Source organism: Streptomyces sp. NPDC030838 (assembly GCF_055572035.1).
Map to the genome: position 1 here is coordinate 196,131 of NZ_JBVIED010000004.1, position 114,642 is coordinate 310,772.

Annotated in this window: 104 protein-coding genes, 3 tRNA genes and 3 pseudogenes (2 of these 110 running past the window's edge); 61 read left to right on the forward strand and 49 right to left on the reverse strand. The window is 70.5% G+C overall.

Translation table 11 applies throughout. The annotated features are described in order from the left end of the window. Positions 1-611: the 5' portion of a transglycosylase domain-containing protein gene (locus ACZ42A_RS14120; protein ID WP_468527444.1), read on the reverse strand. The gene continues 1,654 nt to the left of window position 1, outside the view; only the first 611 of its 2,265 coding nucleotides appear in the window; its start codon is at positions 609-611; its stop codon lies off the left edge, out of view. A gap of 740 nt (positions 612-1,351) precedes the next feature. Between ACZ42A_RS14120 and ACZ42A_RS14125 the strand changes: the two genes are divergently transcribed. The 4 genes from ACZ42A_RS14125 (at position 1,352) to ACZ42A_RS14140 (ending at position 5,152) form a co-directional block, all read left to right on the forward strand. Continuing rightward, positions 1,352-2,032 carry a PadR family transcriptional regulator gene (locus ACZ42A_RS14125; RefSeq protein WP_468527445.1) on the forward strand — a complete coding sequence of 227 codons (681 nt, stop codon included), beginning with the start codon at positions 1,352-1,354 and terminating at the stop codon, positions 2,030-2,032. Positions 2,033-2,077: 45 nt separating this feature from the next. Next, a complete protein-coding gene (locus tag ACZ42A_RS14130; protein ID WP_468527446.1) occupies positions 2,078-3,160 on the forward strand; it encodes an inositol-3-phosphate synthase in 1,083 nt (360 codons plus the stop codon). Positions 3,161-3,261: 101 nt separating this feature from the next. Next, complete coding sequence (locus ACZ42A_RS14135; protein WP_468527447.1) at positions 3,262-4,524, forward strand: MFS transporter; 1,263 nt, start codon at positions 3,262-3,264, stop codon at positions 4,522-4,524. Positions 4,525-4,660: 136 nt separating this feature from the next. Further along, positions 4,661-5,152, forward strand: a complete 492-nt coding sequence (locus tag ACZ42A_RS14140) for an LppU/SCO3897 family protein (RefSeq protein ID WP_468527448.1) — start codon at positions 4,661-4,663, stop codon at positions 5,150-5,152. Positions 5,153-5,272: 120 nt separating this feature from the next. Here the strand turns inward: ACZ42A_RS14140 and ACZ42A_RS14145 are convergent, their stop codons facing one another. Next, positions 5,273-6,715, reverse strand: coding sequence for a CCA tRNA nucleotidyltransferase (locus tag ACZ42A_RS14145; protein WP_468527449.1), 1,443 nt, complete (start codon positions 6,713-6,715; stop codon positions 5,273-5,275). A gap of 257 nt (positions 6,716-6,972) precedes the next feature. On the opposite strand from ACZ42A_RS14145, the gene ACZ42A_RS14150 reads away from it, so the two are divergent. From ACZ42A_RS14150 to ACZ42A_RS14160, 3 genes are all read left to right on the forward strand, one after another. Next, positions 6,973-9,372 carry a DUF6049 family protein gene (locus ACZ42A_RS14150; RefSeq protein ID WP_468527450.1) on the forward strand — a complete coding sequence of 800 codons (2,400 nt, stop codon included), beginning with the start codon at positions 6,973-6,975 and terminating at the stop codon, positions 9,370-9,372. Between the two features lie 44 nt (positions 9,373-9,416). Further along, positions 9,417-11,720, forward strand: coding sequence for a murein biosynthesis integral membrane protein MurJ (murJ, locus tag ACZ42A_RS14155; protein ID WP_468527451.1), 2,304 nt, complete (start codon positions 9,417-9,419; stop codon positions 11,718-11,720). Positions 11,721-11,857: 137 nt separating this feature from the next. After that, entirely contained in the window at positions 11,858-13,585 is a 1,728-nt protein-coding gene (locus tag ACZ42A_RS14160) for a protein kinase family protein (protein WP_468527452.1), read from the forward strand. A 67-nt stretch (positions 13,586-13,652) separates the two neighbouring features. Here the strand turns inward: ACZ42A_RS14160 and ACZ42A_RS14165 are convergent, their stop codons facing one another. Beyond that, complete coding sequence (locus tag ACZ42A_RS14165; protein ID WP_468527453.1) at positions 13,653-14,405, reverse strand: hypothetical protein; 753 nt, start codon at positions 14,403-14,405, stop codon at positions 13,653-13,655. A gap of 259 nt (positions 14,406-14,664) precedes the next feature. Continuing rightward, entirely contained in the window at positions 14,665-15,117 is a 453-nt protein-coding gene (locus ACZ42A_RS14170) for a hypothetical protein (protein WP_468527454.1), read from the reverse strand. A 182-nt stretch (positions 15,118-15,299) separates the two neighbouring features. Between ACZ42A_RS14170 and sigM the strand changes: the two genes are divergently transcribed. The 4 genes from sigM to trxA all read left to right on the forward strand — a co-directional run bounded on the left by sigM (position 15,300) and on the right by trxA (position 18,513). Next, a complete protein-coding gene (gene sigM, locus ACZ42A_RS14175; protein ID WP_468527688.1) occupies positions 15,300-16,031 on the forward strand; it encodes an RNA polymerase sigma factor SigM in 732 nt (243 codons plus the stop codon). Next, positions 16,028-16,993, forward strand: coding sequence for an anti-sigma factor (locus tag ACZ42A_RS14180; protein ID WP_468527455.1), 966 nt, complete (start codon positions 16,028-16,030; stop codon positions 16,991-16,993). Before sigM ends, ACZ42A_RS14180 begins: the two co-directional genes overlap by 4 nt. Before the next feature lie 175 nt (positions 16,994-17,168). Beyond that, entirely contained in the window at positions 17,169-18,140 is a 972-nt protein-coding gene (gene trxB, locus ACZ42A_RS14185) for a thioredoxin-disulfide reductase (protein WP_468527456.1), read from the forward strand. A gap of 40 nt (positions 18,141-18,180) precedes the next feature. Then, the gene (gene trxA / locus ACZ42A_RS14190; protein ID WP_141316111.1) at positions 18,181-18,513 is read left to right on the forward strand and encodes a thioredoxin; all 333 of its coding nucleotides are present in this window, start codon (positions 18,181-18,183) and stop codon (positions 18,511-18,513) included. A 136-nt stretch (positions 18,514-18,649) separates the two neighbouring features. On the opposite strand, the gene ACZ42A_RS14195 is transcribed toward trxA, so the two are convergent. The 9 genes from ACZ42A_RS14195 to rpmH form a co-directional block, all read right to left on the reverse strand. After that, positions 18,650-19,267: a GNAT family N-acetyltransferase gene (locus ACZ42A_RS14195; RefSeq protein WP_468527457.1), complete on the reverse strand. Its 618-nt coding sequence runs from the start codon at positions 19,265-19,267 to the stop codon at positions 18,650-18,652. A gap of 162 nt (positions 19,268-19,429) precedes the next feature. Next, complete coding sequence (locus tag ACZ42A_RS14200; protein WP_468527458.1) at positions 19,430-20,554, reverse strand: ParB/RepB/Spo0J family partition protein; 1,125 nt, start codon at positions 20,552-20,554, stop codon at positions 19,430-19,432. Further along, on the reverse strand, positions 20,551-21,624 hold the full coding sequence (locus ACZ42A_RS14205; RefSeq protein WP_468527689.1) for a ParA family protein: 1,074 nt from the start codon (positions 21,622-21,624) through the stop codon (positions 20,551-20,553). Before ACZ42A_RS14205 ends, ACZ42A_RS14200 begins: the two co-directional genes overlap by 4 nt. A 301-nt stretch (positions 21,625-21,925) precedes the next feature. Continuing rightward, a complete protein-coding gene (gene rsmG / locus ACZ42A_RS14210) occupies positions 21,926-22,642 on the reverse strand; it encodes a 16S rRNA (guanine(527)-N(7))-methyltransferase RsmG (protein ID WP_468527459.1) in 717 nt (238 codons plus the stop codon). A gap of 113 nt (positions 22,643-22,755) precedes the next feature. Next, a complete protein-coding gene (locus tag ACZ42A_RS14215; RefSeq protein ID WP_468527460.1) occupies positions 22,756-23,268 on the reverse strand; it encodes a Jag family protein in 513 nt (170 codons plus the stop codon). 15 nt (positions 23,269-23,283) lie between these two features. Further along, positions 23,284-24,552, reverse strand: coding sequence for a membrane protein insertase YidC (gene yidC / locus ACZ42A_RS14220; RefSeq protein WP_468527461.1), 1,269 nt, complete (start codon positions 24,550-24,552; stop codon positions 23,284-23,286). Positions 24,553-24,555: 3 nt separating this feature from the next. Continuing rightward, a complete protein-coding gene (yidD, locus tag ACZ42A_RS14225) occupies positions 24,556-24,906 on the reverse strand; it encodes a membrane protein insertion efficiency factor YidD (protein ID WP_468527462.1) in 351 nt (116 codons plus the stop codon). Continuing rightward, positions 24,903-25,274 carry a ribonuclease P protein component gene (gene rnpA / locus ACZ42A_RS14230; protein WP_365757026.1) on the reverse strand — a complete coding sequence of 124 codons (372 nt, stop codon included), beginning with the start codon at positions 25,272-25,274 and terminating at the stop codon, positions 24,903-24,905. Before rnpA ends, yidD begins: the two co-directional genes overlap by 4 nt. Positions 25,275-25,295: 21 nt before the next feature. Further along, positions 25,296-25,433: a 50S ribosomal protein L34 gene (gene rpmH / locus ACZ42A_RS14235; RefSeq protein ID WP_003956500.1), complete on the reverse strand. Its 138-nt coding sequence runs from the start codon at positions 25,431-25,433 to the stop codon at positions 25,296-25,298. A gap of 395 nt (positions 25,434-25,828) precedes the next feature. Between rpmH and dnaA the strand changes: the two genes are divergently transcribed. From dnaA to ACZ42A_RS14290, 11 genes are all read left to right on the forward strand, one after another. Continuing rightward, a complete protein-coding gene (gene dnaA, locus ACZ42A_RS14240; protein ID WP_468527463.1) occupies positions 25,829-27,796 on the forward strand; it encodes a chromosomal replication initiator protein DnaA in 1,968 nt (655 codons plus the stop codon). An 859-nt stretch (positions 27,797-28,655) separates the two neighbouring features. Continuing rightward, positions 28,656-29,786, forward strand: a complete 1,131-nt coding sequence (dnaN, locus tag ACZ42A_RS14245) for a DNA polymerase III subunit beta (protein ID WP_166000453.1) — start codon at positions 28,656-28,658, stop codon at positions 29,784-29,786. A gap of 179 nt (positions 29,787-29,965) precedes the next feature. After that, the gene (gnd, locus tag ACZ42A_RS14250) at positions 29,966-30,841 is read left to right on the forward strand and encodes a phosphogluconate dehydrogenase (NAD(+)-dependent, decarboxylating) (protein ID WP_468527464.1); all 876 of its coding nucleotides are present in this window, start codon (positions 29,966-29,968) and stop codon (positions 30,839-30,841) included. 79 nt (positions 30,842-30,920) lie between these two features. Continuing rightward, positions 30,921-32,042, forward strand: coding sequence for a DNA replication/repair protein RecF (recF, locus tag ACZ42A_RS14255; RefSeq protein ID WP_468527465.1), 1,122 nt, complete (start codon positions 30,921-30,923; stop codon positions 32,040-32,042). Continuing rightward, complete coding sequence (locus ACZ42A_RS14260; RefSeq protein ID WP_468527466.1) at positions 32,039-32,569, forward strand: DciA family protein; 531 nt, start codon at positions 32,039-32,041, stop codon at positions 32,567-32,569. Before recF ends, ACZ42A_RS14260 begins: the two co-directional genes overlap by 4 nt. 413 nt (positions 32,570-32,982) lie before the next feature. Then, complete coding sequence (gyrB, locus tag ACZ42A_RS14265) at positions 32,983-35,055, forward strand: DNA topoisomerase (ATP-hydrolyzing) subunit B (RefSeq protein ID WP_468527467.1); 2,073 nt, start codon at positions 32,983-32,985, stop codon at positions 35,053-35,055. Positions 35,056-35,097: 42 nt separating this feature from the next. Further along, positions 35,098-37,692 (forward strand): DNA gyrase subunit A, encoded by a 2,595-nt coding sequence (gyrA, locus tag ACZ42A_RS14270; RefSeq protein ID WP_468527468.1) that lies wholly within the window; start codon positions 35,098-35,100, stop codon positions 37,690-37,692. Positions 37,693-37,710: 18 nt separating this feature from the next. Continuing rightward, complete coding sequence (locus ACZ42A_RS14275) at positions 37,711-38,469, forward strand: DUF3566 domain-containing protein (protein WP_468527469.1); 759 nt, start codon at positions 37,711-37,713, stop codon at positions 38,467-38,469. A gap of 101 nt (positions 38,470-38,570) precedes the next feature. Continuing rightward, a tRNA-Ile gene (locus ACZ42A_RS14280) sits at positions 38,571-38,647 on the forward strand. A 362-nt stretch (positions 38,648-39,009) separates the two neighbouring features. Continuing rightward, positions 39,010-39,471, forward strand: coding sequence for a lactococcin 972 family bacteriocin (locus ACZ42A_RS14285; protein ID WP_468527470.1), 462 nt, complete (start codon positions 39,010-39,012; stop codon positions 39,469-39,471). A gap of 118 nt (positions 39,472-39,589) precedes the next feature. Continuing rightward, a complete protein-coding gene (locus ACZ42A_RS14290; protein WP_468527471.1) occupies positions 39,590-40,201 on the forward strand; it encodes a DUF6518 family protein in 612 nt (203 codons plus the stop codon). 164 nt (positions 40,202-40,365) lie between these two features. Here the strand turns inward: ACZ42A_RS14290 and ACZ42A_RS14295 are convergent, their stop codons facing one another. Then, on the reverse strand, positions 40,366-40,737 hold the full coding sequence (locus ACZ42A_RS14295) for a DUF6344 domain-containing protein (protein WP_468527472.1): 372 nt from the start codon (positions 40,735-40,737) through the stop codon (positions 40,366-40,368). Between the two features lie 339 nt (positions 40,738-41,076). Here ACZ42A_RS14295 and ACZ42A_RS14300 point away from each other — a divergent pair, with 339 nt between their 5' ends. Next, a complete protein-coding gene (locus tag ACZ42A_RS14300; protein WP_003999697.1) occupies positions 41,077-41,205 on the forward strand; it encodes a DLW-39 family protein in 129 nt (42 codons plus the stop codon). 233 nt (positions 41,206-41,438) lie between these two features. Continuing rightward, positions 41,439-42,746, forward strand: a complete 1,308-nt coding sequence (locus ACZ42A_RS14305) for an RAD23 family protein (protein ID WP_468527473.1) — start codon at positions 41,439-41,441, stop codon at positions 42,744-42,746. Here ACZ42A_RS14305 and ACZ42A_RS14310 read toward each other — a convergent pair. Next, the gene (locus ACZ42A_RS14310) at positions 42,733-44,187 is read right to left on the reverse strand and encodes a serine/threonine-protein kinase (protein ID WP_468527474.1); all 1,455 of its coding nucleotides are present in this window, start codon (positions 44,185-44,187) and stop codon (positions 42,733-42,735) included. The two genes, ACZ42A_RS14305 and ACZ42A_RS14310, sit on opposite strands and share 14 nt — an antisense overlap. Before the next feature lie 147 nt (positions 44,188-44,334). Then, positions 44,335-44,883, reverse strand: a complete 549-nt coding sequence (locus ACZ42A_RS14315) for a helix-turn-helix domain-containing protein (RefSeq protein ID WP_468527475.1) — start codon at positions 44,881-44,883, stop codon at positions 44,335-44,337. A 183-nt stretch (positions 44,884-45,066) separates the two neighbouring features. Here ACZ42A_RS14315 and ACZ42A_RS14320 point away from each other — a divergent pair. Together ACZ42A_RS14320 and ACZ42A_RS14325 are read left to right on the forward strand one after the other, a co-directional pair. Next, positions 45,067-45,139, forward strand: a tRNA-Ala gene (locus ACZ42A_RS14320). Positions 45,140-45,345: 206 nt separating this feature from the next. Continuing rightward, positions 45,346-45,612 carry a hypothetical protein gene (locus tag ACZ42A_RS14325; protein ID WP_468527476.1) on the forward strand — a complete coding sequence of 89 codons (267 nt, stop codon included), beginning with the start codon at positions 45,346-45,348 and terminating at the stop codon, positions 45,610-45,612. 775 nt (positions 45,613-46,387) lie between these two features. Here ACZ42A_RS14325 and ACZ42A_RS14330 read toward each other — a convergent pair. Then, positions 46,388-47,101 (reverse strand): DUF5324 family protein, encoded by a 714-nt coding sequence (locus ACZ42A_RS14330; RefSeq protein ID WP_468527477.1) that lies wholly within the window; start codon positions 47,099-47,101, stop codon positions 46,388-46,390. A gap of 284 nt (positions 47,102-47,385) precedes the next feature. Here ACZ42A_RS14330 and ACZ42A_RS14335 point away from each other — a divergent pair, with 284 nt between their 5' ends. Then, on the forward strand, positions 47,386-47,919 hold the full coding sequence (locus ACZ42A_RS14335; RefSeq protein WP_468527478.1) for a peptidylprolyl isomerase: 534 nt from the start codon (positions 47,386-47,388) through the stop codon (positions 47,917-47,919). Between the two features lie 135 nt (positions 47,920-48,054). After that, positions 48,055-48,948 carry a rhomboid family intramembrane serine protease gene (locus ACZ42A_RS14340; RefSeq protein WP_468527479.1) on the forward strand — a complete coding sequence of 298 codons (894 nt, stop codon included), beginning with the start codon at positions 48,055-48,057 and terminating at the stop codon, positions 48,946-48,948. Between the two features lie 276 nt (positions 48,949-49,224). Here ACZ42A_RS14340 and crgA read toward each other — a convergent pair whose 3' ends face one another. Beyond that, entirely contained in the window at positions 49,225-49,479 is a 255-nt protein-coding gene (crgA, locus tag ACZ42A_RS14345; protein WP_468527480.1) for a cell division protein CrgA, read from the reverse strand. Positions 49,480-49,620: 141 nt separating this feature from the next. Between crgA and ACZ42A_RS14350 the strand changes: the two genes are divergently transcribed. The 6 genes and pseudogenes from ACZ42A_RS14350 (at position 49,621) to ACZ42A_RS14375 (ending at position 53,781) form a co-directional block, all read left to right on the forward strand. Further along, positions 49,621-50,400 carry a DUF881 domain-containing protein gene (locus tag ACZ42A_RS14350; RefSeq protein WP_468527481.1) on the forward strand — a complete coding sequence of 260 codons (780 nt, stop codon included), beginning with the start codon at positions 49,621-49,623 and terminating at the stop codon, positions 50,398-50,400. Positions 50,401-50,481: 81 nt separating this feature from the next. After that, a pseudogene (locus tag ACZ42A_RS14355) lies at positions 50,482-51,063 on the forward strand (class E sortase); the annotation flags it as partial. Positions 51,064-51,142: 79 nt separating this feature from the next. Continuing rightward, positions 51,143-51,340 (forward strand): hypothetical protein, encoded by a 198-nt coding sequence (locus tag ACZ42A_RS14360; RefSeq protein WP_468527703.1) that lies wholly within the window; start codon positions 51,143-51,145, stop codon positions 51,338-51,340. Further along, entirely contained in the window at positions 51,337-51,975 is a 639-nt protein-coding gene (locus ACZ42A_RS14365) for an aminodeoxychorismate/anthranilate synthase component II (protein WP_468527690.1), read from the forward strand. The genes ACZ42A_RS14360 and ACZ42A_RS14365 overlap by 4 nt, the downstream gene beginning before the upstream one ends. Beyond that, positions 51,972-53,012 (forward strand): class E sortase, encoded by a 1,041-nt coding sequence (locus ACZ42A_RS14370; RefSeq protein ID WP_468527482.1) that lies wholly within the window; start codon positions 51,972-51,974, stop codon positions 53,010-53,012. Before ACZ42A_RS14365 ends, ACZ42A_RS14370 begins: the two co-directional genes overlap by 4 nt. A gap of 13 nt (positions 53,013-53,025) precedes the next feature. After that, complete coding sequence (locus ACZ42A_RS14375) at positions 53,026-53,781, forward strand: class E sortase (RefSeq protein WP_468527483.1); 756 nt, start codon at positions 53,026-53,028, stop codon at positions 53,779-53,781. Positions 53,782-53,862: 81 nt separating this feature from the next. Here ACZ42A_RS14375 and pknB read toward each other — a convergent pair whose 3' ends face one another. The 6 genes from pknB to ACZ42A_RS14405 all read right to left on the reverse strand — a co-directional run bounded on the left by pknB (position 53,863) and on the right by ACZ42A_RS14405 (position 62,022). Then, positions 53,863-55,866 (reverse strand): Stk1 family PASTA domain-containing Ser/Thr kinase, encoded by a 2,004-nt coding sequence (pknB, locus tag ACZ42A_RS14380; RefSeq protein WP_468527484.1) that lies wholly within the window; start codon positions 55,864-55,866, stop codon positions 53,863-53,865. Between the two features lie 169 nt (positions 55,867-56,035). Next, on the reverse strand, positions 56,036-57,508 hold the full coding sequence (locus tag ACZ42A_RS14385) for a peptidoglycan D,D-transpeptidase FtsI family protein (RefSeq protein WP_468527485.1): 1,473 nt from the start codon (positions 57,506-57,508) through the stop codon (positions 56,036-56,038). Continuing rightward, positions 57,505-58,953, reverse strand: a complete 1,449-nt coding sequence (locus ACZ42A_RS14390; RefSeq protein WP_468527486.1) for an FtsW/RodA/SpoVE family cell cycle protein — start codon at positions 58,951-58,953, stop codon at positions 57,505-57,507. The genes ACZ42A_RS14385 and ACZ42A_RS14390 overlap by 4 nt, the downstream gene beginning before the upstream one ends. Before the next feature lie 27 nt (positions 58,954-58,980). After that, positions 58,981-60,513: a Stp1/IreP family PP2C-type Ser/Thr phosphatase gene (locus ACZ42A_RS14395; RefSeq protein ID WP_468527487.1), complete on the reverse strand. Its 1,533-nt coding sequence runs from the start codon at positions 60,511-60,513 to the stop codon at positions 58,981-58,983. A 140-nt stretch (positions 60,514-60,653) separates the two neighbouring features. Next, positions 60,654-61,163: an FHA domain-containing protein FhaB/FipA gene (locus tag ACZ42A_RS14400; protein ID WP_468527488.1), complete on the reverse strand. Its 510-nt coding sequence runs from the start codon at positions 61,161-61,163 to the stop codon at positions 60,654-60,656. 10 nt (positions 61,164-61,173) lie between these two features. Continuing rightward, positions 61,174-62,022 (reverse strand): FhaA domain-containing protein, encoded by an 849-nt coding sequence (locus tag ACZ42A_RS14405; protein ID WP_468527489.1) that lies wholly within the window; start codon positions 62,020-62,022, stop codon positions 61,174-61,176. Between the two features lie 446 nt (positions 62,023-62,468). Here ACZ42A_RS14405 and ACZ42A_RS14410 point away from each other — a divergent pair. Then, a tRNA-Leu gene (locus ACZ42A_RS14410) sits at positions 62,469-62,552 on the forward strand. A gap of 192 nt (positions 62,553-62,744) precedes the next feature. On the opposite strand, the pseudogene ACZ42A_RS14415 reads toward ACZ42A_RS14410, so the two are convergent. The 4 genes and pseudogenes from ACZ42A_RS14415 to ACZ42A_RS14430 all read right to left on the reverse strand — a co-directional run. Further along, positions 62,745-63,011: pseudogene (locus ACZ42A_RS14415) on the reverse strand (MBL fold metallo-hydrolase); the annotation flags it as partial. Between the two features lie 298 nt (positions 63,012-63,309). After that, the gene (locus ACZ42A_RS14420; RefSeq protein ID WP_468527490.1) at positions 63,310-63,978 is read right to left on the reverse strand and encodes an SCO4225 family membrane protein; all 669 of its coding nucleotides are present in this window, start codon (positions 63,976-63,978) and stop codon (positions 63,310-63,312) included. Positions 63,979-64,079: 101 nt separating this feature from the next. After that, positions 64,080-66,587, reverse strand: a complete 2,508-nt coding sequence (locus ACZ42A_RS14425; RefSeq protein ID WP_468527491.1) for an FtsX-like permease family protein — start codon at positions 66,585-66,587, stop codon at positions 64,080-64,082. Further along, on the reverse strand, positions 66,581-67,363 hold the full coding sequence (locus tag ACZ42A_RS14430) for an ABC transporter ATP-binding protein (protein ID WP_468527492.1): 783 nt from the start codon (positions 67,361-67,363) through the stop codon (positions 66,581-66,583). Before ACZ42A_RS14430 ends, ACZ42A_RS14425 begins: the two co-directional genes overlap by 7 nt. Before the next feature lie 233 nt (positions 67,364-67,596). Here ACZ42A_RS14430 and ACZ42A_RS14435 point away from each other — a divergent pair, with 233 nt between their 5' ends. The 5 genes from ACZ42A_RS14435 (at position 67,597) to ACZ42A_RS14455 (ending at position 72,721) form a co-directional block, all read left to right on the forward strand. Then, a complete protein-coding gene (locus ACZ42A_RS14435; RefSeq protein WP_468527691.1) occupies positions 67,597-68,889 on the forward strand; it encodes a sensor histidine kinase in 1,293 nt (430 codons plus the stop codon). Continuing rightward, complete coding sequence (locus ACZ42A_RS14440; RefSeq protein ID WP_468527692.1) at positions 68,889-69,521, forward strand: response regulator; 633 nt, start codon at positions 68,889-68,891, stop codon at positions 69,519-69,521. The genes ACZ42A_RS14435 and ACZ42A_RS14440 overlap by 1 nt, the downstream gene beginning before the upstream one ends. A 287-nt stretch (positions 69,522-69,808) precedes the next feature. Next, positions 69,809-71,230 carry a DUF2252 domain-containing protein gene (locus ACZ42A_RS14445; RefSeq protein WP_468527493.1) on the forward strand — a complete coding sequence of 474 codons (1,422 nt, stop codon included), beginning with the start codon at positions 69,809-69,811 and terminating at the stop codon, positions 71,228-71,230. A 120-nt stretch (positions 71,231-71,350) separates the two neighbouring features. Continuing rightward, positions 71,351-72,184: a hypothetical protein gene (locus tag ACZ42A_RS14450; RefSeq protein WP_468527494.1), complete on the forward strand. Its 834-nt coding sequence runs from the start codon at positions 71,351-71,353 to the stop codon at positions 72,182-72,184. A 207-nt stretch (positions 72,185-72,391) separates the two neighbouring features. Then, positions 72,392-72,721 carry a rhodanese-like domain-containing protein gene (locus tag ACZ42A_RS14455; RefSeq protein ID WP_468527693.1) on the forward strand — a complete coding sequence of 110 codons (330 nt, stop codon included), beginning with the start codon at positions 72,392-72,394 and terminating at the stop codon, positions 72,719-72,721. 30 nt (positions 72,722-72,751) lie between these two features. Here the strand turns inward: ACZ42A_RS14455 and ACZ42A_RS14460 are convergent, their stop codons facing one another. From ACZ42A_RS14460 to paaA, 6 genes are all read right to left on the reverse strand, one after another. After that, the gene (locus tag ACZ42A_RS14460) at positions 72,752-73,885 is read right to left on the reverse strand and encodes an acyl-CoA dehydrogenase family protein (protein WP_468527495.1); all 1,134 of its coding nucleotides are present in this window, start codon (positions 73,883-73,885) and stop codon (positions 72,752-72,754) included. Between the two features lie 120 nt (positions 73,886-74,005). Further along, positions 74,006-75,064 (reverse strand): 2Fe-2S iron-sulfur cluster-binding protein, encoded by a 1,059-nt coding sequence (locus tag ACZ42A_RS14465; RefSeq protein ID WP_468527496.1) that lies wholly within the window; start codon positions 75,062-75,064, stop codon positions 74,006-74,008. After that, positions 75,064-75,591, reverse strand: coding sequence for a 1,2-phenylacetyl-CoA epoxidase subunit PaaD (paaD, locus tag ACZ42A_RS14470; RefSeq protein WP_468527497.1), 528 nt, complete (start codon positions 75,589-75,591; stop codon positions 75,064-75,066). Before paaD ends, ACZ42A_RS14465 begins: the two co-directional genes overlap by 1 nt. After that, positions 75,585-76,304 carry a 1,2-phenylacetyl-CoA epoxidase subunit PaaC gene (paaC, locus tag ACZ42A_RS14475; RefSeq protein ID WP_468527498.1) on the reverse strand — a complete coding sequence of 240 codons (720 nt, stop codon included), beginning with the start codon at positions 76,302-76,304 and terminating at the stop codon, positions 75,585-75,587. Before paaC ends, paaD begins: the two co-directional genes overlap by 7 nt. Beyond that, a complete protein-coding gene (paaB, locus tag ACZ42A_RS14480; protein WP_468527499.1) occupies positions 76,301-76,588 on the reverse strand; it encodes a 1,2-phenylacetyl-CoA epoxidase subunit PaaB in 288 nt (95 codons plus the stop codon). The genes paaC and paaB overlap by 4 nt, the downstream gene beginning before the upstream one ends. Then, positions 76,585-77,556 (reverse strand): 1,2-phenylacetyl-CoA epoxidase subunit PaaA, encoded by a 972-nt coding sequence (paaA, locus tag ACZ42A_RS14485; protein WP_468527500.1) that lies wholly within the window; start codon positions 77,554-77,556, stop codon positions 76,585-76,587. The genes paaB and paaA overlap by 4 nt, the downstream gene beginning before the upstream one ends. 255 nt (positions 77,557-77,811) lie before the next feature. On the opposite strand from paaA, the gene ACZ42A_RS14490 reads away from it, so the two are divergent. From ACZ42A_RS14490 to ACZ42A_RS14500, 3 genes are read left to right on the forward strand one after another with little or no spacing between them, the layout of a single operon-like run. Then, positions 77,812-78,600 carry a DUF5819 family protein gene (locus ACZ42A_RS14490; protein ID WP_468527501.1) on the forward strand — a complete coding sequence of 263 codons (789 nt, stop codon included), beginning with the start codon at positions 77,812-77,814 and terminating at the stop codon, positions 78,598-78,600. After that, a complete protein-coding gene (locus tag ACZ42A_RS14495) occupies positions 78,597-79,811 on the forward strand; it encodes an HTTM domain-containing protein (protein WP_468527502.1) in 1,215 nt (404 codons plus the stop codon). Before ACZ42A_RS14490 ends, ACZ42A_RS14495 begins: the two co-directional genes overlap by 4 nt. Positions 79,812-79,821: 10 nt before the next feature. Then, positions 79,822-80,598 carry a TrmH family RNA methyltransferase gene (locus tag ACZ42A_RS14500; protein ID WP_468527503.1) on the forward strand — a complete coding sequence of 259 codons (777 nt, stop codon included), beginning with the start codon at positions 79,822-79,824 and terminating at the stop codon, positions 80,596-80,598. Here the strand turns inward: ACZ42A_RS14500 and paaN are convergent. Then, positions 80,595-82,286: a phenylacetic acid degradation protein PaaN gene (paaN, locus tag ACZ42A_RS14505; RefSeq protein ID WP_468527504.1), complete on the reverse strand. Its 1,692-nt coding sequence runs from the start codon at positions 82,284-82,286 to the stop codon at positions 80,595-80,597. The two genes, ACZ42A_RS14500 and paaN, sit on opposite strands and share 4 nt — an antisense overlap. A gap of 160 nt (positions 82,287-82,446) precedes the next feature. Here paaN and ACZ42A_RS14510 point away from each other — a divergent pair, with 160 nt between their 5' ends. Together ACZ42A_RS14510 and ACZ42A_RS14515 are read left to right on the forward strand one after the other, a co-directional pair. Then, positions 82,447-83,973 carry a 3-hydroxyacyl-CoA dehydrogenase gene (locus tag ACZ42A_RS14510; RefSeq protein ID WP_468527505.1) on the forward strand — a complete coding sequence of 509 codons (1,527 nt, stop codon included), beginning with the start codon at positions 82,447-82,449 and terminating at the stop codon, positions 83,971-83,973. Beyond that, complete coding sequence (locus ACZ42A_RS14515) at positions 83,970-84,560, forward strand: TetR/AcrR family transcriptional regulator (protein WP_468527506.1); 591 nt, start codon at positions 83,970-83,972, stop codon at positions 84,558-84,560. The genes ACZ42A_RS14510 and ACZ42A_RS14515 overlap by 4 nt, the downstream gene beginning before the upstream one ends. Positions 84,561-84,631: 71 nt before the next feature. Here ACZ42A_RS14515 and ACZ42A_RS14520 read toward each other — a convergent pair whose 3' ends face one another. Beyond that, positions 84,632-85,132: an Lrp/AsnC family transcriptional regulator gene (locus ACZ42A_RS14520; RefSeq protein WP_468527507.1), complete on the reverse strand. Its 501-nt coding sequence runs from the start codon at positions 85,130-85,132 to the stop codon at positions 84,632-84,634. Between the two features lie 175 nt (positions 85,133-85,307). Here ACZ42A_RS14520 and pdhA (ACZ42A_RS14525) point away from each other — a divergent pair, with 175 nt between their 5' ends. The 5 genes from pdhA (ACZ42A_RS14525) (at position 85,308) to ACZ42A_RS14545 (ending at position 91,365) form a co-directional block, all read left to right on the forward strand. Beyond that, positions 85,308-86,450, forward strand: coding sequence for a pyruvate dehydrogenase (acetyl-transferring) E1 component subunit alpha (gene pdhA / locus ACZ42A_RS14525; RefSeq protein ID WP_468527508.1), 1,143 nt, complete (start codon positions 85,308-85,310; stop codon positions 86,448-86,450). Beyond that, a complete protein-coding gene (locus ACZ42A_RS14530) occupies positions 86,447-87,451 on the forward strand; it encodes an alpha-ketoacid dehydrogenase subunit beta (RefSeq protein ID WP_468527509.1) in 1,005 nt (334 codons plus the stop codon). The genes pdhA (ACZ42A_RS14525) and ACZ42A_RS14530 overlap by 4 nt, the downstream gene beginning before the upstream one ends. Continuing rightward, positions 87,451-88,893, forward strand: coding sequence for a dihydrolipoamide acetyltransferase family protein (locus tag ACZ42A_RS14535; RefSeq protein WP_468527510.1), 1,443 nt, complete (start codon positions 87,451-87,453; stop codon positions 88,891-88,893). Before ACZ42A_RS14530 ends, ACZ42A_RS14535 begins: the two co-directional genes overlap by 1 nt. Positions 88,894-88,984: 91 nt before the next feature. Continuing rightward, positions 88,985-89,881, forward strand: coding sequence for an NTP transferase domain-containing protein (locus ACZ42A_RS14540; protein WP_468527511.1), 897 nt, complete (start codon positions 88,985-88,987; stop codon positions 89,879-89,881). Further along, positions 89,878-91,365 (forward strand): molybdopterin molybdotransferase MoeA, encoded by a 1,488-nt coding sequence (locus tag ACZ42A_RS14545; protein WP_468527512.1) that lies wholly within the window; start codon positions 89,878-89,880, stop codon positions 91,363-91,365. The genes ACZ42A_RS14540 and ACZ42A_RS14545 overlap by 4 nt, the downstream gene beginning before the upstream one ends. Before the next feature lie 115 nt (positions 91,366-91,480). Here the strand turns inward: ACZ42A_RS14545 and ACZ42A_RS14550 are convergent, their stop codons facing one another. After that, positions 91,481-92,596, reverse strand: coding sequence for a potassium channel family protein (locus ACZ42A_RS14550; protein WP_468527694.1), 1,116 nt, complete (start codon positions 92,594-92,596; stop codon positions 91,481-91,483). Positions 92,597-92,677: 81 nt separating this feature from the next. Between ACZ42A_RS14550 and ACZ42A_RS14555 the strand changes: the two are divergent. Next, a pseudogene (locus ACZ42A_RS14555) lies at positions 92,678-93,367 on the forward strand (potassium channel family protein); the annotation flags it as partial. Between the two features lie 23 nt (positions 93,368-93,390). Here ACZ42A_RS14555 and ACZ42A_RS14560 read toward each other — a convergent pair. After that, entirely contained in the window at positions 93,391-94,239 is an 849-nt protein-coding gene (locus ACZ42A_RS14560) for an ABC transporter permease (protein WP_468527513.1), read from the reverse strand. Then, on the reverse strand, positions 94,236-95,234 hold the full coding sequence (locus ACZ42A_RS14565; protein WP_468527514.1) for an ATP-binding cassette domain-containing protein: 999 nt from the start codon (positions 95,232-95,234) through the stop codon (positions 94,236-94,238). Before ACZ42A_RS14565 ends, ACZ42A_RS14560 begins: the two co-directional genes overlap by 4 nt. Positions 95,235-95,381: 147 nt before the next feature. Here ACZ42A_RS14565 and ACZ42A_RS14570 point away from each other — a divergent pair, with 147 nt between their 5' ends. After that, complete coding sequence (locus tag ACZ42A_RS14570; protein WP_468527515.1) at positions 95,382-96,362, forward strand: NAD(P)H-quinone oxidoreductase; 981 nt, start codon at positions 95,382-95,384, stop codon at positions 96,360-96,362. Between the two features lie 18 nt (positions 96,363-96,380). Here ACZ42A_RS14570 and ACZ42A_RS14575 read toward each other — a convergent pair whose 3' ends face one another. Then, entirely contained in the window at positions 96,381-96,926 is a 546-nt protein-coding gene (locus ACZ42A_RS14575; protein WP_468527516.1) for a hypothetical protein, read from the reverse strand. Between the two features lie 107 nt (positions 96,927-97,033). Between ACZ42A_RS14575 and ACZ42A_RS14580 the strand changes: the two genes are divergently transcribed. Next, positions 97,034-97,579 carry a bacterial proteasome activator family protein gene (locus ACZ42A_RS14580; protein WP_468527517.1) on the forward strand — a complete coding sequence of 182 codons (546 nt, stop codon included), beginning with the start codon at positions 97,034-97,036 and terminating at the stop codon, positions 97,577-97,579. 79 nt (positions 97,580-97,658) lie between these two features. On the opposite strand, the gene ACZ42A_RS14585 is transcribed toward ACZ42A_RS14580, so the two are convergent. Next, positions 97,659-99,308, reverse strand: coding sequence for a protein kinase domain-containing protein (locus ACZ42A_RS14585; protein WP_468527518.1), 1,650 nt, complete (start codon positions 99,306-99,308; stop codon positions 97,659-97,661). Between the two features lie 371 nt (positions 99,309-99,679). Here ACZ42A_RS14585 and ACZ42A_RS14590 point away from each other — a divergent pair, with 371 nt between their 5' ends. Next, positions 99,680-101,275, forward strand: a complete 1,596-nt coding sequence (locus ACZ42A_RS14590; RefSeq protein ID WP_468527519.1) for a protein kinase domain-containing protein — start codon at positions 99,680-99,682, stop codon at positions 101,273-101,275. A 51-nt stretch (positions 101,276-101,326) separates the two neighbouring features. Here the strand turns inward: ACZ42A_RS14590 and ACZ42A_RS14595 are convergent, their stop codons facing one another. After that, positions 101,327-102,343 carry a phosphotransferase gene (locus tag ACZ42A_RS14595; protein WP_468527520.1) on the reverse strand — a complete coding sequence of 339 codons (1,017 nt, stop codon included), beginning with the start codon at positions 102,341-102,343 and terminating at the stop codon, positions 101,327-101,329. Between the two features lie 151 nt (positions 102,344-102,494). Then, positions 102,495-103,154, reverse strand: coding sequence for a response regulator (locus ACZ42A_RS14600; RefSeq protein ID WP_468527521.1), 660 nt, complete (start codon positions 103,152-103,154; stop codon positions 102,495-102,497). A gap of 321 nt (positions 103,155-103,475) precedes the next feature. Here ACZ42A_RS14600 and pdhA (ACZ42A_RS14605) point away from each other — a divergent pair, with 321 nt between their 5' ends. The 3 genes from pdhA (ACZ42A_RS14605) to ACZ42A_RS14615 are packed head-to-tail and all read left to right on the forward strand — an operon-like array spanning position 103,476 to position 107,068. Beyond that, complete coding sequence (pdhA, locus tag ACZ42A_RS14605; protein WP_468527522.1) at positions 103,476-104,669, forward strand: pyruvate dehydrogenase (acetyl-transferring) E1 component subunit alpha; 1,194 nt, start codon at positions 103,476-103,478, stop codon at positions 104,667-104,669. Position 104,670: 1 nt separating this feature from the next. Further along, a complete protein-coding gene (locus ACZ42A_RS14610; protein ID WP_468527523.1) occupies positions 104,671-105,648 on the forward strand; it encodes an alpha-ketoacid dehydrogenase subunit beta in 978 nt (325 codons plus the stop codon). Between the two features lie 10 nt (positions 105,649-105,658). Then, positions 105,659-107,068, forward strand: a complete 1,410-nt coding sequence (locus ACZ42A_RS14615) for a dihydrolipoamide acetyltransferase family protein (protein WP_468527524.1) — start codon at positions 105,659-105,661, stop codon at positions 107,066-107,068. Positions 107,069-107,160: 92 nt separating this feature from the next. Here the strand turns inward: ACZ42A_RS14615 and ACZ42A_RS14620 are convergent, their stop codons facing one another. Further along, complete coding sequence (locus ACZ42A_RS14620) at positions 107,161-108,102, reverse strand: D-alanyl-D-alanine carboxypeptidase family protein (protein ID WP_468527525.1); 942 nt, start codon at positions 108,100-108,102, stop codon at positions 107,161-107,163. A gap of 198 nt (positions 108,103-108,300) precedes the next feature. On the opposite strand from ACZ42A_RS14620, the gene ACZ42A_RS14625 reads away from it, so the two are divergent. Beyond that, entirely contained in the window at positions 108,301-108,954 is a 654-nt protein-coding gene (locus ACZ42A_RS14625) for a GntR family transcriptional regulator (RefSeq protein WP_468527526.1), read from the forward strand. Further along, the gene (locus tag ACZ42A_RS14630) at positions 108,951-110,252 is read left to right on the forward strand and encodes an MFS transporter (RefSeq protein ID WP_468527527.1); all 1,302 of its coding nucleotides are present in this window, start codon (positions 108,951-108,953) and stop codon (positions 110,250-110,252) included. The genes ACZ42A_RS14625 and ACZ42A_RS14630 overlap by 4 nt, the downstream gene beginning before the upstream one ends. A gap of 106 nt (positions 110,253-110,358) precedes the next feature. Here ACZ42A_RS14630 and ACZ42A_RS14635 read toward each other — a convergent pair whose 3' ends face one another. Beyond that, complete coding sequence (locus ACZ42A_RS14635) at positions 110,359-111,183, reverse strand: maleylpyruvate isomerase family mycothiol-dependent enzyme (protein ID WP_468527528.1); 825 nt, start codon at positions 111,181-111,183, stop codon at positions 110,359-110,361. A gap of 218 nt (positions 111,184-111,401) precedes the next feature. Here ACZ42A_RS14635 and ACZ42A_RS14640 point away from each other — a divergent pair, with 218 nt between their 5' ends. Next, entirely contained in the window at positions 111,402-112,196 is a 795-nt protein-coding gene (locus ACZ42A_RS14640) for a carbon-nitrogen family hydrolase (RefSeq protein ID WP_468527529.1), read from the forward strand. 42 nt (positions 112,197-112,238) lie between these two features. Here the strand turns inward: ACZ42A_RS14640 and ACZ42A_RS14645 are convergent, their stop codons facing one another. Both ACZ42A_RS14645 and ACZ42A_RS14650 read right to left on the reverse strand, forming a co-directional pair. Then, positions 112,239-112,733, reverse strand: a complete 495-nt coding sequence (locus tag ACZ42A_RS14645; RefSeq protein WP_468527530.1) for an LURP-one-related/scramblase family protein — start codon at positions 112,731-112,733, stop codon at positions 112,239-112,241. Next, complete coding sequence (locus ACZ42A_RS14650; RefSeq protein WP_468527531.1) at positions 112,730-113,791, reverse strand: GlxA family transcriptional regulator; 1,062 nt, start codon at positions 113,789-113,791, stop codon at positions 112,730-112,732. The genes ACZ42A_RS14645 and ACZ42A_RS14650 overlap by 4 nt, the downstream gene beginning before the upstream one ends. A 52-nt stretch (positions 113,792-113,843) precedes the next feature. Here ACZ42A_RS14650 and ACZ42A_RS14655 point away from each other — a divergent pair, with 52 nt between their 5' ends. Continuing rightward, complete coding sequence (locus ACZ42A_RS14655; protein ID WP_468527532.1) at positions 113,844-114,242, forward strand: cupin domain-containing protein; 399 nt, start codon at positions 113,844-113,846, stop codon at positions 114,240-114,242. Positions 114,243-114,245: 3 nt separating this feature from the next. On the opposite strand, the gene ACZ42A_RS14660 is transcribed toward ACZ42A_RS14655, so the two are convergent. Further along, a complete protein-coding gene (locus ACZ42A_RS14660; protein WP_468527533.1) occupies positions 114,246-114,494 on the reverse strand; it encodes a DUF6458 family protein in 249 nt (82 codons plus the stop codon). 105 nt (positions 114,495-114,599) lie between these two features. Then, a protein-coding gene (locus tag ACZ42A_RS14665) for a M18 family aminopeptidase (protein WP_468527534.1) crosses the window boundary here: on the reverse strand, positions 114,600-114,642 show its end. Its footprint extends 1,262 nt past the window's final position; the window shows 43 of its 1,305 coding nt (coding positions 1,263-1,305); its start codon lies off the right edge, out of view; the stop codon is at positions 114,600-114,602.

A 114,642-nucleotide genomic window follows, 5' to 3' on the forward strand; every position in this document is an offset into this window, starting at 1 on the left:
TACGTCGGGCCCTTCAGCAGGGCCGCGAGGAAGGCGCACTCGCTCGCGCTCAGGTTCTCCGCGTCCTTGCCGTAGTAGGTCTGGGCCGCGGCCTGGATGCCGTACGCGCCACGACCGTAGTACGAGGTGTTCAGGTAGCCCTGGAGGATCTCGTCCTTGTCGAGCTTCGTCCCCACCTTGATCGAGATGAACATCTCCTTGAACTTCCGGGAGATGGTCTGTTCCTGGCTCAGGTAGGTGTTCTTGACGAACTGCTGGGTGATCGTCGAACCGCCCTGCGTGTCACCGCCCGTCGCCATGTTGGCCAGGGCGCGGGCGATGCCCATGGGGTCGACGCCGGAGTCCTCGTAGAACGTCTTGTTCTCGGCTGAGATCACCGCCCACCGCATGTCCTTGGGGATCTGGTCGATGGTGATGTTCTGCCGGTTCTCACCGGAGCCCGTCGCCACCATCTGCTTGCCGTCGGCCCAGTAGTAGACGTTGTTCTGCGACAGCGCGGCGTCGTTCTCCTCCGTGGGGATGCCCACCATCGCGTAGCCGATGCCGGCGATGGCGACGAGGCTGCCGAAGAAGGCCAGGAACAGGCCGGAGACGAGCTTCCAGGAGGGCACCCAGCGCTGCCAGCCGTACTTGCCGGCGCGCGGGTAGTCGATGATCCGCTTCCGGTCGGAGGCGGCGCCCCGCCCTCGGCCACGCCCGGGTCCGCTCGGTCCGCCGGGACCGCGTCGCCCGTTCTCGGCCGCTCTGCGGCGACCACCGCCGTTTCTCTGGGCCGCGCGCCGGGCCTCGGCGCGGCCGCCGTACGGCCGCTCCTCGCCTCCCGACCCATGAGATCCCGACCCATAGGTATCGGAAGGAGACCCGGTGGCGCCTCGCGGTGCCGCACGGCGGCCGGAGGCAGAGCCGGGCTGGCCGCGTCGGGCCGCGGCACGTCCGCCTCCCTGCGGCTGCGGCGGTTTGCGACGGTGCTCGCTCATCGAACGACTACTCCTCGGGCAGGCGCACCCTTGTGTGCCTGGAAACGGCGGCTGGTTTCCGGTCCCCCCGAAGTACGGATGTGGTCGGTTCCGCATTCACCCGTACTGCACCGGGGACAAGGACGCCCCCAGGCGCAACTCGGTTCCCGGTGGTGTGCATGCCGCACAGACTACGCAGCGGCAAAACCCGCCTAGCTCTGAAGTTCACCCCAAAACAGGCAACTCGCTTCCTACGAATCAGTGATGTGACGCCGTTCACGATTCCCCCTCTTGTCGCATGAGGGGGGCCGTTCTATCGTCGTGATGTATCGAGTCGATACATCAGCACGACATAAAGACCGTGACGGCACGACCGCGGAAGAGAGGAGGCGACCATGAGCCGGCGTTCCGGGATCCTCGAGTTCGCCGTACTCGGCCTGCTCCGCGAATCTCCGATGCACGGCTATGAGCTGCGCAAACGACTCAATACGTCACTGGGTGTGTTCCGCGCGTTCAGCTACGGGACGCTTTACCCCTGCCTCAAGACGCTGGTCGCCAACGGCTGGTTGATCGAAGAACCGGGCCATACCGTCGAGGAGGCGCCGGCCGCCCCGCTCACGGGCCGCCGCGCCAAGATCGTCTACCGGTTGACGGCAGAGGGTAAGGAGCACTTCGAACAGCTGCTCTCGCAGACCGGCCCCGACGCGTACGAGGACGAGCACTTCGCCGCGCGGTTCGCCTTCTTCGGGCAGACGTCACGCGACGTACGCATGCGCGTGCTGGAGGGCCGCCGCAGCCGGTTGGAGGAGCGTCTGGAGAAGATGCGCGCCTCCCTGGCGCGCACCCGAGAGCGCCTCGACGACTACACCCTCGAGCTCCAGCGCCACGGAATGGAGTCCGTGGAGCGCGAAGTGCGCTGGCTGAACGAGCTCATCGAGAGCGAGCGGGCCGGGCGGGACCTTCGGGGCTCCGCCTCCGGGGAGTCCGCTCAGGACACCACATCTGGAGCGCCGGGCGGCCTGCCCCGGCCCGGGGACGACACCCGGCCGGATACGCCCGACGACACCGCCACGTGAGACCCCCGTCAGGGCCTCACCGAGTACACACAGGGAGCAACCGGAATGGGTTCGGTTCGCGTAGCCATCGTCGGCGTGGGCAACTGCGCCGCGTCGCTGGTGCAGGGAGTCGAGTACTACAAGGACGCCGACCCGGCGTCCAAGGTCCCCGGCCTGATGCACGTGCAGTTCGGCGACTACCACGTCCGTGACGTGGAGTTCGTCGCCGCGTTCGATGTCGACGCGAAGAAGGTCGGCCTCGACCTCGCGGACGCCATCGGCGCCTCCGAGAACAACACCATCAAGATCTGCGACGTGCCCCGCACCGGCGTGACCGTCCAGCGCGGCCACACCCTCGACGGCCTCGGCAAGTACTACCGCCAGACCATCGAGGAGTCCGCCGAGGAGCCGGTCGACGTCGTCCAGGTCCTCAAGGACAAGCAGGTCGACGTCCTCGTCTGCTACCTGCCGGTCGGCTCCGAGGACGCGGCGAAGTTCTACGCCCAGTGCGCCATCGACGCCAAGGTCGCCTTCGTCAACGCCCTCCCGGTCTTCATCGCCGGCACCAAGGAGTGGGCCGACAAGTTCACCGAGGCGGGCGTCCCGATCGTCGGTGACGACATCAAGTCCCAGGTCGGCGCCACCATCACGCACCGCGTCATGGCGAAGCTGTTCGAGGACCGCGGTGTCATCCTCGACCGCACGATGCAGCTGAACGTCGGCGGCAACATGGACTTCAAGAACATGCTCGAGCGCGAGCGCCTGGAGTCCAAGAAGATCTCCAAGACGCAGGCCGTCACCTCGCAGATCCCCGACCGGGAGCTCGGCGAGAAGAACGTCCACATCGGCCCGTCCGACTACGTCGCCTGGCTCGACGACCGCAAGTGGGCCTACGTCCGCCTGGAGGGTCGCGCGTTCGGTGACGTCCCGCTGAACCTGGAGTACAAGCTCGAGGTCTGGGACTCCCCGAACTCCGCCGGTGTCATCATCGACGCCCTGCGCGCCGCGAAGATCGCCAAGGACCGCGGCATCGGCGGCCCGATCCTGTCGGCGTCCTCGTACTTCATGAAGTCCCCGCCGGTCCAGTACTTCGACGACGTGGCCCGCGAGAACGTCGAGAAGTTCATCAAGGGCGAGGTCGAGCGCTGACGAGACAGGGCACTGCGCTCTAAGGCTCGTCCCGTCCCGGGCTCTTGAGGGTCCCCGAGGCATTGCGCCCGGGGACCCTCCCCGTATGTGAGGCTGGCCCCATGGCCGTCGTACGTGATCTGCGCGTCCTGCTCCGCTTCCGGAACTTCCGGCGCCTGCTCGCCGTACGACTGCTGTCCCAGGGCGCCGACGGCGTCTACCAGGTCGGCCTCGCCACATACGTCGTCTTCTCGCCGGAGAAGCAGACCTCGCCCGCCGCGATCGCCTCCGCCATGGCGGTCCTGCTGCTCCCGTACTCCCTGGTGGGCCCCTTCGCGGGAGTGCTCCTCGACCGCTGGCGCCGCCGGCAGGTCTTCCTCTACGGCAATGTGCTGCGCGCCCTGCTGGCCACGGCCACGGCGCTGTTGATGCTCGGTCACGTACCCGACTGGCTGTTCTACGTCTCCGCCCTCTGCGTCACCGCCGTCAACCGCTTCGTGCTCTCCGGCCTGTCCGCCGCGCTGCCGCGCGTGGTCGACGCCGAGCGACTCGTGATCGCCAACTCGCTCTCCCCGACCGCCGGAACACTGGCCGCGACCGTCGGCGGCGGCCTCGCCTTCGTCGTACGGCTGGTCGTGTCCGACTCCGACGCCGCGGTCGTGCTGCTGGGCGCCGCGCTGTATCTGTGCGGAGCCGCCGCCTCGCTGCGGATGCCCCGGGAACTGCTCGGTCCCGACCCGGAGTTGGTGCGTCCGCGTCTGGGCACGGCGCTCTCGGGCACCCTTCGTGACCTGCGGGCGGGCGTACGTCATCTCGCCGCACCCGCGCGCCGGGAGGCCACCTGGGCGCTGGCGTCGATGACGCTGATGCGGTTCTGCTACGGCGCCCTCACGGTCATGGTGCTGATGCTCTGCCGGTACGCGCTGTCGTCGGATCCGGACGAGGGACTCGCCCTGCTGGGGCTGGCGGTGGGCGTGTCCGGCGCCGGATTCTTCGCCGCCGCCGTGCTGACGCCCTGGGCGGCCGGACGGCTCGGCCCCGGCCGCTGGATCGTGGTGTGTGCCGCGGCGGCCGCCGTTCTCGAGCCGGCGCTGGGGCTGCCATTCGCCACCGGCCCGCTGCTCGTGGCGGCCTTCGTCCTGGGGCTGACCACACAGGGCACGAAGATCGCCACCGACACCATCGTGCAGTCCTCGGTCGAGGACGGCTTCCGTGGCCGGACCTTCTCCGTCTACGACGTCCTGTTCAACGTCGCCTTCGTGGGCGCGGCCGGCGTGGCCGCGCTGATGCTGCCACCGGACGGGCGGTCTGCGGCGCTGGTGATCGTGGTGGCCGTGATCTACGCGGCGGTTGCGGTGTCTATGGCCCGCTTTGAGCGTCGATAAGTGTCACATCAGTGCCACAGACTCACTCCCGGGTGCGGTGATGTCAGTGGGGGCCGATAGCTTACGTGCGTCTTATCCGATCTTTATGCGCGTCGTTCTTCCGCGTCACGCACCCAGCTTCTAGGGGGATCCCCAAGTGACCACTCCGCCGTCCCAGGGCAACCCGTTCGCGCAGGGCCAGCCCCAGGGCCAGAATCCGTACGCCCAGGGCCAGCCGCAGGGCGGGAACCCCTTCGCGCAGGGGCAGCCCCAGGCTCCCTTCGCCCCCGCTCCGGAGCAGCCCCGCCGCAAGCTCAGCTTCAAGACGATCAAGAACATCGTCATCGTGATCGCGGTCGCCAGCGTGGCGATCGGTGGCTTCATAGCCAGCCGGGACGACGCCAACACCGCGGCCGTCGGCGACTGCATGCACCGCGGCAGCACCGACGACAACAACCCGGACCTGGAGGTCGTCGACTGCAAGGACGCCAAGGCCGAGTACGTCGTGCTGGCGAAGGTCGAGGGCTCCTACTCCGCTCTGACCGCCGAGTCCAAGTGCGCCGAAGAGGCGAAGGACTTCCAGTACTCGTACACCGAGTCCGGCGACGGCAGCGACTTCCTGCTCTGCCTGAAGGACTACAAGAAGTAAGGCAGACAGCGAGAGGGGCGATGTTTCACGTGAAACATCGCCCCTCTTCACATCCGAGGTGCCCTGTGAGCTTCGTGAGGAGGTCATGTTTCACGTGAAACATGACCTCGTTTCACGCGCTCAGCTCTGCGCGGCCCACCACTCCTTGAGTGCAGCGACCGCCTCGTCGTGCTCCATCGGCCCGTTCTCCAGCCGCAGCTCCAGCATGTGCTTGTAGGCCTGGCCGACCTCGGGACCCGGCTTGATACCCAGGATCTCCATGATCTGGTTGCCGTCCAGGTCGGGCCGGATGGCGTCCAGCTCCTCCTGCTCCTTCAGCTGGGCGATGCGCTCCTCCAGACCGTCATACGCCCGGGACAGCGCGGCCGCCTTGCGCTTGTTCCGCGTCGTGCAGTCCGAGCGGGTCAGCTTGTGCAGCCGGTCGAGGAGAGGGCCGGCGTCCCGGACGTAACGGCGCACCGCGGAGTCGGTCCACTCACCGGTGCCGTAGCCGTGGAATCGGAGGTGGAGCTCCACCAGGCGGGAGACGTCCTTGACCAGCTCGTTGGAGTACTTCAGCGCGGCCATGCGCTTCTTGGTCATCTTCGCCCCGACCACCTCGTGGTGGTGGAACGAGACCCGGCCGTCCCTTTCGAAGCGACGGGTGCGTGGCTTGCCGATGTCGTGCAGCAGCGCGGCCAGCCGGAGGGTCAGGTCCGGACCGTTGTCCTCCAGCGCGATCGCCTGTTCCAGGACGATCAGGGTGTGCTCGTAGACGTCCTTGTGCCGGTGGTGCTCGTCGCTCTCCAGACGCAGGGCCGGTAGCTCGGGCAGCACACGCTGGGCCAGCCCGGTGTCGACCAGCAGCGTCAGGCCCGTGCGAGGGTTCGCGGAGAGGATCAGCTTGTTCAGCTCGTCGCGCACCCGCTCGGCCGAGACGATCTCGATCCGCCCGGCCATCTCCGTCATCGCCGTGACGACCTCGGGAGCCACCTCGAAGTCGAGCTGCGCGGCGAAACGCGCGGCCCGCATCATCCGCAGCGGATCATCCGAGAAGGACTCCTCGGGTGTGCCCGGGGTACGCAGCACACGTGCCGCGAGATCGTCGAGCCCGCCGTGCGGGTCGATGAACTTCTTCTCCGGCAGGGCCACCGCCATCGCGTTCACGGTGAAGTCACGCCGGACGAGGTCCTCCTCGATGGAGTCGCCGTACGAGACCTCCGGCTTGCGCGAGGTCCGGTCGTAGGCCTCCGACCGGTAGGTGGTCACCTCGATCTGGTAGCCGTCCTTCTGCGCGCCGACCGTGCCGAAGGCGATCCCGACGTCCCATACGGCGTCCGCCCAAGGCCGCACGATCTTCAGGACGTCCAGAGGGCGGGCATCGGTCGTGAAGTCCAGGTCGTTGCCGAGCCGGCCGAGCAGCGCGTCCCGTACCGAGCCGCCGACCAGGGCGAGTGAGAACCCGGCCTCCTGGAAGCGGCGGGCGAGGTCGTCGGCGACAGGGGCGACCCGCAGCGGCTCGGTCACCGCACGGTGCTGCTCCTGGTTCACGGCGCTGGGGATTTCTTCGTTGGCGTTCGGCACAACAGAAGAGGGTACGTGGCTCGGCGGACCACGGGCGCCCCGATTATCCGCGCCCGGCTCCGCCACCGATATCCGCTCAAGACCTGCCCTCGCGACGTACACCGGCGCTCCCCTTTATACGTGCACATACGGGACAGCGGGCGAGAGTCCCCCGATCTTGTGGAGCAGTCCGCGGCACTTACCCTCAGCGCGCATCGTTACCATGCGTGGACGCACATTCCGACGACCACTGACGACGACGAGGGACGGGCGAGCGCGTGGCCGAGGCGGCAGACATCCAAGGGACGTGTCCCTCACCTGCCCGCCGGTGGCTGCTGCGCACCGGAGCACTGCTGGCGGGGGCACCCCTGCTGGCCGGCCTGTGCCAGCTGCCCGCGGCGCCGACCGCGGACGCCGCCGGCCAGACCTCCGCGAAGGCCGCCTCCGGCCCGCGCACGGTGGCCGTCGCCCTCGACTCCTTCAGCCCCGCCGTTCCCACGGACGGCGACACCCTCACCGTCTCCGGCACGGTGACCAACAACGGCAAGGACACGATCACCGACGCCGAGGTGGACCTGCACGTCGGCCCGGAGCTGACCACCCGCTCGGAGATCGACACCGCCACCAAGAACACCGGTTACGTCCCGGGCGCCGACGGGAGCGAGGTCGGTGGGGACTACAGCCAGGAATTCGCCAAGCTCACCCCCGGCGTCTCCGAGCACTTCAGCATCTCCGTGCCGGTCGACGAGCTGGACCTCGGCGGCGACGGCGTTTACCAGTTCGGTGTCTCGCTGACCGGCGAGACCGCCGCGAAGCCCTGGGGACAGGTGCTGGGCTTCCAGCGGACCTTCCTCCCGTGGCAGCCCGAGGAGGCGGAGCCGAGGACGAAGACGACGTTCCTGTGGCCGCTGGTCTCCACGGCGCGCATGACGGCGGAAACGGGTTCGAACGAGCAGCAGACCCCGGTCTTCCTCAACGACGACCTCGCGAAGGAGATCGCTCCGGGCGGCCGGCTGGCGCAGATGGTGGCGCTGGGCAAGGACCTCGGCATCACCTGGGTGATCGACCCGGACCTGCTGGCCTCCGTCGACGCGATGACACGCAGCTACGAGGTGCGGAGCGGGGACGACACCACGCCGGGCCGCCAGCAGGCGGTCGCCAATCAGTGGCTCGCCGAGCTCCAGAAGGCGGTGGCCGGCAAGGAGGTCGTCGCGCTGCCCTTCGCCGACCCGGATCTGGCCTCCCTGGCCCACAACGGCACGGACGTCACCGGCTCGCTGAGTCAGTACAAGGCGGCCACGGACGTCGCCGCCACCACCGTGGAGTCGATCCTCCACGTGAAACCGAGCACCGACTTCGCCTGGCCGGTCAACGGCGCGATCGACCCGTCGATCGTGAAGGTCGCCACCTCCGCGGGCGCCGACCGGGTGATCGCCCGCAGCGACAGCCTCCAGGAGACCAGCGGTCTGCCGTACACGCCGTCCGCGGCCCGTCCCATCGGCGGCGGGACCACCGCGGTGGTCGCGGACGCCCGGCTGTCGACGGCCTTCGAGGGGGATCTGACGAAGGCGTCCGCGGGCACGCTGGCCGTGCAGCGGTTCCTCGCCCAGAGCCTCGCCCTGAACCTCCAGACCGACAAGCAGCGCAACATCGTCGTCGCTCCGCAGCGCATGCCGAGCGCCAGCCAGGCCCGGGCGATGGCGGAGGCGATCACCGCCCTCCAGGGCGGCACCTGGACGGAGACCCAGGAACTGACCGCCACCGCCGAGGCCAAGCCGGACGCCGACGCCACCACCAAGGTGCCGCCGTCCTCGGCGTACCCCTCCGCGCTGCGCAAGCAGGAGCTGCCCCGCGAAGCCTTCGAGCAGATCGCGACCACGCAGGACAAGCTGGACGACTTCAAGGTGATCCTCCGCTTCCCCCTGCGCGTGGTGACCCCCTTCGGCCGGGCCATAAACCGTGAGATGTCCACGTCGTGGCACGGCCGCTCCGCCGAGGCGCAGAGCTATCGCGACGGCGTGGAGGGCTACCTCGACGACCTGGCCGACCAGGTCAAGCTGATCGAGAAGTCGGAGACGAAGCTCTCCGGCCGCAGCGCCACCATCCCGGTGACGGTGCAGAACAACCTGGTGCAGGGCGTCGACAACCTGGTGCTGCGACTCACCTCCACCAGCCCCACGCGTCTGGAGATCGGCGGCAAGGCCTACGACGAGCAGCCGGTCTCCGTCTCCGGCGGACACAGCCAGTCGGTGAAGTTCGACACCTCCGCCAACGCCAACGGCCGGGTGACGGTGATCGCCCAGCTGTTCACGGAGGACGGGAAGCCGTACGGCGAGGCCGTCCAGTTCGATGTGAAGGTCACCGAGATCACGGCCACCGTGATGCTCGTCATCGGCGGCGGAGTGCTGCTGCTGGTCCTCGCCGGCTTCCGGATGTACACCCAGCGCAAGCGGGCGGCCGCCCGGGAGGACGAGGGCCAGGACAAGGCGGACGCGTCGGCGGACGCGGAGCAGCCCGCCGACACGCCGGAGAACCCGCAAGACCCCGACGACCGTCCCAAGGAGGAGTCGGGCACCCGGCCCGGGGCAGACGACCCGGTGCAGCCGAGTGACCCGACACCGGACACCGCAGCGGAAAGCGCCGACCCGTCCGGCACGGGTGAGAGAGTGGACCGTTGAGGATGTCGTGGCCGGTGGGCCCGGGACGATGAGGTGGGGTAAGCATGAACGCGCCGTACGACGGTGACCGCGGCCAGGCCGTGGGCAGCTCGGGCTACCCCGAGGGCCCGCCGCCCGAGCACGGCCAGGTGCCGCCGCAGCACCCCGCGGACATGTACCTCCAGGACGCCTACGAGCAGGACCCGTACCGGGCGCAGGACCTCACCGCCCAGGACCCGGTCGCCGAGGCGCTGTACGACCGTGCCGCGCACCCCCCGCCGCCTCCGGGCACGTACCCGCCACCGCAGCAGCTGTACGCCCAGCCGCCGCAGTCGCCGTACGCCCCCGACCCGAACGTGTGGGCGCAGACCCCGGCGCCCGAGCCGGACGGCGCCACCCAGTACCTGCCGTACGGCGACGACCCCCGCACCACCCAGTACGTGGGCGTGGACGACCTGGTCACCCAGGCCGCCGAGGAGCGCCAGGAGCACGACGCCTTCGCCCACCTCTTCCGCGACCAGCAGCAGAGCGGCGTCCGCCCGCCGATGGACCACCCGGCGGTGCCCGGTCCGGCCGCCGCGCCGGGCACGGGACAGGGAGCGGCACCGGAGTACCTCTCACCCGAGCAGTACGAGACATCCGGGCCGTACGAAACGCCTGCGGGGCAGTACTCGGCGCCCGAGCAGTACGAGCCCGAGGCCTCGGCTCCGGCCCCCGCCGCCCCCGCACCGAAGAAGGGCGGCAAGGCCGCCGGCCTGCTGAAGTCCAGCGCGGTCATGGCGGCGGGCACGATGGTCTCCCGCCTCACCGGGTTCATCCGCTCGGCCATGATCGTCTCGGCGCTGGGCCTGATGCTCCTCGGCGAGTCCTTCCAGGTGGCCTACCAGCTGCCGACGATGATCTACATCCTGACCGTCGGCGGCGGCCTGAACTCCGTGTTCGTGCCGCAGCTCGTGCGGGCCATGAAGGACGACGAGGACGGCGGCGAGGCCTACGCCAACCGGCTGCTGACCCTGGTCATGGTGAGCCTCGGTGTCCTCACCGCCCTCGCCATGCTCGGCGCCCCGCTCCTGGTACGCGCCCTGTCGAACCCGCTGGCCTCGGACCCCGCCGCGTTCGACGTCGCCGTCACCTTCACCCGGTACTTCCTGCCCTCGATCTTCTTCATGGGCATCCACGTGGTGATGGGCCAGATCCTCAACGCCCGGGGCCGCTTCGGCGCGATGATGTGGACCCCGGTTCTGAACAACATCGTCATCATCGTCACGCTGGGCCTGTTCCTGTGGGTGTACGGCACCGCCGAGCACTCCGGCATGACCGTAGAGAACATCCCGCCGGAGGGCGTCCGGCTGCTGGGCATCGGCGTCCTGCTCGGCCTCGTCGTCCAGGCCCTCGCAATGATCCCGTACCTGCGGGAGACCGGCTTCAGGCTGCGCCTGCGCTTCGACTGGAAGGGCCACGGCCTCGGCAAGGCCGCGATGCTCGCCAAGTGGACCATCCTCTTCGTCCTCGCCAACCAGGCGGGCGCGCTGGTCGTCACCCAGCTGGCCACCGCCTCGGTCGTGGACACCAAGATCGACGGCACCGGCTTCAGCGCCTACGCCAACGCCCAGCTCATCTGGGGCCTGCCGCAGGCCATCATCACCGTCTCCCTCATGGCGGCGCTGCTGCCGCGGATCTCCCGCTCGGCCGCCGAGGACGACAGCGGAGCCGTCCGCGACGACATCTCCCAGGGCCTGCGCACGACCGCCGTCGCGATCGTTCCCATCGCCTTCGGCTTCGTCGCCCTCGGCGTCCCGATGTGCACCCTGATCTTCGGCACCTCGGGCACGCACGCGGCCACGAACATGGGCTACATGCTGATGGCCTTCGGCCTCGGCCTGGTCCCGTACTCGGTGCAGTACGTCGTGCTGCGCGCGTTCTACGCCTACGAGGACACCCGCACCCCCTTCTACAACACGGTCATCGTCGCCGCGGTCAACGCGAGCGCGTCCGTGCTCTGCTACCTGCTGCTGCCCGCCCGCTGGGCCGTGGTCGGCATGGCCGCCTCGTACGGCCTGGCCTACGTCATCGGCGTCGGCGTCGCCTGGCGCCGGCTGCGCAAGCGGCTGGGAGGCGACCTGGACGGCTCCCGCGTGCTGCGCACCTACGCACGGCTGAGCATCGCCTCGGTGCCCGCGGCACTGGTGAGCGGCGCGGCCTGCTACGGCATCACGCAGGCCCTCGGCCAGGGCGCCCTCGGCTCCTTCGCCGCGCTGCTAGCCGGCGGGGCGGCCCTGCTGGGGATCTTCTACGTCGCCGCCCGTCGGATGCGCATCGAAGAGCTGAACTCGCTGGTCGGCATGGTGCGCGGACGTCTGGGCCGCTGAGACGGGGGGTACGCGCACAACCATCGTCCGCCACCGTGTGTCGTGCATAGCGGCGGACTGTGGGCACAATTGGTTTCGGCGTCGGACGGCGCGCACGGGTCGTACGGCGCGCAATGGATGGGGAGGCAGGAACGACGGTGGCGGAACGGAGCACGGCTGCCGTCGACGTGGCAGACAACAGCGGCGACAAGTCGCTGACCGCCAAGGCGGACCAGGCGGACCAGTCCACGGCCGACGGGGTGGCCCAGAAGCGGGAGCGGGACACGGAGCAGAACGAGGCACAGGGGAGTGGCGGGACCGAGGGTCCCGGGAAGAAGGCCTCACCGCCCGAGTTGCACAGCGGCCACAAGCTCGCCAGACGCTACCGGCTCGAGGACTGCGTCACCCGTCTGGACGGTTTCAGCAGCTGGCGTGCGGTCGACGAGAAACTCCGCCGTGCCGTCGGCGTCCACGTCCTGCCCGCGGACCACACCCGCGCCCGTGCCGTACTGGCCGCGGCCCGCTCCTCCGCGCTGCTGGGCGATCCCCGCTTCGTGCAGGTCCTCGACGCCGTCGAGGAGAACGACCTCGTGTACGTCGTGCACGAGTGGCTGCCTGACGCCACCGAGCTGACCACGCTGCTCTCCGCGGGGCCGCTGGAGCCGCACGACGCCTATCAGCTGGTCAGCCAGGTCGCCTCCGCCATGGCCGCCGCGCACCGCGAAGGCCTGTCCCATCTGCGCCTGAACCCCAACGCGGTGCTGCGCACCTCCACCGGCCAGTGGCGGATCCGCGGCCTCGCCGTGAACGCCGCACTGCGCGGCATCAGCTCCGACACCCCGCAGCGCTCCGACACGGAGGCCATCGGCGCCCTGCTGTACGCCGCGCTCACCCAGCGCTGGCCGTACGAGAACGACGCCTACGGACTGTCCGGGCTGCCCAAGGACGTCGGACTGATCGCCCCGGACCAGGTACGCGCCGGTGTCCACCGCGGCCTGTCGGAGCTCGCCATGCGCGCGCTCGCCAACGACGGCGCGACCGCCTCCCGCCACGAGTCCCCGTGCACCACGCCCGAGGAGCTGGTGAAGGCGATCAGCGAGATGCCCCGCATCCGCCCGCCGGAGCCCGCGTTCACCGCGCCGCCGGAGTACCAGCGCACGACCTACCAGCAGGGCACGTACGGCCGTACCGCACCGCACCCGGGCGTCACCCAGCCGGTCCCGACTCCGCCGCCCCCGCTGCAGAGCCGTACCGGCAAGGCCCTGAAGTGGGCCGTCTCGGCCCTGCTGATCGCCGCCCTGGGTCTGGGCAGCTGGCAGCTCGCGGACGCTCTGATGGACCAGGGGAACGAGCCCAAGACGCCGACCACCTCACCACCTGCCGTCGACGACGAGAAGCCGACGCCTCCCAAGAAGCTCACGATCCAAGGGGCCGTGGAGTACTACCCTGACGGATCCCCCCAGGACAGCGACAGTGTCCCGAACACGTATGACAACGACAGCACGTCGTACTGGCGGACCAAGAGCTATTACGAAGGGCCCGTACTAGCACCCTTCAAGCAGGGTGTCGGCATCATGTACGACCTCGGCTCGGCCCAGGACGTTTCCGGCGCCTCAATCGCGCTGCGTCACCCGGGCGATCACACCGCCATCACGATGTATGCCGCTGATTCGCTTTCTTCTTCGGAATCTCTCGACTCCATGAAGAAGATCGCCACGACGGAAACCTCGGGCTCACTGGCGAAACTGCAAGCCAAGGATCCGGTGAACACGCGCTACGTACTGGTCTGGCTCACGGCCGTGCCCCACGCCCAGGGCGACGAGTTCAGCCGCGCCGGCTACAAGCAAGCGATAACGGACGTGTCGTTCCTCGGCACCAGCAAATAGCGTGACCGATGAGGGGCTGGGCGTCGTGCCACCACTCGACGCCCAGCTATAGGACCGCCCCTCGCTCTCAGCGCTTTCCCACGAATGCGGACGACCTGCTGTACGCCTGAGCGAAGTGCTTCTCGATGTGAGAGAAATCCCCGCGATGGCGTTCAATATGGGCTGTCTGCAGTTCCGTCTCGACAGACAGGAGAACGGTGGGGACACCGGACTTGATCTTACAGTTCACGTCCGTTTCTGCGGTCTTTTTCTCAGCAGCGCTTATGGTGCTCGACTGCCAACGAGGGTCATCGTTCGCGTCCCAGATGTCTTCGTAGTCATACCCGAACCCGGTCATGCAAGCCTTCCACTTCGCCATGGCTTTCAGCACTCGCGGATCACGGTTGGCGTCAAGGAACGAACGCGCGTGGTATTTCAGCAACTCCACCCATTCGCGCTTGAGTCCGTCGGTTCCGTACACCTTCCGCTCGGCCTCGCCTCGGCACCCACCCATCCGGGTATCTGACGCCATCGGCTGGTCCAGCCGTCGCCCGGTATAAGCCTTGAACTCTTTCGCAGTAGGGACAAAGTCGTCCCCGTGCCCCTCATCCCCACCCTTCCGATCACCTTCGGAAACGGGTGCGTGATAACCGATCTTCCGGACCTCCTGGATATCGATCACCCCGTACCGACGCGCATTCACAGACGGTTGGTTCGGCACCTCCACCCACTTCGGCTCAGGCCAGTCGAACCCGCGCCTCTTCATACACGAATAGGCCAGCTGCTCGACGGCGAAGTCATTGGTCTGAGCTTGTTGCGGTGTCTCGACATAGGCGTCCATGGGCAGGACGATGTCAGCCCCACTCGTGACCTGGGTAGTCACCCGCACACGAGCAGGAGAGTTCGGAGACTGCGGTTGAGTGCCAGGGCCTGCCGAGGAACAAGCAGACACAAGGAAGACACTCGCGCAGACGCAAGCGATGCGCCGTGAGTTCATGTTCGTGACTTTCAAAAGAAGAGACGCCCCACCCCGAGGGGTGAGACGCCGCCATCGACAGCCCGGCCGGCAGGCCTGTGCAGGATCCTGGTTTTTCAGCCCGTCACCCGTAAACGGAACCGCAGGTCACGTTGAACTGGTGCGAGTTCATGTTGTCGTTCGCGCTCCGGCCATTGCTCAGAACGATCCGGTTGAAGAACACCTGGCCGCCGGCCCGAATGGTGAAGCACGGGCCGGAGTGATTCGAGTTGTAGTAGACAGCGATACGACTGTCCATATCCCAGTTGGTGGCACCGCTCACATTCGTCAGGACGCCATCACCGCGGTACAGAGGCGTGCTGGTCCCGTTGTACGTGATGTTCGCCCATGAGGTGCGCGAGTAGTAGTCGATGCGCAGCATCCCGTTCAGATACTGGCCACCGTTCTCGTGGAGACACACCTTGTCATAGGCGTACTCACCGGTGCATTCGACGGCACTCGCCGCGGATGCCGAGGCGACCACACATGAGGCTGCCGCAGCCGCCACCGTAACCAGCGCCGCCAGTTTTCTCTTCACGAATCATTCCCTCTCAAGGAACAAACAGATCGCCCGAACATTTCCATGATCATCCCAGGCTGTCAAGATCAACTAGTTGCAATCGTCCCTATATAGGCGGCCTTGCGTCCAGCGGTCGGGCTCATTTACTTTTGGTGCCTGACCAGCTTGAATGCCTCCAGGGAAAGCCCACGGGGAGGGGAATCGTGCCGTCTGCGGCTGACGACTGTCATTCGGCTACGGACGAGGCTCTTCTGGCCCGGCACGTCGCCGGCGACCCCGACGCCTTCGGTGAGCTCGTCCGCCGCCATCGTGACCGGCTCTGGGCCGTCGCCCTGCGCACCCTCGGCGACCGCGAGGAGGCGGCGGACGCCGTGCAGGACGCCCTGGTCTCCGCTTTCCGGGCCGCCCACACCTTCCAGGGCAAGTCGGCTGTCACGACGTGGCTGCACCGGATCACGGTGAACGCCTGCCTGGACCGCGCTCGCAAGGCGGCCTCACGCAAGACCGCGCCGGTCGACGACACCGAGCGCCTGGAGCAGCTGCTGGAGCCGCACGAGTCGGCTGCTGGGCCCGCGGAGCGCAATGATCTGCACCGCGAGCTGCTGGAGGCGCTCGGAACGCTCCCGCCCGACCAGCGTGCGGCTCTCGTGCTGGTGGACATGCAGGGCTACCCGGTCGCCGAGGCCGCTCGCATGCTGGATGTACCGACCGGGACTGTGAAGAGCCGCTGTGCGCGTGGCAGAGCCAGACTTCTGCCCCTGCTCACCCATCTACGGCCGGAAAACGCCGGTGCGGGCACACAACCGGGTGCGGGGCGGAACCGGACGCAGGGGACATCCGTCCCACCGGCAGCGGGTCCACATGAGGGGAGCCCGCACGAGGCCGGGCCAAGCGATTCAGCTGCTGTGAAGGGCGGAGGTGGGCGAGCGTGACATCCACGACGGACACGGCCGGGCACCCGGACGTCGCCGAGATCTCCGACTTCACCGAGGGCCTGCTCCCCCCTTCCCGCACTACGGACGTACGGCGCCATCTGGACGCGTGCGAGCTGTGCGCCGACGTCCATTCCTCGCTGGAGGAGATCCGGGGCCTGCTGGGCACCCTGCCGGGTCCCCCACGTATGCCCGCCGATGTCGCCGGCCGGATCGACGCCGCCCTCGCCGCTGAGGCCCTGCTGAACGCCTCGGCGCCGGAGGCGCCCGAAGCACCCGAAGCGCCCGAGGAGAGCGACGCCGACGCACCGCTGCCCGCGGCCCGAGTCGCCTCCGACGAGAAGAGCAGCGGCGGCGCCCCTGTTTCACGTGAAACATCGACCGCCGTGGACCGCCCGGCCGGACGCGCCCGTCTCTCCTCCACCGGACCGGGCCGCAAGGACCGCAGGGACCGCAAGCACAGTGGCCGCCGTCGCGCTGCCGTCCTGGGCGCCGTCCTCTCGGCCGCCGCCCTCGGACTGGGTTCCGTCCTGTGGACCTCATTGACCGGTACGCAGCCCGGCACCACGGCCCAGGAACGTCAGACCACCGCCGCCGACACCTTCTCCGAGGGACGCCTGGAGACACAGGTCGCGGATCTCCTGGCGCAGCAGCAGAACTCCAAGAAGGGCTCCCGTACTCCGGACTGGGAGGTTGAGTCCGCCCCTGCTTCCGAGCAGCCCCGTGTCTTCCAACAGCCCACCATCGCTGTCCCCGAGTGCGTCCAGCAGGGCATCGGTCGCGACGAGGAAGCCCTCGCGACCGAAAAGGGCATCTACAAGGGCACGAACGCACTGCTCGTCGTCCTGCAAGACAGCTCCGACCCCACACGGGTGACCGCCTACATCGTCGAGTCGACGTGCGTGGACCAACCGTCGGTGGGCACGGCAAAGGTGCTGCTGAAACACTCCTACGCGCGCTGAGCCACTCCCTCACGCGTTCCTGGTCCCGTGGGACCCGTCTCGTATAGCGGTCACCCGCCCGTGTGCCCGGACACAGCGGGAATGCGCGCCCCTTAGGATCCGTTGGGTGGGGTGAGAGTTCTGAGAGGGGCTCCCACCGGTCGAACGACGCAGTCCAGAGACGAGGAATCAAGCCGTGAGCGACGTCCGTAACGTGATCATCATCGGCTCCGGGCCCGCCGGCTACACCGCGGCGCTGTACACCGCGCGCGCGTCGCTGAAGCCGCTGGTCTTCGAGGGCGCTGTCACCGCGGGCGGTGCGCTGATGAACACCACTGAGGTGGAGAACTTCCCGGGCTTTCAGGACGGCATCATGGGCCCCGAGCTCATGGACAACATGCGCGCGCAGGCCGAGCGCTTCGGTGCCGAGCTCGTTCCGGACGACATCGTCTCCGTCGACCTGGCCGGTGAGATCAAGACCGTCACCGACACCGCCGGCACGGTCCACCGGGCCAAGGCCATCATCGTCGCCACCGGCTCCCAGCACCGCAAGCTCGGGCTGCCCAACGAGGACGCGCTGTCCGGCCGCGGTGTCTCCTGGTGCGCCACCTGCGACGGCTTCTTCTTCAAGGACCAGGACATCGCCGTGATCGGCGGCGGCGACACCGCGATGGAGGAGGCCACCTTCCTCTCGCGCTTCGCCAAGTCCGTGACGATCGTCCACCGCCGGGACACCCTGCGCGCCTCCAAGGCGATGCAGGAGCGCGCCTTCGCCGACCCGAAGATCAAGTTCATCTGGGACAGCGAGGTCGCCGAGATCCAGGGTGACCAGAAGCTGTCCGGGCTGAAGCTCCGCAACGTCAAGACTGGCGAGCTCTCGGACCTCCCGGTGACCGGCCTGTTCATCGCGATCGGCCACGACCCGCGCACCGAGCTGTTCAAGGGCCAGCTCGACCTGGACGAGGAGGGCTACCTGAAGGTGGACGCGCCCTCCACCCGGACCAACCTGACCGGTGTCTTCGGCGCCGGCGACGTGGTGGACCACACCTACCGCCAGGCGATCACCGCAGCCGGCACCGGCTGCTCCGCCGCCCTCGACGCCGAGCGCTTCCTCGCTGCCCTCGCGGACACCGAGCAGAAGGCCGAGCCCGAGAAGACCACTGTCTGACCCCCATCCGCCCCACGCATCATCAGTTAAGGAGCCCGCCGTGGCCGGCACCCTCAAGAACGTGACCGACGACTCCTTCGAGCAGGACGTCCTCAAGAGCGACAAGCCCGTCCTGGTGGACTTCTGGGCCGCCTGGTGCGGTCCGTGCCGCCAGATCGCTCCGTCCCTCGAGGCGATCGCCGCCGAGTACGGCGACAAGATCGAGATCGTCAAGCTGAACATCGACGAGAACCCGGGTACGGCCGCCAAGTATGGCGTCATGTCGATCCCGACCCTGAACGTCTACCAGGGCGGCGAGGTCGCCAAGACCATCGTCGGCGCCAAGCCGAAGGCCGCGATCCTCCGCGACCTTGAGGACTTCATCGCCGAGTGACCTCCCCCAGGGAGCGATCGACGTTTCACGTGAAACACGAATGGGCCAGCCCTTAGGGGCTGGCCCATTCGTATGAGAGCACTTCTTGAGAGCACTTCTTGAGAGCGCCTCTTCAGAGCACCTCTGCAGACAGCCCTTAGAGCGGCCGCAGAGCAGGCTCCTTCTGCACGGCCCCCAGCAGGCGGTCCAACGCCATCTCCACGTCTTCCTTCCAGGACAGCGTCGTCCTCAGCTCCAGCCGCAGCCGTGGGTAGGTGGGGTGCTGGCGGACCGTCTTGAAGCCCACGGCGAGGAGATGGTCGGCAGGCAGGACACAGGCGGGTTCCTTCCAGCGCGCGTCACCGAACGCCTCGATCGCCTTGAAGCCCCGCCGCAACAGATCCTTGGCGACCGTCTGCACCATCACACGGCCCAGCCCCTGTCCCTGGTAGCCCGGCATGATGAACCCCGTCATCAGCTGGACCGCGTCAGGCGAGACCGGGCTCGTCGGAAAGGCCGTGGAGCGGGGCACATAGGCCGGGGGCGCGTAGAGAACGAAGCCCACCGGAACGTCATCGACATAGACGACCCGACCGCAGGAGCCCCAGTCCAGCAGCACGGCGGAGATCCAGGCTTCCTTCTCCAGCGCCGACGTGCCTGCCTTTACCGCTGTCTCGCCGCTGACCGGGTCCAACTCCCAGAAGACGCACGCGCGGCAGCGCTTGGGCAGGTCCTGAAGGTTGTCCAGCGTGAGCGGTACGAGCCGACGCCCCATGAAGGCAGTTCCTCGCTTCCTTCGCCCGTCGCATACCCGAACGCATCGTATCCACCAAGCGATTCCATCGATACCGCCAAAATGCAAAGTGCGGGCCGTGTTCCGGTACACACCGGACACGGCCCGCACGAGGCTCTGACAGCGAAGCCGACAGCCGGATCCTCAGGCCTCCGGCTCCTCCCCGTCGTCCTCCAGCAGGCTCTTCTGAAGCACCGGGCCCTCGCCGGGGGCCAGCGTGCTCAGGATCCGCTCAAGGTCCTCTACGGAGGCGAACTCGACGGTGATCTTGCCCTTCTTCTGGCCCAGGTCCACCTTCACCCGGGTCTCGAAGCGATCGGAGAGCCGGGTGGCGAGCTCGTTCAGCGCCGGGGAGACCAGGGAGCCGGCCCGGGGGCCCTTCGCCCGCGGAGCCGCCTTGGGCCGCGATCCCATCAGGGTCACGATCTCCTCGACGGCCCGTACGGACAGCCCCTCGGCCACGATCCGGTGAGCCAGCCGGTCCTGCTCCTCCGAGTCCTCGACGGACAGCAGAGCCCGGGCATGACCGGCGGAGAGCACCCCGGCGGCCACCCGACGCTGGACCGCCGGCGAGAGCTTCAGCAGACGCAGGGTGTTGGAGACCTGCGGGCGGGAGCGACCGATGCGGTCCGCCAGCTGGTCGTGCGTGCAGTTGAAGTCCTTCAGCAGCTGGTCGTAGGCAGCCGCCTCTTCCAACGGGTTCAGCTGCGCGCGGTGCAGGTTCTCCAGAAGGGCATCCAGGAGAAGCTTCTCGTCCTCCGTCGCCCGCACGATCGCCGGGATCGCCTCCAGGCCCGCCTCGCGGCAGGCCCGCCAGCGCCGCTCGCCCATGATGAGCTCATAGCGCCCGGGGCCCAGCTGCCGTACGACGACCGGCTGGAGCAGACCGACCTCCTTGATGGAGGTGACCAGTTCGGCCAGCGCGTCCTCGTCGAAGACCTCACGCGGCTGCCGGGGGTTCGGCGCAATGGCGTCGAGCGGGATCTCGGCGAAGTGGGCGCCCATGGGAGGAGCGGGCATGTCCACAGCGCCGTTGGCCGACGGATCCTCGGTTTCACGTGAAACAGGCGGCAGCGTGGCCACCTTCGCAGCGGCCACCCCGCGATCGCTCGTCAGCGCCGGAACCGCCGTGGGAGACGTGGAAGCAGCGCCCCCTACGGGGCCTCCCACAGCACCCGCCACCGCGGTCTGCGCCGGCGTCCTCTCGGTCGGGGCCGCAGGGATCAGTGCGCCGAGACCACGCCCCAGCCCCCTCCGTCGCTCGCTCACTGGATCCCCTCCACCATGCTCTGATCGTTCTGAGCGCCGATGTGTGCGTGCGTCCCGTCGTAGCTGACGCCGACACCCCGCAGCGCGATTTCCCGTGCCGCCTCAAGATAGGAGAGGGCACCGCTCGATCCGGGATCGTAAGTCAGCACCGTCTGCCCATAGCTCGGCGCCTCGGAGATACGGACGGAGCGGGGGATGCTCGTCCGCAACACCTCGTCGCCGAAGTGGGTGCGCACCTCTTCGGCGACCTGGGACGCAAGCCGCGTCCGGCCGTCGTACATGGTGAGCAGGATCGTCGATACATGCAGCACGGGGTTGAGGTGCCCCCGCACCAGATCGACATTGCGCAGCAGCTGGCCCAGCCCCTCCAGCGCGTAGTACTCGCACTGGATCGGGATCAGGACCTCCTGGCCGGCGACCAGCGCGTTGACCGTCAGCAGGCCGAGCGAGGGCGGGCAGTCGATGAGGATGTAGTCCAACGGCTGCTCATACGCCTGGATCGCCCGCTGAAGACGGCTCTCCCGTGCCACCAGTGACACCAGCTCGATCTCCGCACCGGCGAGATCGATCGTGGCGGGGGCACAGAAGAGACCTTCGACATCGACGACCGGCTGGACGACCTCCGAGAGCGGCTTGCTCTCGACCAACACGTCATAGATGGACGGGACTTCGGCGTGGTGGTCGATCCCCAGGGCGGTGGACGCATTGCCCTGCGGATCGAGGTCGATCACCAGGACCCGACCGCCATGCAGAGCCAGCGAAGCGGCAAGGTTGACGGTCGTCGTCGTCTTCCCCACGCCACCCTTCTGGTTGGCCACCACGATGACGCGGGTCTGCTCGGGCCGTGGCAGGCCCTCGCCTGCGCGGCCCAAAGCCTCGACCGCCAGTTGGGCAGCACGACCGATGGGAGTGTCGTCCATCGGAGGCGGTGTTTCACGTGAAACATCCGCTCCCGTCGACTCGGTACGGGGACCGGGGACCGGATCGGTCATCGGTCCCGCGATGTTGGCGTCGGACCGCAAGGATTCACTCTCCTCGACTTCAGGCTCGCAATGAACAGAGCCTCCCATGTCTTCGGGGTCGTGAACCAGTGAGGCCTGGTCTTCTGTGGAGAAATCCACCTCTGTGGACAACTCCGTGCCTCTGGAGAGGGAAGGGGCGTCGGAGGAAACGGGAGCCTCGTCGAGAGAACCGAGAGGCTTACGGTCGCGGGGTTCGGCCGCAGCGCGGCCGCGACTGATGATGCCGTGCAGCAGTGAGCGACGTTTCACGTGAAACACGATGCACAGCGGCTCCGGCCGAACTGCCGCGACACTCCGTGATGCGTAGGTTTGGCAGCTTGTGTGGAGTACGTCTCGTCGATCGAGGCGATCAGCGGCGTCGCCGCGCCCGACCCGTCCGGGCCGCCTTGGCACGCTTGGCCGCGAACCGCACGCCACCGGGGCTCTCCCCGACCTCCACCCGCACGACCGTGGACAGCGGGTCGACGATCCCTTCACCCACATGCAGGATCGAGGTCTCCACGGCGCCGAGCTTGCTCAGTGCCGTGGCTGCGGCCTTCAGCTCCTCCTCGGCGGTGTCCCCCTTGAGGGCCAGCATCTCGCCATAGGGACGCAGCAGCGGGATACCCCAGGTGGCCAGCCGGTCCAGCGGGGCCACGGCACGGGCCGTCACCACATGGACCGGGGGCAGCTTGCCCATGACCTCCTCGGCACGGCCGCGGACCACCGTCACATGGTCCAGGCCCAGCAGCTCCACGACCTCGGTCAGGAAGTTGGTCCGCCGCAGCAGCGGCTCCAGCAGCGTGATCTTCAGGTCCTCCCGGACCAGCGCCAGCGGGATCCCGGGCAGGCCGGCGCCGGACCCGACGTCGCAGACCGTCACACCCTCGGGCACGACCTCGGAGAGCACCGCACAGTTCAGCAGGTGCCTCTCCCACAGGCGAGGCACCTCACGCGGGCCGATGAGCCCCCGCTGCACTCCTGCCTCGGCCAGGAGCTCGGCGTACCGGACCGCATCCGCGAAGCGATCGCCGAATACGTCACGAGCCTGCTCGGGAGCAGGGGGGAGCTCAGCTGCCTCCGTCACGGGGACCGTCCTTCCGTACCGCATCGGCGCTCCGAGCGCCGACCTGACTACCAGGCTGACAAAGTTCGGCCCCGCCTGCGCAACAGACGGGGCCGAGGAACGTACGTACCGAATCAGTTGGGCAACACGACGACGAAGCGCTGCGGCTCCTCGCCCTCGGACTCGCTGCGCAGTCCGGCGGCCTTGACCGCGTCGTGCACGACCTTGCGCTCGAACGGCGTCATCGGCTTCATCCTGACGGGCGAGCCGCTGCTCTTGGCCTCGGCGGCGGCCTTGGCGCCCAGCTCGGACAGTTCGGAGCGCTTCTTGGCGCGGTAGCCCGCGATGTCGAGCATCAGCCGGCTGCGGTCCCCGGTCTCCCGGTGCACGGCCAGACGGGTGAGCTCCTGGAGCGCCTCCAGGACCTCGCCGTCCCGGCCGACCAGCTTCTGCAGGTCACGGCTGCCCGTGTCGCTGATGATCGAGACAGAGGCGCGGTCGCCCTCGACATCCATGTCGATGTCGCCGTCGAGGTCGGCGATGTCCAGCAGACCCTCGAGGTAGTCCGCCGCGATCTCGCCCTCCTGCTCCAGGCGGGTCAGGGTGTCTGCACCCTCGGCAGCGGCGGAGGTGGTGCCTTCCGTCACGGGATGGACTCCTTCTTACTTCTTGGAGGGGGACTTGGGCCGCTGCGGACCCTTGCGCTGGCCGGACTGGGCCCGGCTTCGGCCGCCGCCGGACTTGGGCGCCGCCTTCCCGGTCGAGCCCGTGGACGTGCCGTCCTCCGGCTCGTCGGACTTGATCAGCGACGTCTTCTCGCCGCCACCGGCCGGCTTGGGCGGGGCGGCCTGACGCTTGGACTTGGGCTGCCGCTTGGGCTGCTGCCGCTTGGCGGCAGCGGTGGTGGGCGTACCGTCCTCGGTCTCGGCGACGACGGTGGCCTCGCTCTTCACCACGGAACCGTCGGCCTGGGCGGCGAGCCCGGCCTTGCTGAGGCCGTTGATGAACTTGCGCTCGTAGTCGTTGCGGTCGCGGCCCTTGGCGACGATGGCCTTGACGATGGCGCGCTCACGCCGGCTGCGGGTCTTGCCGTGGTGCGTGACGTGCTTGTAGAGGCGCTCCAGGTAGGCGGCCTGGGCCTTGGAACCCGGGGTCGGGTTGTTGTGGATGACGTACATCTGCTGGCCCATGGTCCACACGTTGGTGGTCAGCCAGTAGACGAGGACACCGACCGGGAAGTTGATGCCGAAGACGGCGAAGATGATCGGGAAGACGTACATCAGCATCTTCTGCTGCTGCATGAACGGCGTCTTCACCGTCGTGTCGACGTTCTTCATCATCAGCTGGCGCTGCGTGTAGAACTGCGACAGCGACATCAGGACGATCATGAGCGCGGTGACGATCCGCACATCGGTGAGCGAGGAGCCGAGCTCTTGGACCGTGCTGGAGCTGTCGGTGAACTTCGCGGCGAGCGGGGCACCGAAGATGTGGGCCTTCTGCGCGCTCTCCAGCAGCCGTTCGTTGATCACACCGATGGTGTCGTTCGACGCGATGCTGTTGAGCACGTGGTACAGGGCGAAGAAGAACGGGGACTGCGCCAGGATGGGAAGGCACGAGGAGAGCGGGTTGGTGCCCGTCTCCTTGTACAGCTTCATCATCTCTTCGGACTGGCGCTGCCGGTCGTTCTTGTAGCGCTCCTGGATCTTCTTCATCTCCGGCTGGAGCGTCTGCATGGCCCGGGTCGCCTTGATCTGCTTCACGAAGAGCGGGATCAGGCAGATACGGATCAGGATCACCAGGGACACGATGGACAGGCCCCAGGCCCAGCCCGTGTCAGGGCCGAAGATCGCACCGTACAGCGAGTGGAACTGGACGATGACCCACGAGACGGGTGTGGTGATGAAGCTGAAGAGGCTGGCAATCGTGTCCACTAATCATGCTCCTTGGGCATGGGACGAGGTCTCTGCGGCCGGGCTCGAGACATTGTCTTCGGTGGCCGTTTCGGCGGCGGAGGGCCCGCCCTTGCGTGCGCGCCAGGCGTTGCGGAGCATCTCGTGCCACCGCGGACGCTTGCGCGGCGGGACATGGTCCACGCCGCCCAGCGACCACGGATTGCAACGCAGGATGCGCCAGGCCGTGAGCGCGGTGCCCTTGAGAGCCCCGTGCCGGTCGATGGCCGTGTAGCCGTAGTGGGAACACGACGGGTAGTACTTGCACACCGGCCCGAGCAGCGGGCTGATGGTCCACTGGTAGAGCTTGATCAGCGCCAGCAGCGGGTACTTCATCGCGCACCCCCTCCCAGCAGCCGCTGAAGGGCGGCATCCAGGTCTCGGGCCAGTTGGGCGTGGTCGGCGTCACCCGCACCGGGCAACGCACGTACGACTACCAGGCTACCGGGGGGAAGCTGGGCGACTCGATCGCGCATCAGATGGCGAAGTCTGCGCTTCACCTTGTTGCGCACGACCGCACCGCCCACGGCCTTGCTCACGACGAAACCCGCACGCGTCGGGGGAGCGCTCTCCCCAGGCGCGTGCGGGTCCGTGGCACCGCTTCGAAGGTGGACGACGAGGAGCGGGCGTCCGGCCCGGCGTCCTCGTCGTACCGCGGTCGCGAAGTCCTCGCGCCGCCTCAGCCGGTTCTCGGTGGGCAGCACGACGTCATGACCTGACCGGGATCAGGCGGACAGACGGGCGCGACCCTTGCTACGGCGGGACGCGAGAATCGCGCGGCCGGCACGGGTGCGCATACGCAGCCGGAAGCCGTGGGTCTTCGCGCGACGACGGTTGTTCGGCTGGAAGGTGCGCTTGCTCACTCGGGGGCTCCAGAAAGAAATCGGTGGTGGCGGGGTGCCGTCCTGGCTGTCACCGTGCGCCCACGAGTAGCTCGCGTTACGCCCGAGTGCACCGCTTTCCGATCACCGGACTACCCCCGCGCTTGCGGAGACGTGATCTGTGCCCATCGGAGGCAGGCGGCAGCAGCCATCGACAACTCGACCTGGTTACGGTACGCGCGGCTACGCCATCCGGTCAAACCGGCGGCGAGTGAGGGACACTATCCACAGGCTGGGGACAACAACTTGAACCGCACGGGTCGCCCTGACTACCGTGGCTGGACTCCGATTCGTTCCCTTATCCCTACCCACCCCGATTTACATCCCGACCCGTCCCACAACCACACGTTCGTGGGACCTGTGAGAGAGCGTGTCCTGTGGCTGACGTACCTGCCGATGTTGCCGCAGTGTGGCCACGCGTTCTCGAGCAGCTTCTCGGTGAGGGCCGCGGACAGGGTGTCGAGGCCAAGGACGAGCACTGGATCCGGCGCTGCCAGCCCCTCGCGCTGGTCGCCGACACCGCGCTGCTCGCCGTACCGAACGAATTCGCGAAGGGTGTGCTCGAAGGCCGCCTCGCCCCGGTCGTGAGCGAGACGCTGAGCCGCGAGTGCGGCCGCCCGATCCGTATCGCGATCACCGTCGACGACTCCGCGGGCGAGCCGCCGGCCCCGCCGACGCCGCCCGCCCAGCCGCGCTACGAGGAGCCCGAGCTCCCGTCGAGCCCGTACGAGGGCTACGGCCGCCACCGCGCGGAGCCGCTCCCCGGCACCGACGACCAGCTCCCCGCCGCCCGCCCCGCCTACCCGGCGGAGTACCAGCGCCCCGAGCCGGGCGCCTGGCCGCGGCCGGGCCAGGACGAGTACAGCTGGCAGCAGCCGCGTCTCGGCTTCCCCGAGCGGGACCCGTACGCGACGCCGCCGCAGGACGCGTACCGCTCGCACGCCCAGGACTCCTACGGGCCGCCCGCCAAGGAGACGTACGGGTCCTCCGGGAACGACACCTACGGGTCCTCCGACACCAAGGGCTACGGCGGCCAGCCGGGCGAGGGCTACGGCGCGCCGTCCCAGGACTACCGCCCGCAGGGCATGGAGCGCCCGCCGTACGACCAGCAGCGCGCCGACTACGAGCAGTCGCGCGGTGACTACGAGCCGCCGCGCGGCGACTACGACCAGCACGGTCGTCGTGAGCTGCCCGAGCCTCCGTCCGGCGGTCCCGTGCACCGCGGCCCGGCCGGCACCGCGCTGCCCTCCGGGAGCGGCGCCCCCGGCCCGCTGGCCGCGCAGCCCGCTCCGGCGGCCGGTCCCGGCGAGCCGACCGCGCGGCTGAACCCGAAGTACCTCTTCGACACCTTCGTCATCGGCGCCTCGAACCGCTTCGCGCACGCCGCCGCGGTGGCCGTCGCCGAGGCGCCCGCGAAGGCGTACAACCCGCTGTTCATCTACGGCGAGTCCGGGCTCGGCAAGACGCACCTGCTGCACGCGATCGGGCACTACGCGCGGAGCCTCTACCCGGGCACGCGCGTGCGGTACGTGAGCTCGGAGGAGTTCACCAACGAGTTCATCAACTCCATCCGCGACGGCAAGGGTGACAGCTTCCGCAAGCGCTACCGCGAGATGGACATCCTGCTCGTCGACGACATCCAGTTCCTGGCGGACAAGGAGTCGACGCAGGAGGAGTTCTTCCACACCTTCAACACGCTTCACAACGCGAACAAGCAGATCGTGCTGTCCTCCGACCGGCCGCCGAAGCAGCTGGTCACGCTGGAGGACCGGCTGCGGAACCGTTTCGAGTGGGGGCTGATCACCGACGTCCAGCCGCCCGAGCTGGAGACGCGGATCGCGATCCTGCGCAAGAAGGCGGTGCAGGAGCAGCTGAACGCGCCGCCGGAGGTGCTGGAGTTCATCGCGTCCCGGATCTCGCGCAACATCCGTGAGCTGGAGGGCGCGCTGATCCGGGTGACGGCGTTCGCGTCGCTCAACCGGCAGCCGGTGGACCTGGGCCTGACGGAGATCGTCCTCAAGGACCTGATCCCCGGCGGCGAGGACTCCGCGCCCGAGATCACGTCGACGGCGATCATGGGCGCAACGGCGGACTACTTCGGGCTGACCGTCGAGGACCTGTGCGGCACCTCGCGCGGGCGCGCGCTGGTCACGGCGAGGCAGATCGCCATGTACCTGTGCCGTGAGCTCACGGACCTGTCCCTGCCGAAGATCGGCGCGCTGTTCGGCGGCCGGGACCACACGACGGTGATGCACGCCGACCGCAAGATCCGCAATCTGATGGCCGAGCGGCGCTCCATCTACAACCAGGTGACCGAGCTGACGAACCGCATCAAGAACGGCTGAGAGGCCTTCCGCACGGCGTCGAGGGCGCCCCGGGACGAGATCCCCGGGGCGCCCTTCTTCATGCCGCGGTCGCCGGTTGTTCGATTACCTGCCGGGTTACGGCCACTCTCCACAGATTCGGTGACTTTCTTCCGTCCACACACTGGGGACTGCGAAGTTGTCCAGATCGCGTCCACAGGCAACCCTGTTGAAAGACCATCAGACCAGGTCAGCTGGTTGTGGATCCGTGGACGAACGATCTCCACAGCTTGTGGACAACGCGGCGGTCCACAAGCTGTGCACGGAGTTGTCCACGGGCAACCCACAGCCTGGGGGCGGTTGTCCCCAGCGATCCCCAGCTTCTCCACATGGCTGTCCACTGTTCGGCAACGCGACGCACCTCCTCACCGCGTCGAGTGAAAGCCGTCACACAAAGGTGCCGGGTTGGGCTGTGGGAAAGATGGGTAAAGCTGGGGACGGCGCTGGGGAGAACTCGCCCCCGCCTGTGCACGGGGTGTGCAGAACTTTCTTTTCTCCACAGAGACCCCGGGTTGTCCACCGGCACCGCCCACAGGGCCCGTGGACAAAACCTCCGCGCTGAGCTGGGCAAACGTGGTTATCCACGGTATCCACAGGCCCTACTACTACGAACGACCATAGAGAGCCCGGAATCCGTTTCGAAGAGGGTCCTGTGCACAACTCGCTCTTCGCCGCCCGGCTGCCCCTCGGTACGACTTGACCCCGAGAGGCACCTACTGTCAGTGCGGTGCGTCAGACTGGTCCCCGGTGTCCTTCCCCTAGCCGGGGCCGGCGACACCGAGACAGACGACGAAGGCGAAGCAGGGCGAGAAGCGCCGGCAACAGCAGGAGGCGGCTTACGGTGAAGATCCGGGTGGAACGCGACGTACTCGCGGAGGCAGTGGCCTGGGCGGCGCGCAGCCTCCCGGCCCGTCCGCCGGCGCCTGTCCTCGCCGGCCTGCTGCTGAAGGCGGAGGACGGCCAGCTGAGCCTGTCCAGCTTCGACTACGAGGTCTCCGCGCGTGTGAGCGTCGAGGCCGAGGTCGAGGAGGAGGGCACGGTCCTGGTCTCCGGCCGTCTGCTCGCCGACATCTCCCGGGCGCTCCCCAACCGCCCGGTGGAGATTTCCACAGACGGTGTACGGGCGACCGTGGTCTGCGGCTCCTCCCGCTTCACCCTCCACACCCTGCCTGTGGAGGAGTACCCGGCGCTGCCGCAGATGCCGAACGCCACGGGCACCGTCCCGGGCGAGGTCTTCGCCTCCGCCGTGCAACAGGTCGCCATCGCCGCCGGCCGCGACGACACGCTGCCCGTCCTCACCGGTGTGCGCATCGAGATCGAGGGCGACACGGTCACGCTGGCCTCCACCGACCGCTACCGCTTCGCGGTCCGCGAGTTCCTGTGGAAGCCGGAGAACCCGGACGCGTCCGCGGTCGCCCTGGTGCCCGCCAAGACGCTGCTGGACACCGCGAAGTCCCTGGGCGCCGGCGACAGCGTCACCCTGGCGCTCTCCGGCTCGGGCGCGGGTGAGGGTCTGATCGGTTTCGAGGGCGCGGGCCGCCGGACGACCACGCGTCTGCTGGAGGGCGACCTCCCGAAGTACCGCACGCTGTTCCCGACGGAGTTCAACAGCGTCGCCGTGATCGAGACCGCCCCCTTCGTGGAGGCCGTCAAGCGTGTGGCCCTGGTCGCCGAGCGGAACACCCCGGTGCGGCTCAGCTTCGAGCAGGGCGTGCTCATCCTGGAGGCCGGCTCCAGTGACGACGCACAGGCTGTGGAAAGGGTCGACGCCCAGCTGGAGGGCGACGACATCTCGATCGCCTTCAACCCGACCTTCCTGCTGGACGGTCTGAGCGCGATCGACTCCCCGGTCGCCCAGCTGTCCTTCACCACGTCCACCAAGCCCGCGCTGCTCAGCGGCAAGCCGGCGCTCGACGCGGAGGCGGACGAGGCGTACAAGTACCTGATCATGCCGGTCCGGCTCAGCGGCTGACGGTCCTTCCACAGCGGAAACCGCAGGTCAGGGCGTGTGTGCGGATGAGCGCTTATGCCCACAGGTGTGCACGAGCGTCCGGGTTTAGGCTCGGACACAGGTACGACGGTGCCGTGGCGGGAAACCGCCCGGCACGGCCGTACCGACACGCCACCTAGGACACCTAAGGAACACAACTGATGGAGCTCGGTCTCGTCGGCCTCGGCAAGATGGGCGGCAACATGCGCGAGCGGATCCGCCGCGCGGGCCACACCGTCGTCGGATACGACCGCAATCCGGACCTCGCCGATGTCCACAGCCTGGAAGAGCTTGTGGGCAAGCTCAAGGGCCCGCGCGTGGTCTGGGTCATGGTCCCGGCCGGTGAGGCCACCCAGTCGACCATCGACCAGCTCGCCGAGCTGCTGGAGCCCGGCGACATCGTCGTGGACGGCGGCAACTCCCGCTGGACGGACGATGAGAAGCACGCCGCCGAGCTGGCCGCCAAGGGCATCGGCTTCGTCGACTGCGGTGTCTCCGGCGGTGTGTGGGGCCTGGAGAACGGCTACGCGCTGATGTACGGCGGCGACAAGGAGAACGTCGCCAAGGTGCAGCCGATCTTCGACGCGCTCAAGCCGGAGGGCGACTTCGGCTCGGTGCACGCCGGCAAGGTCGGCGCGGGCCACTTCGCGAAGATGGTCCACAACGGCATCGAGTACGCCATGATGCAGGCCTACGCCGAGGGCTGGGAGCTGCTGGAGAAGGTCGACTCCGTGGAGAACGTCCGCGAGGTCTTCCGCTCCTGGCAGGAGGGCACGGTCATCCGTTCCTGGCTGCTGGACCTGGCGGTCAACGCCCTCGACGAGGACGAGCACCTGGACGAGCTGCGCGGTTATGCACAGGACTCCGGCGAGGGCCGCTGGACTGTGGAAGCCGCCATCGACAACGCCGTGCCGCTGCCCGCGATCACGGCCTCCCTGTTCGCGCGGTTCGCCTCGCGCCAGGACGACTCGCCGCAGATGAAGATGATCGCCGCGCTGCGCAACCAGTTCGGCGGCCACGCGGTCGAGAAGAAGTAATCCACACCCTGGGGAAACCCGGGGCGACAGCTCCGGGGAGAACCCGGGGTGACCACGCCGGAGGAGGTCGGCGAACGACATGCACGTCACGCATCTGTCGCTGGCCGACTTCCGCTCGTACGCCCGGGCCGAGGTCCCGCTCGACCCGGGCGTCACGGCGTTCGTCGGCCCCAACGGCCAGGGCAAGACGAACCTGGTCGAGGCCGTCGGCTATCTCGCCACCCTCGGCAGCCACCGCGTCTCCTCCGACGCGCCTCTCGTCCGCATGGGTGCCGAGCGGGCGATCATCCGGGCCCAGGTCCGGCAGGGTGACCGGCAACAGCTGGTCGAGCTGGAGCTGAACCCCGGCAAGGCCAACCGCGCCCGCATCAACCGGTCCTCGCAGGTCAGGCCCCGCGATGTGCTCGGCATCCTGCGCACCGTCCTGTTCGCGCCGGAGGACCTGGCGCTGGTCAAGGGTGACCCGGGCGAGCGCCGGCGCTTCCTCGACGAGCTGATCACCGCCCGCTCGCCGCGCATGGCCGGCGTGCGCTCGGACTACGACCGGGTGCTGAAGCAGCGCAACACGCTCCTGAAGACGGCCGCGCTGGCCCGCCGCCACGGCGGCCGCTCGATGGACCTGTCCACCCTCGACGTGTGGGACCAGCACCTCGCCCGCGCGGGCGCCGAACTGCTCGCCCAGCGCCTGGACCTGATCAGCGCCATCCAGCCGCTCGCCGACAAGGCGTACGAACAGCTGGCCCCCGGCGGCGGCCCGCTCGCCCTGGAGTACAAGCCGTCCGCGCCGGGCGAGGCGCATACACGCGAGGCGCTGTTCGAGCAGCTCATGGCCGCCCTCGCCGAGGCCCGCAAGCAGGAGATCGAGCGGGGCGTCACCCTCGTCGGACCGCACCGCGACGACCTGTTGCTCAAGCTCGGCGACATGCCCGCCAAGGGCTACGCCTCCCACGGCGAGTCCTGGTCCTACGCGCTGGCGCTGCGTCTGGCCTCCTACGACCTGCTGCGCGCCGAGGGCAACGAGCCGGTGCTGATCCTGGACGACGTCTTCGCCGAGCTGGACGCCCGCCGCCGCGAGCGGCTGGCCGAGCTGGTCGCGCCCGGCGAGCAGGTGCTGGTGACGGCCGCGGTCGACGACGACGTACCCGGCGTGCTGACCGGGGCACGGTACGCGGTGTCCGGCGGGACGGTGGAACGCGTATGACCGACCGGGAACCGAAGAGGCCCCCCGAGCCCTCCGGCGTCGACCTCGCGCGCGTGGCGCTGCGGGCGGCGAAGGAGGCGGCACGCGCGCGTGGGGACGCGGCGCAGCAGAAGAAGCAGGCGCGCCGCGGCGGCGGCCTGCGCTCCGGCGCGCGCGCCGACGGCCGCGATCCGATGGCGCTCGGCGCGGCGATCAACCGGCTGATCACCGAGCGCGGCTGGGAGGCGCCGGCCGCGGTGGGCGGGGTGATGGGCCGCTGGCCGGAGATCGTCGGCGAGGACCTGGCCAAGCACTGCGTCCCGGAGCGGTATGACGAGGACGAGCGGGTGCTGGTCGTGCGCTGCGACTCCACGGCCTGGGCGACGAACCTGCGGCTGCTCGCCCCGCAGCTGGTGGCCCGGCTGAACGAGGACCTGGGCCATGGCGCGGTCCGGATGATCAAGGTGCTGGGCCCGGGCGGCCCGGCTCGCCGCTACGGCCCCCTGCGCGCTCCGGGCAGCACCGGTCCCGGCGACACCTACGGCTGAGTCCGCGCGCTCCCTCGGCGTTTCATCGGGCGCACGTGACCGACTTCACGTCACCGCACCCCACAGGTCCCCTTTTCCACAGCAGTCACTGTCTTGTCGTACAACCGCACGCGCATGCGAATTCGGACCTGACCGCTGAGTAGCCAAGGGTTGACACCTCGAAGCGCTGGGTGCCTCTGTGAGCCTCTTGGAGCCCCCATCCGCATATCGGGACCCGATCGAGGACGGTTCAGGGCGGCACATGAGGACTCAGGTACCGGCAAACCCCCATCACTGTCAGTGCTACCGGTAGACTGGAAGACAATCCCGCCCCGAACGTGGGGACCGCCCGGGAAACGCTGAGCAACGCTGATCAAGGCTTACCAACGCAACATGCCGCAGCCGCTCCGGCAACCCGCCGACGAGCCCGGCTCGTGCTGTGCCAGAAAGGGCGCTTCGTGGCCGATTCCGGCAACCCCAACGAGAACATCCCGTCCACCGAGGCCATGGCCGCACGCGCCGAGGCCTCCGTCGCTGCGTCCTACGACGCCAGTGCCATCACCGTCCTCGAGGGTCTGGACGCGGTCCGCAAGCGACCCGGTATGTACATCGGTTCCACCGGTGAGCGCGGCCTGCACCACCTCGTGTACGAGGTGGTCGACAACTCCGTCGACGAGGCGCTGGCCGGGCACGCGGACACGATCGAGGTGACGATCCTCGCCGACGGCGGCGTCCGCGTCGTCGACAACGGCCGTGGCATCCCGGTGGGCATCGTCCCGTCCGAGGGCAAGCCGGCCGTCGAGGTCGTGCTGACCGTGCTCCACGCGGGCGGCAAGTTCGGCGGCGGTGGCTACGCGGTCTCCGGTGGTCTGCACGGCGTCGGCGTCTCGGTCGTGAACGCCCTCTCCAGCAAGGTCTCCGTCGAGGTGAAGACCGACGGTCACCGCTGGACGCAGGACTACAAGATGGGCGTTCCGACCGCCCCCCTGGCCAAGCACGAGGCCACCGACGAGACCGGCACCTCGGTCACCTTCTGGGCCGACGGCGACATCTTCGAGACCACCGAGTACTCGTTCGAGACGCTCTCGCGCCGCTTCCAGGAGATGGCGTTCCTGAACAAGGGACTGACCATCAAGCTCACCGACGAGCGCGAGTCGGCGAAGGCCACGTCCGGCGCGGACGAGGCGGGCGCGGACGAGACGGACGAGCCCAAGACCGTCACGTACCACTACGAGGGCGGCATCGTCGACTTCGTGAAGTACCTGAACTCCCGCAAGGGAGACGTGGTGCACCCCACCGTCATCGACCTGGAGGCGGAGGACAAGGAGAGGAGCCTCTCCCTCGAAGTCGCGATGCAGTGGAACAGCGGCTACACCGAGGGTGTCTACTCCTTCGCCAACATCATCCACACCCACGAGGGCGGCACCCACGAAGAGGGCTTCCGCGCGGCGCTGACGAACCTGATCAACAAGTACGCGCGCGACAAGAAGCTGCTGCGGGAGAAGGACGACAACCTCACGGGTGACGACATCCGCGAGGGTCTGACCGCGATCATCTCGGTCAAGCTCAGCGAGCCGCAGTTCGAGGGCCAGACCAAGACCAAGCTGGGCAACACGGAGGCGAAGACCTTCGTCCAGAAGGCGGTCTACGAGCACCTCAACGACTGGCTGGACCGCAACCCGGTCGAGGCCGCGGACATCGTCCGCAAGGGCATCCAGGCGGCCACCGCGCGCGTGGCGGCCCGCAAGGCCCGCGACCTGACCCGCCGCAAGGGCCTGCTGGAGTCGGCGTCCCTGCCGGGCAAGCTCTCCGACTGCCAGTCGAACGACCCCACCAAGTGCGAGATCTTCATCGTCGAGGGTGACTCCGCCGGCGGCTCGGCCAAGTCCGGCCGCAACCCGGAGTACCAGGCGATCCTCCCGATCCGCGGCAAGATCCTCAACGTCGAGAAGGCGCGGATCGACAAGATCCTGCAGAACCAGGAGATCCAGGCGCTGATCTCGGCCTTCGGCACCGGAGTCCACGAGGATTTCGACATCGAGAAGCTGCGCTATCACAAGATCATCCTGATGGCGGACGCCGACGTCGACGGCCAGCACATCAACACGCTGCTGCTGACCTTCCTGTTCCGCTTCATGCGGCCGCTGGTCGAGGCGGGCCATGTGTTCCTGTCCCGTCCCCCGCTCTACAAGATCAAGTGGGGCCGGGAGGACGTCGAGTACGCGTACTCCGACCGCGAGCGCGACGCGCTGATCGAGATGGGCCGCCAGCGCGGCAAGCGCATCCGCGAGGACTCGATCCAGCGCTTCAAGGGCCTCGGCGAGATGAACGCCGAGGAGCTGCGCGTAACGACCATGGACCAGGAGCACCGCGTCCTCGGCCAGGTCACCCTCGACGACGCCGCCCAGGCCGACGAGCTGTTCTCGGTCCTGATGGGCGAGGACGTCGAGGCCCGCCGCGCGTTCATCCAGCGCAACGCCAAGGACGTCCGCTTCCTCGACATCTGAGTCGGTCTCAGCTGACCGCACCAGGAAGGATCCTCACCAGCAATGGCCGACGAGAACACCCCTGTCACCCCTGAAGAGGGCGGCGACATCGCCATGCGGATCGAGCCCGTCGGGCTCGAGACGGAGATGCAGCGCTCGTACCTCGACTACGCGATGTCCGTCATCGTCTCGCGTGCGCTGCCGGACGTCCGGGACGGCCTCAAGCCCGTCCACCGCCGCGTCCTGTACGCCATGTACGACGGCGGCTACCGCCCCGAGCGCGGCTTCTACAAGTGCGCGCGTGTCGTGGGCGACGTCATGGGTAACTACCACCCCCACGGCGACAGCTCCATCTACGACGCTCTGGTCCGTCTCGCCCAGCCCTGGGCGATGCGCATGCCGCTCGTCGACTCCAACGGCAACTTCGGCTCCCCGGGCAACGACCCGGCCGCGGCCATGCGGTACACCGAGTGCAAGATGGCGCCGCTGTCGATGGAGATGGTCCGCGACATCGACGAGGAGACCGTCGACTTCACGGACAACTACGACGGCCGCTCCCAGGAGCCGACCGTCCTGCCCTCCCGCTTCCCGAACCTGCTGATCAACGGCTCGGCCGGTATCGCGGTCGGCATGGCGACCAACATCCCGCCGCACAACCTGCGCGAGGTCGCGTCCGGCGCCCAGTGGTACCTGGAGCACCCCGAGGCCTCGCACGAGGAGCTGCTGGACGCGCTGATCGAGCGCATCAAGGGCCCCGACTTCCCGACCGGCGCGCTCGTCGTCGGCCGCAAGGGCATCGAGGAGGCGTACCGCACCGGCCGCGGCTCGATCACCATGCGCGCGGTCGTCGAGGTCGAGGAGATCCAGAACCGCCAGTGCCTGGTGGTCACGGAGCTGCCGTACCAGGTCAACCCGGACAACCTCGCGCAGAAGATCGCCGACCTGGTGAAGGACGGCAAGATCGGCGGCATCGCGGACGTCCGCGACGAGACGTCGTCCCGTACGGGCCAGCGCCTGGTGATCGTCCTCAAGCGGGACGCGGTCGCCAAGGTCGTCCTGAACAACCTGTACAAGCACACCGACCTGCAGACCAACTTCGGCGCCAACATGCTGGCGCTGGTCGACGGCGTGCCGCGCACCCTCTCCCTGGACGCCTTCATCCGCCACTGGGTGACGCACCAGATCGAGGTCATCGTCCGCCGCACGCGCTTCCGGCTGCGCAAGGCCGAGGAGCGCGCCCACATCCTGCGCGGCCTCCTCAAGGCCCTGGACGCCATCGACGAGGTCATCGCGCTGATCCGGCGCAGCGAGACCGTCGAGATCGCGCGCGGCGGCCTGATGGACCTCCTCGACATCGACGAGATCCAGGCCAACGCGATCCTCGAGATGCAGCTCCGCCGGCTGGCGGCCCTGGAGCGGCAGAAGATCGTCCAGGAGCACGACGAGCTCCAGGCGAAGATCAACGAGTACAACGAGATCCTGGCCTCGCCGGTCCGCCAGCGCGGCATCGTCAGCGAGGAGCTCGCCGCGATCGTCGAGAAGTACGGCGACGACCGCAAGACCCAGCTGGTGCCCTACGACGGTGACATGTCCATCGAGGACCTGATCGCCGAGGAGGACATCGTCGTCACCGTCACGCGCGGCGGCTACGTCAAGCGCACCAAGACGGACGACTACCGCGCCCAGAAGCGCGGCGGCAAGGGCGTACGCGGCGCGAAGCTGAAGGAAGACGACATCGTCGACCACTTCTTCGTCTCGACCACGCACCACTGGCTGCTGTTCTTCACCAACAAGGGCCGGGTCTACCGCGCGAAGGCCTACGAGCTGCCGGACGCCGGCCGCGACGCGCGCGGTCAGCACGTCGCCAACCTGCTGGCCTTCCAGCCGGACGAGGCGATCGCCGAGATCCTGGCGATCCGCGACTACGAGGCGGCGCCCTACCTGGTCCTGGCCACCAAGGCCGGCCTGGTGAAGAAGACCCCTCTGAAGGACTACGACTCCCCCCGCTCGGGTGGTGTCATCGCCATCAACCTCCGTGAGCGCGAGGACGGCTCGGACGACGAGCTGATCGGCGCCGAGCTGGTCTCGGCCGACGACGATCTGCTGCTCATCAGCAAGAAGGCGCAGTCGATCCGGTTCACGGCGACGGACGAGTCGCTGCGCCCGATGGGCCGCGCGACCTCGGGCGTCAAGGGCATGAGTTTCCGCGAGGGAGACGAACTGCTCTCGATGAATGTTGTTCGACCCGGTACGTTCGTGTTCACTGCCACCGACGGCGGGTACGCGAAGCGGACCGCTGTCGACGAGTACCGCGTCCAGGGGCGCGGCGGCCTCGGCATCAAGGCCGCCAAGATCGTCGAGGACCGCGGCTCGCTCGTCGGTGCGCTGGTGGTCGAGGAGACCGACGAGATCCTCGCCATCACGCTGTCCGGCGGTGTGATTCGCACGCGAGTCAACGAGGTCAGGGAGACGGGCCGTGACACCATGGGCGTCCAACTGATCAATCTGGGCAAGCGCGATGCTGTGGTCGGCATCGCACGTAACGCCGAGGCGGGACGCGAGGCGGAGGAGGTCGACGGCGACGTGGCCGTCGACGAGACCGCCGAGGGTGCCGCGACCACCGGCACGGACGAGGGTGAGGCGCCCTCGACCGAGTAGCACGAGGAGTGAGTCAGCGTGAGCGGAGCCACGGGCGCCGGATCGGCCGGTACCTCGACGGGTCGTACGACCGGTCAGGAAGCGGACGGCGGCGGCCGTGGCTCCGCCGCGCAGGTGACGGATCCGCAGACGACCAATCTGCAAGCGATCAAGTCGCCTTCGAAGAGTGCGAAGGACTCGCCCTCGCCTGACACGCATGGATCCCAGGGGGGAACTGTGACGGACACCCGAGGCCCGCAGACCCAGCAGCCGGGGGCCTCGCCGCTGCCGGGGGAACGGCAGCCGCAGCAGCCCTCCGGGCCCTACCACCCGCCGCAGGCGTACCCCGCGCAGGAGCAGGGGGCGCAGAGCGCGGCGGGGAGCGCCGCCGTACGCCGGCCGCGCACCGGGGCGCGCACCACGCCGCGCGTCCGCAAGGCGCGGCTGCGGGTGGCGAAGGCCGACCCGTGGTCGGTCATGAAGGTGAGCTTCCTGCTGTCGATCGCGCTGGGCATCTGCACGATCGTGGCGGCGGCCGTGCTGTGGATGGTCATGGACGCGATGGGCGTTTTCTCGACCGTCGGCGGCACCATCTCCGAGGCGACCGGCTCCAACGAGTCGAACGGCTTCGACCTCCAGGCGTTCCTGTCCCTGCCCAACGTTCTGCTCTTCACCTCGATCATCGCGGTCATCGACGTCGTCCTCGCGACCGCCCTCGCCACCCTCGGCGCCTTCATCTACAACCTCTCCGCGGGCTTCGTGGGTGGAGTCGAGCTGACGCTCGCCGAGGACGAGTGAGCCGGGGTTCAAACCCTCGACGGCTATCGATTTTGGGACTGGGCCGGTCGTGCGCTAATCTTCAGGAGTCAGCGCGCGGGACACACACCGCAGAGCGCGGCGGGGCTATAGCTCAGTTGGTTAGAGCGCATCCCTGATAAGGATGAGGCCACAGGTTCAAATCCTGTTAGCCCCACCAACACGAAGACCCCCGGTCCGGATGGACCGGGGGTCTTCGGCGTCTGGCCCGAGGATCGACCGGCTCGTCGCCCGCGCATGCACGGCTCATGATCAGCCTGCGGGCCGCCCGTGCGTGATCGACGTGCGGCGCCAGGGACCCATCGACGTGCGACGCCAGGGACCCCTGGATGACCGCATCGGTCAGGCGCAGCCTTCGCCCCGAAACGGGGAGGCTTGCCCGAATATATGTCTTAAATCCCGTGAGAATTTCTTACAAAGATCGTTTACAGTGGATCTTGATCACTGCAAGGTGATCAAGGGCTGTGTGCGATATCCGCACGGACCAAGCAGCCCTTTTTCCTACGGGGAGTTAATAAAAAAATGAACAAGTCCGTGACGAAGATAGCCATCGCCGCGACTGCGACGGCTTTCATTGGGGCGCTCACCGCGGCGGCGCCCGCGACCGCGGCCGGCTCGTCCCCGGCTCCGGTGCAGGTCCGCACGTTCACCGCGGACAGCGGTGCCAAGCCTCCGGCGGAGCTCATCGGTCCGAACGGTGAGAAGCCCGAGGAGTGGGGCGTGGTGAGCTTCCCCGCCGGCGCCAAGGGCCTGAAGACCCCCCGGGTGAGCAAGGGCGGCGGGACCTGGACCTACGGCACCACCCTGGACGGTGCTTACAAGGGCTGCTACTCGAACTACATTCACCCGACGAAGAAGCACTCGGCGAGCGTGGCCATCGCCAACGCCACCGACAAGGACATTCGGGAGAAGGACATCTGGGCCAAGGCCTACGAGAAGGCCGGTGCCGCCCACACCTGCAACGCCTACTGGGGCGTCTACTAAACACGGCGCCTGATCCGGCGCGCTGATCCATGTCCTGGTCGACTGCCGTCTCGGCGGTGGCGGCCAGGACATGGATCGTTTTTGCTCGCTCACATCCCCCCACTGCAAGGTTGTGTTCGTGCGTTCCTCCTTCTTGAGATTGACACTGGTTCTGGCAATTCCCGCAGCCGTGGGAATTCTCGGCCCCCTGCTCGGGCCGGTGAGCGGACAGGTGAGCCAGGTTGCTTCCGACACGCTGAGTGCCGGGTGGGCGTATGCCGCGGTCGCCTATGTGGCCGGAATGGCGGGCCATTCGAAAAGAGGGGCTGCCGTCCTCGGCGTCGCCTCTCTCTGGGTCTGCGTGTCGGCCTACTACCTGACGAAGGCCGCTCAGGGCGACTACCTGAAGGCGGACCTCAGCGACCCCACCGGGAAGACCGAGTACTTCGCGTGGGGCGAGCTGATGTCCATGATCGGGCTGTGGGGCGTGTTCGCCTGCCTCCTGGGGCCCGTCTGCGGGATCGCCGGGAGGACGTCACTCAGCGGTCCCTTCCGTCTCCTTTCCCAACTCCTGGTGCCTGTCGTGGTCGTGGCCGAGACCACCCTGCGCCTGGCCCATCCGGCTCCTCTGCAGGACCAGCTGGTGGTGACCATGTGGCAGGTCACGCGGATAGTGGCGATAGCCGCTGTCATCGCTCTGGTCGTCAAGGCGCTGTGGAAGGGGCGGGCGTCGGTAAGCCATGCGGGGTGAAGGGCGTCTCCATGTGCCGATCCCTTGCCGGGGGTGGCCTCGGACGCACGAAGGCCCGGTCACCGAGGGGTGACCGGGCCGCTTCGTGAGGGCGGTACGCAGTTCGCCGTGCTGACAGGGTCGGAGGACAGAGGATCGGGTTCGGGCGGGTGCGGGAGCGGCGCTCAGCGCTGGAGAGGTGGCGCGGCGGGCTCGTCCGGCTCGGCCGGGGACTCGTCGGTCAGGGGAGCGCAGTCGGCGGTCGCCGGGACGGCGTCGGCGAGGGGGCGGTGCCGGCAGCTCGGGGACGCTCCGTGGGCCTCGGCCCGGATCCGTTGCTTCATCGTGGGGGGCAGGGACCTGGCGTGGGACCAGGCCCAGGGGGACATCGCCGGTGTCGTGACCGGGGCGGTCGCGCCGGTGCCGCTGTTGCGGGCGGAGTCGGTCTGCGGTACGGCCGCGGCGGCGGTCGTGGTGACGAGTCCGAGCGCCGTGCACAGCGCGAGGACGGCGGTGACGAAGGCGGTCCACAGCTTCATGACCGTGGTGCGGGCCATGGCCCCTCACTTTCGGGTTGGGCGATTTGCGTACTTTCCTCATGATGTGTATGGGGGCCGCGAAGTGGTGGACCGACGCCCGTGGCGCGTCGATGTTCAGATCAACACCACTCGGATGGGCGCATGGGGGCTGGAAAAGTCCGGCCGGCGGGAGAAACGGCGGCGATTTCACCGAACGTGAGGGTGTGATCACCCTCAGATCGGAGTGGCTACTTCCGCTTCTACGGCGGTGCGCCGAGCGGGAGTTGAGCCCGGGGCGCAGGTCACCGATCGATATCGGTCGGTGTGTATAGTCGGGCGCCAGAGGTCCCCTACGTCAAGGAAAGACGAGGTCGCGCGGTGAAGAAGCTTCTCCTGGTCGCACTGGCCGCCATCGGCGGGCTCCTCGTGTACCGCCAGATCCAGGCGGATCGCGCCGAGCAGGATCTGTGGACGGAGGCGACTGACTCCGTGCCCACGGGTTCGTGACCACCGACATACCCTTCCGAGCACTCGGAACAGTCTGAACAGACCCCGGCCGCCGTTGCGGTCGGGGTTTCGTGTGTCTTCGGGTTCCTGGTGGTCAGGGCTCTCGTGTGGTCTCGGGTTTCTTCTGTGGTCTGCGTTTCCTGTGTGGTCTGGGTTTCATGTGTGGACGGTGTTGACGCCTGGGTAAGGGGGCCCGCGTGAGGTGGTGTTGTTCATCGGCGGTACGCGCGCGCGTGGCCGTCACCGGAGTGATATGGGGCGTGCTGGCCCCACTGGCGGCGCCTCCCGCGGTGGCGGACTCCGGCGGGCGGGGGTATGCCTTCGCGGCGGACGCCCGGTCCGTACCCGCCGCGACGAGCACCACCGACGCCGCTCTCCTCCAGCCCGGCGGCACCTACCGGAGCACCCTCCCGGCCGACGGAGTCGCCTACTACCGCCTCGACCTCGACGCCACATCGAGCGCGTACGTCTCCGCCACCGCCGTACCCGACCCCACCGCCACCGTCGCCGCCTCCGACGGCATCAAGGTCTCCGTGCAGGACACCGACAGCCATTCCTGCTCCTACGACAGCGCGACCGTGGGCGCCTCCCGCAGCCCGCATCCGGTCACCGCGTGGGGCGCCCGTGAGGCGGGCAGGCCGCGATGTGAGGGCTCCGGGACGTACTACGTCGTCGTCGAACGCGTCGGATCCGGCGGCAGCGGCGATACGAGCGCTACGGCGGGCTCGGCGCCGGAGTCCTGGGAGCTGGAACTCACCGTCGCCACCGAACCGCGCCCGGCGCAGGCCGCTGCCACCAGCGCGCCGAAGGTCTGGGACTCCGCCTCCCCCGCGCCGCCCGGCGACGAACCCGAGCGACGGCCCGGCGGCGCGGGGTTCGCCTCGGCGGCGACCGTGGGGCAGGGCGTCTGGACCGCCGGCATCGAGCCGGGACAGACGCTATTCTACGAGATCCCGGTCGACTGGGGCCAACAGCTCTACGCCACGGCAGAACTGGGCAGCGCGAACGGCACCGACCACGACTACGCCGTCGCGGCGCTGAACCTGGCCCTCCACAACCCAGTGCGCGCCCTCGTCGACGACGTGGGCACCGGCTACGACGGCAGACAGCAGTCGGCCACGCTCGATCCGCTGCCGCCGGTCGGATACGCCAACCGGTACGCGGCGACCGACCGGGTGCGCGGGATGCGGTTCGCCGGCTCGTACTACCTCGTCGTCCACCTGGCGTCCGCTGTCGCCGAGGAGGTGGGCCCTGGGCCGTTCGGGCTGACCCTGCGCGTACGGGTGAAGGGGGAGCCGCAGGACGGCCCCCTCTACGCCGGCCGGTCCGTGCCCGAGGGGCTCTTCGACCTGTCGGACGGGGAGCGGGCGGCCGCGGCGGGCGGGGCTTCGGGAGGCGGGGCCGCGATGCCGGCGGTCGCGGTGGGCGGGTTCGGCGCGGGGACCGCGATTCTGGCGGGGCTGGCGGTGTGGACGGTGCGGGGGCGGCGTTCTGCGGTGGGTGCGGTCCAGACCCGGAAGGCAGACCTCACATCTGGGTGAGCGCCCAGAAGCCGACCGCGTAGCAGGCCAGGGCCAGGAGCACGAGAGGGATCGCCACCTTGGCGGGAGGCCCGGAGCGGCGGGTGGCGGCGTGCGAGCGGCGTCCGGAGATTTTCTGCTCGGGGAGTGGAACCTGCGGGTCCCGAGCGGTGTACGAAGCAGTAGAGGCGTCGGCGGGCTGCTGCTGCGGAGGCGGCGGCGCCGGGTACGGCAGCGGGGCTTGCGGTTGGGGGGAGAGGACGTGGCTGGGTTCGTACAGGGGCTGATGGGGCTGAGGGGGCTGCGCGGGCTGTGGGGGCGGCAGATGGAAGCTGCCGGTGTCCGACATGGTGGGGGGCCGCGGGCCCTGTGGGGCTTCCTGGCGTGGATTCGCCGGAGGACGCCGGGCGCTCGTCCCGGAGGTCACGGAGACCGTGCCGGGCCAGGCGGAGCCGGAGCCGGAACCGGACGCCGAGTCGGAGGCGGAGAAGGAGCCGTCCATGGAGCCGGACATGTAGTCCGCGTCGCCGTTGCTCCTAGCGGCGCTCGGGCGGAAGTCCGTCCGCACGCCAGGTACGAGCTTCAGCGGACCGTCCGGCCCGAATCCGTCCGGCAGCGGCCCGATTTGGTCGAAGATCTCGATCAGCTCGTCGTCGGGGCCGGGCTCCGGCAGGAGTTCCGTGGCGGCGGCGAGCGCCTTGCGCGCCCCTGTGGCCGTGCGGAAGCGAGCATGCGGGTCCGGCTGGATCAGCGTGGCCACGACCTGCCAGAGCGGCTCGGGAATGCCCTTGGGCGCCCCCGGCGTCCCGTGCTCCGCGAAGTACTCCACCAGCGCCTTGACGTCCGGCTTGGCGCCCTCCAGCAGATACAGCGCGACCAGCCCCACCGCGAACAGATCCGCGGGGAAGTCCGGCTCGGCGCCCATCATCTGCTCCGGCGCGAGGTAACCGGGCGTGCCCACCACGAGGTTGGTCTCGGTCAGCCGTGGCTCGCCGAACCGCATCGCGATGCCGAAGTCGGACAGTCGCAGCCGCGGCCGACCCGTCCCGGTGGCCTCCAGCAGGACGTTGGCCGGCTTGATGTCCCGGTGCACCACGCCTTCGGCGTGCACCGCGGACAGCCCGGACAGCAGCTGGTCGAGCAGGGTGCAGACGAAGGCCGGCGGCAGCGGGCCGTAGTCCCCGACGAGATGGACCAGCGAGCCGCCGGCGACCAGGTCCATGGTGAACAGCACCTTGTCGTCGTCGGCGGCCCAGCTCGCGGGGGCCAGCACATGAGGGTGGTCGATCCGCAGCGCCTGCTCGCGGACGAAGCGGAGCAGCGAGTGCGCGTCGCTCTGCTGAAGGACCTTGGCGGCGACATAACGGCGGCGCCGGTGGTCCCAGGCGCGCCAGACGGCGCCGGTCCCTCCGCGCCCGATCGGATCGACCAGTTCGTACCGACCGGCGAAGACCTCACCCATCGCTGTGCGCCGCTCCTCCCCCTCGGCCCCCGTGCGTTCCCCCCCTTGCATTCCCCCGTTGCTCGGTTTTCCCCCTGTTTCCGTGGTCGTCCCGTCCTCGGGGCGGTGGCCCGGCTGCCGCACCCCTTCGGCGACCGGGCCGGCGGCTCAGCTCTGGTGGGACTGGTAGTGCGCGACCGCGTCGGAGGTGCGGCCCGCGCCGTAGACCCGGAGGAACTCTGCCAGTTCCGGGTGGGTCGGGGCGAGGGAGTCCGCGGCGTCGATGATGTCGCCCGCGGCCGCCACCGAGCGCAGCAGCGACTGGATCTCGCGGACCACCCGCTTGACCGTGGGCGCGCCCGAACTGGTGGTCGTCTGCGTGGTGTTGCTGAGCACCGAGCCCCCCTGCGACTTCTTGATCTCTTCCATGCGCTCGGTGGCCTCGGCCGCGCTCACGCTGCCGTCCGCGACCTGCCCGGCCAGCTCCTGGAGCAACTGCACCCGCTGGACCACGGCAGGGTTGCCGATCTTCGCCCGCTGGCCGCTCATCAGCTGCGACAGCATCGGTGCGGACAGTCCCAGTACCCCCGCGAGACGAGCCTGGTTGAGACCAAGATCGTCGATGAGCTTACGGAAGAGCGCCCCCAACGGCTCCCCGTACCAGTTCCGCTGCAGTTCCCGCGCTCTTGCGGTGGCTTCCTGCTGTGCGGCGTCCATTGCGTCTCCCCATCGCTTCCCCAAAAACCGCGGTTCGCTGTAGCGAACCACGCCGAGCATCTTACGGAGAGTGGTCGTTCACGGGGACCCCCCAATCTTTTTGCGAGATACCGGGGGCGACCCGCTACTCTGGTCTGCGGCGCCCGCCGGATGAAGTTCCTCCGGGCCGGACGTCTCCCTTCCGGGGCCTTAGCTCAGTTGGTAGAGCGCCGTCTTTGCATGGCGGATGTCAGGGGTTCGACTCCCCTAGGCTCCACACTTCCAGAGCCCCTCTGACCTGCGGAAACGCTGGTTGGAGGGGCTTTTTTCCGTTTCCGGTGGACACGGGGGCGGGCGCGGAGCGGGGACGGGGTGGGCGCGGGGCCCCGATGGCGGTCTCAGGCTCCAGGTGACAGCAAGGCGAAGCGTCGGCCGCTGGTCGAGCAGAGCAGGTCGCCGTGGTTCAAGAGCCACTCCTCCTGGATGGAGAGGGCGGATCACCTGCGACATGCTCAGCAGTGGGTCGACGATCACCTCGGCCGGGGCGCTGTGGATGTCGAGCCCTGGCTCCGGGGGATCGTCTTCCTCGAACGCGAAGGGTGGGCGTGCATCCACGAGCGCCTGGCCGAGGGCGTAAAGGATCTTGCCGGGGCCGCGATCTTCGCCGTAGCAACGGTCGGCCTGCCCGCCCTGATCGTCGCCCGCGACGCCGACCGGGGGTCGGAGCGGGGCTCGTCGGAGTGCGGGTGATGTCGCTGTCATTTCGCGAATGAATGCCGACCGGTTTGCTGTCGGTAGAAACGACTCCGTGCATCAGATGGAACGCGCCGAATGGGAGCGGGATCCCCTTGCCGATTGCTTTCCCTGAGCCTTCGCGAAAGGTCCGTGGACTTCAGCCCTCGCTACGATATGCGTCGCATTTTTGACGACCCTGGCCTGCCGTCGCGTCAGCGAGGACCTGCCCGTGGAGCAGCGAGGGAGCCCCTGCGGCAGCACGGGTACAGGGCGCACGGCGAGCTCGTGCTGGTGGGCGAAGCAGGGCGGGCGAGTGGGTTCGCCGGCGTCTTTCGCGCACTTCAACCACATTCGGCTGGGAAATGAACTCGGCTGCCGGGAAGTCGCCGGGAGCTGTTCCCAAGCGCGGCTTGCCGTACTTCTTCGAAAATGAGGTCCCGGACGCAGTCCAGGTGTTCCGGATTCGCCTGAGGTCATAGAGGTGCCAGCTGTCGGAACCGGCGTCCTTGCGGTACGGCGTACGGAGCGCTGTCACGCCGGCGAAGGCGCGGGCGGAGGCCGGCGCGACGGCGGCTCGTTCGTCGCGGAGCCGTTGCAGGGATTTCAGCTGTTCACGACCCAGCGCCGCGGCGATGTCTTTCCCTGCTGACGCGGACCGTCCCGTTCCACGTCGGCAGGGGGCGGGCTGTCGCGCCTTCGAGTGGGGGGAAGGCCCCTGTGGGGCAGGGGAGTTACGGCTCTCCCGCCCCACAGCGGTGTTTCACGTGGAACCGACAGGACGACGGGGTGCTCACCCACGCTCGTCCCGGTCCGCTGCCTCCTCCTCGGCTTCCTTGGCCTGGACCTCGGGGTCCAGCGCGGACGGGACGCTGCCGTCCACCGACGTCAGCCGGCCGGACTCGGGCACCTCCGTCGCGGCGGGCGGCTCGACCAGCCAGTCCGGGTTGGCCTGCTTGTCCCACCACTTCCAGGCGGCGAAGGCTCCTCCGCCGAGGACGCCCAGAATCGCCAGGACCTTGACCGCACGACCGGCCTTCGCGCGGCGCTCGTGTTTGCGGACCAGCTTCTGGATCTCCTCGGGCGTGATCTGGCCGCGCAGCGCGGCCAGTGCCGCGATGGCGCGGGCCGTCGCCTCGTTCTTGACGGGCCCGGCCGCGGCGACCGCCTGCTCGATCCTGGGCCGGGAGTAGTCGGCGGCCTGCCGTGCGGCCTTGCGGGTGCGGTAGGCGGCCTCATGGGCGGCGTGGTCGACCTTCGGCGGCACATGCGAGCGGGCCTGCACGCGGGCCTGCTCCAGATACGGCGCGAGATGTGCCGCGTACTGGACGCGGGCCTGCCCGGCCGCCTGCGAGACCTTGGGTGCGAGGCGGGCGCGCGCCTCGTGCGTGTAGTGCGCGGCCCGGTCCTTGGCCGTGTCGGCGTAGGGCGCCACCACTTCCGCGGCGTGCAGCACGCTGTCCTTCGCCGAGCCGGTCGCGGCGCGCACGCTGTCGATGCGGGTCACGGGTTCCTCCTCCTCGGTGGCGTACGGTATTTCGACTTTCCACCCTTTTACGGATCATGCCTGCCGGAGCGCGGCGCGGCATGTGCGGACGGGCATCCGGGTCACTCCGGACGTACGGGGAGTACACGGAGGGATCAATAAGGGGTGAATCCGGGGCAACGGGAGCTTGTCGTCGACAATGCCACGGATCGTCGCCGTGCGCTGGCGAACGCGGGCGTCGGGCGACGTACGACGCGGACCGTGCGAGGATCGGGGGGTCACAGGAAGACAACGGAAGGCAGATCGTGGCTGAGCAGCTTTACGCCACCCTGAAGACCAACCACGGCGACATCGAGGTCCGGCTCTTCCCGAACCACGCGCCGGAGACGGTCAAGAACTTCGTCGAGCTCGCCAAGGGCGAGCGTGAGTGGACCCACCCCGCCACGGGTGAGAAGTCCACCGCCAAGCTGTACGACGGCACGGTCTTCCACCGGGTCATCAGCGGCTTCATGATCCAGGGCGGCGACCCGCTGGGCAACGGCACGGGCGGCCCGGGCTACCAGTTCAAGGACGAGTTCCACCCGGACCTGCGGTTCGACAAGCCGTACCTGCTGGCCATGGCCAACGCCGGCCCGGGCACCAACGGCTCGCAGTTCTTCATCACCGTCTCCCCGACGGCCTGGCTGAACCGCAAGCACACCATCTTCGGCGAGGTCACCGACGCGGCGAGCCAGAAGGTCGTGGACTCCATCGCGAGCACCCAGACCAACCCGCGCACCGACCGGCCGCTCAAGGACGTCGTCATCGAGACGGTCGTCGTCGAGAGCCGCGAGGGCTGAGTCCCGCCGGTTCCCGCCCAGGTCCGCGGCAGCCGAGACCCGTAGCGGTCCAAAGCGTCCGAAGGGAACCAAACGCCCCCTCCGTCCGTAAGGATGGAAGGGGCGTTTCTCGCTTACGACGACGTAGGGGACCTCATGGACCAGGTGTCGGAAAGTCCGCAGGAAGCGCAGAGTCTGCCCGGCTGCTACCGCCACCCGGACCGTGAGACCGGCGTGCGCTGCACCCGCTGCGACCGCCCGATCTGCCCGGAGTGCATGGTCAACGCCTCGGTCGGCTTCCAGTGCCCCGACTGCGTCCGCGAGGGTTCCGGCACCGGCCACCGCCCCGGCGCCTCCCAGCCCCGCAACATCGCCGGCGCGCCCGTCGCCGTCCGCGGTGATCCCCACCTGATCACCAAGATCCTCGTCCTGGTCAATTTCGCGGTGTTCCTCGCCGTCCAGGTGTCCTCGACGCTGCTCGGCGACCTGGTGCTGATCGCCGAGTGGCCGCCGGCCCCCTGGACGGCGACCCAGGGCGTCGCCGAGGGCGAGTGGTATCGCCTGGTCACGGCGATGTTCACGCACGAGGAGATCTGGCACATCGCCTTCAACATGCTGAGCCTGTGGTTTCTGGGCGGCCCGCTGGAGGAGGCGCTCGGCCGGGTCCGCTATCTCGCGCTCTATCTGATCTCCGGACTGGCGGGCAGCGCCCTGGCCTATCTCCTCCAGCCCGCGACCACGGCCTCGCTCGGCGCCTCCGGTGCCGTCTTCGGTCTCTTCGGCGCCACCGCCGTTCTGATGCGCCGCCGCAACTACGACATGCGTCCGGTGATCGTCCTGCTGGTGATCAATCTGCTGTTCACCTTCAACCCCGGCTTCAACATTTCCTGGCAGGCGCACATCGGCGGCCTGGTCGGCGGGGCGGTGATCGGCTACGCCATGGTGAACGCCCCACGGGAGCGGCGGGCGCTGATGCAGTACGGCGCCTGTGCGCTGGTGCTGGCGGTGGTCGCCGGCATGACCCTGCTCCGGACGGCCCAGCTCACCTGAGCGCCTTCCCAACCCCCTGAGCGCGGGTTGTCCACAGCGTGTACCCGATCTTGTGCACACGGTGCGGGAACAGCTGTGCCCCCTGTCACTGACCCGTGTTTCCGCAGGTCAGGCAGGGGGCGAACAGGTATTCGGATGCCGGTCGTTCCGTCACACCAGCGTCAACCGTCGATGAGTTATCCACAGATCGTCGTTCTTTTTCCCCACTGTGGAAAACGGCTGTGGATAACTCGGTGGATAGCCCTGGGCAGAACTGTGTTCACCGCCCGGCAGGGCCTACTTCCACTGGGTCGAGACACCGAATCCGGCGGCGATGAACCCGAAGCCCACGACGATGTTCCAGTTGTTCAGCGCGTCGATCGGCAGCGAACCGTCGGTCACATAGAAGACGACGATCCAGGCCAGACCGATGAGGAACATGGCGAGCATGACGGGCGCGACCCAGGCGCGGCTGTTCAGTTTGATACTGGCCGCCTGCTTCGCCGGCGGCGGCGTGTAGTCGGCCTTCTTGCGGATACGTGACTTCGGCACGAGGGTCTCTCCTGTCGATGCGCTGCGTGGCCGCGCAGGGAACTGGGTCGGGCTCGGGGCAGCGTACAAGGGGACACTGAGTGCTCCCCCGGGCGTCCGTTAGCGTAGTGCTTCCGTGGCGCCGAAGGAGATAAGGGTACGTTGAGCAATTCTGCCGACTCCCCCCAGCCGGGATCCAGCGCTGCCCGCCGGGGATCTTTCCGTCCGGTCCGGCTCCTCACCGTGGCCGTCTTCGCTCTCGCGGGTCTCATTTTCTTCACCAGTTTCCATACGGCCAAGGGCACCAATATCCGTACGGATGCGTCCTTGTTGAAGCTTTCCGACCTCATTCAGGAACGCAGCCGCAAGAACGGCGAACTGGACGAGTCCAACGCGGCCCTGCGCGACCAGGTCGAAGCACTCGCCGAACGCGACGACGGCAGCACCAAGGCCGAGGACGAGAAGCTGGCGGCCCTGGAGAAGAGCGCCGGCACGCAGCAGGTCACCGGGGAGGCCCTCACCGTCACCCTGGACGACGCCCCGCCGAACGCCACCGCCAAGCTCCCCGGCTATCCCGAGCCGCAGCCCGACTACCTGGTCATCCACCAGCAGGACCTCCAGGCCGTGGTGAACGCCCTGTGGCAGGGCGGCGCCAAGGGCATCAAGGTCATGGACCAGCGGCTGATCTCCACCAGCGCCGTGCGCTGCGTCGGCAACACCCTGATCCTCCAGGGCCGCGTCTACTCACCGCCGTACAAGATCCAGGCGGTCGGCGACCCGGAGAAGCTGCGGCAGGCGCTCTCCGCGAGCCCCGCGATCCAGAACTACATGGTGTACGTCAACGTCTACGGCCTGGGCTGGAAAGTCGAGGAGAACGGGACGGTGACTCTGCCGGGCTACTCGGGCACAGTGGACCTGCACTACGCGAAGCCCGTGGAGTAGAGCCGCCCGCCCCAGGAGCCGCCGGTGCGCGTGATCGTGAGGACCGTCAGCGAGCTGTGCGTCACCGCCGGCACCGTGATCGTGCTCTTCGTCGTCTACGTGCTGTTCTGGACCGGCGTACGGGCCGACACCGTCATGGAGGACCAGATCCACGAGCTTCAGGAGCAGTGGGCGCACGGAAGCACGCGCCCCGGCGCATCCGGAGCGGCGCCCGCCCCCGGTGCTTCCGCGAGCCCCCCGAAGCCGGGGCCGTACCGGGACGGCAAGCCCTTCGCGATCATGTACATCCCGCGTCTTGGTTTCACGTGGAACAAGCCGGTCCTCGAGGGCACCGCCACCGACACCCTCAAAAAGGGCCTCGGCCACTACGCGGACACCGCCCGGCTCGGACAGAAGGGCAACTTCTCCGTCGCCGGCCACCGCCGCACCTACGGCGACCCCTTCAAGGACTTCCCGAAGCTGCGCCGCGGAGACGCGGTGGTGCTGACCGACGGCACGACCTGGTTCACGTACCGGATCGACAAGGGCCCCTACAAGACGGTCCCCACCGATGTGGCGGTGATCGATCCGGTCCCCCGCGCCTCCGGCTACACCCGCCCCGGCCGCTATCTGACCCTGACGACCTGCGAGCCGGAGTGGGGCCACAGCCACCGGCTGATCGTCTGGGCGCATCTGGACTCCACACAGCCCGTGGAGGCAGGGGAACCTGAGGCCCTGCGCCGTTAGTCTGGTGCCGTACGGCGTGAGTCTGGTGCCGTGGTACGACGGAAGGGACGGCATGTACGGCTGGATCTGGCGGCATCTGCCGGGCAACGCGTGGGTGAAGGCGCTGATCTCACTGGTACTGATCCTGGCCGTGGTCTACGTCCTCTTCCAGTACGTCTTCCCGTGGGCCGAACCGCTGCTTCCCTTCAACGATGTGACGGTGGACAACCATTGAGCGCGCGCATTCTCGTCGTCGACAACTACGACAGCTTCGTCTTCAACCTGGTCCAGTACCTGTACCAGCTGGGCGCCGAGTGTGAGGTGCTGCGCAACGACGAGGTGTCCACCTCGCACGCCCAGGACGGCTTCGACGGCGTCCTGCTGTCGCCCGGCCCCGGCGCACCCGAGCAGGCGGGCGTCTGCGTCGACATGGTCCGCCACTGCGCGGCGACCGGCGTTCCCGTCTTCGGGGTCTGCCTGGGCATGCAGTCGATGCAGGTGGCGTACGGCGGTGTCGTCGACCGTGCGCCCGAGCTGCTGCACGGCAAGACCTCGCTGGTCGAGCACGAGGGCAAGGGTGTCTTCGCGGGCCTGCCCTCGCCGTTCACCGCGACCCGGTACCACTCCCTGGCCGCCGAGCCGGCGACCGTGCCGGCCGAGCTGGAGGTCACCGCGCGGACGCACGACGGCATCATCATGGGCCTGCGTCACCGGGAACTGCCCGTCGAGGGCGTCCAGTTCCATCCGGAATCGGTGCTCACCGAGCACGGCCACCGCATGCTGGCCAACTGGCTGGTGGAGTGCGGCGACCACGGCGCGGTGGCCAGGTCCGCGGGGCTGGCCCCGGTGGTGGGCAGGGCCACGGCGTGACCGCCCTGCGCCCCGAGCGCGAGAGCACCTCGTACGGGCAGCAGCCGTACGAGGTCTCCGGCACGCTCGGGGACGGGTACGCGGAGCCGCCGTACGAGACACCGTACGAGCCGTCGTACGAGCCGCCCCTCGACGACGAGACGGTGGCGCTGCGCGTAGCCGAACCACCCGGTGAGTCCATACCGGCCCCGGAAACCACTCCCGGCACCGGAGTCACACCGGGCGGCCGTGCGGCCCGCAGAAGGGCCGCCAAGGGCCGTCACGGGCGTCGCCGCCGGACCGCGGCACCGCCGCCCCCCGCGGCCGACGAGCCGCAGGCCCCGCTCTCCCGTGTCGAGGCCCGCCGGCTGGCGCGGGCCCGCAAGCCCAGCCCCGGGGTGATCGCCAGCCGGGTGATCGGCGAGGTGTTCATCACCACCGGCGTGCTGATGCTGCTGTTCGTCACCTACCAGCTGTGGTGGACCAACGTCCGCGCGCACGCCCAGGCCGGGAGCGAGGCGAGCCAGCTCCAGGACGACTGGGCGAGCGGCAAGCGCAACCCCGGCAGCTTCGAGCCCGGCCAGGGCTTCGCCCTGCTCCACATCCCCAAGCTGGACGTGGTGGTCCCGATCGCCGAGGGCACCAGCAACAAGAAGGTCCTCGACCGGGGCATGGTCGGCCACTACGCCGAGGGCGCCCTGAAGACGGCGATGCCCAGCGCCAAGACCGGCAACTTCGGGCTCGCGGGCCACCGCAACACGCACGGCGAGCCGTTCCGGTACATCAACAGGCTCGAGCCGGGCGATCCGATCGTCGTCGAGACGCAGGACACGTACTACGTCTACAAGATGGCGTCCATGCTCCCGGTGACCTCGCCGAGCAATGTGAGCGTGCTCGACCCCGTCCCGAAGGACTCGGGCTTCACGGCCCCCGGCCGGTACATCACCCTCACGACATGCACGCCGGAGTTCACCAGCAAGTACCGGTTGATCGTCTGGGGCAAGATGGACGAGGAACGGCCGCGCAGCAAGGGCAAGCCGGATGCGCTCGTCAGTTAAGGGCAGATGATTCGTGGCAGCGACCACCGACGACACCGAAGAGCACACCGCGGCGCCCAGGCCCGTGCAGCCCGCGCCCCGGCGCCGCCGCCCCGGCCGGATCGCCATGGCGGTCAGCGTCTTCGGCGAACTCCTCATCACGGCGGGCCTGGTCCTCGGCCTCTTCGTCGTCTACTCGCTGTGGTGGACGAACGTCCTCGCCGACCGTGAGGCGGACCGGGAGGGTGACAAGGTCCGCGACACCTGGGCCCACGAGGGAGGCGGCGGCCCCGGCGCCCTGGACACCAAGGACGGCATCGGCTTCCTGCACGTGCCCGACATGAACAAGGACGAGATCCTGATCAAGAAGGGCACCTCGACCGAGATCCTCAACAACGGTGTCGCCGGCTACTACACCGATCCGGTCAAGGCGACCCTGCCGATGAGCGGCAAGAACGGCAACTTCAGCCTCGCCGCCCACCGCGACGGGCACGGCGCGGAGTTCCACAACATCCACAAGCTGAAGAAGGGGGACCCGATCGTCTTCGAGACGAAGGACAAGTGGTACGTCTACAAGGTCTACGCCACTCTTCCCGAGACCTCGAAGTACAACGTGAAGGTCCTCGACGCCGTCCCCAAGGAGTCCGGCCGGAAGAAGGCCGGCAAGTACATCACCCTGACCACCTGCACGCCGATCTACACCAGCCGGTACCGGTACATCGTCTGGGGCGAGCTGGAGCGGGTCGAGAAGGTGGACGCGGACCGGACTCCGCCGGAAGAGCTGCGCTGACAGCCGACAACGGGAAAGCGACAACGGGAAAGTCCCGGCGCCCCTGAGGGGCTGCCGGGACTTTCGCGTCAGGGGCGCGGGTCAGTCTCCGTCGCCGCCTCCGAAGAGGCCTCCGCCGTTGCCGTTGCCTCCGCCGTTGTTGTTGCCTCCGCCGAAGCCCACGGTCGTCAGGGTGATCTGGGTCCCGGCCGGGTTGTCGGTCTCGTTGCCGCCGTCCGGGTCCTGGTCGATGACGAGCGCGGTGTCGCTCTGGTCACTGCCGCCCGCGAACTGGATGTTGGTGAAGCCGGCCGCGTTCAGCTCCTGCCGGGCCTGGGCCACCGTCTTGTTGCGGACGTCCGGGACCTTGGTCTTCTGCTGCTGAAGCTTGCCGACCTTGATCGTCACCACCGAACCGGGGTCGACCTTGGAGTTTGCCGACGGGGTGGTCTCGATGACCTTGCCGTCCTGGTTCGGGTCCGTGGTCGGGACGTCGGTGCAGGTGCCGACCAGTCCGTTGGCCTGCAGCTGTGCCTTGGCCTCGTCACAGGTGCCGGTGACCGGCGGGACCGTCGCCTGCTCCTTCTCCTTGGCGATGGTCAGCGTGATCGTGGAGCCCTTCTCCACCTCCTGGCCGGAGAGCGGGTCCTGTTCGAGGACGGTGCCGGGCTCCTCCGGGGACTCCTTGGGCTCCGTCTCGACCTGGAAGCCGTACTTGTCGCCCTCCAGCTTCGCCTTGGCCTCTTCGAGGCTGTCGCCGATCACGTTGGGTACGGCCACCTTCGGGGCGCCCGTGGAGACGACCAGGTTGACCGTGTCGCCCTTCTTGACCTCGGTGCCCTTCTGCGGATTCTGGGAGCAGATGTTGCCCTTCGGCTGGTCCTCGCAGGCCTTCCGCGTGAGGTTCAGCTCCAGTTCCGTGTTGGTCGCCCGTTTCTGTGCCTGCTCCTCCGAGAGTCCGACGAAGTTCGGCACCGGCACGTCGTCATTGCCCACACCGCCGTTGCCGAACGCCCATTTGCCGATGAGGATCGCGCCGACGAGGACCAGGATCGCCGCGACGACCAGCAGGATCGTCGAGGTGTTGGACTTCTTCTGGCGGCGCCGGTCGGGGCGGTCGTCGTAGCCGTAGCCGCCGTCGTCCGGGTTCATCGGGGGCAGCATCGACGTGGCGCCGGCGTCGGTGGCGCGCAGGGCCGTGGTCGGCTGGTCGTCGGGGTAGCCGCCGTAGCCCGCCGCCGCCATCGCGGCGGTGGCCGCCACCGGGGCGCCGTCGAGGCAGGCCTCGATGTCGGCACGCATCTCGTCGGCCGACTGGTAGCGGTAGTTCGGGTCCTTGACCAGCGCCTTCAGGACGATCGCGTCCATCTCGGGCGTGATCTCGGGGTCGAAGACCGAGGGCGGCTGGGCCTCTTCCCGTACGTGTTGGTAGGCCACGGCCACCGGGGAGTCGCCGACGAACGGCGGGCGGACCGTCAGCAGCTCGTAGAGCAGACAGCCGGTGGAGTACAGGTCCGACCGGGCATCGACCTGCTCGCCCTTGGCCTGCTCCGGGGAGAGGTACTGGGCGGTGCCGATGACGGCCGCGGTCTGGGTCATCGTCATGCCGGAGTCGCCCATGGCGCGGGCGATGCCGAAGTCCATCACCTTGACCTGGCCGTTGCGCGTCAGCATGACGTTGGCCGGCTTGATGTCGCGGTGGACGATGCCGTTGCGGTGGGCGTACTCCAGGCCCTGGAGGATGCCGATGGTCATCTCCATGGCGCGCTCCGGCAGCAGCTTGCGGCCGGAGTGCAGCAGCTCACGGAGCGTGGAGCCGTCGACGTACTCCATCACGATGTACGGGATCGAGACCCCGTCGATGTAGTCCTCGCCCGTGTCGTAGACCGCGACGATCGCGGGATGGTTGAGCGAGGCGGCCGACTGGGCCTCCCGGCGGAACCGGGCCTGGAAGGACGGGTCGCGCGCGAGGTCCGCGCGCAGCGTCTTCACCGCCACGGTGCGGCCGAGGCGGGTGTCATGGGCGAGATACACCTCTGCCATGCCACCGCGGCCGAGCACCTGGCCCAGCTCGTACCGGCCGCCGAGGCGACGCGGCTCTTCCATAGCTTCCTACCAGCCCTCTCCGTCGGTCCCGACCGCCGCACTCGTGCGGTCGGAGGCTGCCGTCCGGGCCTACCGTACCCGGCTCGCTTTCTGTGACCTGGCCAAGCCCGTCACCCGATACAGGACCGGTATCGCAACGTGCACCGATGTGAAGGGGACGTGAGCGGGGTCACTTCCGGTTGCCGATGACCGCCTCCATCACGCTCTTGGCGATGGGGGCCGCGAGGCCGCCACCGGAGATGTCACCGCGGTCGGCGTCCTCGTCCTCGACCACCACGGCGACGGCGACCGGGGAGCTGCCGTCGCTGAGCTTGGCGTAGGAGATGAACCAGGCGTACGGCTTCTCGCTGTTGTCGACGCCGTGCTGGGCGGTGCCGGTCTTGCCGCCGACCTTGACGTTCGGGATCTTCGCGGTGGCGCCGGTGCCCTCCTCGACGACGGTCTCCATCATCGACTGGAGCTTCTGCGCGTTCTCCTCCGACAGCGGCCGGCTCAGCTCCTCCGGCGAGGTCTGCTCGACGGTGTCGAGGCTGGGCGCCTGGAGCTTGTCCACCATGTACGGCTTCATCAGCGAGCCGTCGTTGGCGACCGCCGAGGCGACCATGGCCATCTGCAGCGGCGTCGCGGCGGTGTTGAACTGGCCGATGGAGGACAGCGCGACCTCGGAGGGCGCCATGTCCTCGGAGAAGACCGAGGCGTTGGCGCGCACCGGCGTGAAGTGCTCGGAGGTGAAGCCGAACTTCTCGGCCATCTCCAGCATCTTGTCGTTGCCGAGCTCCGAGCCGACCTTGCCGAAGACGGTGTTGCAGGACCACTGCAGGGCGACGCGCAGAGTGGCGTTCTCGCAGGGGTGGTTGCCGTCGTTCTTCAGCGGGGTGGTGGTGCCGGTCATGATCCACGGCAGCGGCGTCTTGGTCGGCTGGTCCGGGTCGGGGTACTTGCCGTACTCCAGCGCGGCGGCCGCGGTGACGACCTTGAAGGTGGAGCCCGGCGGGTAGGTCTCGCGCAGGGCCCGGTTGAGCATCGGGTCGTCGGGGTTGTTCTTCTTCTGGAGCTTGTTCCAGGCCTTCTCGTCGTCGGCGGAGTAGCCGGCGATCGTCGAGGGGTCGTACGACGGGTACGACGCCAGCGCCAGGATCTTCCCGGTGGACGGCTCGATCGCGGCGACGGCCCCCTTGCCGCGCTCCTTCAGACCCTCGTACGCGGCCTTCTGCGCGGCGGCGTTGAGGGTGGTGACGACGTTGCCGCCCTCCTTCTTCTTGCCCGTGATCATGTCCAGGGTGTTGCGGAAGAAGAGCCGGTCGTCGTTGCCGGTGAGGATGCCGTCCTCCAGGTTCTCCAGCTGGTTGGTGCCGAAGGCCTGGGAGGCGTAGCCGGTGACGGGCGCCCACATGGGGCCGTCCTTGTAGGTGCGGACGTACTCGAAGTCGCCGCTGGAGGCTTCCTTGTAGCCGGTGATGGCCTTGCCCTCGACGATGATGTTGCCGCGAGGGGTGGCGTAGCGCTCGATGGCGACCCGGCGGTTCTCGGTGTCCGTGGCCAGCTCGTCCGCGCGGACGTACTGGAGCCAGTTGTCGCGGATCAGCAGGGTCAGGATGAGCAGCCCGCAGAAGATCGCGATCCGTCGCAGGGGCTTGTTCACGGGCGGACCACCTGGGTCATCTCGGCGTCGGGGTTGGGGGCGGGGGACGGGGCCGGGCGGCGCGCGGTGTCGCTGATTCTCAGCAGGACGCCGATCAGGGCCCAGTTGGCCAGTACGGACGAACCGCCGTACGCGAGGAACGGCATCGTCATACCGGTCAGCGGGATGAGGCCCATCACACCGCCGGCCACCACGAAGACCTGGAGCGCGAAGGCGCCGGACAGGCCGATGGCGAGCAGCTTGCCGAACGGGTCGCGGGCGGCGAGGGCGGTGCGCACACCGCGCTCCACGATCAGGCCGTAGATCAGCAGGATCGCCATGATGCCCGCGAGGCCGAGTTCCTCGCCGAAGGTGGCGAGGATGAAGTCGGAGTTGGCGGCGAACCGGATCAGGTCGGAGTGGCCCTGACCCCAGCCGGTGCCGAGGGTGCCGCCGGAGCCGAACGCCCACAGGGCCTGCATGGCCTGCTCGGAGTGGAGGACGCCGTCGCTGACGCCGGCGCGGCTCAGCTCGTACTCGCGCATCGGGTCGAGCCAGGCCTGGACACGGGTCTGGATGTGCGGTTCGAAGCTCGCCACGCCGACGGCGCCTGCCGCGGACATCAGCAGACCGAAGACGATCCAGCTGGTCCGCTCGGTGGCGACGTACAGCATGATGACGAACATTCCGAAGAACAGCAGAGAGGTGCCGAGGTCGGTCTCGAAGATCAGGATGAGGATCGAGATCGCCCAGACGACCAGGATCGGGCCGAGGTCGCGGCCACGCGGCAGGTACAGGCCCATGAAGCGGCGGCTGGCGAGGGCCAGGGCGTCCCGCTTCACCATCAGGTAGCCGGCGAAGAAGACAGCGAGGACGATCTTCGCGAACTCACCGGGCTGGAGGGTGCCCAGACCGGGGATCCGGATCCAGATCTTGGCGCCGAAGACGTCGGTCCCCAGGCCCGGCACCAGCGGCAGGATGAGCAGCACCAGGGCCACGAACATCGAGATGTAGGTGTAGCGCTGCAGGACGCGGTGGTCCTTCAGGAAGATCAGCACCACGATGAACAGCGCGATGCCCAGCGCGGTGTACAGCAGCTGGCGGGGCGCGGCCGTGACGAAGGTGGGCAGTGACTGCAGCAGCTCCGACTGGTCCAGCCGCCAGATCGCGACCAGCCCCAGCCCGTTCAGCAGGGTGGCCAGCGGCAGCAGCAGCGGGTCCGCGTACGGCGCGAACTTCCGTACGACGAGATGGGCGATGCCGGCCAGCAGGCCGAGGCCCAGGCCGTAGCTCAGCAGCCCGGACGGCACCGAGCCGTCCATGGCGAGGCCCACATTGGCGTACGCGAAGACCGGGATGACCACCGCGAAGACCAGCAGGGCCAGCTCGGTGTTACGGCGGCTCGGCGTGCCGATGGAGCCGATCGTGGACGTGTGGTGCGTCGGCGTGTTGGTAGTACTGCTCATCGTGTGACAGGGCCTCTCACGGCTTGCCTACTGCTTACCGCACAGCGAGACGACCTTCTGCTCTTCCTCCGAGAGGCTGGGGCCGGGCTGGGGAGTGGCGGTCGGGGTCGGAGTCGCGGACGCGGACGGGTTCGGGGCCGAGGGGCTCGGCGATGCCTTGGACGTGACGGAGGTGCGGGTGGTTCCCGTGGTGCCGCCGGCCTCGCCCTCGCCGGTCCGCGCGTTGTTCTCGCGTTCCGCGGCGCGCTGCTCCGACTGCTTCCTGCACGCGGAGGCCTGCACGGCCAGCTCCGCGATTTTCGCCTGGGCGTTCTTCAGACTGCCCTCGGTGATCGTCCCCTCGACCAGCTTCTGCTGGTAGGGAGGCAGGTACTTGAGTTCGATCTCGGGGTGGTCCTTCTCCACCTCGGACAGCGACACCCAGGCCAGGTCCTGGCTGATGCCGCGGTACAGGGCGACGTGCTCGCCGTTGGTGCCGACGTAGTACTGCGTCTGGGTCCAGCGGTAGCCGCCGTAGAGGCCGCCGCCGACCACGGCCAGCGCGAGGACGCCGTAGAAGGACCGCTTGAGCCACCTGCGGCCCTTGCGGGGTTTGACGAAGTCGTCCTCGTCGTAGGCGCCGAAGCCGCCGGCCGGGATGAAACCGGTGACGTCGCCGGAGCCGGGCGGGCCGAACTCGCCGCCGCCGCCCTGTCCGGGCACCTGGCGGCCGAGGCCGGAGGCGCGTCCGGCGGGGGTCTGCATGATGCCGTTGTCGGACAGCTGGTGCTGGTTCTCGGCGACCGCGCCGACCACGACCGGGGTGTCGGACAGCTGCCCGGCGAGGGTGTCGCCGGTGTCCAGGTCGAGGACGTCGGCGACGATCACGGTGATGTTGTCGGGGCCGCCGCCGCGCAGCGCGAGCTGGATCAGCTCCTGCACGGTCTCCTGCGGGCCCTGGTAGCTGGCGAGGGTCTCCTCCATCGTCTGGTGGGAGACGACCCCGGACAGCCCGTCGGAGCAGATCAGATAGCGGTCGCCGGCCCGGACCTCGCGGATCGACAGATCGGGTTCGACGTGGTCGCCGCTGCCCAGGGCGCGCATCAGCAGCGAGCGCTGCGGGTGGGTGGTGGCCTCTTCCTCGGTGATCCGGCCCTCGTCGACCAGCCGCTGCACCCAGGTGTGGTCCTGGGTGATCTGGGTGAGGACGCCGTCGCGCAGCAGATAGGCGCGGGAGTCGCCGACGTGTACCAGGCCGAGCCGCTGGCCGGTCCAGAGCAGGGCGGTGAGGGTGGTGCCCATGCCCTCCAGCGACGGGTCCTCCTCGACCATCTGCCGCAGCTGGTCGTTGGCCCGCTGCACGGCCGCGCCGAGCGAGGTGAGGACGTCGGAGCCGGGGATGTCGTCGTCGAGGGCGACGATCGTGGAGATCGCCTCGGAGGAGGCGACCTCGCCGGCGGCGGCGCCGCCCATCCCGTCGGCGATGGCGAGCAGTCGCGGACCCGCGTAACCGGAGTCCTCGTTGCCCTCGCGGATCATTCCTTTGTGCGAACCGGCGGCGAAGCGCAGTGACAGACTCATGCGCACCTCGCCCGTCGGCTCCGGGTACAGCCGATCGTGTCGAGCCACACTGCCCACCCTCCGGTCGGGAGCGCGCCGGGGCCCCGGGTGTGGACCGCCGCTGCGTGCTCGCTCCGCTCGCGCTCATTCATGACGTAGCACTACTTCCGCAGCTCGATGACGGTCTTGCCGATGCGGATCGGCGCACCCAGCGGGATCGGCGTGGGGGTCGTGAGGCGGGTCCGGTCGAGGTACGTGCCGTTGGTGGACCCGAGGTCCTCGACGATCCACTGGCCGTCCCGGTCCGGGTAGATCCTGGCGTGCCGGCTGGAGGCGTAGTCGTCGTCCAGCACGATCGTGCTGTCGTGCGCCCGGCCCAGGGTGATGGTCTGGCCCTGCAGCGCGACGGTGGTGCCGGTGAGGGTGCCCTCGGTCACGACCAGTTTGGTGGGGGCGTTACGGCGGCCCCGCCCGCCCGCCGGCTGCTGGCGCTGCTGCGGGGGCGCCTGGCGCGCGGCCTGCTGCGGCCGCGCGGCCTCCCGCCGGGACCCGCGCTGAGTGACGCGCGTACCGAACAGGTCGCTGCGGATGACCTGCACGGCCACGATCACGAACAGCCACAGTACGGCCAGGAAACCCAGCCGCATGACCGTGAGGGTCAGCTCTGACATTGCCCCCGGATCACCCTTCGGCTTGCCTATAGATAACGGTGGTGCTGCCCACGACGATCCGCGAGCCGTCGCGGAGCGTAGCGCGGGTGGTGTGCTGCCCGTCCACCACGATGCCGTTGGTGGACCCGAGATCCTGGATCGTCGAGGGCGTTCCGGTCCGGATCTCGCAGTGCCGGCGGCTCACGCCGGGGTCGTCGATCCGCACGTCGGCTTCGGTGCTGCGGCCCAGCACGAGCGTCGCGCGGGAGATCTGATGGCGGGTGCCGTTGATCTCGATCCAGTAGCGGGTGCGTCCGCCGGCCGCCGGCGCGGCGGGAGGACGCTGGCCGGCCGCGGCCGGCGGATAGCCGTAGCCGCCGGGGCGGGCGCCGGGCGGCGGGGCGGAGGGCATGGGGGGCGCGCCCGCGGGGGCGGCCGGCGGGTAGCCGTAGCCGCCGGGACGGGCGGCGGGCGGGGCGGACGCGGGGGGCTGCTGCTGGCTGCTGGACGAGGCGAGCGTACGGCTGCGCACCCGGTACAGGCCGGTGTCGAGGTCGTCGGCCTTCTCCAGATGGACCTTGATCGGGCCCATGAAGGTGTAGCGCTGCTGCTTGGCGTAGTCGCGGACCATGCCGGCCAGCTCGTCGCCGAGCTGCCCCGAGTACGGGCTCAGCCGCTCGAAGTCGGGGGCGCTCAGCTCGACGATGAAGTCGTTGGGGACGACGGTCCGGTCGCGGTTCCAGATGGTGGCGTTGTTGTCGCACTCGCGCTGCAGTGCGCCCGCGATCTCCACGGGCTGCACCTCGGACTTGAAGACCTTGGCGAAGGTGCCGTTGACCAGACCTTCGAGACGCTGCTCGAACCGCTTCAGGACTCCCATGGGGCACCTCCTCCGTCGTTGCCGTCCTGCGTACTGCCGTGCGTGCTGTCGTGCCTGCTGTTCTGTCTACTGCTTACCCGGTACTGCTTACTGATCGTATCCACGCGCCCGTGAATCGGCTGGTTCCCCCTGTCCGCCTGGTCGACGGGTCGACGGGTGTCGAACGGGTGTCGACGCCTGCGAGGTTCCCTCCGGAGCCGCCCTTCGAACTCCTGCCAAGGATCGTAGAGGCGTCCACAAACAAGTGTCCCGCACCTGACTGTGGACTCGGCCCGGCTCCTGGGCACACGGCCGGGACCGGTACGAGGTTGATACGCGACGGCCACGGTCCGGGGTCGGAGTGGGGCGGGGACAACGGATGTGAACCCACCCCTGACAGCGTGCTAATGTTCTGGGTGTCGGAAGGCGCCGGGCCGAAAGGAACGGAGCCGGAGGACACACCCAATGCGCGGGTGGCGGAATAGGCAGACGCGCTGGATTCAGGTTCCAGTGCCCGCAAGGGCGTGGGGGTTCAACTCCCCCCTCGCGCACCGGCTGGAAGCCCCGCAGGTCTCGGACCTGCGGGGCTTTCGCGTGTTCGGGGCGGGTGGATTCCAGAGTGTGATGAGCCTCTCATTCATGTGTCGGTGGCGATGATCAGGACTGACATGGCTGTGACAAGAATTCGCGGTGGCGAGATCACGGCGCCGAGTGGTTCGGCGTGGCGGAGGGCTGAGAGGCCGTCAGTGCGTGTGCGCGGGGACGGGCGCGAGCCGGTATGCGCTCTCATGGGTGACGACGCGGCCGGCGGTGGGCGGCGCGAAGTGGGTGCCCAGGACGAGGGTGTCCGTGTCGGCGAGCGATCCGAGCAGCTCGCGGCGTGAGGCCTCGGACTGTTCGGGGTCGATGTCGACGCAGGCCCCGATGGCGGGGTGGGCGAGCTGGACGGGGTGGTGGACGCAGTCGCCGGTGATCAGAGCCGTCTGTCCGCGGCTGGTCAGCTCGACGGCGGCAGCAACGCCGGCCAGCGCTCTTGATCGCGGCCTCCTGGAGTCGTGGATCGGGTGGCTCAGCGGGTCAGGAGACTCCGGAGCTCCGTGGGTGATCCGCGTGCTGGAGCACGGTGACCGGCATGGCCAGTCGGTCACCGGCGTCCTGTCGGCCTGGTCGTGGCGGCCCCGGTCATCTGCTCGGGCAGCTGCGGAGGCTGGGCCATCAGACAGAGGTGGGACCCGATGACGGCACTCGTGCCGCGCACACCCTTCCCGCGTGCCGTCGCCCTGCCCGGGCCCTCGGCGGACGCGCGGGTCAGGTCGCCGGGTGCGGTTCCCGCGCCCGCAGCCTGCGGGCGAGCAGGCCGAGCAGTACGGCGTTGACCAGCCCGGACAGGGCCACACCGGCGGAGAAGACCAACGGGCTCAGCGAGGAGTACTCCGCGGGTGCCGCCACCGGCAAGGCGAGGAGGCTGAGCGGCGCCGTGGCCATGAGCGGCCAGATGCCCGCGAACCCCGGGTCCGGCGACAGGTAGACGGCGTACAGGAAGAAGCCCAGCGCCGCCCCGACCACCGCGAGGTACCCGCGTGCGAGCCAGTTGTCCACCGCGGGCGCCAGCCGGGACAGGATTCGTCGTGCGCCGGCCGGTGCGGTGGTCGCGGACTTCGCGACGAGGGCGCCCAGCACGGCGGCGTTCACGAGGGCGCACAGGAGGAGCCATACGGTCCACGAGCCGATGGCCAGCACCTCGACCGCCTCGCCGCCCTCGGTGCCGGGACCGAAGGGGAGGACCGCACCCAGGAAGGAGAGGGGCGTCGTGAGCGTCAGGGGGTCGGGGGCGAAGCCGCTGTCCGGGAGGAGGAAGGTGACCAGGACGGAGGCGGCGAAAACGGCGAGATAGCCGCGGGCGAGCCAGTTGTCCGTGGCGAGCGCGAGGAGCCGGCGCAGGCGCGGGAGGCGGCGTGGGCGGGAGCCATTCGGCATCGGGGGTCCCTTCGGGTCCGTCCGGGTCGGTGCACTCCACGGTGGACCGGAGAGCGCCCTCAGACATGAGTACGGGTACTCATCGGCAGGGGCGGCAGCACCTACCACCCGCTGCTCGCGCTCAAGCCGGGCTTGTCTCGGTCGCGCCGCCGCAGTGCCAGTGCGGCGGACGTCACGGAGGCGGTCACGGCGAGTGCCGCACAGGCGGCGAGGGTCGCGCCGAGGGCCGGCCAGGGGAGGCGGACGGCGGCCGGGACCTCCAGCAGCGCCAGGGCGCCCCGCATGCCGAGCAGGTTCAGCGCGGCGACCAGCAGCCCCAGCACCCCGCCGACGCCCACGACGGCCAGGGCCTCGGCCGCGACCAGGCGCAGCACCTGCGCGCGGGTCGCCCCGGCCAGCCGCAGCGCGGCCAGCTCGCGGACGCGGTCGGAGGTCGCCATGACCATGGTGTTGGCCAGCGAGATGCCGGTGTAGAGCAGGGCGATGCCGAGGACCAGGAAGAGGCCGTAGCGGGTCGTCCGGTTGGTTTCCGGGTGGGTGGCGCTGATCCACTCGTCCTTGGTCAGGACGTCCGCGGACGGTCCCGCCGCCGTCCGCAGCCGCGCGGCCATGGCGGCGCGGGCGGCGTCCGTGGCCTCCGTGGTGTCCTCCTGGAGTCGTACGTCGATACGGTCCGCGCGGGCGCCCGGTGCGTTGGCCGGGGTGACGTAGGCGCCGTTGTCGCCGGTGCCGGTGCGCATGACCGCGGCGATCCGCAGGGAGCGCCGGGTGCCGTCGCCGAGCCACACGTCGACCCGGTCCCCCACGCGGTGCCGTTCCCACTCCTCGTTGACGATGATCGATCCGTCGTCGAGGTCGGCGACCCGTCCGGCGGCCAGCGGCAGGCGGGCGGTCGCGGCGAGCGCGCCGGGCTCGGCCGCCCGCGCCTCGGACCTGATCAGGGCGACGCCCTCCTCCAGGACGTACACGGCGCTGGACGCGCTCGCCGAGACGACGGCGCCGGGCACCGCGCGGAGGCGCCTGACGGTCTCGGCGTCGAAAACGGTGTCCCCGCGCGGAGTCACGACGAAGTCGGCGGCGGTCCGCGCGCGCGTCTCGGCGGCCTTCGCCCCCTGCACGGTCGCGGTGGCGCCCAGCAGGGAGCCCGCGAGACCGACGGTGACCAGGACCGGGGCGGCGATCGCCGCCGTACGGCGCACTCCCGCGGCGGCGTTCTCCCGCACCAGCATCCCGGTGGCGCCGGGCAGCCGGGCGAGCAGCCGGGTCAGCGGGGGCACCAGCAGCGGCGCCAGCAGCGCCACGGCGGTGATCAGCAGCATCGGGCGGCTGACGTACGTCTTGCGGTGCAGCAGCTCGCCCGGGTCACCCGCCAGGGCGAGAGCCAGGGTGACGGCCGCGGTCAGCAGCAGGGCGGTGCCGGACAGGAGGCGGCCCCGGGTGAGCGGCTTGGAGTCCGCCGCCGCCTCGCGCAGGGCCTGCGTCGGGGCGGTGCGGCCGGCCCGCCAGGACGCGGCCAGCACCCCGAGCAGCGCGACCAGCACCCCGGTCCAGAAGGCGACGTGGTACGGCCAGCTGTGGTCGCCGATCCTGAACCAGGCGGGGGCGAGTCCGGCCTCGACCACCCAGGTGGCGAGGCGGGGTGCGCCATGGCCGCCGAGGAGGCATCCGGCGGCCGAGGCGAGCAGGCCGACCAGCAGCGCCTCCGCGGCCACGAGGCGGCGGATCTGGCCCGGCGTCGCGCCTGCCGTGCGCAGCAGGCCGAACTCGCGGCGGCGCTGGGCGACGGCGAAGGCGAACGTGGAGGCCACGACGAACACCGACACGAAGGCGGTGACGCCGCCGGCCGTGCCGAACAGGGCGTTCATCGCGGTGAGGGCCTCGGCGTCGCGATCGGGGTCGGGGTCGGCGAGGCGGCGAGCGTCGCCGGTGAGGACCTGGACGCCGGGGTCGTCCGCGACGGCCGCGCGGACGGCGGCCGGGGAGGCGTCGACGACGAGTCGGGTGGGCGGGGCCGGGGAGAGGGCGGCGGCGCGGGCGTCGGTGAAGAAGAGGGCGGCTTCTCGGAGGGGGGTCCTGGGCTCGGCGGTGCCCGCCACGCGGGTCCTCGGCTCGGCTGTGCCCACCACGCGGAGGGTGCCGTGGTCGGTGTGGAGGCGGGCGCCGGGGCGGGCCCGGGTGCCGGTGACGACGACCTCGTCGTGCGCCTTCGGGGCGCGGCCTGCGGTCAGGTCGTACGGCGGGAAGGCGGCGATCGACCAAGGGTGGCCGGTCAGGCGCGCACCGTCCGCGGTGTTCACCGGGAACGCGCGGTCCTCGACGACCGGGCCGAGGCGCTTGAGGCGGGCGACCGTCTCGGCGGGCACCGCGCGGGGGTGGGCGAGCTCGTGGGTGCGGTCGCCGACGGGGGTGGGGACGCGGAGGGTGTCCTGGCCCTTCACGACGACCGGGGCGGCGGCGAACCGTTCCGGCGCGCGGTTCGGGGCCTCCAGGGAGGAGGCGAGGGCCAGCCCCGTCACGGTGAGCAGGGCGACGCCGAGAGCGAGTGCGATGAAGCTGCCGACGAAGGTGACCCAGCGCGCGCGGAGGGTGCGCAGGGCGGTGATCAGCACGGCAGGGCCTCCGGGGCGGGGACGGGGGCGGAGGCGGGGGCGGAGTCGAGCGTGGTCATGTGCGCGGCGATGGTGTCGGCGGTCGCGCCGGTCAGTTCGCCGTGGAGGCGGCCGTCGACCAGGAACACGACGCGGTCGGCGTGGGCGGCGGCCACCGGGTCGTGGGTGACCATGACGGTCGTCTGGCCCTCGTGGTCGACCATGCCGCGCAGCAGGGTCAGCACCTCGCGGCTGGTCTGCGAGTCGAGCGCGCCGGTGGGCTCGTCGCCGAACAGTACGTCGGGGCGGGCGATCAGGGCGCGGGCGAGGGCGACGCGCTGCTGCTGGCCGCCGGACAGCTCGGCGGGCCGGTGCCGGACGCGGTCGCCGAGTCCGACCCGGTCCAGCACCGCGCGGACCCGGGCCTTGGGGACCCGTCGGCCGGCCAGGCGCAGGGGCAGGGCCACGTTCTGCTCGGCGGTGAGGGACGGCAGCAGGTTGAAGGCCTGGAAGACGAAGCCGATCCGTTCGCGGCGCAGCAGGGTCAGCCGTCGCTCGCCGAGCGTCGTCAGCTCCGTACCGCCGAGCCTGACCGACCCGGAGGTGGGGCGGTCCAGGCCCGCGGCGCACTGGAGCAGGGTCGACTTGCCGGAGCCGGAAGGGCCCATGACGGCGGTGAAGGTGGCCTGGGGGAAGGTGAGGGTGATGTCGTCGAGGGCGGTGACGGTGTGGTCGCCGGTGCCGTGGGTTCTCGTGACGGAGCGCAGTTCCACGGCGGTGTGCTGGGTGGTTGTCATCGGTCCCCCGCATGGGTCGGTTGGTTCGGTTCACATGGGTCGGTTGGTTCGGTTCGCTTCGGTGGCTTCACGAAACCGCGCGGGGGGTGCGCAGCGCAGTGCGGCAGAGGCGAGAAGCGGGGTAGGGCCGGCCATACCCCTCGTACGCCCTCTGGACGTATGGAGGCGGCGCGGGCGCGGCTTCTACGGTGGCGGGCATGCGTCCCGTGGAGTCCCGAAACGTCTGGCAGGCCATGTCCCGGCCGGGGTACCTGCTGTCGGCCTGGCCCTGGCGGGCGGCCGGATATCTGGTGAGCGGGGCGGTGCTGGGGGCCGTCGTGCTGGTGGCGCTGGTGAGTCTGGCCGTGGCCGGTGGGGTGCTGGCCGTCGTCCTGGTCGGGCTGCCGCTGCTGGTGGGGCTGGCGCTCGCCGGGATTCCGGTGGCCTGGGCGGAGCGAGGGCGGCTGCGGCTGGTCGACCGGGAGCCGATGGAGCGGTGGCATCGGGAACCGGGTGCCGCCGGGCTGTGGGCGTGGCTGACGACCCGGCTGCGGGAGCGGGCGACCTGGCAGGAGCTGGGCTACGCGCTGCTCTACGCGGGCCTGTTGTGGCCGGTGGACGCGCTGCTGGTCACCGGGGGGCTGCTGGTGCCGGTGGCGGTGACCGCGACGCCGCTGCTGATGGCCACCGTCGGGGACGGGCGGGAGGCCAAGGTGGTCAAGCTGTGGACGGTGACCGGCTGGCCCGCGGCGTGCGCCGTCGCCGTACTGGGGCTGCTGCTGATGGCCGCGGGCGGGTATCTGCTGGGCGTCGCGGCGGGCGCGCGGGCCGGGCTGGCGCGGTTGCTGCTCACCTCGCGGGAAGGGGAGTTGGACGCCCGCGTGGTCGAACTGACGCGGTCCCGGGTGCGGTTGGTGGACGCCTTCGAGGCGGAGCGCCGGCGGATCGAACGGGATCTGCACGACGGGGCCCAACAGCGGCTCGTCGCCCTGACGATGACGCTGGGTCTGGCCCGCCTCGACGCCCCGCCCGGACCGCTCGCCGACCAGCTCGCGCGTGCGCACGAGGAGGCGGGGCAGGCGCTGGCGGAGTTGCGGGAGCTGATCCACGGCATCCACCCCAAGGTGCTCGCCGACTACGGGCTGGGCGCGGCGGTCGCGGACGCCGCGGACCGGTCGGCGGTGCCGGTGGAAGTGGAGCTGGAGCTGCCGGGGCGGCTGCCGGAGGCGGTGGAGGCCGCCGGGTACTTCGTGGTGTGCGAGGCGCTGGCCAACGTGGCGAAGCACAGCGGGGCGGAACAGGCGCAGGTGCGGGGCGGATACGAGGAGGGGCGGCTGTGGCTGGAGGTGTGGGATGACGGATGCGGTGGGGCGGAAATCTCCTTGAGCCCCGCGCGGGGAACGGGCGGGAGCGGGCTGACCGGGCTCGCGGACCGGGTGTCGGTGCTCGATGGCAGACTCGGGCTGTCCAGTCCGCCCGGCGGGCCGACCCTGTTGCGTGTGGAGATCCCTTGCGAGCTGAGCGAGCCGACCGGCCCCTGCGCGTAGTGCTGGCCGAGGACAGCGTGCTGTTGCGGGAGGGCCTGGTGGGGCTGCTCACCCGGTTCGGGCACACGGTGGTGGCGTCGGTCGGGGACGCGGAGGCGCTGGTCGCGGCGGTCGAGGAGCACGCGCCCGACATCGTCGTGACGGATGTCCGCATGCCGCCCGGCTTCCAGGACGAGGGGCTGCACGCGGCCGTGCGGCTGCGCGAGACGCGGCCCGGGCTGCCGGTGCTGGTACTCAGCCAGTACGTGCAGCGGGCGTACGCCGCCGAACTGCTGGACTCCGGGGACGGCACCGGCGTCGGCTATCTGCTGAAGGACCGGGTCGGGCAGGTCGAGGAGTTCGTGGACGCGCTGTGCGAGGTGGCGGCCGGCGGCACGGTCGTCGACCCCGAGGTCGTACGGCAGTTGCTGCGCCGCCGCCGCGATCCGCTGGAGCGGCTGAGCCCGCGCGAGCGGGAGGTGCTGGCGCTGGTCGCGCAGGGGAAGTCCAATGGCGCCATCGCCCGGGAGCTGGTGGTGTCCGAGGCCGCGGTCGGCAAGCACATCGGGTCCATCCTGACCAAGCTGGATCTGCCGCCGGCGGAGGAGACGCATCGGCGGGTGCTCGCGGTGCTGGCGTTCTTGCGGGCGTGAGCCTCGGGGTTCTGCGGGAGGGGCGGCCGGGTTCTCCAGGAGTGGAGCGGTGGCCGGGTTTTCTCTGGGAGAGCTGACCGGTTTCTCTGGGAGAGCTGACCGGTTTCTCTGGGAGGGGTGACCGGTTTCTCTGGGAGGGGTGACCGGTTTCTCTGGGAGGGGTGACCGGGTTTTCCACAGCTGTGGAGTTGTCCACAGGGGCTGACGCGGTGCCGCCGGGCGGTTGTACGGTCGGCACGAACTGATGTCGGGGCGGGTGCTGTGAGGACACGGGGGAGGCGGTCGGTGTGACCGAGCCGGCGGAGCGGGTGGAAGGCGCTGCGGGTAGGCGGTTGCCCCGGGTGCGGGGATTCGCCGAGTGGCCCGCGCAGGGTTCGCCCAAGGAGGAGGGCAAGGCGCTGCGGGAGCGGGTGCCGCGACGGGCGCACGCCCTGCTCGGCCTCGACGGCTCCCGCCCGGACGCGGTGAGCGCCGTCGAGGAGTCCAGCCGCGACCGCATACCCGAGCTGGCGCCGCTCCGGGTCGGCCGGATGGCGGCCACGCCGTTCGCCTTCCTGCGGGGCTCGGCGGGACTCATGGCGTACGACCTCGCGCGCACCCCCGTGACCGGGATGGGCGCCCAGATCTGCGGTGACGCGCACGCGGCGAACTTCGGTCTCTACGGCGACGCGCGCGGCGGCCTGGTCATCGATCTGAACGACTTCGACGAGACGGTGCACGGGCCCTGGGAGTGGGACCTCAAGCGGCTCGCCGCCTCGCTGGTGCTGGCGGGCCGGGAGGCGGGCGCCGACGAGGACACCTGCCGCGCGGCGGCCCACGACGCGGTGGGCGCGTACCGCCGCACCATGCGGCTGCTGGCGAAGCTGCCGGTGCTGGACGCGTGGAACGCCATCGCGGACGAGGAGCTGGTCTCCCACACCGACGCCCACGATCTGCTCGGCACCCTGGAGCGGGTCTCGGAGAAGGCGCGGGCCAACACCAGCGGACGGTTCGCGGCGAAGTCGACGGAGCCGGCCCCGGACGGTGGACGCCGGTTCGTGGACGCGCCGCCGGTGCTGCGCCGGGTCCCGGACGCGGAGGCGGCGGCGGTCGCGGCGGCGCTGGAGGAGTACGCGACGACGCTCTCCGAGGACCGGCTGCCGCTGCTGGCCCGGCACGCCGTGCACGATGTGGCGTTCCGCGTGGTGGGGACGGGGAGTGTGGGCACCCGCTCGTATGTCGTCCTGCTTCTGGACCATCGCGGGGAGCCGCTGGTGCTCCAGGTGAAGGAGGCGCGGCCGTCGGCGCTCGTGCCGCACCTGGCGACCGCCGGATTCGAGACCCCGCCTGTGGACCACGAGGGCCGACGGGTCGTCCTCGGCCAGAAGCGCATGCAGGTCGTCAGCGACATCCTGCTCGGCTGGACGACGGTCGACGGCCGGCCCTTCCAGGTCCGCCAGTTCCGCAACCGCAAGGGCAGCGTCGACCCCGCCGCCCTCGCCGCCGACCAGATCGACGACTACGCCCGTATGACCGGCGCCCTCCTGGCCCGCGCCCACTCCCACAGCGCCGACCCACGCCTGATCGCCGGGTACTGCGGCAAGAACGAGGAACTGGACGAGGCGATGGCCACGTTCGCCGTCACCTACGCCGACCGCACGGAGGCGGACCACGCGGAACTGGTGGCGGGAGTGCGGGCGGGGCGGGTGGCTGCGGAGGTGGGGGTCTGAGGTCGGCTTGGCCTGGAGTCACCGGAGGGGGAGGGGAGGGGGGAGGGGGGAGGGGAGGGGCCCCAGGCTCAGGCTCCGGGCCCCGGGTCGGCTGTCGAGGGTGTGGCCTACGCTGGGCGGGTGAGCACCCCGGAAGCTGAGCAGCCGCAGTCCGTGTCGTCCGACGGTGCCGAGGCACGGCCCGAGGAGCGGCTGGAGCGGGCCGTGCGGGCGGCCGAGCAGGCGCTGATCGAGTTCGAGATCGCGGTGGAGACGTTCCGCGTCGAGGTGGAGAACTTCTCCCGGCTCCACCATCAGCGGCTCGGCCCGATGTACGCCCGCCTGGAGGAGCTGGACGCGGAGATCGCCGAGGCCAGGGCCGCCCGGACCGGCGATCCCGAGGATCTGCGCGCGGCGCGTGAGCTGCGTGCCCGGGTGATGCCGATGCCGTCCGTGGAGGAGCTGTTCCATGGATGGATGGACGGCCACGGTCTGTTCCCCGAGGCCTCCGCGATGCTCACGGACCAGCCGGTACGGCCCCCGCAGCGGGTGCGCCCCAGCGAGGAGGCCCGCCGGCTCTATCGCGAGCTGGCCCGCAAGGCCCACCCGGACCTGGCCCAGGAGGAGGGCGAGCGGGCGCGGCGCGAGGAGTTCATCACCCGCGTGAACGCCGCCTACGGCCGGGGCGACGAGGCGCTGCTGAAGGAGCTGGCCGAGGAGTGGGCGGCCGGCCCGGTGCCCCAGGAGCAGCGGCCGAGCCGCAGTGAGGAGCTGTACGCCCGGCTGGACTGGCTCGCCCGGCGCAAGGAGCTGCTCACGGTGGTCGCGCGGGAGCTGGAGGAGAGCGCGATCGGCTCCATGCTGAAGCTGGCCCCGGACGACCCCGACCGGCTCCTCGACGAGATCGCCGACCAGCTGCTGGCCGAGGTCGCCCGGCGAGAGTCCGAGCTGGCGGAGCTGCGGGCGCAGGGCTGAGCGAGGGGAGGGCCGGGCGGGCTGAGCCGCCGTGCTCCAGATGGGGCTGAACCGCCGTGGGCCGAGTGAGGCTGAGCCGCCGTGGTCCGGGCGGGCTGAGCCGCCGTGGGCCGGCGGGGCTGAGCCGCCGTGGGCCGGGCAGGGCCGGCACTGCGCTGTCCGGTCCGGTGTTCGGGTAGCGTCGGAGGCATGAACTTCGGAGCTGGAGTGCCCACGGTCCAGGTCACCGACCTGAAGGACGACGACTTCCTGCTGGACGTCCGCGAGGACGACGAGTGGCAGGCGGGTCACGCCGAGGGAGCGCTGCACATCCCCATCAGCGAGTTCGTGGCGCGCTACGGCGAGCTGACCGAGGCGGCCCCGCAGGACGGCCGCGTCAACGTCATCTGCCGCTCCGGCGGCCGCTCGGCCCAGGTCACCATGTACCTCGCCCAGCAGGGCATCGACGCCGTGAACGTCGACGGCGGCATGCAGGCCTGGGAGGCGGCGGGCCGTCCCGTCGTGACCGACCAGGGGCAGCCGGGCTACGTGCTGTAGCCGAGGCGTTCCCGCTCGGCCGGTTCTCACTCAGCCGAGCGGGTGCGCCGCCAGCAGGTCCCCCAGGGCGTCCTCGTGCGCCGCCGCCGGGCCGAGGGAGAGCTCCAGGTGCTTGGCCCAGGCGTGGTAGCGGTGCAGCGGGTAGTCGACGTCGGCGCCGAAGCCGCCGTGCAGATGCTGCGCCGTCTGCACGACGCGGCGGACACCCTCCGCCGCCCAGATCTTGGCGACGGCGACGTCCCCGGAGACCGGCAGCGCACCCCGCGCCCCGGTGCCGATCCGCCACGCAGCCTGCCACAAGGTCGCCTCCATCGCGCGCAGGTCGATGTACCGGTCGGCGGCCTGCACGGCGACGGCCTGGAAGGTGGCCAGCGGGTGCCCGAACTGCTCCCGCTTGCCGGTGTACTCGGCGGTCATGCGCAGCACCCGCTCTCCGAGCCCGAGCGCCAGCGCGCAGGTCCCGGTGGCCAGCAGCAGCCGTAGCCACTCCCACGCCCCGTCGGCGTCGATCACGTTCCGCGCCGCGATCCGCGCGGACTCCAGCCGCAGCTCGCCCAGCCGCTCGCCGGTGGTCGAGATCTGCTCGGCGAGGACGGCGCCCTCCTGCCCCCGGGCGACGAGGGCGAGGATCTCGCGGTCGGTGCCGGTGTGCGCCGGTACGACGACGAGGTCGGCGTCGTACGCCCACGGCACCGCCGTCTGCACCCCGTCCAGCACCCAGCCGTCGCCGTCCCGGCGGGCGGTCACGGCGCGTTCGGCCGGGTCGTGGCCGGTGCGGCCGTGTGCGGCGACGGTCAGCACGACCTCACCGCGGGCCGCCCGTTCCAGCAGCTCCGCCTTCAACTCCTCGGTGCCGTAGGCCTGTACGGCCGCGGCGGCCGCGCTGCTCTCCAGGAGCGGGACCCGGGCCAGCCCCCTCGCCGACTCGCGCAGTACCAGGCACAGCGCGACCGGGTCGAGGCCCGCTCCGCCGTACTCCGCGTCGAGCAGCAGCCCGAGCAGATCCGCGTCGGCGAGCCGCGCCCACAGTGCCCGGTCGAACTCGTCGGCGACGGCGCCCCGGGTGAGCGTGGGGCTGGGCACCGCGTCCGGCACGACGTCGGCGAACACGCCCCGCGCCGCCTCGGCCGCCGCCTGCTGCTCCTCGCTGAAGGTGAAGTCCACGGTCCTGTCCTCCCGGCGGCTCCGCACTCCGCCGTCTGACGGGGTAACCGACGACGTATCTGACGGAGCGTCAAGATAGAACAGGTTCCAGTAGAAGGGAACGGAAGGGAAGGGAACGGCTCAGCGGTCGAAGTCCAGCTCCACCCGCTCCGTCACCGGATGCGACTGGCACGCCAGCACATACCCGGCCTCCGTCTCCTCCGCCTCCAGCGCGAAGTTGCGGTCCATGCGCACCTCGCCGGAGACCAGGAAGGCCCGGCAGGTTCCGCACACCCCGCCTTTGCAGGCGTACGGCGCGTCGGGCCGGTTGCGCAGCACCGTCTCCAGCAGCGACTCGCCGTCCTGCACGGGCCAGGTGCCGCCGCGGCCGTCGAGCCGGGCCGTCACCGTGCTGTGCGCGGGTGCGGAGGTGGCCGGTGCGGTGGTCGCGCCGGCGTCCACATGGAAGATCTCCTCGTGGATCCGGGCGCGCGGCACCTCAAGGTCGCGCAGCGCCCGCTCCGCGCCCTGGACCAGCCCGAACGGCCCACACAGGAACCACCCGGCGACCTCCGCCACCGGCAGCAGCGCCGGCAGCAGGCCGGTCAGCCGCTCCCGGTCGAGCCGCCCGGACGGCAGGCCCGCCTGCTGCTCCTCCCGGGAGAGCACCGTGACCAGCTGGAGCCGGTCGGGGTAGCGGTCCTTCAGATCGGCGACCTCCTCAAGGAACATCGTCGAGGCGGTCGTCCGGTCGCTGCGGATCAGACAGAACCGGGCGTCGGGCTCACGCGCGAGCAGCGTCGAGGCGATGGACAGCACCGGGGTGATGCCGCTGCCGCCGACGATCGCCGCATACAGTCCGGGCGCGGGGTCCAAGGTGAAGCGGCCGGCCGGGGTCATCACCTCCAGCTCGTCGCCGATGTTGATCTCCTTCAGCGCGTACGTCGAGAACGCGCCGCCCTCGACCATCCGCACTCCGACGCGCAGTTCCCGGGGACCGTCGCCCTCGGGTGCCGGGGAGCAGATCGAGTACGTGCGCCGGATCTCCGCACCGTCCACCGTGCGGCGCAGCGCCAGGTGCTGGCCGGGTGCGTGGCGGTACTCCTCGCGCAGCTCCGGGGGGACGGTGAGGGTCAGGGCGACGGAGTCGTCGGTGAGCCGGTCGACCGCGGCCACCCGGAGTGTGTGGAAGCGGGCCATCACAACTCCTTGAAGTGGTCGAACGGTTCACGGCAGGCGAGACAGCGGCGCAGCGCCTTGCACGCGGTGGAGGAGAACCGGCTGAGCAGCTCGGTGTCGGCGGAGCCGCAGTGCGGGCAGCGGACGGGGTCGTCCTCCGCCTGCCGGGTCCGGGTCGGGCCCAAGGCCACCGGGACCGGTCCGGCCGTCCGGTGCGCGCGCGGCGGAGCGATGCCGAACTCCCGCAGTTTGCGGCGGCCTTCGTCCGTGATGTCGTCCGTGGACCAGGCGGGTGTGAGCACCGTGCGGACGCTGACCTCGCGTATGCCGTGCTCGTGCAGCACCCGCTCTATGTCGACGGACATCGTCTCCAGGGCGGGGCAGCCGGTGTACGTCGGGGTCAGCTCGACCTCGACCGCGTCGGCGGCGCGCACATGCACCGCGCGCAGGACGCCCAGCTCCCGCAGGGTGAGCACGGGCAGTTCCGGGTCGGGGACCGACCCGGCGAGCTCCAGCAGTTCCGCCTCCAGCGGGGTGACCGTCACCATGACGCCCCCGGGTGGCTGCGGTGCAGATGCTGCATCTCGGCGAGCATCCGGCCGAACGGCTCGGTGTGCAGGCCCTGCCGGCCCGCGCCGGCCGACCACGCTCCGGTCCGCGGCCCCTCGGGCACGGTCAGGGTGGCCCGCCGCAGCACGTCTCCGACCTGCTCAAGCCAGGCGGTCTCCATCCCCGCCGAGTCGACGTCCAGGCCCTCCACCGGCTGGAACATCTCTCCGGTGTACCGCCACAGCGCGTCGCAGGCCCGCTGCATGCGCTCCCGGCTCACCTCCGTGCCGTCGCCGAGGCGCAGGGTCCACTGCTCGGCGTGGTCGCGGTGGTAGGCGACCTCCTTGACGGCCTTCGCGGCGAGGCCGGCGAAGGGGCCGTCCCCGGCGGCCAGTTCGGCGTACAGCAGGTGCTGGTACGTGGAGAAGTACAGCTGGCGGGCGATGGTGTGGGCGAAGTCCCCGTTGGGCTGCTCCACCAGCTGGAGGTTGCGGAAAGCGCGCTCCTCGCGCAGATACGCCAGCTCGTCCTCGTCGCCGGCCATCGACAGCAGCACCCGGGCCTGGCCGAGCAGGTCCAGGGCGATGTTGGCGAGGGCGACCTCCTCCTCCAGGACGGGGGCGTGGCCGGCCCATTCGCCGAGCCGGTGGGAGAGCACCAGGGCGTCGTCGCCGAGCGCGAGGGCCGCCGTGGTGGGCACGGTCGTCGTCACAGGTGCTGCACCCCCTCCGGGATCTCGTAGAACGTCGGGTGCCGGTACGGCTTGTCGGCGGCCGGTTCGAAGAACGGGTCCTTCTCGTCGGGCGAGGACGCGGTGATCGCCGAGGACGGCACGACCCAGATGGAGACGCCCTCGCCGCGCCGGGTGTACAGGTCGCGGGCGTTGCGCAGGGCCAGCTCCGCGTCCGGCGCGTGCAGGCTGCCGGCATGGGTGTGGGAGAGTCCGCGCCGGGAGCGGACGAAGACCTCCCACAAGGGCCAGTCGGTGTTGGTCATGCTCGCATCGCTCCCGTCTCGCTGTGCTTCTCCGCGTAGGCCGCGGCCGCCTCCCTGACCCAGGCGCCCTCGTCATGGGCCCGCCGGCGCTGGGCCAGCCGCTCTTCGTTGCACGGCCCGTTGCCCTTGAGCACCTCCCAGAACTCCGTCCAGTCGATCGGGCCGAAGTCGTAGTGCCCCCGCTCCTCGTTCCACCGCAGATCCGGGTCGGGCAGGGTGAGGCCGAGGGACTCGGCCTGCGGGACGCATATGTCGACGAAGCGCTGGCGCAGCTCGTCGTTCGAGTGCCGCTTGATCTTCCAGGCCATCGACTGCGCAGAGTGCTGCGACTCGTCGTCGGGCGGGCCGAACATCATCAGGGACGGCCACCACCAGCGGTCCACCGCGTCCTGCGCCATCGCGTGCTGCTCGGGGGTGCCGCGGCTGAGGGCCAGCAGCAGTTCGTACCCCTGGCGCTGGTGGAAGGACTCCTCCTTGCAGATGCGGACCATCGCGCGCGCGTACGGGCCGTAGGAGCAGCGGCACAGGGGGACCTGGTTGGTGATCGCGGCGCCGTCCACCAGCCAGCCGATGGCGCCGACGTCCGCCCAGGTCAGCGTCGGGTAGTTGAAGATCGAGGAGTACTTCTGGCGGCCCGCGTGGAGCTTGTCCAGCAGCTCGTCGCGGCTGGTGCCGAGGGTTTCGGCCGCGCTGTAGAGATACAGGCCGTGCCCCGCCTCGTCCTGGACCTTGGCCATCAGGATGGCTTTGCGGCGCAGCGAGGGGGCGCGGGTGATCCAGTTGGCCTCCGGCTGCATGCCGATGATCTCGGAGTGGGCGTGCTGGGCGATCTGCCGCACGAGCGTCGCCCGATAGGCGTCGGGCATCCAGTCGCGCGGCTCGATGCGCTCGTCGGCGGCCACGGCGGCGTCGAAGACGCGCTGGTACGTCTCCACGCTGCTCGTCTGCTGCGCGGCTGCTGTCGCCATGAGGTCCCCCTCGACCTGGGCTCCGCGAGGAGCAAGCTCCCGACCGATCGTTCGGTTCGTCGGCTTCCATGGTGAGACGGGCGCCGTAAGGTGTCAACCGCTGTGGATAACCTCGGGGACCGAAGGGGCTGTGCCCGGCGGGCCGCTCTGAGTAGCGTTCGCCTGCGGCGGCCCGGGTGCCGGCGGCACAGCGCAGACGAGGCCTCGCGGACGGGCGGGCGGAGAAGACGGACCGGAATCGGGAAACGGGGCGGGATGGACGCGCACGGCGGCGCACAGGACGCGTACGAGACAGGCGCGGCCGGTCCGGCCGACCCCGCGGCTCCCCACCCGCCGCCTCCTCCGGAAGCGCCGCACCCCCCGGAAGCCCTTCCCCCCGCCGATCCGGGCACCCCCCGCACCGGCGTCGCCGCGCTCTCCCCGCGCTACCAGATCGGTGTCGCCGTGGCCCTCGCGGTCGTCGCGGTGGCCGTCTGTGTGCACATAGGGATGGTGTTCCTGCACGTCGCGCCGTCGAACACGGTGACCAAGGCGCACGGCGAGGCGATCGACGAATGGATCTACCCGGAGTTCGAGCAGAACTGGAAACTGTTCGCGCCGAACCCGCTCCAGCAGAACATCTCCGTCCAGGTCCGCGCCCAGGTCCGCACCGCGGACGGCGACATACGCACCACCGGCTGGTACGACCTGTCCGCCGAGGACGGCCGGGCCATCGACGGCAACCTGCTGCCGAGCCACACCCAGCAGAACGAGTTGCGCCGCGCCTGGGACTTCTACACCGCCACGCACACCGGGGGTAACCAGACCGCCGCCTCGCGGGGTGCCCTCGCCGAGACGTATCTGCGCCGCATCGTCGTGCTGCGCCTGCACCGCGCGGACGCGGCCGGGCCGGGCGGCGCCGTCGAACGTGTCCAGGTCCGCTCCCGCACCACCCCGGTGCGCCCGCCGGAGTGGAGCGAGGAGCGCGTCTCGCTGAAGCCGGTCTACCGGGAGCTGCCCTGGTGGACGGTGCCGGCGGACGAGACCCGGGGAGGTGCCGCGTGAACCGCCTGGCCCTCGCGCTCTCCGGCGCCATCGCCCGCGTCACCGAGTCCGCCTTCGGCCCCTACCAGACCGCCGTGGTCCGCATCGGCTTCGCGGCGACCTGGCTGCTGTTCCTGCTGCGCGAGTTCCCGCACCGCGCGGAGCTGTACGGCCCCGACGGCCCGTGGAGCTGGAACCTCGCCGACGAGCTGATCCGGCAGAACGGCGCCTTCACCGCGCTGATGTGGTTCGACGGCCGCGCCTGGTTCGAGATCGTCTACGGGCTCGCCGTCCTGTCCGCGCTGCTGCTGATGCTGGGCTGGCGGACCCGCACGATGTCCGTGCTCTTCATGGTGGGCGTGCTGTCGCTCCAGAACCGCAGCGTCTTCATGGGCGACGGCGGCGACAACGTCCTGCACCTGATGTGCATCTACCTGGTCTTCACACGCTGCGGCCAGGTCTGGTCGCTGGACGCGCGGCGCGCCCGCCGCGCGTCGGAGGCACGCGCGCGTGGGGAGCGGTTCCCGGACCGCACCGGGCCCGCGCTGGGCGCTCTGCTGGGGCTGGCGCTGGCCGGAGTCACCGCGCTGGGCCGGCTCGACGGCGACCCGTTCGTGCCGGCGCTGCTGTGGGCCGTCCTGCTCGCACAGACGCTGTGGTGGCTGGTCGACCGCTACGCGCGGACCGCGCAGCCGCGGATCCTGCTCGACGTGATCGCCAACATCCTGCACAACGGCGCTCTGTTGGTGATCATGGCCGAGGCCTGTCTGATCTACGCTACGGCCGGCTGGTACAAGATCCAGGGCTCCCGCTGGCAGGACGGCACCGCCGTCTACTACCCGCTGCACCTGGACTACTTCTCCCCCTGGCCCGCCCTCGCCGACGCGCTGGCCGCCAGCGGCACGATGGTGATGCTGGTGACGTACGGGACGGTCCTGGTGCAGGTCGCCTTCCCCTTCACGCTGCTGCACCGGCGGGTCAAGAACGTGCTGCTCGCCGCCATGATCACCGAGCACGTGGTGATCGCCGTCGTCCTCGGGCTGCCGTTCTTCTCGCTGGCCATGATCGCCGCGGACGCGGTCTTCCTGCCGACGTCGTTCCTGCGCCGCCTGGGCGGCTGGGCGGCACACGCGCGTGGGCGTCTGCTCGCCCGCGCGGGTCGCGCCCCGGCCCCCGAGCCGCACGTCCCGGAGCAGGCAGCCCCCAGTCACGCGGGCTCCCCCGCCACGTAGGCTGCACGGCATGAACGACCCCGCGAGCCACGCCGCGGCCGGCTCCGCCGACGCCGTGACCGCCTGGCACCGGCTGGCCGGAACCTGTGTGCTGCTGGACGGCTTCCACGCCCTCAAGCACGCCGTGCGCTTCGGCGCGGAGGTCCCCGTCGCGGTGGCAGCCGACCGCCGCGCCGCGCTCGCCCTCGCCGACGAGCTGGCCCCGGACGTACGGCCGGCGCTGGACGCGCTGCTCACCGAGGTGCCGGAGGCGACGTACACCGCGCTCGTGCCGCGCCCGCATCCCACCGCCGTGGCCGCCCTCGCCGTACGGCCGTCCCGCGCGGCGAACCTCGAGAAGCTGGCGCACACCCCGCGCACTGCGCCCGTGGTCGTCCTCGACAACCCGCGCAACCTCGGCAACGCGGGCGCCGTGATCCGGCTGGCCGCCGGGTTCGGCGCGACCGGCGTGGTCACCACCGGCACCCTCGACCCCTGGCATCCCACGGTGGTGCGCGGCGGGGCCGGGCTGCACTTCGCGACCGCCGTGGAGCGGCTGACGGTGCCGGAGCTGCCGCCGGGGCCGCTGTTCGCGCTGGACCCGGACGGCGACGACGTCCGAGGCGTGCGGCTCCCGGACGACGCCCTCCTCGCCTTCGGCTCCGAGCGCAGCGGGCTCTCCGCCGAGCTGCGCGCGCGGGCCGACCATCTGCTGTCCCTGCCGATGCGCCCCCAGGTCTCCAGCTACAACCTGGCGACCAGCGTGGCCATGACGCTGTACCACTGGAGCCTCAGGGACACCCCCTAGGCCTCGCGTCGCACCTCGACCACGCGGAAGCGGTTGGCGACGAACGCTCCGTCGGTGAGGGCCGCGTTGGCCGCCGGGTTGCCGCCCGAGCCGTGGAAGTCGGAGAAGGCGGCGGTCTGGTTCACGTAGACCCCGCCGGTGAGGTTGAGGGACAGCTGGGCCGCCTCCTCCAGGCAGGCCTCCTCGACGGCCCGCTCGACCTCCTCGTCGGTGGTGTACGCGCCGACCGTCATCGCGCCCTTCTCGCGGATGGTGCGGCGCAGCAGCTCCACCGCGTCCGTCGCCGAGTCGACGGCGACCGCGAAGGAGACCGGGCCGAAGCACTCGCTCATGTAGGCGGCCTCGTCGTCCGGCTTGGCGCCGTCCAGCTTCACGATGACCGGCGTGCGGACGACCGCGTCCGGGAAGTCGGGGTTCGCGACCTCGCGGGAGGCCAGCGCGACCTCGCCGAGACCGGCCGCGGCCTCCAGGCGGGCCTTGACGTCCGGATTGACGATCGCGCCGAGCAGGGCGTTCGCGCGGGCGTCGTCGCCGAGCAGGCCGTCGACCGCGCGGGCGAGGTCGGCGACCACCTCGTCGTAGGTCTTGGGGCCCTGGTCGGTGCGGATGCCGTCGCGCGGGATCAGCAGGTTCTGCGGGGTGGTGCACATCTGGCCGCTGTACAGCGACAGCGAGAACGCCAGGTTGGACAGCATCCCCTTGTAGTCGCCGGTCGACTCCACGAGGACCGTGTTGACGCCGGCCTTCTCGGTGTAGACCTCCGCCTGGCGGGCGTTGGCCTCCAGCCAGTCGCCGAAGGCGGTGGAGCCGGTGTAGTCGATGATCCGGATCTCGGGGCGGGTGGCGAGCGTCTTGGCGATGCCCTCGCCGGGCCGCTCGGCGGCCAGCGCCACCAGGTTCGGGTCGAAGCCCGCCTCGGCGAGCACCTCCCGGGCGGTCTTCACCGTCAGCGCGAGCGGCAGCACCGCGCGGGGGTGCGGCTTGACCAGGACCGCGTTGCCGGTGGCGAGGGAGGCGAACAGGCCCGGGTAGCCGTTCCACGTGGGGAAGGTGTTGCAGCCGATGACCAGCCCGACGCCGCGCGGGACCGGCGTGAACCGCTTGGTCAGCGCCAGCGGGTCGCGCTTGCCCTGGGGCTTGGTCCACTCCGCGGTGTCGGGGGTGCGGACCTGCTCCGCGTACGCGTACGCCACCGCCTCCAGGCCGCGGTCCTGGGCGTGCGGGCCGCCCGCCTGGAAGGCCATCATGAACGCCTGGCCGGAGGTGTGCATGACCGCGTGCGCGAACTCGTGCGTCCGGTCGCTGATCCGCTTCAGGATCTCCACGCACACCACGGCGCGCAGCTCCGCGCCCGCGTCCCGCCAGGCGCGCTGACCGGCCTGCATCGCGGGCAGCAGCACGTCGATGTCCGCGTGCGGATACTCGACGCCCAGCTCGATGCCGTACGGCGACACCTCGCCGCCCACCCAGTCGTCGGTGCCGGGCTGGCCGAGGTCGAGGCGGCTGCCCAGGAGGGCGTCGAAAGCGGCCTTGCCCGCCGCCGCGTCCAGGCTGCCGTTCTCCCCGTAGGCCTTCGGGTGTTCGGGGTGCGGGGACCAGTACGCGCGGGTGCGGATGGCCTCCAGCGCCTGGTCCAGGGTGGGCCGGTGCTGGGCGATCAGCTGGTGCGCGGTGAGTTCGGCGGCCATGCGGGACCAACTCCTCGTCTCAAGAGCTCCTCGTCGAGCTCATGACCTGGACAAAGACATGGGCAGGAAAAGGCAGACAGAGTTAGAGTAACCGAACGATCGGTCGGGACAAGGGGGTCCGCCGCATCTGTGGAAAACCCCGTGCGGGAGGATCGCGCTCATGACAGCACTCGACCTCAGCAGCCCCGTGGCCGTCGTCGGCACCGGCACCATGGGTCAGGGCATCGCCCAGGTGGCGCTCGTCGCGGGCCACCCCGTACGGCTCTACGACGCCGTCCCCGGGCGCGCCCGGGAAGCGGCCGCCGCGATCGGCGCCCGCCTCGACCGGCTCGTCGAGAAGGACCGGCTCACCGGCGCCGACCGGGACGCCGCCCGCGCCCGGCTCACACCCGCCGACAACCTCGCCGAACTCGCCGACTGCGCCCTGGTCGTGGAGGCGGTCCTGGAGCGGCTGGACGTCAAACAGGAGCTCTTCCGCGCGCTGGAGGACATCGTCGCCGACGACTGTCTGCTCGCCACCAACACCTCGTCCCTGTCGGTGACGGCCATCGGCGGCGCCCTGCGCAACCCCGGCCGCTTCGTGGGCCTGCACTTCTTCAACCCCGCGCCGCTGCTGCCGCTCGTCGAGGTCGTCTCCGGGTTCGCCACCGACGTCACCTCGGCCACGCGCGCGTACGAGACGGCCCGCGCCTGGGGCAAGACGCCGGTCGCCTGCGCGGACACCCCCGGCTTCATCGTCAACCGCATCGCCCGGCCGTTCTACGCCGAGGCCTTCGCGGTGTACGAGTCGCAGGGCGCCGACCCGGCCACCATCGACGCGGTGCTGCGCGAGTCGGGGGGCTTCAGGATGGGCGCGTTCGAACTGACCGATCTGATCGGACAGGACGTCAACGAGTCCGTCACGCAGTCGGTGTGGCAGGCCTTCTTCCAGGACGTGCGCTTCACCCCGTCGCTCGCCCAGCGCCGCCTCGTCGAGTCCGGCCGGCTCGGCCGCAAGAGCGGGCAGGGCTGGTACGACTATCCGGATGAGACGGGTGCGGCGGAACGCCCGGACCCGCACACCGCGGAGGCCGCCCAGCCGCCCGCGTACGTCGTCGCGGAAGGCGATCTGGGCCCCGCGGCCGAGCTGCTGCCGATGATCCGCGAGGCGGGCATCCAGGTCCGCGAGGAGGACGAGGACAACGGCACCCGCCTGGTGCTGCCGAGCGGCGGCCAGCTCGTCCTCGCCGATGGGCAGACCTCGGTGGAGTTCCGCGACGTCGTCTACTTCGACCTCGCCCTCGACTACCGCAAGGCCACCCGCGTCGCCCTGTCCGCCTCCCAGGACACCTCCCCGCAGACCCTCGCCGAGGCCACCGGCCTCTTCCAGGCGCTCGGCAAGAAGGTCAGCGTCATCGGCGACGTCCCCGGCATGATCGTGGCCCGCGCGGTGGCCCGGATCATCGACCTGGCGTATGACGCCGTCGCCAAGGGCGTGGCCACCGAGGAGGACATCGACACCGCGATGCGCCTGGGCGTCAACTACCCCCTCGGGCCCTTCGAATGGAGCCGCCGCCTCGGCCGCGGCTGGGCCTACGCCCTTCTCGACGACCTGCATCTGCGCGACCCGTCCGGCCGCTACGCGCCGTCCCTCGCGCTGTACCGCCACGCGTACGCCACCGACAAGCGGGAGGGCAGCACGTCATGACCACGGCCAAGCGCGACACGTACACCCCGGAGACCCTGCTGTCGGTCGCCGTGCGGGTCTTCAACGAGCGCGGCTACGACGGCACCTCCATGGAGCACCTGTCCAAGGCGGCGGGCATCTCCAAGTCGTCGATCTACCACCATGTCGCCGGCAAGGAGGAGCTGCTGCGGCGGGCCGTCAGCCGGGCGCTGGACGGGCTCTTCGGGATCCTCGACGAGGAGCACGCGCGCGTGGGGCGCGCCGCCGACCGCCTGGAATACGTCGTCCGGCGCATGGTCGAGGTGCTGATAGCCGAACTGCCGTACGTCACCCTGCTGCTGCGGGTGCGCGGCAACACCGACACCGAGCGCTGGGCCCTGGAGCGCCGCCGCGACTTCGACCACCGGGTCGCCGAGCTGCTGAAGGCGGCGGCGGCCGACGGGGACGTACGCGGCGACGTGGAGGTCCGGCTGGCCACCCGGCTGGTCTTCGGAATGATCAACTCCATCGTGGAGTGGTACCGGCCGGACGGCCGCGGCGCCGGCGAGCGCGAGGTGGGCGACGCGGTGGTGCGGCTGGTCTTCGACGGGCTGCGCCGGGCGGAGTGAGGGCGGTCCCTTCTTCCGGGCCTTCGGGCTGTTGGGGATCGCCTGGGTTGTGACGGACCGCGCGGCGCCGCTCAGCCCTGCGGCTCCAGATCCTCCTCCTCGAACACCAGCAGGGTGCGGGTGCTGAGGACCTCCGGGATGGCCTGGAGGCGGGTGAGGACCAGTTCGCGCAGGGCCCGGTTGTCGGGGGTGTGCACCAGCAGCAGGACGTCGAAGTCGCCGCCCACCAGGGCGATGTGCGAGGCGCCGGGCAGCTGCCGGAGCTGTTCGCGGACCGTGCGCCAGGAGTTCTGGACGATCTTCAGGGTGATGTACGCCGACGTGCCCTGCCCGGCGCGCTCGTGGTCGACGCGCGCCCCGAAACCGCGTATGACGCCGTCCTCGACGAGCCGGTTGATGCGCGCGTAGGCGTTGGCGCGCGAGACGTGCACCCGCTCGGCGACGGACCGTATGGAGGCGCGGCCGTCCGCCTGGAGCATGCGCAGGATGTCCTGGTCGATCGCGTCGAGGGGGCGGGGTGGCGGCAACGGGGCGCCGGTGCCGGCGGCCTCGGCCATTTGTTCAGGTGCCATGTCCCCCCGCCTCCCTACCATGGACGTACTGCGTTCATCTCAAGCTGTGCAGAACCGTTTGTCCACAGCCTGGACCCGCCTGTAGCCAAAATGTGCCGTCGACCGAACAATCGGTAGGTGAGGCGTGTCACAGACGCCACGCCTCTGGAAGCCACTCCCACGAGGAGGTGCCGTCATGACGGTCATGGAGCAGCGGGGCGCGTACCGGCCCACACCGCCGCCCGCCTGGCAGCCCCGAACCGACCCCGCGCCGCTGCTGCCCGACGCGGAGCCGTACCGCGTCCTCGGCACCGAGGCGGCGGCCAAGGCCGATGCGGAGCTGCTGCGCACGCTCTACGCCCAGCTGGTCCGCGGCCGCCGCTACAACGCGCAGGCCACCGCCCTCACCAAGCAGGGCCGGCTCGCCGTCTACCCGTCCAGCACCGGACAGGAGGCCTGTGAGGTCGCCGCCGCGCTCGCCCTCGAGGAGCGCGACTGGCTCTTCCCCAGCTACCGCGACACCCTCGCCGCCGTCGCCCGCGGCGTGGACCCCGTCGAGGCCCTGACCCTGCTGCGCGGCGACTGGCACACCGGCTACGACCCGTACGCCCACCGCGTGGCCCCCCTGTGCACCCCCCTCGCCACCCAGCTCCCGCACGCCGTCGGCCTCGCCCACGCCGCCCGGCTCAAGGGCGACGACGTGGTCGCGCTGGCCATGGTCGGCGACGGTGGCACCAGCGAGGGCGACTTCCACGAGGCGCTGAACTTCGCCGCCGTCTGGCAGGCCCCGGTCGTCTTCCTGGTCCAGAACAACGGCTTCGCGATCTCCGTCCCGCTCGCCAAGCAGACCGCCGCCCCCTCCCTGGCCCACAAGGCCGTCGGGTACGGCATGCCGGGCCGCCTGGTCGACGGCAACGACGCGGCGGCCGTGCACGAGGTGCTCACCGACGCCGTACGGCACGCCCGCGCGGGCGGCGGCCCCACCCTCGTGGAGGCCGTGACGTACCGCGTCGACGCCCACACCAACGCGGACGACGCCACCCGCTACCGCACCGACGACGAGGTCGAGACCTGGCGCGCGCACGACCCGATCCAGCTGCTGGAGCGGGAGCTGACGGATCGCGGCCTGCTCGACGAGGCCGCGATCCAGGCCGCGCGGGACGACGCCGAGACCATGGCCGCCGACCTGCGCGCCCGCATGAACCAGGACCCCGTGCTCGACCCCATGGACCTCTTCGCCCACGTCTACGCCGAACCCACCCCCCAACTGCGCGAACAGCAGGCCCAGTTGCAGGCGGAGCTGGTGGCCGGACAGGATCAGGAAGGGGACCGCCGATGACCACCGTCGCCGTCAGGCCGGCCACCATGGCGCAGGCCCTCACGCGCGCGTTGCGCGACGCCATGGCCGCCGACCCCGACGTCCACGTCCTCGGCGAGGACGTCGGCACGCTCGGCGGGGTTTTCCGCATCACCGACGGACTCGCCAAGGAGTTCGGCGAGGACCGCTGCACCGACACCCCGCTTGCCGAGGCCGGCATCCTCGGCACGGCGGTCGGCATGGCGATGTACGGGCTCCGCCCGGTCGTCGAGATGCAGTTCGACGCCTTCGCCTACCCCGCGTTCGAACAGCTGATCAGCCATGTCTCCCGGATGCGCAACCGCACCCGCGGGAAGATGCCGCTGCCGATCACCATCCGCGTGCCCTACGGCGGCGGCATCGGCGGCGTCGAGCACCACAGCGACTCCTCCGAGGCGTACTACATGGCGACTCCGGGGCTCCATGTCGTCACGCCCGCCACCGTCGCCGACGCCTACGGCCTGCTGCGCGCCTCGATCGCCTCCGACGACCCGGTCGTCTTCCTGGAGCCCAAGCGGCTGTACTGGTCGAAGGACTCCTGGAACCCGGAGCAGCCCCAGCACGTTGAACCGATCGGCCGCGCGGTCGTGCGGCGCTCCGGCCGGAGCGCCACGCTGATCACGTACGGCCCGTCGGTACCCGTGTGCCTCGAAGCCGCAGAGGCCGCGCGGGCCGAGGGGTGGGACCTCGAAGTCGTCGACCTGCGCTCCCTGGTGCCGTTCGACGACGAGACGGTCTGCGCCTCGGTACGGCGGACCGGGCGGGCGGTCGTCGTCCATGAGTCGGGCGGGTTCGGCGGGCCGGGCGGGGAGATCGCGTCCCGGGTCACCGAGCGCTGCTTCCACCACCTGGAGGCGCCGGTGCTGCGTGTGGCCGGATTCGACATCCCCTATCCGCCGCCCATGCTGGAGCGGCATCATTTGCCCGGCGTCGACCGGATCCTGGACGCCGTGGCGCGTCTGCAATGGGAGGCCGAGAGCTGATGGCACAGGTGCTGGAGTTCAAGCTCCCCGACCTCGGCGAGGGGCTCACCGAGGCGGAGATCGTGCGCTGGCTGGTGCAGGTCGGCGACGTCGTCGCCGTCGACCAGCCGGTCGTCGAGGTCGAGACGGCCAAGGCGATGGTCGACATCCCCTGCCCCTACGCCGGTGTGGTCACCGCCCGCTTCGGCGAGGAGGGCACCGAACTGCCCGTCGGGGCACCCCTGATCACCGTCGCGGTCGGCGCCCCGGCCCCCGACACCGCCGCCCCGGCCGGCGACACCCCCGCCCCCGGCCGCCCGGCCGAGAGCGCCGCCGCCGAGGCGTCGGACGCGAGCGAGGGCTCCGGCAACGTCCTCGTGGGCTATGGCACGGGCGCGCCCCCGGCCCGCCGCCCGCGGGTCCGCCCCCAGCCGCCGGGAACGGCCACGCGCCCGCCGGCTTCCGAGCCCGCACCGGCCGCCCCCGCTCAGGACACCTCCGCGGCCACCCCCTCGGCGCCCGCCGAGGGCGACCGTGTCAACGGCGACGGCCCGGTCCCGGTGATCTCCCCGCTCGTCCGCCGGCTCGCCCGCGAGAATGGGCTGGACCTGCGGGAGCTGACCGGCTCCGGCCCGGACGGGCTGATCCTGCGCGCGGACGTGGAGTACGCGCTGCGCGCCGCTGCCGCACAGGGCGGCCGTACGACCGCGCCGCAGCCCGAGCCGCAGACGCGCGTGGCCGCCCAGCCCTCCGCGGCCTCGTCGGCCGTCTCCGGCGGCACCCGCGTCCCCCTCAAGGGCGTGCGCGGCGCCGTCGCCGACAAGCTGTCCCGCAGCCGGCGCGAGATCCCGGACGCCACCTGCTGGGTGGACGCCGACGCGACCGAGCTGATGCGGGCCCGGACCGCGATGAACGCGGCCGGCGGACCGAAGATCTCCCTGCTCGCCCTGCTGGCCCGGATCTGCACCGCCGCGCTCGCCCGGTATCCGGAGCTGAACTCCACCGTCGACCTGGCGGCCCGCGAGGTCGTCCAGCTCGACCACGTCCACCTCGGCTTCGCCGCGCAGACCGACCGGGGCCTCGTCGTCCCCGTCGTGCGGGACGCGCACGCCCGCGACGCCGAGGGGCTGACCGCGGAGTTCGCCCGGCTGACCGAGGCGGCCCGGGCCGGGACCCTGACGCCCGGGGAACTGACCGGCGGCACCTTCACGCTGAACAACTACGGCGTGTTCGGCGTCGACGGCTCCACGCCGATCATCAACCACCCCGAGGCGGCCATGCTCGGCGTCGGCCGGATCGTCCCCAAGCCGTGGGTGCACGAGGGCGAGCTGGCGGTCCGCCAGGTCGTCCAGCTCTCGCTCACCTTCGACCACCGCGTCTGCGACGGCGGCACGGCCGGCGGCTTCCTGCGCTATGTCGCCGACTGCGTCGAACAGCCGGCGGTGCTGCTGCGCACCCTGTGACGCCCGCCCACCCGGCACGATCGTCCGCCACCCTTGTCCACATGCTGTGCACAGGGGTGGCAACGATCTTTCCGGCGCTCATACTCGGGGCATGACCTCGCACGCGCCCCCCGCCGCCCACGACCCGGCCGTCCATGACGCCGTCGTGCTCGCCGGCGGGGCCGCGCGACGGCTCGGCGGCGCCGACAAGCCCGCCGTACGCGTGGGCGGCCGGGCCCTGCTGGACCGGGTCCTCGCCGCCTGCGCCGATGCCCGCACCACCGTCGTCGTCGCCGACCCCCGCCCCACCGCGCGGCCGGTGACCTGGGCACGCGAGGACCCGCCCGGCGGGGGCCCGCTCGCCGCGCTCGACGCCGGACTGCGGCACACCGCCGCCGAGCACGTCGTGGTGCTCTCCGCGGATCTGCCGTTCCTCGCCGCGGGCACGGTACGGCGGCTGCGGGCTGCGCTGGCCGAGAGCGGCGCCGACGGCGCGCTGCTCACCGACGCCGACGGCCGCGACCAGCCGCTCGTCGCCGCCTACCGGGCCCCCGTACTGCGCCGCGAGCTGGCCGCGCTCACCGCCGCGCACGGCACGCTCACCGGCCTGCCGCTGCGCCGGCTGACCGGCGCGCTCGACCTCACCCGCGTCCCGGATCCGGTCGCCTCCTTCGACTGCGACACCTGGGACGACATCGCCACCGCAAGGGCACGCATCAGGGAGCATGGGCACGTGTTGGATGAATGGATCTCCGCAGTCAAGGACGAGCTGGGCATCGACCTCGACGTCGACACCGGTGTCCTGCTCGATCTGGCCCGTGACGCCGCCCACGGGGTGGCACGTCCCGCGGCCCCGCTGACCACCTTCCTCGTCGGCTACGCCGCCGCCCGCGCCGGCGGGGGCCCCGAGGCCGTCGCCGAGGCCTCCCGCAAGGCCGCCGCCCTGGCCCAGCGCTGGGCGGACGAGGAAGCCGCCGCCGGATCCGGCACGCGCCCGGACGCCGGATGACCGCCCCCGGCATCCGGGCCGACGAGGACGCCGACGACCTCGACGTCGAGGAGGCTCTGGCCCTCGTGAACCGACCCCACGGGCGCCCGCACGGCGACCACGTGCCCGCACCCTCCCCCCAGGACGCGTCCGCCACCCCCCAGGGCACGGGCCCGGCTGCCTCCCCCAGGCAGGACGCCCACCACCGCGCCACGCCGTGGCCGGAGGCCCGCGCGACCGCGGAGCGGGCCGGACAGTCCGCCCGCGCGACCGCGGAGCGGGCCGGAAACTCCGCCCGCGCGACCGCCGAGAAGGCCGGACAGTCCGGCGTGGCGCAGAGCACCGCCGACGACGCTCCCGCCCCCCGCCGGTCCCCCGCCTCCGTGCCCCTCGACGCCGCCCTGGGCCTGGTCCTCGCCGCCCCGCTGGCGGCCCTCACCGACCTGCCCTCCTTCGACACCTCCGCGATGGACGGCTGGGCCGTCGCCGGCCCCGGTCCCTGGGTGCTGCGCGACGAGGGTGTGCTGGCCGGGCACGCCGAGCCCGCCCGGCTCGCCGACGGCGAGGCGGTCCGCATCGCCACCGGCGCCCGGATCCCGCCGGACACGACGGCCGTCCTGCGCAGCGAGCACGGCCTCACGGACGACAAGGGACGCCTTCACCCCACACGGGACGTGAGCCACGGCCAGGACATCCGCCCCCGCGCCCAGGAGTGCCGCAGCGGCGACCAGCTCCTCCCGGCCGGCACGCTCGTCACGCCCGTCGTCCTCGGGCTCGCCGCGGCCGCCGGATACGACACCCTCGCGGTCGTCCCCCGCCCGCGCGTCGACGTCCTGGTCCTCGGCGACGAACTCCTCACCGAGGGCCTGCCGCACGACGGTCTGATCCGCGACGCCCTGGGCCCGATGCTGCCACCCTGGCTGCGCGTGCTCGGTGCCGAGGTCACGGCGGTCCGCCGGATCGGCGACGACGCCGAGGCGCTGCACCGGGCGATCACCGGCAGCGAGGCGGACCTGGTCGTCACCACCGGTGGCACCGCGGCGGGCCCTGTCGACCATGTCCACCCCACGCTGCGCCGCATCGGCGCGGAGCTGCTGGTCGACGGCGTCAAGGTGCGCCCGGGCCACCCGATGCTGCTGGCCCGCATCCGGGAGGAGCAGTACCTGGTCGGCCTTCCCGGCAACCCGCTCGCCGCGGTTTCAGGTCTGCTCACCCTCGCCGAGCCGCTGCTGCGCGCCCTGGCGGGGCGCCCGGCGCCGGAGCGGTACGCGCTGCCGCTGAAGGACGGGGCGCACGGGCACCCGTACGACACCCGGCTCATCCCCGTGACCCTGCGCGGCGACCGGGCCGTGCCGCTGCACTACAACGGCCCGGCCATGCTGCGCGGCGTCGCGGCGGCCGACGCGCTGGCGGTCGTACCGCCGGGCGGGGCCGAGCCGGGGCAGGAGACGGAGATCCTCGACCTGCCGTGGGCGACGGCCGGGATCGGCGGGTATTTCCTCTAGGCGGGCATCCAGGGACCGGCTGGGCGCGGCTGGGCGGGCATCCAGGGACCGGCCAGGCGGGCATCCAGAGGACCGGCCGCTGTTTCACGTGAAACAACAGCCCGGGCCACCGCGACTACTCGCCGTTCTCCGCGACCGGCCGGCTCACCGCGATCACCCGGTCCCCGGTCTGCAGCCGCGTGTGCCAGCCGGTCGTGTAGTCCAGCCGCCTCCGGTCGCGTACGACGGCCAGGACCAGGTCCTCGCACTCGCGGGGGGTGCGGCCGATCTCCTCCGGTGCGACGGGCCGCTCGATGAGGTCGAGGCCGCTGCCGAGGGTCATCAGATCCTCCAGTGCCCGGGCCGCCGGCGGGCTGGCCATGAAAGTGCCGAGCATGCGCCCGGCCGAGCTGGAGCTGGTCACCACGGTGTCCGCGCCGCTCTGCTTGAGCAGCGGCACGTTCTCGTCCTCCCGGACGGCCACCACGATCGTGGCGCGCCGGTTCAGCTGGCGGGCGGTCAGGGTGATCAGCGTGGCCGTCTCGTCCCGCTGCGGGGCGACGATCACCTGGGAGGCGCGCTGCAGCTCCGCCTTGAGCAGGGTCTCGGAGAGCGTGGCGTCTCCGGTGATCGCCACCAGGCCGTCGTCGCCGGCCGCGGTCGTCGCCTTGCGCTGGGCGTCCACGACGACGATCCGTTCCTTGCCGACGCCCTGCCCGACCAGCGTTTGCATGGCGTGGCGGCCCTTGGTGCCGTAGCCGATGAGCACGATGTGGTTCCGGGTCCGGGAGCGCCAGCGGTGGATGCGGACCTGCTGTCGGGTGCGTTCGGTGAGGACCTCCAGGGTGGTGCCGACCAGGATGATCAGGAACAGCACGCGCAGCGGGGTGATGACGAAGATGTTGGTGAGCCGCGCGGCGTCGCTGACCGGGGTGATATCGCCGTATCCGGTGGTGGAGAGGGTGACGGTGGCGTAGTACGCCGCGTCGACGAGGTCGACGGAACCGTCGGAGTTGTCGGTGTAGCCCTCGCGGTCGAAGTAGACGATCACGATCGTGACGACCAGTACCACCAACGCCATGATCAGGCGTTTGATCACCTGCTGCAGGGGCGGTACGACGGTCTGCGTGGGCATCGTGATGGCGCGGCCCGCCTCGGCATCCTCGCGGGCCTCCAAACGCGAGCGGTACCAGAGGGACCTGAGGAGAGTCGCCCCTTTCCGCTGGGAGTGCGGCTGTTCGTCGCCCTTCATCGTGTGGCCCCCTGTGACGCTGATCCGGACAGTCGGCACCATGGTTCCTGACGCGCACCCGTCCGTCACAACCCACACGCCTGGAGGCCTGTCTTGCGGGACCACACCGTCGTCGTCGGCTTCGGTACGAAGGGCCGGTCGGCGATCCGCGCCGTCTGCGCCGCGGGGCTGCGCAAGGAGCGGGTCGTCGTCATCGACCCCAGCAGCAAGGCGGTCGACGCCGCGACGGCCGAGGGCTATGCGGCGGTGCTCGGCGACGCCACGCGCAGCGAGGTGCTGAAACGGGCCGAGGTGCAGCGGGCGGGTCAGATCATCATCGCCACCCAGCGCGACGACACCGCCGTGCTGGTGGCGCTGACGGCCCGGCAGCTCAACGCCGGGGCGAAGATCGTGGCCGCGGTGCGCGAGGAGGAGAACGGGCCGCTGCTGAAGCAGTCCGGCGCGGACGAGGTGATCACCAGCGCGGGGGCGGCCGGACGGCTGCTGGGCCTGTCCGTGCTGAGCCCGGCGGCGGGCCTGGTGATGGAGGACCTGATCCGGCAGGGCAGGGGCCTCGACATCGTCGAACGGCCCGTCACCCGGGCCGAGGTGGGCCTGAGCCCGCGTGAGACGCCCGACCTGGTGGTGAGCGTGGTCCGCGGGCACCGGGTGCTCGGCTACGACGATCCGGCCGTCGGACGGCTGGAGCTGACGGACCGGGTGATCACCATCGTGCCGGCGGCCGAGCCGGAGGAGACCCGGCCCGACCTGCCACCCCCCATGCGGCACTGAGCTTCCGCGCCGCCCACCGAGGGCTACTTGCGGTTGTACAGCCGCATCGTGATCGGCCCGAAGACCAGCACGAACAGCGCCGCCCACCCCAGCGACCAGGCGATCTCGTCGGCGGGCCAGCTGCCCGCCATCAGCTCCCGCACCGCCGAGGCCAGATGGGTGACCGGGCTGTTGTTGACGAACGCCTGGAGCCAGCCCGGCATGGTGCTCGGGTCGACGAAGACGTTGGACAGGAAGGTCAGCGGGAAGATCACCATCATGCTGACCCCCATCACCGACTTCTCGGTGCGCAGCAGCAGCCCGAACATCGTCCAGATCCACGAGAACGCGAACGAGAAGACGATCAGCAGCGCGATCCCGGCGAGCACGCCGCCCACCCCGCCGTCCGGGCGGTAGCCGAGGACGACGCCGACGGTGAGCATCACGACGGACGCGATGGTGTAGCGCAGGGCGTCACCGAGGAGATAGCCGACCATCGTCGAGGGCCGCCAGATCGGCAGCGACCGGAACCGGTCGAAGACCCCCTTCTCAATGTCCGTGTTGACCGAGACACCGGTGTACATGGTGATCATCACGACCGACATCACCAGGATGCCCGGCAGCAGGAACTGGATGTATTCCTTCGGCGACCCGGCGAGCGCGCCCCCGAACAGGTACGTGTACATCAGCACCATCATGATCGGGAACGCGGTCACGTCGAACAGTTGCTCAGGGACGTGCTTGATCTTGAGGATCGCCCGCCAGCCGAAGGTCAGCGAGGCCGACCAGGCGCTGGGCCGCGGCGGGCGGTCCTTGGCGACGAGCAGCGCGGCCAGCGACTCGGCGCTGACGGGGGCGAGGTCCTTGGTCTCCGTGGTCGTCGCGGTGCTCATGCCGCCACCTCGTCCTTCGGGGCGTGGGTGTCGTGTCCGGTCAGGGCGAGGAACACCTCGTCCAGGCTGGGCTGGCCCAGCGAGAAGTTGTCGACGGTGATCCCGGCGCGGGCCAGCTCGCCGAGCGCCCGCGCGGCCTGTTCGGCCGCGGTGTCGTCGCTCGCCGCCGTACCGAGCCGGGCGGTCAGCGCCACCGGGTCGGGCTCGGGCTGGACCTGCGCGTCCAGGGTGCGGCGCAGCACGTCCGCCGCGAGCGGCCGCTGCTCGGCGTCCCGCAGCCGCAGATGGACGGAGCCGGCGCCGACGGACGCCTTCAGCTCGCCCTTCGTGCCCTCGGCGATCACCCGGCCCCGGTCGATGACCGCGATCCGGGACGCCAGCTGGTCCGCCTCGTCCAGATACTGCGTGGTCAGCAGCACGGTCGTGCCCTGGGCGACGACCGCGCGGACGATGTCCCACACCTGGTTGCGGCTGCGCGGATCCAGGCCCGTGGTCGGCTCGTCGAGGAAGAGCAGGTCGGGGGTGTTCAGGATGGACGCGGCGATGTCGATCCGGCGGCGCATACCGCCGGAGTAGTTCTTGATCTGCTTTCCGGCGGCCTCGGTCAGCCCGAACGCCTCCAGCAGCTGCGCGGCGCGCTCCCGGGCGGCCTTCTTGCCGTGTCCGAGCAGCCGGCCCAGCAGGACCAGGTTCTCGGTGCCGGTCAGGTCCTCGTCCACCGACGCGTACTGCCCGGTCAGGCTCACCCGGCCGCGTACGTCGTCGGCCTCGTGGACCACGTCGTGGCCGAAGACCCGGGCCTCGCCGCCGTCGGGGCGCAGGAGTGTGGCGAGCATCTTGACGGTGGTGGTCTTCCCGGCGCCGTTCGGCCCGAGGACGCCGTAGACCGTGCCGGTCGGTACGGCGAGATCCACGCCGTCCACGGCCCTGGTCTCGCCGAACGTCTTCACCAGGCCCGCGGTCTCGATGGCCAGGCCGGCGGTGTGCTGGCTCATATGGGGTGTCCTTCCGCGTACTCGGATTACGCAGGGGAAGACCTCCACCGTCGCGCAAACTCATCGCTCACGCATACGGATTTCCGCCCGGTTCCGCCCAAGGTCCCAGCCTCCTCCGACCCGCGACCGAGGAGTAGCGTCCCCTTCATGCATGCGATCACGATTCCCGAACCCGGTGGTCCCGAGGCGCTGACCTGGGCCGAGGTCCCGGATCCGGAGCCCGGCGAGGGCGAGGTCCTGGTCGAGGTGGCGGCGAGCGCCGTCAACCGCGCCGACATCCTGCAGCGGCAGGGCCACTACGCGCCGCCACCCGGTGCCTCCCCCTACCCCGGCCTGGAATGTGCCGGGCGGATCGCCGCCCTCGGCTCGGGCGTCGGCGGCTGGGCCGTCGGCGACGAGGTGTGCGCCCTGCTCGCGGGCGGCGGTTACGCCGAGAAGGTGGTCGTCCCCGCCGGGCAGCTGCTGCCGGTGCCCAAGGGCCTGAGCGTCGTCCAGGCCGCCGCGCTGCCCGAGGTGACCTGCACCGTCTGGTCCAACGTCTTCATGATCGCCCATCTGCGGCCGGGCGAGACGCTGCTGGTGCACGGCGGCTCCAGCGGCATCGGCACCATGGCGATCCAGCTCGCCAAGGCCGTCGGCGCGAAGGTCGCGGTCACCGCGGGCACGAAGGAGAAGCTGGAGCGCTGCGCCGGGCTGGGCGCGGACATCCTGATCAACTACCGGGAGCAGGACTTCGTCGCCGAGATCAAGGAGGCCACCGGCGGCGCGGGCGCCGACGTCATCCTCGACAACATGGGAGCCAAGTACCTCGACCGCAACGTGAAGGCGCTCGCCGTCAACGGCCGGCTCGCGATCATCGGCCTGCAGGGCGGCGTCAGGGGCGAGCTGAACATCGGCGCCCTGCTCGCCAAGCGCGCCGCCATCACCGCGACCTCGCTGCGCGCCCGCCCGCTCGCCGAGAAGGCGGCGATCGTGGCGGCCGTACGCGAGCATGTGTGGCCGCTGCTCGACGCCGGGCACGTCCGGCCGGTCGTCGACCGCGAGGTGCCGATGCGCGAGGCGGCGACCGGGCACCGGCTGGTCGAGGAGAGCGGCCACGTCGGAAAGGTCCTGCTGGTCACGGGATGACCCGGCCGGGCCGGCGGGTCAGATCTGCCCGCGCCGCACCCGCAGCCCGACGAGGGCGAGCCCGAGACCGAGCCCGATCAGCACCATCCCGGAGCCCAGCGGCAGGATCCGCAGCACGGGCTCCCCGGTCCGCTCCCGGTCCGCGACGGCGGCCTCCGGCGGCTCGGCGGCGGGCTCCGGCGGCGCGACGGGCACCTGCGCCGGGGGCGGGGGCGGCGTCGGCACCACGGCCGGCGCGTCCCGCCCCGGCCGCTCCCGCCCCTCACCCGCCGCGTTCCCGGCCCGGCTGGGCGCGGGGGAGTCGTCGGAGGGCGCGCGGATGCCGTACGCGGATACGGCGGCGTACGTCGAAACGGTCCTGCACGTCGAAACGGGCCCGTACGTCGAGACGCTGCCGTACGACGAAACGCCTCCGTACGTCGATACGGCCTCGTACGACGAAACGCCCACGTACGACGAAACGCTGGCGTACGACGACACGGCCCCGTACGACGCACCACAGCCCGACAGGACCAGAACCCCGCCCAGTCCCGCCGCGCCCAGCGCCCGCAGCCATGGAGTCACGGAGCCAGCGTCACATCCGCGACAGTTCCCAGCATTCCGGATGCCGCCATGTGGTTGGTCCCGCCGGGGCAATTCAGTGCGCATCCCGGGTGGGAGAGAATGGCCGCATGGAGATGCCGAGGAACGAAAGGTCGCCGGAGAACCCCCAGCGGATCCTGGTCGTGGGCCAGGACGGCATGGCGCTCAGCGGCGGCGGTGGAGACGAGGACTCCCACGAGACCCCGGTGACGGACCAGGTCGAGCAGCCGGCCAAGGTCATGCGGATCGGCAGCATGATCAAGCAGCTGCTGGAGGAGGTGCGGGCGGCGCCTCTGGACGAGGCCAGCCGGGTCCGGCTCAAGGAGATCCACGCCAGCTCGGTGAAGGAGCTGGAGGACGGTCTGGCGCCGGAGCTCGTCGAGGAACTGGAGCGGCTCTCCCTGCCGTTCACGGACGACGCGACCCCGTCCGACGCGGAACTGCGCATCGCGCAGGCCCAGTTGGTGGGCTGGCTGGAAGGCCTGTTCCACGGGATCCAGACGACCCTGTTCGCTCAGCAGATGGCCGCGCGGGCGCAGTTGGAGCAGATGCGCCGCGCCCTGCCGCCGGGCCTCACCCACGAGGGTCACGACGACCCCCGCGCGGGCGGCCGTCAGGGCGGACCGTACCTGTAGAGCCGTACGACCGGAGAAGAGCCGTACGTACGACCGGAAAAGGGCCCGGCATCGCGCCGGGCCCTCCCTCATGCGCGGGTCAGGACGACGGAGGGTTGCCCGTCGAGACGTACAGCTGGATCTCGATCTTCCCGGTCGGGTCGACGTCCGTGCCCGCGGCCGGGAACTGGCTCATGACCGTGCCGTCGCCGTAGGTGTTCTCGTCCTGCTTCACGATCTTCTTCTGCCAGCCCGCGGCCTTCAGGCACTCCTGGACCGACTTGATGTTCTTGAACTGGAAGTCCGGGATCTTGATCTTGTCGGGGTCGTTGTACGACTCCTCGGGCTCCGTGCACTCGGTCGTCTCGATCGTCCGGGAGGTGTCCGGACCCCGGTACCCCGGCTTCTTCGTCGCCGTCTCCGTGGCCGTGGGTGTCGCGTCGCCGCCCTTGCCCTGCTCCTCCTTGCCGCCGCTGTTCAGCGTCAGCGCGGCGATCAGACCGCCGACGGCGAGCACCGCGACGACGGCGGAGCCGAGGATGACGGGCTTGTTGTTCTTGCCGCCGCCCGAGCCCGGGGAGGGCGCGGGGGCCTGCGGGGTGATGTTGTACGGCGGCGGCGTGGACGGCGTCTGCTGCGCGCCGTACGGGGACGGCGTCGGGTAGCCGCCCTGCTGCGGATAGCCGTACGACGGCTGGGGCGCCGGCGTCGGCGTGCCGTACGGGTTCTGGGCCGGGGCCGGCTGGTACGGCGTCTGGACGCCGCTCGCGGGCGCCGGGGTGCTCTGGTCGACCGGCGGGAACACCGCGGAGCCGACGCCCGCGCCGCTCTGCGTCGGGGTGCCCGGCACGATGCTCGGCGGGGCGGCCTGGAAGGAGGCCGCGACCCGCAGGCACTCGTCCCGCATGGACACGGCCGTCGGGAAGCGCTCGTTCGGGTTCTTCTTCAGCGCGCGGGCGACGAGCGCGTCCAGGGCCGGCGGAAGCGAACGGTTGATCGAGGAGGGCGCGACCGGCTCCTCCTGCACATGCGCGTAGGCGATCGCCAGCGGCGAGTCCGCGTCGAACGGCAGCCGCCCGGTGACCAGTTGGAACAGCATGATGCCGACCGAGTACAGATCGGAGCGGGCGTCCACGCCGCGGCCCAGCGCCTGCTCCGGGGAGAGGTACTGCGGGGTGCCGACGACCATGCCGGTCTGCGTCATCGAGGTCACACCGGACTGCATGGCGCGCGCGATGCCGAAGTCCATCACCTTGATGACGTTCCGCTTCGTCACCATGACGTTGCCCGGCTTGATGTCCCGGTGGACCAGCCCCATCTCGTGGCTGATCTCCAGGGCCGCCAGCACGTCCGCGGTGACCTTGAGGGCCTTGTCGGCGGGCATCGCGCCGAACTGGCGGATGTCCTCCTCCAGGACCGAGCCCAGCGGGCGGCCCTCGACGTACTCCATGACGATGTACGGCGTGGTCATCCCGTCCACGTCGTCCTCGCCGGTGTCGAAGACCGAGACGATGTTGGTGTGCGTGAGCTTCGCCACCGCCTGCGCCTCGCGGCGGAACCGCTCGCGGAAGGCCTGTTCGCGGCCCAGTTCGGTGTGCAGCGTCTTGATGGCGACCTGGCGGTCGAGCACGCTGTCGTACGCGAGGTGGACGGAGGCCATGCCGCCCTGACCGAGCAGATCACGCAGCTGATAGCGGCCACCGGCGAGCGATCGCCCCGCGTACCGGTCCTGTGCGCCGTCCTGGCTCATCTCTCTGCGTCCCCCATAGGCACCGGCGACAGCGGCACTGTTGTCGTGGAAGTGCTGGTGTGCTGTTGGTCGAATGCTGTTGATCGAAAGTGCTATTCCCGGCCAAGTCTGCCCCAGGGCACTGACACGTCAAGCTCGGTGCCCGTTCCGTGACCGTACGCGAAAGAAGCGTCGCGGAAGCGTTACAGCGGCCGTACGGCCGGTACACAGGATTTGCACGACCGCGCGGGCGCACGGTTTCATGGCCGGTCCGTCTCGTGCCGGTCGCGGCGCCCGTCCCGGACCGGCGGCTTGCGCGGAGGCTGTAGCGTGGCCGACGGAGACCGTAACAACACCGCGCGCACCGCGGGCAGAAACGACGGCGAGGACTGATGGCACAGCAGCAGCGCGCTCAGGGCCCGTCCGACCCCGAGGCGACTGGCGGCGGGATGTCAGATGCGCCGGAATTGTGGGGTAATGGCGGACTGGTGGGGGACGGCCGATATCGGCTGACCCACAGACTCGGCCGGGGCGGCATGGCCGAGGTGTTCGCGGCCGAGGATGTGCGGCTCGGTCGTACCGTGGCGGTCAAGCTGCTGCGCGCCGACCTCGCCGAGGACCCGGTCTCCAAGGCCCGTTTCACCCGCGAGGCCCAGTCCGTGGCCGGCCTCAACCACCACGCGATCGTCGCCGTGTACGACTCCGGCGAGGACTTGGTGGGCGGTCAGTCGGTGCCGTACATCGTGATGGAGCTGGTCGAGGGCCGCACCATCCGCGATCTGCTGCACAACGCCGAGGCGCCCGGCCCCGAGCAGGCGCTGATCATCGTCTCCGGCGTCCTGGAGGCGCTGGCCTATTCGCACCAGCACGACATCGTGCACCGCGACATCAAGCCCGCCAACGTCATCATCACCCACAACGGCGCTGTGAAGGTGATGGACTTCGGCATCGCGCGGGCCATGCACGGGGCGTCGACAACGATGACGCAGACCGGCATGGTCATGGGCACCCCGCAGTACCTCTCCCCGGAGCAGGCGCTCGGCAAGGCCGTGGACCACCGCTCCGACCTGTACGCGACCGGCTGTCTGCTCTACGAACTCCTCGCGCTGCGCCCGCCGTTCGTCGGCGAGACCCCGCTGTCGGTGGTCTACCAGCACGTCCAGGACATCCCGACGCCGCCGTCCGAGGTCTCCGACGGCGCCCCGCCGGAGCTGGACGGCCTCGTCATGCGCTCGCTCGCCAAGGACCCCGACGACCGCTTCCAGACCGCCGAGGAGATGCGCGGTCTAGTTCAGTACGCCCTGCAGATGCTGTACGACCAGGGCGGCCACACCGGCACCTGGAACACCGGACCGGTCGCGACGCACGACGGACGGCACACCCCCGCGGCGGGCATGGCGGGCACGGCCGTGCTGCCGCACCCCGTGGACGCCTCCGGCACCACCCAGATCCCGCAGCAGATCCTGCCGAACTACGGCGGCGGCCGGGACGACGGCGGCTTCGAGGGACACGGCAACAAGGGCAGCGGGCGCGGCAAGCTGTGGGTCCTGGCCGTCTTCGCGGTGATCGCCATCGCGGCCGGCGTCGCGCTGGCCCTCAACAGCGACAAGACGAAGGACCCGGGCCCGGACACCACCCCGAAGCCGACGGCCACCAAGAGCACCGACGACGAGCCGGCCAGCGAGACGCCGAGCGACCAGGCGACGGAGGAGTCCCCGGACACCTCCACGGGCGACAACTCGGGCAGCGGAGGCGGCTGGGGCGGCTGGAGCCCGACGCCGACCCCGTCGTACACCCCGTCCCCGTCCTTCACCGACGACCCGACGGACCAGCCGACGGACACCCCGTCGACCGGCACCGGCGGCACGGACACGGGCGGCACCGAGGACGGTGGCACCGAGAACGGCGGTACCGAGAACGGCGGTACGGACACCGGCGGCACCGACGCGGGCACCATCAGCGGCGCCGACGGGGGCAGCGGCCTCTGAGCCGGAGCCGCCCCCGCGCGGACGTCACTCCACGAAGGCCGCGCCCGGACGTCACTCCACGAACGCCCCGCACACCGCGTCGTACTCCCGCGTCCACCACACCGCCAGCGCCGAGGCGGCCGGGAACTGGGGGTCCGCGCGGGTGTCGCCGCGTTCGTAGTGCCAGCGCAGCATCCAGAAGTCGTTGAGGCGTTCCCACCACACCCGGTGCACGGCCGCCGACAGCTCCGAGGGCGTGGCCTGGGCGGCGCGCCGGTACGCGCGCGCGTAGGCCCGCACCTTCGGCAGATCCAGGGTGCCCGCGGGCTCGACGAAGAAGATGGCGGCGGCGCGTACGGCCTCCTCCGCGCGGGGCTGTACGCCGAGCCGGTCCCAGTCGACGATCGCGGCCGGGGCGTCCCCCCGGTAGAGCACGTTGAACGGGTGGAAGTCCCCGTGCACCCAGCCGACCGAGCCCCCGGGCGGCGGCCGCCGGTCCGCGTGCCGCTCCAGCAGCGCGCGCCGCTCCAGGAGGCGGTGCCGGGCCAGCTCGTCGAAGGAGTCGGCGGGCCGGTGCCGGTGTACGCGCGCGAGGAGGTCGTCGATGAGGTCGAACGTGTCGGCCGGGTCGGCGCTCTCCACGGGGTGGGGGTGCTTGGCCGGGGGTGTGCGCCCCTTGGGCGGCATCACGCGCTCCAGGGTCGCGTGGACGGCGCCGAGCAGCGCCCCGAGCCGGGCGCACTGGCCGGTGGTGAGCTGGCCGCCGTGCCGGTGCCGGCCGTCGATCCACGGGTGCAGGGCGTACGCGTGCCCGCCGACGACCGCGACCGTGCGCCCGTCACGTCCGGCCAGCGGCGGGCAGACGGGCACGCCCAGGTCGGCCAGGCGCTGGGTGGCGCGGTGCCGGCGCTCGATGGCCGCGGGATCGGCGGTGTCGGGGTCGAAGTGGTGCTTGAGGAAGTAGCGGCCGCGCGTGGTGCACAGCCGGTAGCCGCGGTTCAGCAGCCCCTGGTCGACCGGGACACAGGTGAGGGCGGAGCCCGCGCCGTACTGACGGAGCAGAGCGCTCAGCGGGGGCGCATGGGGCACGGGGGGTGGTACACAGGGGCGCAGCGGCACGCGCCAGATGCTAGGGCACCGGAAGGGGCCGGTGAGCTGGGCGTTGTCACAGGAAGTCGCCGGCGATCGCTTTCGGTCACAGGCTGCCTTTTTGATAAAGCCCGCCGTCAAACCACTCGGTTCAGTGTTTTTCGGCCTGCATCCGGGCCACGTAAGCCGCCGCCTGGGAACGCCGTTGCATACCGAGTTTCGCCAGCAGACTCGAGACGTAATTCTTGATTGTCTTCTCGGCGAGATGCAGCCGCTCGCCGATCTGCCGGTTGGTCAGCCCCTCACCGATCAGGTCGAGAATCCGGCGCTCCTGATCGGTCAGATGGGCGAACTTGTCGTCGCTCTTTCCGTCGCCCCCGTCCCGCAGCCGCTCCAGCACGCGCGCGGTGGCCACCGGGTCCAGCAGCGACTTGCCCGCGGCCACGTCCCGCACGGCCGTCAGCAGCTCGCTGCCCCGGATGGCCTTCAGGACATACCCCGAGGCGCCCGCCATGATCGCGTCGAACAGGGCCTCGTCGTCGGCGAAGGAGGTCAGCATCAGGCACCTCACGTCCCCGTCGGCCGAGCGCACCTCACGGCACACCTCGACCCCGCTGCCGTCCGGCAGCCGCACGTCCAGCACCGCCACATCGGGCCCGGTGGCCGGAATTCGCACCAGCGCGTCGGCCGCCGTACCGGCCTCGCCGACCACCTCGATGTCCCCCTCGCCGGACAGCAGTTCGGACACACCGCGGCGGACGACCTCGTGATCGTCGAGGAGAAATACTCTGATTTTTCCGTCTTCGCGCACGCGATCAGTGTCACACAGAACTCTTCCCGTGACCTGGGTGGCCGGGATAACGTGCCCGTGTTCCGGCCCCCTGCAACGCTGTGACCAGGGTTCCTTCCCGGCTTTTCGATTTACTTGGATTTCCAAGCAAAATCGCAGGTCAGGAGGGGTTTCACAGAAATGTGGAGCACTGGGTAACGTGATGGTTGCAGGGCGCTCGCCGGGGCACCTGTCACGCCTGTTCCCGGCCGAGTGGCACCCACCCCGTGCCCGGTGGTCGAAACAGGTGAGCCGCACTGGCCTACCGGCAACCCCGGGGGCCGGACCGACGGAGGAGCACACGTGACCGTGGAGAGCACTGCCGCGCGCACACCGCGACGCAGCGCCAGTACGAAGAGCACGGCCGGCAAGCGCACGACCGCCAAGAAGGGCACCGGCGCCGACAAGGGCACCGACCCCCAGCTCGTGCAGTTGCTGACGCCCGAAGGCAAGCGCGTCAAGAACGCCGAGTACGACCAGTACGTCGCCGCCATCACCCCCGAGGAGCTGCGCGGTCTGTACCGCGACATGGTGCTCACCCGCCGCTTCGACGCCGAGGCGACCTCGCTGCAGCGTCAGGGCGAGCTGGGCCTGTGGGCCTCGCTGCTCGGCCAGGAGGCCGCCCAGATCGGCTCCGGCCGGGCCCTGCGCGACGACGACTACGTCTTCCCGACCTACCGCGAGCACGGCGTCGCCTGGTGCCGCGGGGTCGACCCGACCAACCTGCTCGGCATGTTCCGCGGCGTGAACAACGGCGGCTGGGACCCCAACGGCAACAACTTCCACCTGTACACGATCGTCATCGGCTCCCAGACGCTGCAGGCCACCGGCTACGCGATGGGCGTGGCCAAGGACGGCGCGGACAGCGCGGTCATCGCCTACTTCGGCGACGGCGCCTCCAGCCAGGGCGACGTGGCCGAGTCCTTCACCTTCTCCGCGGTCTACAACGCCCCCGTGGTGTTCTTCTGCCAGAACAACCAGTGGGCGATCTCCGAGCCCACCGAGAAGCAGACCCGCGTCCCGCTCTACCAGCGCGCCCAGGGCTTCGGCTTCCCCGGCGTCCGGGTCGACGGCAACGACGTGCTGGCCTGCCTGGCCGTGACCAAGTGGGCCCTGGAGCGGGCCCGCGGCGGCGAGGGCCCCACCCTCGTCGAGGCGTACACCTACCGGATGGGCGCCCACACCACCTCCGACGACCCCACCCGCTACCGGGGGGACGAGGAGCGCCTGGCCTGGGAGGCGAAGGACCCGATCCTGCGCCTTCGCCGCTATCTGGAGTCCTCAAACCACGCGGACGAGGGATTCTTCGCGGAACTCGACGCCGAGAGCGAGGCGTTGGGCAAACGAGTGCGCGAGGCGGTCCGCGCCATGCCGGACCCGGACCACTTCGCCATCTTCGAGAACGTGTACGCGGACGGGCATGCGCTCGTCGACGAGGAGCGCGCCCAGTTCGCCGCCTACCAGGCGTCGTTCGCGGACGTAGAGGGGGGTCACTGACATGGCGGAGAAGATGGCTCTCGCCAAGGCGATCAACGAGTCGCTGCGCCGCGCCCTGGACGCGGACCCCAAGGTCCTCATCATGGGCGAGGACGTCGGCAAGCTCGGCGGCGTCTTCCGGGTGACCGACGGCCTCCAGAAGGACTTCGGCGAGAGCCGCGTCATCGACACCCCCCTCGCCGAGTCGGGCATCGTCGGCACCGCGATCGGCCTGGCGCTGCGCGGCTACCGCCCGGTGGTGGAGATCCAGTTCGACGGCTTCGTCTTCCCGGCGTACGACCAGATCGTCACGCAGCTGGCGAAGATGCACGCCCGCTCGCTGGGCAAGGTCAAGCTGCCCGTCGTCGTGCGCATCCCCTACGGCGGCGGCATCGGCGCGGTCGAGCACCACTCGGAGTCGCCGGAGGCGCTCTTCGCGCACGTGGCCGGTCTGAAGATCGTCAGCCCGTCCAACGCCTCGGACGCGTACTGGATGATGCAGCAGGCCATCCAGAGCGACGACCCGGTGATCTTCTTCGAGCCGAAGCGGCGGTACTGGGACAAGGGCGAGGTCAACACTGAGGCCATCCCGGGCCCGCTGCACAGCGCCCGCGTGGTCCGCGAGGGCACCGACCTGACCCTGGCCGCCTACGGCCCGATGGTGAAGACCTGCCTGGAGGTGGCCGCCGCGGCCGCCGAGGAGGGCAAGTCCCTCGAGGTCCTGGACCTGCGCTCGGTCTCCCCGATCGACTTCGACGCCATCCAGGCCTCCGTGGAGCGGACCCGCCGTCTGGTCGTCGTCCACGAGGCACCGGTGTTCTTCGGCTCCGGCGCGGAGATCGCCGCCCGGATCACCGAGCGGTGCTTCTACCACCTGGAGGCTCCGGTGCTCCGGGTGGGCGGCTACCACGCCCCGTATCCGCCGGCGCGCCTGGAGGAGGAGTACCTGCCGGGCCTGGACCGGGTGCTCGACGCCGTCGACCGTGCCCTGGCGTACTGAGGAGAGGGTCGTGACGACGATGACGGAAGCGTCCGTACGCGAGTTCAAGATGCCGGACGTGGGCGAGGGGCTCACCGAGGCGGAGATCCTCAAGTGGTACGTCCAGCCCGGTGACACGGTCACCGACGGCCAGGTGGTGTGCGAGGTGGAGACGGCGAAGGCCGCCGTCGAACTGCCCATCCCGTACGACGGTGTGGTCCGCGCACTGCACTTCCCCGAGGGCGCCACGGTCGACGTGGGCACGTCGATCATCGCGGTCGAGGTGGCGGGCGCCGCCCCGGCCGCCGCGGAGCCCCAGCCGGCCGCCGCACCCCAGGCGCAGGCCCCCGAGGCCGAGGAGCCGCAGCCGGAGGGGCGCCAGCCGGTGCTGGTCGGTTACGGCGTGGCCGCCACATCGACCAAGCGCCGCCCCCGCAAGGGCCCCGAGATCACGGTCCCGCCGGCGGCGACGGCGATCCAGTCGGAGCTGAACGGGCACGGCAGGGCGCCGGTGGCGGAGAAGCCGCGCCCCCTGGCCAAGCCCCCGGTGCGCAAGCTCGCCAAGGACCTCGGCGTCGACCTGGCGACGGTCACCCCGACCGGCCCGGACGGCATCATCACGCGCGAGGACGTCCATGCGGCGGCGGCCCCGCCGCAGGCCCCCGAGCAGCCCCCGGCCGTCGCACCGGCCCAGCCTGCCGCCCCGGCCGTCCCCGCCCCGGCCGTCACCTACGACGCGGCGCGCGAGACCCGTATCCCGGTCAAGGGCGTCCGCAAGGCGACGGCGGCGGCGATGGTGGGCTCGGCGTTCACCGCGCCGCACGTCACGGAGTTCGTGACGGTCGACGTGACGCGCACCATGAAGCTGGTCGAGGAGCTGAAGCAGGACAAGGAGTTCACCGGCCTCCGCGTGAACCCGCTGCTGCTGATCGCCAAGGCCCTGCTGGTCGCGGTCAAGCGCAACCCGGACATCAACGCGTCCTGGGACGAGGCGGCACAGGAGATCGTGGTCAAGCACTACGTCAACCTGGGCATCGCGGCGGCCACCCCGCGCGGTCTGATCGTGCCGAACATCAAGGACGCCCACGCCAAGACCCTGCCGCAACTGGCGGAGTCCCTGGGCGAACTGGTGAGCACGGCCCGCGAGGGCAAGACGTCCCCCGCGGCCATGCAGGGCGGCACCATCACCATCACCAACGTCGGCGTCTTCGGCGTCGACACCGGCACGCCGATCCTCAACCCCGGCGAGTCCGCGATCCTCGCGGTCGGCGCGATCAAGCTCCAGCCGTGGGTCCACAAGGGCAAGGTCAAGCCCCGTCAGGTCACCACTCTGGCGCTCTCCTTCGACCACCGCCTGGTCGACGGCGAACTGGGCTCGAAGGTCCTGGCCGACGTGGCCGCGATCCTGGAGCAGCCCAAGCGGCTGATCACCTGGGCGTGACAGCGAGGGTGTGACAGCGAGAGGGTGACAGCGAGGGCCCGCCGCGGATGCGCGGCGGGCCCTGTGCCGTGTCGTGGGGTGGCGGCGGTGCGTCAGTCGCGCTGCGCGCCCTGCGGCAGCGTGCGCAGCTGCATCGTGCTCGCCGAGCTGGAGCCGAAGGCGTAGTCCATCAGCTTGGCGGCGTCGGTGAAGCGGTTCGTGTCGTTGAGGAGCACACCGACGACCGTCTTGCCGTCGCGGGTGCCCGCGAAGACGAGGCAGGGGCCGGCCGGCGTGTTGGTGCCGGTCTTCACACCGATCGCGCCGCTGTAGGAGCCCAGCAGCTTGTTGGTGTTGTACCAGGTGTAGGTGCGGGTGCCGCCGGTGCTCGTCGGCGCGTACTGCACGGTCTTCTGCTTCTTCACGATGCCGGCGAACGTCGAGTACTTCATCGCGCTGCGGGTGAGCTTCGCGAGGTCGCGCGGCGTCGTGTAGTTCGTGTTCTGCGTCGAGTTGCCGTCGAACGAGTCGAAGTGCGTGTTCGTCAGGCCGAGGTCCTTGGCCTTGGTGTTCATCTTGCTGATGAACGACTTGGTGCGCGCCGAGACCGTCGTGCCGGTGCCGAAGGTGTCCGCGAGGGCCATCGCGGCGTCACAGCCGGACGGCAGCATCAGCGCGTGCAGCAGCTGGCGGACGGTGACCTTGTCGCCGGTCTTGAGGTCGGCGGTGCTCGCGCCCTTGGCGGCCACGTAGTCCCGGTAGGCCTGCTTGATGGTGACCTTGCGGTCGAGGTTCAAGTTCGGCGTGCTCAGCACCACACGGGCGGTCATGATCTTGGTGGTGCTGGCCATGGGCCGCTTGGTGTCGGCGGACTTGCTGTAGAGCGTGGACCCCGTCGCGCTGTTGAGCATGAACGCGCCCTTGGCGCTGACCGTGGGCGCGGTGGCGGCCTGCGCGGGGGCCGCGGTGAGGGCTCCGGTGGTGAACACGACGCCGGCGGTGAAGGTCACGGCGGCGGCCCGGCGGAAACGGATGCCCTGGATGGCGGTTGTCAACTGATGTACCCCGAATACGTCGAATTCCCCTGGTATGCGGCCGCGTTGATGGGCTGAAGACAGAAGAGGCCGCGTGTGTGTGACACGTGAGGGGCGTGAAGGGTTGTGCTCTCGCCCGGGGAGATCGGGGAACTTCTCGGGGCGTCCGCATGCTGGACGGGCCCACTTATGCGTACGTGTTGTATCTATCCTGTCGGCATGACCCTGGCCGCCGTGAAGCAACCGCCCGCCGCCGACCGCGTCTACACCCACGTCAAACAAGGCGTCCTGGACCGCCGTTACGAAGGCGGGACCCTCCTCACCGAGGGCGAGCTGGCCGAGGCCGTCGGGGTCTCCCGCACACCGGTGCGCGAGGCGCTGCTGCGGCTGGAGGTCGAGGGGCTGATCAAGCTCTACCCGAAGAAGGGCGCCCTGGTGCTGCCGGTCTCCGCGCAGGAGATCGCCGACGTCGTCGAGACCCGCCTGCTGGTCGAGGAACACGCCGCCCGCAAGGCCGTCCCCGCGCCGCCCGGCCTCATCGCCCGCCTGGAGCAGCTGCTCGCCCAGCAGAAGGAGCAGGCCGCTGCCGGGGACCTGGCCGCCGTCGCGGTCACCGACCGCTGCTTCCACGCCGAGATCGTCCGCAGCGGCGGCAACGACATCCTCTCCCGCCTCTACGACCAGCTCCGCGACCGCCAGCTGCGGATGGGTGTCGCCGTGATGCACTCCCACCCCGACCGCATCGCCAAGAACCTCGACGAGCACGAGGAGATCCTGGACGCGCTGCGCTCCGGCGACGCCGAGGCCGCGGTCGCCGTCGTTCACCGGCACGTCGGCTGGTTCTCACACCTCGCGCGGGGTGAGGTCCGATGAGCTCGTCGTCGATATCCCTGCCCGGCGATCCGCCGGGCGGCCGACGCGCGGTCGCCGTGTGGTCGATCGGCGTCGCCGTCTACTTCGTCGCCGTCATCTTCCGTACGTCGCTGGGCGTGGCCGGCCTGGACGCCGCCGACCGCTTCGACGTGGGCGCCTCCGCCCTGTCCACCTTCTCCATCCTCCAGCTGCTGGTCTACGCCGGGATGCAGATCCCCGTCGGCCTGCTGGTCGACCGGCTCGGCACCAAGAAGGTGCTGGCCATCGGCGTCGTGCTGTTCACGGCCGGACAGCTCGGCTTCGCGTTCTCCCCGTCGTACGGCATGGCGCTCGCCTCACGGGCGCTGCTGGGCTGCGGCGACGCGATGACGTTCATCAGCGTGCTGCGGCTCGGCAGCCGCTGGTTCCCGGCCCGGCGCGGACCGCTGATCGCACAGCTCGCCGGGCTCGTCGGCATGGCGGGCAACCTGATCTCCACGCTGCTCCTCGCCCGGCTGCTGCACGGCATCGGCTGGACGGCGGCGTTCGCGGGCAGCGCGCTCGCCGGGGTCGTGGTCCTCGTCCTGCTGCTGCTCTTCCTGAATGACCACCCCGAGGGCCACGAACCGGAGCCGGTCCCGCACCAGGGGGCGGCTTACGTCCGCCGGCAGATCGCCGCGTCCTGGCGGGAGCCGGGGACCCGGCTGGGCCTGTGGGTGCATTTCACCACGCAGTTCCCGGCGATGGTGTTCCTGCTGCTGTGGGGCCTGCCGTTCCTGGTCGAGGCACAGGGCCTGTCCCGCGCCACGGCCGGTGAACTGCTCACCCTGGTCGTCCTGTCCAACATGGCGATCGGCCTGGTCTACGGCCAGATCGTCGCCCGGCATCACGGGGCGCGGCTGCCGCTCGCGCTCGGCACGGTCGGGGCGACGGCGGTGCTGTGGGCGACGACCCTGGCCTGGCCGGCGGAGCGCGCGCCGATGTGGCTGCTGGTGGTGCTGTGCGCGGTGCTCGGCGCGTGCGGGCCCGCGTCCATGATCGGCTTCGACTTCGCCCGGCCGGCGAATCCGCCGGAGCGTCAGGGGACGGCGTCCGGCATCACCAACATGGGGGGTTTCGTCGCCTCGATGACGACGCTGTTCGCGGTCGGTGTGCTGCTGGACGCCACTGGGGACGACTACACCGTCGCCTTCTCCGTGGTGTTCGTGCTCCAGGCGCTCGGGGTCAGCCAGATTCTGCGGTTGCGGAAGCGGGCGGCGCGTCGGGAGCGGGAGCGGCTTGTTGCCAGCCGGGTGGAGACGGTGCACGTGCCTGCGTGAGTGCCGGAGCTGCGGTGGCCGGGGGTGGGTCCGCAGCCCGGCGGTACGGGGTGCCGCTGCGCCCACCCGTGCCGCCCCAGCGGCACGACTGCCCGCAGCTACGTGATTACGGCGTCACCGTGAAGTGGCGCAGGATTGCTGTCGTCAGGTCCGGGTCGCCCTCCAGCTTGACCCGGTCGGCGACGGCCTCCGGGGTCACCCGGCCGCAGGCCAGGCGGACGTACGTCTCCCAGTCCAGGGTGAGCGTCGCGGCCGGGCCCAGCGCGGGGGCCGTCTCCACGGTGCCGCGGCCCTGGATGTCGACGCGGACTGTGCGCAGGAACTCAACGGGCCCGTGGACGTCGAAGACGATCGCCGAGCTGCGCGGCGCGTCGGCGCGCTCGGCGACCACGTGCGGCAGGGCGTCGAGCAGCACGTCCCGGGCGACCTGCGCGCCCGGCGAGTCCAGGTTGCCGGGGCGGCCGAGGGCGGTGCGCAGATCCTGCTCGTGCACCCACACGTCGAACGCGTGCCGGCGCATCGACTCCTCCAGCGTCAGCTCCGCGCCCAGCGGGCCGCGCACCTTCGTACCGGGATCGCGGGACTCGTTGCGCAGCTGCCGGTTGCGGCGGATGACCGTGTACTCCAGCTCGGCGGTCATCTCCGGCGCCGTGTGGTGGCGGCGGACGTCGACCTGCATCTCCATGTACCGCTGGTGGTCGTTGGTGACGTGGAACAGGTCGCGCGGGAGGGTGTGGATGGGGCGCGGGTCGCCCAGCATCTCGCAGTCCAGGCCGATGACATGCGACACGATGTCGCGCACCGACCAGCCCGGGCAGGGGGTGCGCCGGTTCCACTCCGCCTCCACAAGCGGCTGCACCAGCTCGGATATCGCTTCGATGGAGTGGGTCCAGGCGTCGGCGTAGGGCTGGAGGGTGGGATGGAGACTCACGGGAACGGGACCCCTCGGCGGTCGGTACACGGGCAGGTGGTGGCGGCGTTGCCAGTGGGAGGTGGCGGCTGTCGGCGGGTGTCTTGAACGCTAAGTTACGCTGCTGGAAGGCACCCCGGCAGGCCTTTCGTGTGACGATCGTAGGCCTGAGTGGACGCCGGTGTGGAAGCCGACGTGGACGCCCTTGTGGACGGCTCGATTGCCAGGACGGTGGTACTGTGCGCGCCTCTCTCATCCAGATCGCCGTAGACGAGGGCGAATCGGTCGAAGCACGTCGGCGCCGGGTCGCCTCTCTCGTACGCGAGCAGGCGGACGCCGACCTCGTCGTCCTGCCGGAGCTGTGGACCACCGGGGCCTTCGCCTACGAGGACTTCGGCCGCGAGGCCGAGCCGCTGGACGGTCCGACGTACGAGGCGATGGCCAAGGCGGCGAGCGACGCGGGCGTCTGGCTGCACGCCGGCTCCATCCCCGAGCGGGACCCGGACGGCCCCCTCTACAACACCTCTCTCGTCTTCTCCCCCTCCGGTGAACTGGCCGCCGCCTACCGCAAGATCCATCGCTTCGGCTTCGACAAGGGCGAGGCCGTGCTGATGGGCGCGGGACGCGACCTGGTGACGGTCCGTCTGCCCGAGACGACGATCGGCGTTGCCACCTGCTACGACCTCCGTTTCCCCGAACTCTTCCGCGGCCTCGTGGATGCCGGCGCCGAGGTCCTGGTGATCCCGGCGGGCTGGCCGGAACGCCGCCGCTCCCACTGGACGCTGCTCGCCCGGGCGCGAGCGGTGGAGAACCAGGCCTTCGTCCTCGCCTGCGGAACGGCCGGGACGCACGCCGGAGTTCCCCAGGCCGGTCACTCGATCGTGGTCGATCCCTGGGGTGAGGTGCTGGGCGAGGCGGGCCCCGACGAGCAGGTGCTCTCGGTGGAGTTCGACCCCGGCAAGGTGGCGGTGACCCGGGACCTGTTCCCGGCGCTGAAGGACCGGGTGCTGGGGCTGGAGCCACCGCGCCGCTGAAGCTCCGCGGACAAGGCGCTTCCACCGGGCCCTCCTAGCCCCTCAGTCCTCCTCCCCCTCCCGCTCCGCCAGGTGGATCACACACACCGCCACCGCGATCAGCAGCGCCGGATCCGCGTCGTCGCGGACGACGTCGACGCCGTAGGTGTCGCGCAGGTGCAGCCAGCGGCGCGAGATGACGGCGAGCAGCTCACCGTCGTACTCGACGGCGAACTCGCGGTCGAGGATCTTGCCGCTGACGTCCAGCTCCGTGCCGTCGACCAGCGTCACGCGGTAGTGGTTGCGCAGGAGCGACAGCCGCTTGCGGCGGATGCTCGCCAGGGCCTCGCCGTCCCGCTCGATCAGCATCGTGTCGCGCAGGGCGAACATCTTCTCCCGGATGTCGATCAGGACCCGGCCCTCCGGGTCCTTCAGCTCGAAGGTCTGCCGGAGCCGCATGGCCTTGCCGTCGACGAGGAACGCCTTGTCGCCGTGCTCGTCCTCGATCCAGTAGTCGTCGCCGAAGCCCAGCAGCCGGTCGCGTACGAGATATCTCATGACACCAGCGCTTCCCCGGCGGCCGTCCCGAAACGCCGGCGATAGGCCGAGGGGCTGAGCCCGGTCTCCCGGCGCAGCCGCGCCCGCAGGTTGGCGGCGGTGCCGAGACCGCTCCGCGCGGCCACCACGTCCAGCCGTTCCTCACCCCGCTCGATCAGCCGGCAGGCCAGCGCCACCCGCTCCCCGGTGAGCCAGGCGAGCGGCGTCGTGCCGAGCTGGGCGCGGAACCGCCGGTGCAGGGTCGCCGGGGACACCGCCGCGCGGGCGGCGAGATCGGCCACCGTCAGCGGCTCGGCCAGCCGTTCCTGGGCCCATGCCAGCAGCGGGCCCAGCGACTCGTCGCGTACGTCCGGCACCGGCCGCTCCACGAACTGCCGCTGCCCGCCGTCCCGGTGGGCGGCGAACACCAGCCGCCGGGACACGGCGTTGGCGATCTCGGCGCCGTGGTCCCGTCGGACGAGGTGCAGCCCCAGGTCGAGCGCGGCCGCGCTGCCGGCGGCGGTCAGGACGTCACCTTCGTCGACGAACAACACGTCGGGCTCCAGCAGGACCTTGGGGTGCAGGTCGCGGAAGGCGTCCGCCCACATCCAGTGGGTGGTGGCCCGCCGCCCGTCCAGCAGCCCGGCCTCGGCGAGCGCGAAACTGCCGGTGCAGAAGCTGATGACGCGGGCGCCCCGCGCGTGCGTGCGGCGGATGGCGTCCAGGACGGGGGCCACGCGCGGGACGACGTTGTCCGGCCGGCCGGGCACGACCAGGGTGTCGGCGTCGTCCACCGCGTCGAGCCCGGGGACACCCGTGAGACGGAAGAAGCCGTGGTTCATCCGTACCTCGGGCGTGGGCGTGCACAGGGTCACCTCGTACAACGGCCCGGGAAGCCCCAGCTCGGGCCGCGGCAGCCCGAACAGTTCGGTCGCGACGCCGACCTCGAACGGGTTCGTGCCCTCGTCGACGATCACGGCGACCCGGTGCGGGCGGGAGGCGCGCGAGGACAGCCGGGGGGAGGCGTGCGAGGACAGCCGAGGGAAGGCGTGCGAGGCGTGCGAGGATCCTTGCGACATGTGCGATTCCTAGCACTCGTGGCGGGACCGCGTCACCCCGCACGATGACCGCATGGAACCGAGCAAGGAACCCATCTCCCTCGCCGCCGCCCTCGCCTCCTTCACCGATCGGTGGAGCCCTCGTATCGTCACGGCCGTCAACGACTACGACGTCCGCGTCGCCAAGGTCGAGGGCGAGCACCTGTGGCACACCCACGACCACACCGACGAGTTCTTCCTCGTCCTCGACGGCGAACTCCACATCGGCCTGCGGGAACCGGACGGCGAGCGCACGGTCGTCCTGCCGAAGGGCTCGGTCTTCACCGTCCCGCGCGGCGTCGAACACAAGCCGTACGCCCCCGTCCCCACGGAGATCCTCCTCTTCGAACCCACGGGCACCCTCACGGTCGGCGACCGCCACGAGACGGTCCCTGACCATGTGGACGCCACGACGGGGCACGCGCTGGGGTGACGGTCAGTATCCGTCGCGGTAGCCGTCCCGCCGGTGATGGTGGTGGGGCTCCTCGTCGACGACCGGAGTCGTCGGTGGCACCACCACCCGCCGGCGGCGGGCGATGCTGCTGAACGTCGTCACGCCGATCAGCCCGACGATCATCAGGATGATCCCGACCAGATCGAGGTTGACGCCCTCCATGTTCCAGTCGGTCGCGAAAGTGAGGATGGCTCCCACGGCGATGAGGATGATGCACCCGCCGAGGCCCATGAGTTGTCGCCTCCTGTCCGGTCCGGTGGTTCCGGTGCTTCCGGTCGGTGACGGGTACCCAAGGGCCCGGCGCGCACGCCCCTTTGTCGCCGTGGGCGACGGCTCCTAGCCCTCCAGGAACGCGACCAGCGCGTTCGCCAGCAGATAC

Coding starts and splice junctions, on each gene's coding strand:
- ACZ42A_RS14490 (WP_468527501.1), top strand. CDS start 77,812: ATGGACGCGCACGGCGGCGCACAGGACGCGTACGAGACAGGCGCGGCC.
- ACZ42A_RS14390 (WP_468527486.1), bottom strand. CDS start 58,953: ATGAGCAGTACTACCAACACGCCGACGCACCACACGTCCACGATCGGC.
- ACZ42A_RS14565 (WP_468527514.1), bottom strand. CDS start 95,234: ATGAGCCAGCACACCGCCGGCCTGGCCATCGAGACCGCGGGCCTGGTG.
- ACZ42A_RS14285 (WP_468527470.1), top strand. CDS start 39,010: ATGAACAAGTCCGTGACGAAGATAGCCATCGCCGCGACTGCGACGGCT.
- ACZ42A_RS14570 (WP_468527515.1), top strand. CDS start 95,382: ATGCATGCGATCACGATTCCCGAACCCGGTGGTCCCGAGGCGCTGACC.
- ACZ42A_RS14400 (WP_468527488.1), bottom strand. CDS start 61,163: ATGTCAGAGCTGACCCTCACGGTCATGCGGCTGGGTTTCCTGGCCGTA.
- ACZ42A_RS14420 (WP_468527490.1), bottom strand. CDS start 63,978: ATGCCGAATGGCTCCCGCCCACGCCGCCTCCCGCGCCTGCGCCGGCTC.
- gnd (WP_468527464.1), top strand. CDS start 29,966: ATGGAGCTCGGTCTCGTCGGCCTCGGCAAGATGGGCGGCAACATGCGC.
- ACZ42A_RS14195 (WP_468527457.1), bottom strand. CDS start 19,267: ATGGGGCGTCGGCTCGTACCGCTCACGCTGGACAACCTTCAGGACCTG.
- ACZ42A_RS14590 (WP_468527519.1), top strand. CDS start 99,680: ATGGCACAGCAGCAGCGCGCTCAGGGCCCGTCCGACCCCGAGGCGACT.
- ACZ42A_RS14540 (WP_468527511.1), top strand. CDS start 88,985: ATGACCTCGCACGCGCCCCCCGCCGCCCACGACCCGGCCGTCCATGAC.
- ACZ42A_RS14650 (WP_468527531.1), bottom strand. CDS start 113,791: ATGTCGCAAGGATCCTCGCACGCCTCGCACGCCTTCCCTCGGCTGTCC.
- ACZ42A_RS14610 (WP_468527523.1), top strand. CDS start 104,671: ATGGCGGAGAAGATGGCTCTCGCCAAGGCGATCAACGAGTCGCTGCGC.
- ACZ42A_RS14405 (WP_468527489.1), bottom strand. CDS start 62,022: ATGGGAGTCCTGAAGCGGTTCGAGCAGCGTCTCGAAGGTCTGGTCAAC.
- ACZ42A_RS14625 (WP_468527526.1), top strand. CDS start 108,301: ATGACCCTGGCCGCCGTGAAGCAACCGCCCGCCGCCGACCGCGTCTAC.
- ACZ42A_RS14520 (WP_468527507.1), bottom strand. CDS start 85,132: ATGGCACCTGAACAAATGGCCGAGGCCGCCGGCACCGGCGCCCCGTTG.
- ACZ42A_RS14165 (WP_468527453.1), bottom strand. CDS start 14,405: ATGGACGCCTATGTCGAGACACCGCAACAAGCTCAGACCAATGACTTC.
- ACZ42A_RS14435 (WP_468527691.1), top strand. CDS start 67,597: ATGTCCCGGCCGGGGTACCTGCTGTCGGCCTGGCCCTGGCGGGCGGCC.
- ACZ42A_RS14430 (WP_468527492.1), bottom strand. CDS start 67,363: ATGACAACCACCCAGCACACCGCCGTGGAACTGCGCTCCGTCACGAGA.
- ACZ42A_RS14545 (WP_468527512.1), top strand. CDS start 89,878: ATGACCGCCCCCGGCATCCGGGCCGACGAGGACGCCGACGACCTCGAC.
- paaD (WP_468527497.1), bottom strand. CDS start 75,591: ATGGTGACGGTCACCCCGCTGGAGGCGGAACTGCTGGAGCTCGCCGGG.
- ACZ42A_RS14315 (WP_468527475.1), bottom strand. CDS start 44,883: ATGGACGCCGCACAGCAGGAAGCCACCGCAAGAGCGCGGGAACTGCAG.
- ACZ42A_RS14660 (WP_468527533.1), bottom strand. CDS start 114,494: ATGGGCCTCGGCGGGTGCATCATCCTCATCGCCGTGGGAGCCATCCTC.
- ACZ42A_RS14125 (WP_468527445.1), top strand. CDS start 1,352: ATGAGCCGGCGTTCCGGGATCCTCGAGTTCGCCGTACTCGGCCTGCTC.
- ACZ42A_RS14130 (WP_468527446.1), top strand. CDS start 2,078: ATGGGTTCGGTTCGCGTAGCCATCGTCGGCGTGGGCAACTGCGCCGCG.
- ACZ42A_RS14310 (WP_468527474.1), bottom strand. CDS start 44,187: ATGGGTGAGGTCTTCGCCGGTCGGTACGAACTGGTCGATCCGATCGGG.
- ACZ42A_RS14645 (WP_468527530.1), bottom strand. CDS start 112,733: ATGAGATATCTCGTACGCGACCGGCTGCTGGGCTTCGGCGACGACTAC.
- ACZ42A_RS14465 (WP_468527496.1), bottom strand. CDS start 75,064: ATGGCCCGCTTCCACACACTCCGGGTGGCCGCGGTCGACCGGCTCACC.
- ACZ42A_RS14630 (WP_468527527.1), top strand. CDS start 108,951: ATGAGCTCGTCGTCGATATCCCTGCCCGGCGATCCGCCGGGCGGCCGA.
- ACZ42A_RS14340 (WP_468527479.1), top strand. CDS start 48,055: ATGGACCAGGTGTCGGAAAGTCCGCAGGAAGCGCAGAGTCTGCCCGGC.
- ACZ42A_RS14260 (WP_468527466.1), top strand. CDS start 32,039: ATGACCGACCGGGAACCGAAGAGGCCCCCCGAGCCCTCCGGCGTCGAC.
- ACZ42A_RS14515 (WP_468527506.1), top strand. CDS start 83,970: ATGACCACGGCCAAGCGCGACACGTACACCCCGGAGACCCTGCTGTCG.
- ACZ42A_RS14560 (WP_468527513.1), bottom strand. CDS start 94,239: ATGAGCACCGCGACGACCACGGAGACCAAGGACCTCGCCCCCGTCAGC.
- paaA (WP_468527500.1), bottom strand. CDS start 77,556: ATGGCGACAGCAGCCGCGCAGCAGACGAGCAGCGTGGAGACGTACCAG.
- ACZ42A_RS14585 (WP_468527518.1), bottom strand. CDS start 99,308: ATGAGCCAGGACGGCGCACAGGACCGGTACGCGGGGCGATCGCTCGCC.
- murJ (WP_468527451.1), top strand. CDS start 9,417: ATGAACGCGCCGTACGACGGTGACCGCGGCCAGGCCGTGGGCAGCTCG.
- yidD (WP_468527462.1), bottom strand. CDS start 24,906: ATGAAGTACCCGCTGCTGGCGCTGATCAAGCTCTACCAGTGGACCATC.
- ACZ42A_RS14395 (WP_468527487.1), bottom strand. CDS start 60,513: ATGAGTCTGTCACTGCGCTTCGCCGCCGGTTCGCACAAAGGAATGATC.
- ACZ42A_RS14295 (WP_468527472.1), bottom strand. CDS start 40,737: ATGGCCCGCACCACGGTCATGAAGCTGTGGACCGCCTTCGTCACCGCC.
- ACZ42A_RS14500 (WP_468527503.1), top strand. CDS start 79,822: ATGAACGACCCCGCGAGCCACGCCGCGGCCGGCTCCGCCGACGCCGTG.
- ACZ42A_RS14580 (WP_468527517.1), top strand. CDS start 97,034: ATGGAGATGCCGAGGAACGAAAGGTCGCCGGAGAACCCCCAGCGGATC.
- ACZ42A_RS14325 (WP_468527476.1), top strand. CDS start 45,346: ATGGAGAGGGCGGATCACCTGCGACATGCTCAGCAGTGGGTCGACGAT.
- ACZ42A_RS14205 (WP_468527689.1), bottom strand. CDS start 21,624: ATGGGAGGCTCTGTTCATTGCGAGCCTGAAGTCGAGGAGAGTGAATCC.
- gyrA (WP_468527468.1), top strand. CDS start 35,098: ATGGCCGACGAGAACACCCCTGTCACCCCTGAAGAGGGCGGCGACATC.
- pknB (WP_468527484.1), bottom strand. CDS start 55,866: ATGGAAGAGCCGCGTCGCCTCGGCGGCCGGTACGAGCTGGGCCAGGTG.
- ACZ42A_RS14655 (WP_468527532.1), top strand. CDS start 113,844: ATGGAACCGAGCAAGGAACCCATCTCCCTCGCCGCCGCCCTCGCCTCC.
- paaN (WP_468527504.1), bottom strand. CDS start 82,286: ATGGCCGCCGAACTCACCGCGCACCAGCTGATCGCCCAGCACCGGCCC.
- recF (WP_468527465.1), top strand. CDS start 30,921: ATGCACGTCACGCATCTGTCGCTGGCCGACTTCCGCTCGTACGCCCGG.
- pdhA (WP_468527508.1), top strand. CDS start 85,308: ATGACGGTCATGGAGCAGCGGGGCGCGTACCGGCCCACACCGCCGCCC.
- ACZ42A_RS14530 (WP_468527509.1), top strand. CDS start 86,447: ATGACCACCGTCGCCGTCAGGCCGGCCACCATGGCGCAGGCCCTCACG.
- ACZ42A_RS14535 (WP_468527510.1), top strand. CDS start 87,451: ATGGCACAGGTGCTGGAGTTCAAGCTCCCCGACCTCGGCGAGGGGCTC.
- ACZ42A_RS14135 (WP_468527447.1), top strand. CDS start 3,262: ATGGCCGTCGTACGTGATCTGCGCGTCCTGCTCCGCTTCCGGAACTTC.
- ACZ42A_RS14550 (WP_468527694.1), bottom strand. CDS start 92,596: ATGAAGGGCGACGAACAGCCGCACTCCCAGCGGAAAGGGGCGACTCTC.
- ACZ42A_RS14510 (WP_468527505.1), top strand. CDS start 82,447: ATGACAGCACTCGACCTCAGCAGCCCCGTGGCCGTCGTCGGCACCGGC.
- paaB (WP_468527499.1), bottom strand. CDS start 76,588: ATGACCAACACCGACTGGCCCTTGTGGGAGGTCTTCGTCCGCTCCCGG.